We start from the raw sequence: 115,343 nt of genomic DNA, 5'->3' as shown, positions 1-115,343 counted from the left end.
AGCCGGTATGGTTCATCACCACGTCGAACAGAATGCGAATCCCGCGCTTGTGGGCCTCGTCTACGAGACGGCGCAAATCGTCTTCCGTCCCCATATTGGCATCCAGCTTAGTCCAGTCCTGGGTGTAGTAGCCGTGATAGGCATAATGCGGGAAATCACCTTTCGTACCGCCGCCGACCCAGCCGTGGATTTGCTCCAGCGGCGAACTGATCCAGAGCGCGTTAACGCCGAGCTGCTGGATGTAATCAAGTTTGCTGGTCAGGCCCTGCAGGTCGCCGCCGTGGAAGGTGCCGATTTCCTGCATGCCGTCTTTGTGGCGGCCATAGCTATTGTCGTTGGCCGGGTTGCCGTTAACAAAGCGATCGGTCAGAACGAAATAGACGGTGGCGTTGTGCCAGTTGAACGGCGCGGCGGATTCGGTTTCCGCGCGCTCAAGCAGCAGAAGACCATTGCTGTTAAACGCCGGCTGGAGGGTAATTTTACCGCCGCTGACGGTCGTGATATTGCCGCTGTAAAAGTCGCGAACTTTACTGCCTTCGGCAAAGGATTTACTGACGTCAATGGTCAGCGGCTTGCCATCCCATTTCGGACACTGCTTGATCTGCGGCGCGGCGGCAGCGGACTGTTTCTCCTCAAGGGAGACCATCAGGGTTGGCGTACCCGAACGGGTGTCCACTTCCAGGGTATAGCGCCCGTCGCGAAAGATGCGCCACTGCGGCACCGGGTCGCGACAGGGTTCCATCGAGAGCATCTGGTTGAGCTTGATCATGCCAGCGGGCTGCCAGCACTGTTGGTCAAAATTAATTCGCAGCGGGCGCGTACCCTTTGCTACCTCGTTTTGACTGATAAATCTGCCGGTGCCCTCTTCGGTGAAGGCGGGGAAGTCTGCGGTAGTCCAGGCGGCGAAGGCCATCCCAGGCAACAGCAGCGACGCAAGCGCAGCGAGTTTCATTGCGGAGTCCTGTAGGCGGTGTTTTGTTCAGTTTGCGCGTCTACCCGCCTGATGAACTCATCCCGGCCGCGCTTTTCCAGGGAGGATGAAAAGGGGTGAGTGATCGCGCTCAAAAAATGCTCAGAAAATGAGACGGCGCTAGCATTTTTGCGCCTTCGCAGGCTGGCAGAAACCGATTTCAGGTGACACCATTTCGGAATTGGACTATTTCTGTGGGTGCGTCATCTGGGTATTTTTGATACTATTCGCGATTCAACTATCGATTTTTTGTGAAAAACAAGGCGTTGGAATGATTGCATCCGACCAGGAGACCTAATGATATCGACTCCCATTCGACGATATGGGGCCGCGATACTCATGTTACTTACCTGCATATTTTCAGGTAGTGTGCTGGCAACAACACACACAGCAACAACGAGTCATAAAGCCCCAATAGTTAAAAAGAAAAGTACCGTTAAAGTAAGCAAGGTAAGCAGTAAACAAGAGTATTCTCGCAATAGTGTAAAGAGCAGTTCACTTCCTGATTTGCGAAAATACCCTTCCGGGACACCAAGGAAAAAAGCGTTTCTCCGGACGGTAATGCCTTATATTACGAAACAGAATCAGGTGATTACTGCCGATCGTAACTGGCTGGTTTCCAAGCAGTACGATGCGCGCTGGTCGCCGAGCGAGCGTACGCGCCTGAAAGAGATCGCCTCGCGCTATAAAGTGAAGTGGTCCGGCAATACTCGCCATATTCCATGGAACTCGTTGCTTGAACGCGTCGATATTATCCCGAACAGTATGGTTGCAACCATGGCGGCGGCGGAAAGCGGCTGGGGAACGTCAAAACTGGCGCGCGTTAACAACAATCTGTTTGGTATGAAGTGTGGCGGTGGAAACTGCCGCGGCGCGGTGAAGGGCTACTCGCAGTTTGATTCGGTGGAAGAGTCCGTTCAGGCCTACGTGAGAAACCTGAATACGCATCCGGCTTATTCATCGTTCCGTAAATCGCGTGCGCAGCTGCGCAAGGCCGATCAGGAAGTGACCGCCAGCACCATGATTCATAAGCTGAAGGGCTATTCGACTAAAGGGTCGAGCTATAACAACTATCTCTTCGCCATGTATCAGGATAACCAGCGGTTGATTGCCGCGCATATGTAATGGCTTATCCATGACATTATTAATGCCCGGCGCGCAAGCCCGGGCATTTTTCTTTGCTCTCTACATCATGACTTCACTGTGCCGATCGCGATACTCCTTCGGCGTCACGTCGTACTCTTTCTTAAACACCGAATAGAAGTACTGCAACGACGGATAGCCGCACATCTGCGAGATTTCATTAATCGACAGGGTGGTTGAAACCAGCAGGCTGCGCGCTTTTTCCAGCTTCTCGCTGTGGATCACCGTATGAATGGTCTCGCCCACTTCCTCTTTGAAGCGTTTTTCCAGATTCGAGCGGGAAATGCCTACGGCGTCCAGTACCTGCTCTACCTTAATCCCTTTACAGGCGTGGTTACGAATATAGTGCATCGCCTGGATAACCGAAGGGTCGGTTAGCGAACGGTAGTCGGTGGAGCGGCGCTCTACTACGCGCATCGGCGGGATAAGCTGTCGTTGAAGCGGCAGCTCTTCATTCTCCAGCAGACGATGCAGCAGCTTTGCCGCCTGATAGCCCATCTGGCGGGTGCCCTGAGCAACGGAAGACAGCGCCACGCGCGACAGATAGCGGGTAAGCTCTTCGTTATCAATGCCAATAACGCACAGCTTTTCCGGAACGGGGATATGCAACAGCTCGCAGGCCTGTAACACATGACGGGCGCGGGCGTCGGTGACGGCGATAATGCCGGTTTGCGGCGGCAGGGTTTGTAGCCAGTCGGCGAGGCGATTTTGCGCATGCTGCCAGTTTTCCGGCGCTGTCTCGAGCCCCTGATAGACCACGCCGCGATATTTCTCTCTGGCGACCAGCTGACAAAAAGCATGCTCGCGCTCTGCGGCCCAGCCTTTACAGCTGGATGTGGGCAGGCCGTAAAAGGCAAAGCGGTTAATGCCCTTTTCCTTCAGATGGAGGAAGGCGCTCTCGACCAGCGCGGCGTTGTCGGTAGCGATGTAGTGAACCGGCGGATAGCACTCCGGGCGGTGGAAGGAGCCGCCAACGCCGACAATTGGAACATTAACGTCGAGCAGCAGGTTTTCAATCTCCGGATCGTCGTAATCGGCAATAACGCCGTCGCCTAACCATTCCTTGATGTTTTCAATTCGCGCCCGAAAATCTTCCTCAATGAAGATATCCCATTCCAATTGCGATGCTTGTAAATATTCGCCGACGCCCTCAACGACCTGGCGGTCATAGGCCTTGTTGGCGTTGAATAACAACGTAATACGGTGACGCTTTTCAAACATAGTGTTGTTCCTGGTCTCTCTTGCAGGCCATACAATACCGGCCAATGCCCGGATTATTTCAAGCTACTTGTGCCTAAGTTTGGCTGTAGCGCAAAGAATTCGGGCATTTTTTTTCAAAGCTCTCAGCTCCGGCGTTTGGTGGCTGAATCCATCCACACCGCGAGTAATAAAATGACCCCTTTAACGATGTACTGCCAGAAGGTGGCGACATCCATCATGCTCATGCCGTTGTCCAGCGCGGACATGATAAATGCGCCCATGACCGCGCCGGCAACGCTGCCGACGCCGCCGGCGAGGCTGGTTCCGCCGATCACGCAGGCGGCGATGGCGTCCAGTTCGGCGATGTTGCCGGCGGAAGGAGAACCGGCGCCCAGGCGCGAACTGAGAATCAACCCGGCAATCGCCACCATCAGGCCATTAATGGCGAACACCGCCAGCTTGGTGCGTTCCACGCTAATGCCGGATAGACGCGCGGCTTCCAGGTTGCCGCCGATGGCGTAGATGCGGCGGCCAAACGCGGTGCGGGTGGCCATAAACATACCCGCCAGCAGCAACGCGGCGAGAATCAGTACCGGCGTCGGGACGCCGCGATAGTCGTTTAATAGCCAGATAGCGCCCAGCACAATAACGGCGGTAATCGTCTGGCGACCTACGGTCGAAGCGGAAGCGGGCGTGGCAAGTCCCAGGGCCTGACGTCGCATACGGCCGCGCCATTGCCAGATAATAAAGGCCGCCATTCCCGCCACGCCGATACCAAAGCCAATACCATCAGGCAGATAGCTCTGGCCGATTTGCGACATCGCCGGGCTGGTGGGAGAGACGGTGGTCCCGTTGGTGATACCTATCAGAATACCGCGGAATGCCAGCATACCGGCGAGCGTCACGATAAACGACGGGACTTTACGGTAGGCGACCCACCAACCGTTCCATGCGCCCAGCAGCAGGCCAAGCGCCAGCGTGACCACAATCGTCAGCGGCAGCGGCCAGCCGAGCCAGACGTCAAATATTGCCGCTGCGCCGCCGAGCAGGCCCATCATCGAGCCGACGGAAAGATCGATCTCGGCGGAAATAATCACAAACACCATGCCGACCGCGAGAATGCCGGTGATGGCGGTCTGGCGCAGCAGGTTAGAGATATTACGCGCGCTCAGATAAGCGCCTTCGGTAGTCCAGGTGAAAAACAGCATAATGGCCACGATAGCGGCGATCATCACGAATACCTGGAGATTCATCCCTTTTAGCCCGGAAAAAGCCCCGGAGACGGGCGGGGTGAGTTTCATTTCAGACGTGTTCTTCGACATGGCGTTCGCTCCTCAGTGCGGCTTCCATCACCTGTTCCTGTGTCAGGCCCTGATTAATCAAATCGGCCTTCAGTTTGCCCTCATGCATCACCAGCACCCGATCGCTTAGCCCCAGTACTTCGGGCAGTTCGGATGAAATGACAATGACGGCGATCCCCTGCTGCACCAGCTGATTAATCAACTTGTAGATTTCGTACTTGGCGCCGATATCAATGCCGCGGGTAGGCTCATCGAGTATCAGAATGCGCGGGTTCAGCAGCAGGCAGCGGGCGAGGATAGCCTTTTGCTGATTGCCGCCGCTCAGGCGACCGATCGCCAGCTCTGGCGATGAGGTTTTGATCTTCAAACGCTGGATGGATTGCTGAATGCAGTGCTGCTCTCCGGCATCGTCAAGGCTGCTCAGCGGGCCGGTAAACTGGTTTAACGCGGCGAGGGTGATATTTTTACCCACCGCCATCACCGGCACGATGCCGTCTTTCTTTCTGTCTTCCGGCACCATGGCGATGCCCTGCGCGATGGCCTGCTGGCAGTTGTGAATCGTCACCTGCTGGCCATCGATGAAAATTTTCCCCTGCCAGCGGCCCGGCCAGACGCCAAACAGGCACTGTACCGCTTCGGTACGACCCGCGCCGACCAGTCCGGCTATCCCCAGAATTTCGCCGCGCCGCAGTGAAAAGGAGACGTCATTGACCCGCTTAATGTGGCGATTGACCGGATGCCAGGCGGTTAAATTTTCTACGCGCAGGATTTCATCGCCGCAGCTATGGGCTTCGTTCGGATAGAGGGCGGTAAGCTCGCGGCCGACCATCATGGTGATGATGTCATCTTCGTTCATGCCGTCAGCGTTACGGGTACCGATATGCTGCCCATCGCGGATCACGCAGATAGTATTGGATATCGCTTTGACTTCATTGAGTTTGTGGGAAATGTAAATACAGGCAATACCGTGATTTTGCAGATCGCGAATAATATTCAGCAGAATGGCCGTTTCTTGTTCCGTTAATGAGGCGGTGGGTTCGTCGAGAATTAACAACCGTACCTGTTTATTTAGCGCTTTCGCTATTTCGACCAGCTGCTGCTGGCCAAGGCCTAAATCGCCGACGCGGGTGTCGGGTGATATGGCTAAATTGACCTGGGCCAGCAGCTTCTCGCAGCGTAAGGTCATGGTTTCGTAATCCAGCAGACCGTGGCGGGAGATCTCCGCGCCGAGAAAAATATTCTCCAGAACGGTCAGGTGTTTTACCAGCGCCAGCTCCTGATGAATGATGGCAATTCCTTTGCGTTCGGTATCGCGAATATGGCCCGGCTGCAAAGTTTCTCCGGAAAAAATAATCTCTCCCTCATAGCTACCGTGCGGGTATATTCCGCAAAGCACCTTCATGAGCGTAGATTTCCCGGAGCCGTTTTCTCCGCATAATGAGACCACTTCCCCGGCGTTCAGCCGCAGGCTGACATTATCAATCGCCTTCACCGCGCCGAAGGTTTTAGTCATGTTTTTCATTTCGAGTAACCAGGACATAGAGGCTCCGCATAAGCGATATCCGGCTGGATGGAGTAACGCCCCCGGCAGAGGGCGTCAGAGATTACAGCTCGCTTTTTTTATGGAAACCGTCTTTGATCACCGTCTGGTCAATGTTGTCTTTATTGACTTCAATGGGCGTCAGCAGACGAGAAGGGACATCTTTCAGGCCGTTGTTGAGCGTGGCGTCAGCCTTCGGCTGTTTGTCATTGCCCAGTTCGACGGCAATCTCCGCCGCGGTGGTGGCAAGGGTGGCGATCGGTTTGTAGACGGTCATCGTTTGGGTGCCAGCGATAATGCGCTTCACGCCGGCGAGGTCGGCATCCTGACCGGAGATCGCCACTTTGCCTGCGAGCCCCTGGGCGCTCAGGGCCTGAATGGCGCCGCCGGCGGTGGCATCGTTAGAGGCGACAACCGCATCAATTTTGTTATTGTTGGCGGTCAGGGCGTTTTCCATAATTTTCAATGCGTTTTCAGGTAGCCATCCGTCAACCCACTGATCGCCGACGACTTTAATTTTGCCTTCATCAATATAGGGCTTAAGGACTTTCATTTGGCCGGCGCGGAAAAGCTTGGCGTTATTATCAACGGGCGAGCCGCCCATTAAGAAATAGTTACCCTGAGGCACTTTATCGACCAGGCTTTGCGCCTGCATTTCGCCCACTTTCTCATTATTAAAAGAAATATAAAAATCAATGTCGGCATTATTGATGAGACGATCGTAGGCGAGAACTTTAATTCCCTCCTGTTTAGCCTCTTTTATCACATTACTCAGCACTTGACCGTTATAGGGAATAATAACCAGAACGTCGACGCCGCGATTAATCATGTTTTCGATTTGCGACATTTGCGTTTCTTCGTTGCCATTGGCTGACTGGACGAATACTTTTGCACCTAATGATTCAGCTTTATTGACAAAAATATCGCGATCTTTTTGCCAGCGCTCAAGACGCAGGTCGTCAATCGCCATGCCAATTTTAACTTCTTTCGCAATGCCCGACAGGCTGGTGAGGAGGAGTGAAGCACAGAGCGTTAGGCAAAGGTTCTTTATCTTCATAATAATAACACCTTTTTTGTAAAGTGCAGGATAAGACGAACGATAAAAATAAACGGCCTGATACGTAGCAGATTTTTAACGCGGAAAGGGGCGCTGGCAATTATCTATGCTTATTTTGCCGTTATGAAATTTTGTTTATTTGTTAATTTATGACCGGGATCGTACTTTAATAATTAGTTCTCATCGTATTTCATTGATCTCTCGTGGCGTAAGCAGCGAAGTGAGGGCGTTGTTCTATTGTTTTTGCGACCTGGCGCACGTTTGTGGATTCTCTCAATCACGGTGTGAAATAACGTAATTGAGGAAAGTAAAAAGAGAATTCTATATTGGCTTATGACTTATTACTCGCCGCATCCTTGAATATGGAGTTCATTATGCAGACCTATTTTGATCAACTCGATCGCGTTCGTTATGAAGGCCCGACATCCGCTAACCCACTGGCTTTCCGTCATTACAACCCGGATGAACTGGTGCTGGGCAAACGGATGGAGGACCACCTGCGCTTTGCGGCCTGCTACTGGCACACCTTCTGCTGGAATGGTGCTGACATGTTTGGCGTGGGCTCCTTTAACCGCCCGTGGCAGCAGCCGGGCGAAGCGCTGGAAATGGCGAAACGCAAAGCGGATGTCGCGTTTGAGTTTTTCCACAAACTGAACGTACCGTACTACTGTTTCCACGACGTTGACGTTTCCCCTGAAGGGGCATCGCTGAAAGAGTATGCCAACAACTTTGCGCAAATGGTTGAAGTGCTGGCGGAAAAACAGCAGCAGAGCGGCGTCAAGCTGCTGTGGGGAACGGCAAACTGCTTTACGAACCCGCGCTATGGCGCCGGGGCGGCAACCAATCCGGATCCGGAAGTGTTCAGCTGGGCGGCGACTCAGGTGGTCACCGCAATGGATGCGACCCACAAGCTGGGCGGCGAAAACTATGTCCTGTGGGGCGGCCGTGAAGGTTATGAAACCCTGCTGAATACCGATCTGCGTCAGGAGCGCGAGCAGATTGGCCGCTTTATGCAGCTGGTCGTTGAGCACAAGCACAAGATTGGCTTCCAGGGTACGCTGCTGATTGAACCCAAACCGCAGGAGCCAACCAAACATCAGTATGATTACGACGCTTCTACCGTCTATGGTTTCCTGAAACAGTTCGGCCTGGAAAAAGAGATCAAACTGAACATCGAAGCGAACCACGCGACGCTGGCCGGTCATACGTTCCATCACGAAATTGCGACTGCCATTGCTCTGGGACTGTTTGGTTCCGTTGACGCTAACCGCGGCGACCCGCAGCTGGGCTGGGATACCGACCAGTTCCCGAACAGCGTTGAAGAAAACGCGCTGGTGATGTACGAAATCCTGAAAGCGGGTGGTTTCACCACCGGCGGCCTGAACTTTGATGCTAAAGTGCGTCGTCAGAGCACCGATAAATACGACCTGTTCTACGGCCATATCGGCGCAATGGACACCATGGCGCTGGCGCTGAAAGTTGCCGCGCGCATGATTGAAGACGGCGAGCTGGATAAACGCGTTGCCAAACGTTATGCCGGCTGGAACGGCGAGCTGGGTCAGCAGATCCTGAAAGGCCAGATGAACCTGGCGGATATTGCTCGCTATGCCACTCAGCATGACCTGGCGCCGCAGCACCAGAGCGGCCATCAGGAACTGCTGGAAAATGTGGTAAACCGCTACCTTTTTGATCGCTAATGAAGGCGATAATGCCCGGCGGGACCGGGCATTGGCTATAACCGATGCTTTATTCGCGCCACGCTTAGCCGTGGCGCGTCAGTAAGGAGAGGCTGTATGTATATCGGGATTGATCTGGGCACCTCGGGCGTCAAAGCTATTCTGCTCAATGAGCAGGGCGAGGTCGTGGCTTCGCATACTGAAAAGCTCAACGTGTCGCGTCCGCACCCTCTATGGTCTGAACAGGACCCCGAGCACTGGTGGCAGGCGACGGACCGCGCGATGAAAGCGCTGGGCGCGCAGCACTCGCTGCGCGAAGTCAAAGCGTTAGGTATTGCGGGCCAGATGCACGGCGCGACGCTGCTGGATAAGCAACAGCGTGTCCTGCGCCCGGCGATTTTATGGAATGATGGCCGCTGCGGTGAAGAGTGCGCGCTGCTGGAAGAGAAAGTCAGCCGCTCGCGGCAGATAACCGGCAACCTGATGATGCCGGGATTCACCGCGCCGAAGCTGCTGTGGGTACAACGCCACGAGCCTGAGATCTTCGAGCGGGTTGATAAAGTCCTGCTGCCTAAAGATTATCTACGTTTACGCATGACCGGCGAGTTTGCCAGCGATATGTCCGATGCCGCTGGAACGATGTGGATGGACGTAGCGCGAAGGGACTGGAGCGATGAGATGCTCGCCGCCTGCGGTCTGAACCGCGACAACATGCCGACGCTGTTCGAAGGATGTGAAGTCACGGGGGCGCTGCGCCCGACGGTTGCGCAGTCGTGGAATATGCCGGAAGCGCTGGTGGTAGCCGGCGGCGGCGATAACGCAGCCGGTGCGGTTGGCGTGGGTATGGCGGATGCGGGGCAGGCGATGCTGTCGCTGGGGACCTCGGGCGTCTACTTTGCGGTCAGCGACGGCTTTCTTAGTAAGCCGGAAAGCGCCGTACACAGTTTCTGCCACGCGCTGCCCGGGCGCTGGCACCTGATGTCGGTGATGCTGAGCGCGGCTTCCTGTCTGGATTGGGCGGCGACATTAACCGGCCTTGGCACGGTTCCGGCGTTGATTGCGGCGGCGGAGTCGGCGAACGAGAGTGCCGATCCTATCTGGTTTCTGCCTTACCTCTCCGGTGAACGTACGCCGCACAACAATCCGCAGGCGAAAGGCGTCTTTTTTGGCCTGACTCATCAACATGGTCCGGCGGAGCTGGCGCGGGCGGTGCTGGAGGGTGTCGGTTATGCGCTGGCGGATGGCATGGATGTGGTGCACTCCTGCGGCGTGAAGCCGGAAAGCGTGACGCTGATTGGCGGCGGCGCGCGCAGCGCGTACTGGCGGCAAATGCTGGCGGATATCAGCGGTCAGCAGCTTGATTTCCGCACCGGCGGCGACGTGGGACCGGCGCTTGGCGCGGCGCGACTGGCGCAGCTGGCGCTGCATAAAAACGTCGCATTCTCCGATCTGCTGCCGCAGCTCCCGCTGGAGCAGGCCCACTGCCCTGATGACGAACGTTTTGCCCGCTACGCCCCCCGTCGGGAGACATTCCGACAGATTTATCAGCAGCTTTTACCGCTGATGTCGTAATATTTTGCCCTCGGTTAACGAGGGCAAATTACATCCATGAATGCATTGTTCGCATTTATCTGTCCTGCGTATTTATATATTCCGAATTTGTCGTTTCTGCTTCCTGAAGCATCAGCAGTAAAGCTTTACCGGTACATAATGGACGCCATCTTTCGCAGGGAGGCTCCATGAAAAATAAGAATATTGCGCCGAAACTGTTGATGGTCATCGGGGCGCTGGTGTATCTGATGGGGATCTGGCACACCTGTCCGTTATTTAGCGGTAAAGGCTATTTCCTCGGCGTACTGGTGATGGGGATGTTCGCCATGCTGGCCCATCAGCGCACGATGCAGGAGGAGCGCAGAAATGACGACGGGTTTGTATCGCTATGCCGACTGGTGCTCCTGCTTTCGCTTGGCCTGTTAATGGTCGGCGCGAGGTTTGTACCTGCCGGTTGGGATGAGAAAAGCATCTACGTGGCGGCCTGGTTTGTGTGCATGTACGGCGCGTCAGCCTTGCCGCATAAAGCACTGGCGGCGGGCGTGGCGCCGCAAGACCCTACGGAATAGCCTTAGCTGACGAAACGGCGGCTATCAAACCGCTGAACCAGAGCCGAGAGCAGTAAGCTGCCCAGCAGCGCGGCGCTGAATATCCAGATAATATCCAGTAACGGCCAGCGGCTTAGTTCAAGCCCGCTGGCGCGCAGCGCGTGAATGATCAGTGCATGAAAACCGTAAATCCCTAAAGAATGGCGCGCAATCGGCGCAATAAGCGGCAGCTGACGCCGATTGAGCGTGTTTTTTACCAGCGTCAGCAGAGCGATGGCGCAGACAAAAACCGCAGGACCGCAGTATAAATACCAGGTATCGCCGAAATCGCCGCGCCAGCGCAGCTCGTGCAGCGTGCCGCGTGAGATTACCCACACGCCGGCGATGAACAGCGCGGCGCAGAGGGCGGTCAGCCATTTTTTCTCGGTATCCAGCATGCCGATAGCCCGTCCCAGCACGCCATACATCACGTAGTAAAACGTGTCGCCATTGATATAAAGATTGAACGGCAACCATTCAACGCCTCCGGCTTTTACCTGGACCATATTGGGGTTCGCCAGAATGCCCAGTACCAGCATCAGCGCCAGCAGCATCCTGCCGCTTACCTGTTTAACCTGCACCAGCGGCGAAAGCAGATATATCACGACGATGGCGAAGAAAAACCACAGATGGTAGAACACCGGTTTTTGCAGTAAATTCTTCAGCGACAGCTCAACGTTGATATGGGTGAACAGGGTGATATAGAGCAGCGATAGCGTGCTGTAGAAGAGAATGCATAGCGCGATACGCAGAAAATGGCGGGGCTGGGCGCTGCGCTCACCGAAAAACAGATAGCCTGAAATCATGAAAAATAGCGGTACGCTGACGCGGGACGCAGAGTTGAGGATATTGGCCAAATCCCACTCCAGCAGGCTAATCGCGTGCGGGTGCGTAATATACCAGGTAGTGCTATGAATCATGACGACCATCAGGCAGGCAATGCCGCGCAAATGAGTAATCCAGTGTATTTTTTCCTGCATCAGAACCTCAGTTTCACCTTCTCCATCTGGCTCTGACTATCCATATTCGACCCTGTCGCAGTGGAATAATCTGAGTTTTTCGCCATAGACTTGTCGAGGTGTGGCCCAATTCGCACAATGAGCCGGTTATTTTACGTAAGCTGCACGATAACAATTTACTAACAAGGCGGTCGAGAACAAATGGTGATGAAATATGCGTTTTCTGGACTACTGCTGTGCCTGCTGGCGGGCTGTAGCGCAACGCCGCCTCAGCCTACGCAGAAGGCGCAGAAAGCGCGGATAACGCCGCAGACCACCCTCAATATGGAGCAGCTTTGCAAGGATAATGCCGCCGTCCGTTATAATACAGGCGTGCGCCAGGTGGACGTCAGCCATTTCGAACAGTTCCAGGGCAGCTTTGAGCTTTCGGGCAAGACTGCGCGGAATGAACGCTTTATCTGTTCTTTTGACCCGGACGGGCAGTTTTTACATCTTTCGATGCGCTAACGACGGCCGCGCTGGCGCTAATTTCCGCAATTTTCCCTAAACAACCCCGTTTCGTACTGTATATCTCGCAGCCAGCGGGTATACTGGCTCCTTCCTTTAAATCCACACGTATCCAGCACGAAATCATATGCAAAAGTTTGATACCAGGACCTTCCAGGGCCTGATCCTGACCTTACAGGATTACTGGGCTCGCCAGGGCTGCACCATTGTTCAACCACTGGACATGGAAGTCGGCGCAGGCACCTCTCACCCGATGACCTGCTTACGCGCATTGGGTCCAGAGCCGATGGCGACCGCCTACGTGCAGCCGTCTCGTCGCCCGACCGATGGCCGTTACGGTGAAAACCCGAACCGCTTACAGCACTACTATCAGTTCCAGGTAGTGATAAAACCCTCCCCGGAGAACATCCAGGAGCTCTACCTTGGCTCGCTGAAAGAGCTGGGTATGGACCCGACCATCCACGACATTCGCTTCGTCGAAGACAACTGGGAAAACCCGACGCTGGGCGCCTGGGGTCTGGGTTGGGAAGTGTGGCTGAACGGTATGGAAGTCACGCAGTTCACCTACTTCCAGCAGGTGGGCGGTCTGGAGTGTAAGCCGGTTACCGGCGAGATCACCTACGGTCTGGAACGTCTGGCGATGTATATCCAGGGTGTCGACAGCGTTTACGATCTGGTCTGGAGCGATGGCCCGCTGGGGAAAACGACCTACGGCGACGTGTTCCATCAGAACGAAGTGGAGCAATCCACCTATAACTTCGAATACGCTGACGTGGACTTCCTGTTCTCCTGCTTCGAGCAGTACGAGAAAGAAGCCCAGCAGCTGCTGGCGCTGGAAAACCCGCTGCCGCTGCCTGCCTACGAGCGCATTCTCAAAGCCGCCCATAGCTTTAACCTGCTGGACGCGCGTAAAGCCATCTCCGTCACCGAGCGTCAGCGCTATATCCTGCGCATTCGCACCCTGACCAAAGCAGTGGCTGAAGCTTACTATGCTTCCCGTGAAGCCCTTGGCTTCCCGATGTGCAACAAGAATAAATAAGAGGCGGCCATGTCTGAGAAAACTTTCCTGGTGGAAATCGGCACTGAAGAACTGCCACCAAAAGCCCTGCGCAGCCTGGCTGAATCCTTTGCTGCGAACGTGACCGCAGAGCTGGATAACGCTGGCCTTGCGCACGGTAAAGTTGAATGGTTTGCCGCGCCGCGCCGTCTGGCGCTGAAAGTGGCGAATCTGGCGGCTGCGCAAGCAGACCGCGAAGTCGAAAAACGCGGTCCGGCGATTGCCCAGGCGTTTGACGCCAGCGGCCACCCGAGTAAAGCGGCCGAAGGCTGGGCGCGCGGCTGCGGTATCACCGTCGATCAGGCGGAACGTCTGACGACCGATAAGGGCGAATGGCTGCTGTATCGTGCTCACGTGAAAGGCGAGAGCACCGAAGCGCTGCTGCCAAACATGATCGCAACCTCGTTGGCGAAGCTGCCGATCCCGAAACTGATGCGCTGGGGCGCGTCTGACGTCCACTTCGTGCGTCCGGTTCATACCGTGACCCTGCTGCTGGGCGACAAAGTCATCCCGGCAACTATTCTGGGCGTCCAGTCCGATCGCGTTATTCGCGGCCACCGCTTTATGGGCGAGGCTGAGTTCACTATCGACAATGCCGATCAGTATCCGCAGATCCTGCTGGAGCGCGGTAAAGTCATCGCCGATTACGAACAGCGTAAAGCCAAAATTAAAGCCGATGCAGAAGAAGCAGCGCGTAAAATTGGCGGCAACGCCGATCTGAGCGAAAGTCTGCTGGAAGAGGTGACTTCACTGGTGGAATGGCCGGTAGTCCTCACCGCGAAGTTCGAAGAGAAATTCCTTGCGGTGCCTGCCGAAGCGCTGGTTTACACCATGAAGGGCGACCAGAAGTACTTCCCGGTTTACGACAACGCGGGCAAGCTGCTGCCGAACTTCATCTTCGTCGCCAACATTGAGTCGAAAGATCCGCAGCAGATTATCTCCGGTAACGAGAAAGTGGTTCGCCCGCGCCTGGCGGATGCTGAGTTCTTCTTCAATACCGACCGTAAAAAACGTCTGGAAGATAACCTTCCGCGTCTGCAAACCGTCCTGTTCCAGCAGCAACTGGGTACGCTGCGCGATAAGACCGATCGTATTCAGGCGCTGGCCGGCTGGATCGCCGAGCAGATTGGCGCTGACGTGAATCATGCCACCCGCGCGGGCCTGCTCTCCAAGTGCGACCTGATGACCAACATGGTCTTCGAGTTCACCGATACGCAGGGCGTGATGGGCATGCACTACGCGCGCCATGATGGCGAAGCGGAAGACGTTGCGGTTGCCCTGAACGAGCAGTATCAGCCGCGCTTTGCCGGCGATGACCTGCCGTCTAACCCGGTAGCCTGCGCGGTTGCGATTGCCGATAAGATGGACACCCTGGCGGGTATCTTTGGCATCGGTCAGCATCCGAAAGGCGATAAGGACCCGTTTGCGCTGCGCCGCGCCGCGCTGGGCGTGCTGCGTATTATCGTTGAGAAGAACCTCAATCTGGACCTGCAGACCCTCACCGAAGAAGCGGTGCGTCTGTACGGCGATAAGCTGACCAACGGCAACGTCGTTGATGATGTTATCGACTTCATGCTGGGGCGCTTCCGCGCCTGGTATCAGGATGAAGGCTATACCGTCGACACGATTCAGGCGGTACTGGCGCGTCGTCCGACCCGTCCGGCAGACTTCGATGCGCGTATGAAGGCGGTTTCCCACTTCCGTACCCTTGAAGAGTCCTCTGCGCTGGCGGCGGCCAACAAGCGTGTTTCTAACATTCTGGCGAAATCAGACGTTACGCTGAACGATATCGTCCATGCTTCGGTATTGAAAGAAGCGGCCGAGATCAAGCTGGCGGGCAATTTAGTCGTGCTGCGCGATAAGCTGCAGCCGTACTTCGCCGAAGGGCGTTACCAGGATGCGCTGATTGAGCTGGCGTCCCTGCGCGAGCCGGTGGATGAGTTCTTTGAGAACGTGATGGTGAACGCAGAAGATCAGGACGTGCGCGTAAACCGACTGACGCTGCTGTCCAAGCTGCGCGATCTGTTCCTGCAGGTAGCGGATATTTCCCTGCTGCAGTAAGTGAATGGGTAATAATAAAAAACCTGCCTGTGGGCAGGTTTTTTTATGCATGGAATATAAATAAACGAACCGTTAATAATTCTCTGAATAATATTTATTTAATTTGCATTGATTGCCAGGAATTATTTTAGGAATATGCCAACGTAATCTGGTCAGATATTTACGGTAGAATGCTGACGGGTGCTTGAGACTGTTTGTCTCAGGCGTTCAGCGGGAGACAGACAGAGAAAAGCCCCACCTGATGATAAATCAAAGTGAGGCTCCCCTATGCATCAACACCATAAGAGTAGCCTCTTACCTGTTGAAAATCAACACGGGAGGCGAGGAATGCCGCAAAAGTATCTGTTGTTTAGCTTAATAGTGATTTGCTTCACTATTTTATTATTTACCTGGATGGTGCGTGATTCGCTGTGTGAATTACAGATCAGACAGGGGAATATTGAGCTGGTGGCGTTCTTAGCCTGTGGGATTAAAACGTAAGAGACGGTGGCGGAGAGCGATCTCCGCCATTCTTACGGCGTGAAGCATTCTCAAGGCACCCTGTTTTTTTCATCAAATAAATAATTTGCCTCCTGTTTTCAGGAGGCTTTTTTTTACCGTTTTGCCATCCGGTGAAAAAACAGGCTTGAAATTCATATCAGGGTGTGGCTATCCTATGGCCCGACGAATCCCTCGTCTTACTGGAGAGCACGCGCCAAATGAACAAACACGACTGATGAATCTCATGCCTTGCTTAGCGCTATTGGCGAGCAGGGGAAGTATTGATTTCATTCAGGAGTGCTTATGGCTCATTGTGCCCAGATCCCCTCTTTTATTTTGCATCAGGTCACCTGTCACTTTGCGACAGGAGATACCCTTTTTGGTCCGCTGAATTTATCGCTGGACTCCTCTCTTTGCGGCCTTGTCGGGCGCAACGGCGTCGGTAAAACCCGGCTTTTACGCTTGCTGGCGGGCCATGACACGCCGTCGAGCGGCCACATCGAGCGCATGGTTTCCGTGAGCTACGTTGCTCAGCTGCGGGATAGGGCTTCAGAGATGACGCTGGCGGAATTGCTGGGCCTGGAGTCCATTTTCGCTGCTCTCGCTCGCCTTGATCGAGGGGAGGGACGAAGTGACGATCTTGAACGTCTTGATGGTTTTTGGGATCTCCCGGATCGTCTGGATACGGCGTTTCTTGCGGCTGGCTTAGGTACATTTTCTCCTGCACGGCCCGCCCCTTCGCTGAGCGGCGGTGAAAGAGTGAAGGCGCAGCTTTGCGGGGCATTCCTGTCCGGCGCCGATTTTCTTCTGCTTGATGAACCCACCAACCATCTCGACCGTCCGGGACGCGAGTGGCTGTATCAGCAGCTTAAGCAATGGCGCGGCGGGGCGCTAATTGCCAGCCATGACCGGGAGTTATTAGCGGTCATGCCGCGTATCCTTGAGCTGACGCCTGCGACTTTGCGTCGCTACGGCGGCAACTATGCGGATTATCAGCAGCAGCGTGAGCTGGAACAGCAGGCGGCTCGCTCCGCGCTGGATCATGCCGTCGCTGAACGGCGCCGTACCCGCGCGCGGATGCACAAAGAGCACGATGCCTGCCAGCGGCGTTCCGCGCAAACGTTACGCACCGTCGATACGCTAAATATCGCGTCATTCGAGCGGGTTGCCTGGAAAGGCGCAGCAAAAGAACGTCCCGGCAGCCTGCAGCGCCAGCATCGACAGCAAAATGGCGCCCTTAACAACGCGGTAGTACAGGCGCGGGAGAGAGTGGAAGAGGAGAGCCCGGTGATGTTTACGTTACCTGGCAACCGGATAGCCCCGGGAAAACAGGTGCTGGAACTGGATGCGGTGCGGTTGGCGCATACGATGTTGGCACCGCTGAGCTGGCGGATGGATGGGCCAATGCGGGTGGCGCTGCGTGGTCCCAACGGCTGCGGTAAAACCACGTTGCTGAAAACGCTGCTGGGTCTGGAGCTGCCGATCGCTGGACGCTGCCGCTTATCGGTTAACGCGGCGTATCTGGACCAGCATCTGACCCAACTGGACTTGTCATTATCGGTTATGAAGCACCTGAACCTCGGCGATACGCCCTTAGAAGAAGGCGCGTTGCGTAGCCAGCTGGCGCAGCTACAGCTGGGGGCGGATAAAGTCGATCTGCCGCTATCGGCCCTGAGCGGAGGCGAGAGACTGAAGGCGGCGCTGGCCTGCGTACTCTGGCGGCGTGATGCCACGCAGCTTCTGCTGCTGGACGAGCCCACGAATCATCTCGATTTGGCCTCCACTCAGGCGATTGAAAAAGCGCTGGCCCGGTTTCCCGGTGCGATGCTGGTGGTCTCGCATGATGAAGCTTTCTTGCAGGCGCTGAAGCTGACCCACAGTCTGACATGGCGGGAAAATGGCTGGTGCTTTGAGAGGCTATAAAAGAAAAACCGCCATTTACGATGGCGGTGGCCTACGCTGCAAATAAAAAAAATCCCCGCCGTATGGCAGGGACTTAGAATTTTGAGCTTTCTAAGCTTACAGGCTGGTTACGTTGCCAGCTGCCGGGCCTTTAGCGCCGCTTTCGATGGTGAAGGAAACTTTCTGACCTTCGTCCAGAGATTTGTAGCCATCGTTCTGGATAGCAGAGAAGTGTACGAACACGTCTTTAGAGCCATCGTCAGGAGTGATGAAGCCAAACCCTTTGTCAGCGTTGAACCATTTTACGATACCAGTCATTTTACCGGACATAGTGAATTACCTTTAAAAAAATAAATGAGCCTTGCGGCGTTACGGTCTGGACTACAGATTTAAAGCGATAAAGGGAAAGTTCACTACCGGGGTATCAACGGATAACCTTTGAAGGACTGCTCTATTCGAATGCTCTGTGGTCTTTACTTCAAACCTGCGAGCATTAACGCATTTTCACGTCGTGATAGCAAACTTTTTTTTCGTTGGCTTGAAAACGGTCCTTTAGCAGGACCGCTAGCCGAAATCTATAAACGCTAAAATTATGAATCAATAAGCTGTCTTGAAAGCTGCGGATTGGCCTGTATCAGGCGCATCAGCTTAAGCTCCGTGGGCGAAGGCCGTACGCGTCTTGACTCCCACTCTTGTACCATTGCTACGCTGACGCCCATGGCGTTGGCAAAATCATCTATTTTCAGCCCGGTACCTTTGCGTAGCTGGTCAAATTCAATGCATGCGGCGGGCTTACGCGTCAGGGAGGCCGCCTGAGCCTGATCTTTAAAAATAATTTGTTCAAGGTTGCTCAGCAGTTCAAATGCAGGATCTTTATATTCCATTGAGGACTCCTCTCTTTCATACGGCGGAGGGTGAATTATGTAGAGCCTCTTAAGAATAGTCGGAAAAAAAGCCCTGGAATGATTACCCTGATAATTATTTATCACCAGAGGTTCTTCTGGTCCGTTACAGACGCTATAAGGTGCTGAAAAGTAATAGAGAGAGCAGTTAAGCAAATTATTGTAAACAGGTCAGAAGAAAAGCAGAAATGGCCAGCGCGCGCCCGCTGGCCGGTGTATTACGCCTTTTGCAGCTTCTCCACTTCGCCTGGCGCAGCCGCAGGTTGCCGCTGGCCCAGCTTATATTTCACCAGCAGGGCGATGGCCGACAGAAATGCCGGGATAGCCAGCAGGGAGAAAATTGTTTCGAAAGAGAGCTGGGCCTGCATCAGGAATGCGCCGCTAAACGCCCCGAGAATGCCGCCAAAGCGGCCAATACCCAGCATCCAGGCCACGCCGGTTGCGCGTCCCTGAGTGGGATAGAAGCCAGCAGCTAGCGCCGGCATCGACGATTGCGCGCCGTTCATAATGCTGCCGGCGATAAATACCATTATCCCCATCAGCAGCAGGTTATGGGTTGAGAAACCGACCAGACAAACAAAGACCCCCGTCAGCAGCCAGCCTACCGCCACGACTTTGTTTGGATTGAGCTTATCCATCAGCGCGCCGAGAATGAGTACGCCAATGCCGCCACCCAGCGGGAACAGCGCGGTGATAATGGAGGCCTGGCTCATCGTCGCCCCGGTTTCGCGGATGAGCAGCGGCAGCCAGCTGGTCAGTAAATAGAAGATCAGCAGGCCCATAAAGTAGGTCAGGCAAAGCATCACGGTGCCGACGGCGTAGCGCGGAGAAAAAATCACGCCGATGGACGATTTCTCTTTTACCTGGCCCGCTTCGCGTAGCTCAAATTCCGCCTGCTCAGGAACAGGTGCGATGCGGCGCAGGATCGCGGCGATACGCTGCGCAGGCTGGCGTTTGACCACCATATAGCGCGCGGATTCCGGTAGGAAAAAGATCAAAACGACCGCCAGCAGCAGCGGCATTACGCCACCGAGCACCAGCACGCTTTGCCAGCCGTAATGGGGGATCATCCAGGCGGAGAGAAAACCGCCCAGCGAGGAGCCCATTGGAAAGCCAACGAACATCAGATTGACCATTAGCGCTCTGCGGCGCTCAGGGGCATATTCGCTCATCAGCGTCGCGGCGTTCGGCATGGCGGCACCCAGCCCAAGGCCGGTGAGAAAACGCAACAGCGTTAGCTGATTAAGGCTGGTAGCAAAGGCGGTCAGCAGGCTGAAGCCGCCGAAAACCACAATGGACAAAATCAGAACTTTTTTGCGCCCAACGCGATCGGCGAGCGGTCCGGCGGTCAGCGCGCCGACGGCGAGCCCGACTAAGGCGGCGCTCATCACCGGGCCTAACGCCGATTTTTCGACGCCCCATTCCTGTACCAGGTCAGAGGCGATAAAGCCGATTATCGCGGTATCGAATCCGTCCATCGCGACGGTGATAAAACATAAGGCCAGAATCATCCACTGGTATTTCGTGAAGGGATGTTCATTGATAAAAGCCTGAATATCGATGGTTGTTTTCTTCATGCGGCATTCCTGGCAGGCAGAGCGGGGGACAGAGATATACCCGTCATACTTCAAGTTGCCTGTGCGTTGGCTTCGCTCGTTCACCCCAGTCACTTACACCAGTAAGCGCCTGGGACTCTCTCACTTGCCGCGTTACGCGGCTTAAGGCCTCGCCCCTTACGGTGCCAGCGCAAGCGCTGTTCAAAACGGTTAACCGCTTTGTCCCGCAACTCGAATTACTTGGGGTATCGATTATTGTTATCTCCCTCGCGGTCGTTGATGTTGTTTGTGCGATTATCGAACAAAGAGCCGTTAATCGCTCATTTAATAAAATCATCGAACGGCGGTTCAGGCAATGCAGGCGAAAAGGGAAGCGTGCGATTATCGTCCACTTTGCGACGTGGGCAGAAAAGAGAATAGGTTTATAATAGTAAAATCAAATAGTTAAGCGTTTCGCTCGAATGCCGGATGATAGCGGTAATTGTGATGAACTTAACAGCCGACGCGACTGGCCGCTAAAACGCTAAAAAGCCGGCTTTCAGGGAGGAAGATTGTGAGGAAAAGGTATCCTGCAAGGCCGACCTGGACTATCCTTGTCAGCGTCTGGCACGTGTGTGTCTGTTTGCGCTTTTTTTGGCTGAAAGGAGTAAAAAAATGGCGACAGGAAAGTCCTGCTCTCGCTGGTTTGCGGCTATTGCGGCCCTGTTAATGGTGGTTAGCCTGAGTGGGTGTTTTGATAAAGAAGGCGATCAGCGCAAAGCGTTCATCGATTTCCTGCAAAATACGGCAATGCGTAGCGGCGAACGTCTGCCGACGCTGACCGCCGATCAGAAAAAACAGTTTGGGCCTTTCGTTTCCGATTATGCGGTGATTTATGGCTATTCACAGCAGGTAAGCCAGGCGATGGATGCGGGTTTGCGTCCGGTGGTGGATAGCGTAAACGCGATCCGCGTACCGCAGGATTATGTCACCCAGCGCGAGCCGCTGCGTCAGGCAAACGGCGCCCTCGGCGTACTGAGCCAGCAGCTGGAGAATGCAAAAATGCAGGCGGATGCCGCTCACGGCGCGCTGAAGCAGGGGGACGATCTCAAGCCGGTCTTCGACCAGGTGTATAATAAAGTCGTGACCGCGCCGGCGAATGCGCTACAGCCGCTTATTCCGGCCGCTCAGGTCTTTACCCAGCAGCTGGTGCAGGTAGGCGATTTTATTGCTCAGCAAGAATCCCAGGTTAGCTTTGCGGCGAACGGTATTCAGTTCCCGACTTCGCAGCAGGCCAGCCAGTACAATACGCTGATTGGCCCGCTGGCCGCTCAGCACCAGGCCTTCAACCAGGCGTGGACGGCAGCTGTTAACGCGACTCGTTAATGGCTCTGATAGCCCGGGCAAGGCTTCACCTTCGCCCGGGTTTTCTTTTCCCCTTCTCACTTCACCTGCGGATTCACGCAGTTCTTTTCCACTTTACCGTTCAGAGCATCAATCAGGTTATCCACCGCGCAGGCCGCCATGTTATAGCGGGTTTCATGCGTTGCGGAGCCAATATGCGGCACGGCAACAACGTTCGGCATAGTCAGCAGCGGGGAGTCTTTCGCCAGCGGCTCTTGTTCGAAAACGTCCAGTCCGGCGGCGTGAATAACCCCTTCCTGCAGCGCGGCAATCAGCGCCTTTTCGTCCACTACCGGGCCGCGCCCGGCGTTAATAAAGATGGCGCTGGACTTCATTTTGGCGAACTGTTCTTTGCCGAACAGATGATAAGTCTCGTCGGTCAGCGGTAGGATCAGGCAGACAAAATCCGCTTCCTGCAGCAGGGTATCGAGATCGCAATAGCGGGCGTTAAAGCGCTCTTCCGCCTGCGGGTGCTGGCGGCGGGCATTGTAGAGAATCGGCATACCGAAGCCCGCGTGGGCGCGCTGGGCGAGCGCCATCCCGATACGCCCCATACCCACGATGCCGAGGGTTTTATGATGCACATCGTTGCCAAACCAGTCCGGACCGATGCTTTTGGTCCACTCCCCGGCCTTCACGCGGTTAGCCACCTCAACCACCCGACGCGCGGTGCTCAGTAACAGGGCCATTACGGTATCGGCGACGGTTTCGGTCAGCACGGTCGGGGTGTGCATCAGCAGCACCTTACGCGCATTCAGCGCCTCGACGTCGAAGTTATCGTAACCGACGGAAATGGTCGAGGTCGCACGAAGCTTGGGCATTTTCTCCAGTAACGCGGTATCGACTTTTTCGCTGGAACCCAGCAGGCCAACCGCTTCAGCGAACGCGTCGGCGTGCTGCGAAACGGTCTCCGGACGCAGGTTTTTCACCTGAGTGACGGTAAAGTGTTGTTCCAGACGCTGTTGCAGGTCGTCGGGAAGCGTTTTGTAGAGAATAACTGACGGCTTCATGCGGTTCTCCGTTGCGTTAAGGTTTCAGGCGTGACGTGCGCCAAGCGGAAGTTTTTGATTATTAGCAGGCTTAACAATCAAAGTAAGCCATACCGAGACGAAAAGCGCCACTCCCATGAAAATGTACGAGGCTGCGGGGCTGCCGGTGGTGCCGTTCAGGTAACCGACAAACCATGAACCGAAGAACGAACCCAGCGCGCCCATGCTGTTAATCAGGGCCATGGCGCCGCCGGCGACGTTGCGCGGCAGCATCTCAGGAATGATGGCGAAGAACGGCCCGTAGGGGGCGTACATCGCCGCGCCGGCAATCACCAGCAGGGTGTACGAGATCCAGAAATGGTTGGCGCCAACGGCCCAGGAACCAATAAAGGCGAAGGCGGCAATCAGCAGCAGCGGCCAGACAAACAGCTTGCGGTTCTGCATTTTATCAGAGGCCCAGGAGACTACGATCATCGCGATGGTCGCCGCCAGATAGGGAACCGAGGAGAGCCAGCCGACTTCGACCATGCCCATATTCTCGCCGCCACTGCGGATAATGGACGGCAGCCACAGAACGAAACCGTAAACCCCGATGCTCCAGGCGAAATACTGCATGCACAGCAGGATAACATTGCGCGAGCGGAAGGCTTCGCCGTAGTTGCGCACCGGTTTGATTCCCTGCTGTTCACGCTCCAGCTGCTCCTGTAACGCGGCTTTTTCACTTTCCGCCAGCCAGTTGACCTGCGATGGTTTATCTTTTACCAGCACCCACCAGCAGAAGGCCCAAATTACCGCCGGAACCCCTTCAATAATAAACATTTCCCGCCAGCCGAAAGCCTGGATGAGATAGCCGGATACGACCGACATCCACAGCACCGTCACCGGGTTACCGAGGATCAGGAAGGTATTGGCGCGAGAGCGTTCAGATTTAGTAAACCAGTTGCTGATGTAAATCAGCATCGCCGGCATGACCGCAGCCTCGACAACCCCAAGAATAAAACGAATCGCCGCCAGCGCGGGGATATTGTGCACCATCCCGGTCAGCGAGGCGCAGGCACCCCACAGGATCAGACAGATAAAAATCAGTTTACGTACGCTGCGGCGTTCGGCGTAAATCGCGCCGGGGATCTGAAAGAAGAAGTAGCCGAGGAAGAACAGCGCTCCCAGCAGGGAGGAGATACCTTTGGTGATCCCCAGGTCTTCGGTAATACCGGCCGCCGAAGCGAAGCTGAAGTTAGCGCGGTCGAGGTATGCCAGGCTATACGTGATAAACACGATAGGCATGATGTACCACCAGCGTTTTGTTGCATTCGTTGAACTATTCATAGGTTTGCCTCTGTAATTGAGGTGACGCTCATCATAGAAAAGATTCGTTACGCCGCGCTGCATGTAGGGTACAGAACGGCCTGACGTTGTGCTGAATCTGTTTACTCGCCCAGCGCCTCGCGCGTGGGTAAGCCTTCGCTATCGCCCTGAACCTGAATGGCCAGGGAACCAATTTTATTTCCACGTTTTACCGCCTGCTGCAGCGGTTTTCCTTCTAACAGGGCGCTGATGACCCCGACGGCAAAACCATCGCCCGCGCCGACGGTATCGACGACGTTATCCACTTTTATTGCCGCGACGGCCCCCTGTTCGCCGTCGGCGGTTTTATACCAGGCGCCATCGGTTCCGGTTTTAATGATGACCGCGCGAACACCGTGGCGGAGATAAAAATCCGCAATAGCTTCCGGCGTTTGCTGGCCGGTCAGAATCATGCCTTCTTTTAAACCCGGCAGAACCCAGTCGGCCTGGAAGGCGAGCTGGTTAAGCTTCTCCACCATTTCGGCTTCGCTTTTCCACAGCACCGGCCGCAGATTGGGGTCGAACGAAATGGTTTTTCCCTGCGCCTTCATGGTGCGTGCCGCGCGGTCCAGCAGGGCGTATGAACTTTCCGACAGCGCGGCGGCCACGCCGCTTAAGTGCAGGTGGCGGGCGCTGGCGAAGTACGATTCGTTAAAGTCGTCCGGCGAAAGATGGCTGGCGGCGGATCCTTTACGGAAGTATTCCACGATGGGATCGGTTCCATTTTCAACTTTAGATTTCAGCTGAAAGCCGGTAGCGTAGCGGCTATCGGTGCTCACGCCGCAGGCGTCGATCCCCTCCTTCGCCAGCGTATTGAGGACGAAGCGGCCAAAGCTGTCCGCGCCAACGCGGCTTACCCAGCCGACGCTTAAGCCGAGGCGGGCCAGCCCGGTCGCGACGTTCAGCTCCGCGCCCGCCACGCGCTTCATAAAGTGTTCTACATCGGCCAGCTCGCCGGTTTCGGTGGCGACAAACATCGCCATAGCTTCGCCTATCGTGATGACATCTAATGGTTTTTGCATAACTTAATCCTCACGTAACAGCTTGACGTAGCGGCGGGTCACGGCCGTCAGGTCATGGCCAGTCAGCGGAAATTCGATCCCCCGCGGGGCATCGGCGGGCAGGTTGTTGAGCAGCGCCAGCCAGCGTGCGGAGGCCTCATCCGGCGGCACGGCGCGAAACTGCGAATGGTGCGGCTCAGCCGCCTTAACATGAATATAGCTAACGGCCGGGGCCAGGTGGCGCGCAGCCTCTTCCGGCGAGTCGCCGACCCATAGCCAGTTGCCCATATCAAAGGTGAGGGTGATCGGCAGCTGATTAACCCGGCAGGCGGCTTTGAAGCGCTGCATCGGCGCCAGCTGGCCGCAGTCGGTTTGGTCGTTTTCCACCACCAGCGCCATCCCGCTCTCCTGCAGAATTTCGCGCAGGGCTTCGAGGTCATCGTGGTGGCTAAAGTGGCCCAGCGAGAGCTTCAGCCACAGCGCGTTGAGCGTTTGCGCTTCCTGTAAAAAGTCGCTAAGACGCGGGTTGAGCGAGCCGTCTGCGGCAAACAGGGCTTCCGGCGCGGAATAGCAGACCAGCAGGCCGCGACGCTCAATGTCGGCCGCTAATTCCGCCAGGCGGGACAGTTCATCGGGGGTGAACAGTTCGCGGCGGATCTCTACGCCATCGGCGCCGGAACCGGCGATAAACGGCAGGACGGCGGACTGCCCGCCCAGCGCTTTAACGTGGTCATTCCCGTACGCGGCGGTAACGACAATAATCTTTCTGACCATCCCAATACTCCCGACGATTATCTGATGCGTTGCTTATTACGCTAGATGGTATCGGTTCCAAAGCAAAGGCCAGGATGTCTGATTTATGATCGCCATCACGAAGGATCGCTAGCGGGAGGTTGAGCCTCTGACGATCAGCTCTCCGGAAAATACCCTTTCGCAGACCGGGTCGGTGCTGCCTTCAATCCGGCGCACCACCTGCTCGACGGCGGCGAAGCCAATCTGCCAGGTCGGCTGTTTGAGCGTAGTAATCCCCACGCCCGCCAGCTCGGCCCACTCCAGTTCATCGAAGCCCAGCAGGCCGATATCGCTGCCCCAAATCAGGCCAACGCGTTTCAGGGAGCGTGCCACCTGCAGCGTCAGCGCGCCGTTGGCGGAAATTACCGCCTTACGCATGCCGCGATGGTGGGAGTGGAAATGACGCAGGACGTTATCCAGCATCGCGCCATCGTTCAACGGCACTTCGGCGTTTTCCGCGACGATGCCGGTATGGCGCTGGAGCGTCTGGCGAAACGCGCTCAGGCGCTCGCGACGGGTATTGACTGAGCCAAGGGGCTCGCTGAGGAACAACAGCGCTTCGAAGCCTTTCTCCACCAGATGTTCGGTGGCCGTGGTGGCGGCCTGGGTATTATCGAGGCCGACGACATCGCAGGCGAATTCCGGAATCTTGCGGTCGATAAGCACCATCGGCAGCGCCGACTGCTGCAGGCGGTTAAGGCCATCCTCACGCATCCCGACGGCGTTGACCACAATCCCCTCGACCTGGTAGCTGCGCAGCAGGTCGAGATAGTGCAGTTCCTGATCCAGCTCGTTGTTGGTATTACATACCAGTAGGGTGAATCCCTTTTCACGACAGGCCGCTTCAATACCGCTGAGCACGTTGACGGAGTAGGGATTGGTAATATCGGCGATGATCAGGCCGATCAGTCGGGTGCGGCCATGCTTCAGGCCGCGGGCCATCAGGCTGGGACGATAGTCGAGCTCGGCAATGGCTTTTTCAATGCGTCCCAGCAAATCGTCGGAAAGCAGGTGCTTCTCGCCGTTCAGATAGCGTGAAATGCTGGTTTTGCCGGTCTTTGCGGCTTTCGCCACATCGCTAATGGTTGCTCGCGCCGCTTTCGCCATGGTGGCTTCCTTTGCTGAAATCTGCACACACCTTAGCGCGAAAATCCGCTATATCAAGCATTTTGCCCGGCGATTCACCGGGCAAAGGGGGAGGTTACTGCAGCGGGCTGAGGGTAATTTCCACGCGGCGGTTCTGCGCTTTCCCTTCCGCCGTGCTGTTGCTGGCGATGGGGTTCGCCGGACCCATGCCGGTCGTGCGGATGCGACTGGCCGCTACGCCCTGGGTGATAAGCGCGCTGGCGACGCTCTCCGCGCGCTGCTGAGAAAGACGCATATTCAGATCCTGGCTACCGGTACTGTCGGTATAGCCAACCACGTTAACCGCGGTTTTCTCATACTCTTTGAGCACCATTGCCACCCCGGTCAGGGTATTGGCGCCTGCCGGTTTGAGATTGGCGCTGCTGCTGTCGAAGGTCACATTGTTTGGCATATTCAGTACGATATTGTCACCGTTGCGCGTCACGCTTACGCCGGTTCCCTGCATTTTGTCGCGCAGCTTCGCTTCCTGCACGTCCATGTAGTAACCGATGCCGCCGCCCAGCGCTGCACCGGCCGCTGCGCCAATCAGCGCGCCTTTGCCGCGGTCATGTTTGGAAGAGGAGAGCACGCCGACGCCTGCGCCGACCAATGAACCAATGCCCGCGCCGATCCCGGATTTACCCGCTTCGCGTTCGCCAGTGTAGGGGTTGGTGGTACAGCCAGAAATGACCAGTGCGCCGCTAACGATAGCCGCAATCATGAGTACGCGTTTTTTCATCTTAATTCCTTAATCCTTTTTATTCTTTGCCACAGCGACCGTGACGGTTGATTATGACGCCCGAAGCCGGAGAAAATTCCGCAGAGAGCATCTCAATTTGTAAATAACATTGAACGGCTGAATAACTTGTCGTCACTACACCTGCTATCGCTGACCAGGAGCCCGTTTTGCCAACCTCATCTGCCACCAAAACTATTCTGACCGCCGCCCACTGGGGACCCATACTGGTCGAAACCGATGGTGAAAACGTCATCTCGTCGCGCGGAGCGCTTGATACGCCTTTCGCCAACTCCCTGCAAACTGCCGTGCGCGATCAGGTGCACAGCAAAACTCGGGTACGTTACCCGATGGTGCGTAAGGGCTTCCTCGCCTCGCCAGAAAGCCCACAAGGCGTGCGCGGGCAGGACGAGTTTGTGCGGGTGAGCTGGGAGCAGGCGCTGGATCTGATTCACGCTCAGCATCGACGCATTCGCGACAGTTATGGCCCGAGCGCCATCTTCGCGGGTTCCTACGGCTGGCGTTCTAACGGCGTGCTGCACAAAGCGGCGACGCTGCTCCAACGCTATATGAGCCTGGCGGGCGGTTATACCGGGCATCTGGGCGATTATTCCACCGGCGCGGCGCAGGCGATCATGCCGTACGTGGTTGGCGGTAATGAGGTTTATCAGCAGCAGACCAGCTGGCCAATGGTGCTGGAACATAGCGATGTGGTGGTGCTGTGGAGCGCTAACCCATTAAATACGCTAAAAATTGCCTGGAATGCTTCCGATGAGCAGGGCATCCCGTGGTTCGATCGTCTGCGTCAGAGCGGGAAGCGGGTGATCTGCATCGATCCAATGCGATCGGAAACGGCGGAATTCTTTGGCGACGCGGCGGAGTGGATCGCCCCGCATATGGGCACCGACGTGGCGCTGATGCTCGGTATCGCCCATACGCTGGTGGAAAACGGCTGGCAGGATGACGCGTTTTTGGCCCGCTGCACCAGCGGCTATGACGTTTTCGCCCGCTATCTGACCGGGGAGAGCGACGGAACGGCCAAAACGGCGGAATGGGCGGCGGCGATCTGCGGCATTAGCGCGGAGAAAATTCGCGAACTGGCACAACTTTTCCACGAACACACCACCATGTTAATGTCCGGCTGGGGAATGCAGCGCCAGCAGTTTGGCGAACAAAAGCACTGGATGCTGGTGACCCTTGCCGCCATGCTCGGCCAGATCGGCACCGAGGGCGGAGGCTTTGGCCTCTCCTATCACTTTGCCAACGGCGGCAACCCTACGCGCCGCGCGGCGGTGCTGGCCTCAATGCAGGGCAGCGTGGCGGGCGGTACCGATGCAGTGGAAAAAATCCCGGTCGCGCGCATCGTTGAAGCGCTGGAAAACCCCGGGGCGTCTTATCAACATAACGGTATGGAACGCCGCTTCCCGGATATCCGCTTTATCTGGTGGGCGGGCGGCGCCAACTTTACCCATCATCAGGATACCAATCGCCTGATCCGCGCCTGGCAAAAGCCGGAGCTGGTGGTGATTTCCGAATGCTTCTGGACCGCGGCGGCGCGCCATGCCGATATCGTCCTGCCTGCGACAACCTCATTTGAACGCAACGATATGACGATGACCGGCGATTACAGTAACCAGCATCTGGTGCCGATGAAGCGGGTGGTCGCGCCGCGCGATGAAGCGCGCGATGATTTCGAGGTCTTCGCCGATCTCAGCGAGCGCTGGGAAGCGGGCGGGCGGGAGCGCTTCACTGAGGGTAAAAACGATCTGCAGTGGCTGGAGACGTTTTACCAGATTGCCGCCCAGCGCGGCGCGGCGCAGCAGGTTTCCCTGCCGCCGTTCGCCCAGTTCTGGCAGGACAATCAGTTGATTGAAATGCCGGAAAATCCTGAAAACGCGCGTTTCGCCCGCTTTGCCGCCTTCAGGGCCGATCCGCTGGCGAATCCGCTGAAAACCGCCAGCGGAAAAATTGAAATTCACTCGCCGACCATCGCCGGGTTTGCTTATGCGGATTGCCCGCCGCATCCTATGTGGCTGGAGCCGGACGAGTGGCACGGCAATGCGCAGGCAGGCCAGCTTCAGGTGCTTTCCGCGCATCCGGCGCATCGCCTTCATAGCCAGCTCAACCAGACGTCGCTGCGTGAACGGTACGCTGTGGCGGGCCGTGAACCGTTAACCCTTCATCCGCAGGATGCGCAGGCGCGCAATATTGCCGATGGCGATCTGGTGCGGGTATGGAATTCACGCGGTCAGGTGCTGGCCGGCGCAGTGGTAACCGAGGGTATCCGTCCGGGGGTTATCTGCCTGCATGAAGGGGCGTGGCCGGATCTCGACGCTCAGGCGGGTATCTGCAAAAACGGTGCGGTAAACGTGCTTACCAAAGATATTCCCACCTCGCGGCTGGGCAACGGCTGCGCCGGAAATACGGCGCTGGCCTGGCTGGAAAAATATACCGGACCCGAGCTTACGCTGACGGCATTTGATCCGCCGACCAATGCATAATCCAGGTTGGATGCTGGGTTTCATCCTGCCATGCGCAGTCTTCAATGCGGAAGCCTTGCGCATGGTAGAAATTTACCGCCTGAACGTTTTTCTGATATACCTCGAGGCTGAGCCAGCCGTAGTGTTTTTTGACTTCGCTGATTAGCGCGCTGCCGATACCCTGTCTGACGGCGTCCGGCGCAACGAACAGCGCGCCGATGAAGCGGGATTCCATTACGCTGATAAAGCCCTTCAGCATGCCATCCTGTTCCCAGACCCAGGTTTGGGCGGCGGGCAGATAAACGTCGCGCACTATCGCCAGGCTATCATGCCAGTAGCTTTCGGCGATAAACGGGTGCGCGTGGATCGTACTTTCCAGCCACAGCTCAAGCAGCGGGCCGGTTTCGCTAGCGTCCCAGTGACGAATCATCCTGGCCTCCTGTGCGACAGAAACAGCCGGTGACGTGGTCATTGACCAGACCGCAGGCCTGCATAAAGGAGTAGCAGATAGTGGAGCCGACAAACTTAAAGCCGCGTTTTTTCAGCGCTTTCGATAGCGCGTCAGAAGCGGGGGTGGTTGTCGGGATCTCCGCCAGCGTGGCGGCGGTCGTCACCTGCGGTTGATTGTCGACGAACGACCAGACGAAATCTGCGAAAGGTTCGCCATTTTCTTCCATTGCCAGGAAGGCGCGAGCGTTGCCGATGATGGCCTGGATTTTACCGCGGTGGCGAATAATACCGGCGTCGAGAAGCAGACGTTCAATATCTTCTTCACCCATAGCGGCGACGCGAACCGGGTCAAACTGGTGAAAAGCGTTGCGGTAGTTTTCACGCTTTTTCAGCACGGTGATCCACGATAGTCCGGCCTGCTGGCCCTCAAGGCAAATCATCTCAAACAGCTTACGAGGATTCTTTTCCGCAACGCCCCACTCGCTATCGTGATACTCAATGTATAAAGGATCCTGACTGACCCATCCGCAACGTTGCATCTGCCTCTCCCTTTTGTCATAAAAATCAGTCGTTCAACTTGACGGCTGAAAGATAAAGATAATAGTTAATACAGGGTTATTATTCCCACAGCAGGAATAGGGCACCCCATAAAAAAACACAGCAACTTTGCCGTTTCGGCTCTTTTTGGAGTCGCATTAATGATAATAAAGAAATGCAATGGCCTCCGGGGATTCCTGGTCCCGGCGTGCGTATCCGTCTGGGCGTCGTGTGTTGCCGGTGCGAATGCCTGGCAACAGGAATATATCGCTATCGATACAAAAAGTAATACAGCGGAACGCTATACATGGGACAGCGATCACCAACCGCGCTATGAAGATATTCTCGCGGAGCGGATAAATGCGGCCGACGATCCTTCAGGACTGGCATTTAATAAGGCAGTCTCCCCGGCAGATAGCGCCCGCGGGATGAGCGTCGGCTGGAATTTCTCTCTGCTCGAGGGCATGACGTCCGGTCCGGTAGCCAGTTTACATACCGATTTGACTTCGCCGCTGCTTAGCCGAAATGCCGCCGGAGCCGGCTATGTGAATACGCTGGGCTGGCGGGTCGATTACCAGAAATTATGGGGCGTACATCCGTGGGCGCAGGTGAGCTATAACCAGGGATTAACGACGGATTCTGGCGGGCCGAATCGCGCGCAGGATGGCGCCTGGCGGGACGTGACCTTTGGCGCGGATATGTCGCTTAACCCCCATATAGCCGCCTGGGCGGCGCTATCGCAGGCGGATAATGTGACCTCCGGGGAAAACTATCTCTATTTAATGGGCGTGAGCGCCAATTTTTAATTTATTTGTATCATGTTTTATTTAATTTATTAACGTATCAGTTACAGCAGTGACGCATCTTGCAGCGATAGTGGACACTAACTTTGCAGTAAATATTTAAGGCGTGAATGTTTTGCAATGTCATTCATTCCGTCTTTTATGCATTTCATTCCGCAGTAGCGGCAGCTCATGCCTTTTTTCCCCAGGCTTAAAGGGGACTTCGTTATGGTGGCGGCAGTTAATTATTCAGGACAACTGCTATGAACGCTGCAAACCGTCAATACACCCGCTGGCTCACGCTGCTCGGCACTATCATTACGCAATTTGCGCTGGGATCGGTTTATACATGGAGTTTGTTCAATAGTTCCCTTTCCGCCAGGCTGAACGAACCGGTAAGCCAGGTGGCATTCTCATTTGGCCTGCTAAGCCTTGGTCTGGCGCTCTCCTCATCCGTGGCGGGTAAATTACAGGAACGTTTTGGCGTCAAACGCGTCACCATGGCGTCAGGCGTTCTGCTGGGCCTCGGTTTCTTCCTTACTGCTCATTCAAACAGCCTGATGATGCTGTGGCTGAGCGCGGGCCTGCTGGTGGGGCTGGCAGACGGCGCCGGCTATCTGCTCACGCTGTCAAACTGCGTCAAATGGTTCCCGGAACGTAAGGGGCTGATCTCCGCCTTTTCCATCGGTTCTTATGGGCTTGGCAGCCTGGGCTTTAAATTTATTGATTCCCATCTGCTGGCGACGGTCGGCCTTGAGAAAACCTTTATTATCTGGGGCGCAATCGTGCTGGTGATGATTGTGTTCGGCGCGACGCTGATGAAAGACGCACCGAACCATACCGCTACCGCCAACAACGGCGTCGTCGAAAACGACTTCACCCTTGCCGAATCGATGCGTAAACCACAGTACTGGATGCTGGCGGTAATGTTCCTGACCGCCTGCATGAGCGGCCTGTACGTGATTGGCGTGGCGAAAGATATTGCCCAGGGGATGGTGCACCTTGATGTGGCGACGGCAGCTAACGCGGTTACGGTAATCTCTATCGCTAACCTTAGCGGTCGCCTGGTGCTGGGGATCCTGTCTGATAAAATGTCCCGTATTCGAGTGATTACCATCGGGCAGGTTGTTTCGCTTATCGGTATGGCGGCGCTGCTGTTCGCTCCGCTGAACGCTACCACTTTCTTCGCCGCCATTGCCTGCGTGGCCTTTAACTTCGGCGGTACGATTACCGTCTTCCCGTCGCTGGTTAGCGAATTCTTTGGTCTCAATAACCTGGCGAAAAACTACGGCGTGATTTATCTCGGCTTTGGTATCGGCAGCATTTGCGGTTCCCTGATTGCGTCCCTGTTCGGCGGTTTCTACGTGACCTTCTGCGTCATCTTTGCGCTGCTGATTCTCTCCCTGGCGCTATCGACCACCATCCGCCAGCCGAAAAGTGAGATTTATCACGAAGCGCATGCCTGAAGCCGGGCGTTATCGTGGTCTCGATGATTAATCACCTAAGCTAATAGTGCCAATCCAACCAAATGTTTTGTAAATGTTTGGTTGGATCACATTCCCTCCTGATACTTTTCCCTTCCGCTGTGGTCTACTTAGCGCGCATTGTAGAGGTTTCTTATAACCAAGCTAAACGCACTTTATTAACCTGCTTACTTATATTGCTTAAGTCGGGCGGTTTTATCTCTTCGTTTTCCAGGTTTTTTGCATGAAATACATTAAAACGATGACGCAGCTGAAGCTCAGTATCTGGCTGGCGCTGTACATCGGCTGGTTTATGAACGCTGCCGTACTCTTCCGCCGCTTCGAAGGGTACGCTCAGGAATTTACCATCTGGAAAGGACTCTCAGGGGCAGTGGAACTGGTCGGGACTTTCCTGGTCACCTTCTTTCTGCTGCGTATTTTGTCGCTGTTCGGACGCCGGGTCTGGCGTATCCTCGCGACTATCGTCGTTCTATTCTCCGCTGCCGCCAGCTATTACATGACCTTCCTGAACGTGGTGATCGGCTACGGGATTATCGCCTCGGTGATGACCACCGACATCGACTTATCCAGAGAGGTGATCGGCTGGCACCTGATCCTCTGGCTGGTGCTGATGAGCGCGCTGCCGCTGCTGCTTATCTGGAGCAACCGCTGCCGCTTCACGCTGCTGCGGCAAATTCGTACCCCTGGCCAGCGGATGAAGAATATTACGATTGTATTGCTGGCGGGATTGATGGTCTGGGGGCCAATCCGTTTGCTGGAGGTCCGTCAGAAGAACTTCGAGCGGAGCTCAGAGGTCGATCTGCCAAGCTACGGCGGCGTAGTGGCTAACTCCTACCTGCCGTCAAACTGGCTTTCGGCGCTGGGGCTGTACGCGTGGGCGCAGGTTGATGAGTCATCGGATACTAAATCCCTGATTAATCCGGCGAAAAAATTTACCTACGTGGCGCCCGAAGGGCTCGACGATACCTACGTGGTGTTTATCATCGGCGAAACCACCCGCTGGGATCATATGGGGATTCTGGGCTATAGCCGTAATACCACGCCTAAGCTGGCGCAGGAGAAAAACCTGGTCGCTTTTCGCGGATACTCCTGCGATACCGCGACTAAGCTGTCCCTGCGCTGTATGTTCGTCCGTCAGGGCGGGGCGGATGATAATCCGCAGCGGACGCTGAAAGAGCAGAACGTTTTTGCCGTTCTGCATCAGCTTGGCTTTACCGGCGACCTGTATGCCATGCAGAGCGAGATGTGGTTCTACAGCAACACGATGGCGAACAATATCGCCTATCGCGAGCAGATTGGCGCGGAGCCGAGTAACCGCGGCAAGAGCGTTGACGATATGCTGCTGGTGGACGAAATGAAGCGCGGTCTGGCGAAGAATCCCAATGGTAAGCATCTGATTATTCTGCATACCAAAGGGTCGCACTTTAACTATACCCAGCGCTATCCGCGCAGTTTTGCGCAGTGGCAGCCGGAGTGCGTTGGCGTCGATAATAAGTGTTCGAAGGCTGAGCTGATTAACTCGTATGATAACAGCGTGACCTATGTCGATCACTTTATTGTCAGCGTGCTGGATCAGCTGCGGGATAAGAAAGCGATTGTTTTCTATGCCGCCGACCACGGCGAGTCCATTAATGAGCGCGAGCACCTGCACGGTACGCCTCGCAAGATGGCGCCGCCGGAGCAGTTCCGCGTGCCGATGATGGTATGGATGTCGGATAAGTATCTGGCGTCTCCCGATCATGCCGCCTCTTTTGCTCGTCTGAAGCAGCAGGCAGCCATGAAGGTGCCGCGCCGCCACGTAGAGCTGTATGACACCATTATGGGCTGTCTTGGCTATACTTCGCTGGATGGCGGGATTAACCAATATAACAACTGGTGCCACGTTCCTGACGCTGCGGCGAAAAAGCCGTAGCGGAGTGGCGAGTTTCTCGCCGCTTGAGCGACTTTTTCATAATAAGGCATTGACGGGTGTGTATCGCAGCAGTAAGATGCGCCCGCATTCGGTGATTGGCGCAGCCTGGTAGCGCACTTCGTTCGGGACGAAGGGGTCGGAGGTTCGAATCCTCTATCACCGACCAAATTCAAAAGCCTGCTCAACGAGCAGGCTTTTTTGCATCTGTAGCTTTTACTGATATGCAGCATCGCCTCCGGGAATTTCAGCCGCACCGCACACCGCTCCCGGGGGCGGCGCAATGCGCCTTGCCCGGGCTACAGGTTCAGCATTGTCTGCGGGCAGGTAGCCCGGACAGATGCGCAGCATCGCCTCCGGGGATTTCAGCCGCACCGCACACCGCTCCCGGGGGCGGCGCAAAGCGCCTTGCCCGGGCTACAGGTTCAGCATTGTTTGCGGGCAGGTAGCCCGGACAGATGCGCAGCATCGCCTCCGGGAAAAGGCGCTGCCTGCTAAGAGTGTGAAAAAACGCATCCATCCTCATTTCCTGCCGCCAATTCCCTGTTTTGTGACATCTTCCATTGTATTTTTTTATATATACTCCGATCTTTTTTCGCGAAGCTTATGGATAACTTCAGCATTTTCCGCTGTGCGTTTTAACGTTCACGCTATTTATCGCTCACATATTGGTCACATCGCAAGAAATTTTTACCATTTCCTGGAATTGCTTATGACTGCCTGTTGAAAAATATAAAGGGCTTTATTCTGTCTATTGGCCGCTAGCATAAATTTCTCTGCTGGAAATAGCGCATTGCACTTTTTTTAATCTTTGCCTGCCGATTCTCACCCCGGATGTAAAACCAGGTTGGCTGTATTGACGTTTCCCCATTCTGTTGACAGATTGTAGGGCATGAGGGGCATTTCATGGAGAATCCGTACTGCAACTCAGTCGTTTTTGCGAAAGGAATCCCCATCTCTCTCAACGCTTTCGGGCACCACCGACCGGACCGGGTATATTCTAAATAGTTCGAGCTGCGGGAAGGCGGCAAGCTTGAGAATCCCCAGGAGCATAGATGGCTATGTGACTGGAGCGATCGAGCGCAGCCAACGCATCCGTAGTTCGAAATATGACGAATAAAAATAAATAAAGGTCTGGCGGATATATGCAAACAACATCACATTTGGAGCAGAATAATGAGTATTTCCTTGAAGAAATCAGGGATGCTGAAGCTTGGTCTGAGCCTGGTTGCCATGACCGTCGCAGCAAGCGTACAAGCGAAGACCCTGGTTTATTGTTCAGAAGGTTCGCCGGAAGGCTTTAACCCACAGCTTTTCACCTCTGGTACCACCTATGACGCCAGCTCAGTGCCAATTTATAACCGCCTGGTAGAATTCAAAACCGGCACCACGGAAGTTATTCCGGGCCTGGCGGAGAAATGGGAAGTTAGTGAAGACGGAAAAACCTATACTTTCCATCTGCGTAAAGACGTGAAGTGGCAGGATAACAAAGATTTTAAACCGACCCGCACGCTGAACGCCGATGACGTCGTTTTCTCATTCGACAGACAAAAAAATACCAATAACCCGTACCACAAAGTGTCTGGCGGCAGCTATGAATACTTTGAAGGCATGGGATTACCAGACCTGATTAGCGAAGTGAAGAAAGTGGACGATAATACCGTCCAGTTCGTGCTCACCCGTCCGGAATCGCCGTTCCTTGCCGACCTCGCTATGGACTTCGCCTCTATTCTGTCAAAAGAGTATGCCGATAACATGCTGAAAGCCGGTACGCCGGAGAAAGTGGACCTCAACCCAATCGGTACCGGTCCGTTCCAGCTGCTGCAGTATCAAAAAGACTCCCGTATTCTCTATAAAGCCTTCCCGGGTTACTGGGGCACTAAGCCGAAAATCGATCGCCTGGTCTTCTCCATCACCCCTGATGCTTCCGTGCGCTACGCTAAGCTGCAGAAAAATGAATGCCAGATCATGCCGTACCCGAACCCGGCAGACATCGCGCGCATGAAGGAAGACAAAAATATCACCCTGCTGGAACAGCCGGGTCTGAACGTCGGCTACCTCTCTTTCAACACCGAGAAGAAGCCGCTGGATGATGTCAAAGTTCGTCAGGCGCTGACCTACGCGGTAAACAAAGAAGCGATTATCAAAGCCGTTTATCAGGGCGCCGGCCAGGCCGCGAAGAACCTGATCCCGCCGACCATGTGGGGCTATAACGACGACATTAAAGACTACACCTACGATCCAGAAAAAGCGAAAGCGCTGCTGAAAGAGGCAGGACTGGAAAAAGGCTTTACCATCGACCTGTGGGCGATGCCGGTACAGCGTCCGTATAACCCGAACGCGCGCCGTATGGCTGAGATGATTCAGGCCGACTGGACTAAAGTTGGCGTCCAGGCCAAGATCGTGACCTTCGAGTGGGGTGAATACCTCAAGCGCGCGAAAGCGGGCGAGCACCAGACCGTAATGATGGGCTGGACCGGCGACAACGGGGATCCGGATAACTTCTTCGCGACCCTGTTTAGCTGCGCCGCGGCAAAAGACGGTTCTAACTACTCCCGCTGGTGCTACAAGCCGTTTGAAGACTTGATTCAACCGGCTCGCGCTACCGACGACCACAACAAGCGTATTGAGCTGTACAAACAGGCTCAGGTTGTGATGCATGACCAGGCGCCGGCGCTGATCGTCGCTCACTCCACCGTCTATGAGCCGGTGCGTAAAGAGGTCAAAGGCTACGTGGTCGATCCATTAGGTAAACACCACTTCGATAACGTCTCTATCGAATAATAACAGCGTGTTTCCCCTCTCCCCGCCTTGGGGAGAGGGAATTGACATTTGTGAGCAATACAGACGTCCTGTCACCAGGCGGGTCGTCACTAGAGAGAATCCGGGTTATGTTGCAGTTCATTCTCCGACGTTTGGGACTTGTCATCCCGACATTTATCGGTATTACCCTTCTCACTTTTGCCTTCGTTCATATGATTCCCGGCGACCCGGTGATGATTATGGCGGGCGAACGTGGTATTTCCCCTGAACGTCACGCGCAGCTGCTGGCCGAGATGGGCCTTGATAAACCGATGTGGCAGCAGTACGTCAACTATATTTGGGGCGTGATGCACGGTGATTTGGGCATCTCGCTGAAAAGCCGTATTCCCGTCTGGGAAGAGTTCGTACCGCGCTTTAAAGCCACGATGGAGCTGGGCGTCTGCGCGATGATTTTTGCCGTCATTGTCGGTATCCCGGTGGGCGTGCTGGCGGCGGTTAAGCGCGGCTCTATCTTCGACCACACCTCCGTTGGCCTCGCGCTGACCGGCTACTCTATGCCCATCTTCTGGTGGGGCATGATGCTAATCATGCTGGTGTCGGTGCAGCTCAATCTGACGCCGGTTTCCGGGCGTATCAGCGATACCGTCTTCCTTGACGATACCCTGCCGTTGACCGGATTTATGCTGATCGATACCGCGATTTGGGGCGAGCCGGGCGACTTTATTGATGCGGTAATGCATATGATCCTGCCCGCAGTGGTGCTGGGGACGATTCCCCTGGCGGTGATCGTGCGTATGACCCGTTCGTCGATGCTGGAAGTGCTGGGTGAGGATTATATCCGTACCGCGCGCGCGAAAGGCCTGACGCGGATGCGGGTAATCATCGTGCATGCTTTACGTAACGCGATGCTGCCGGTGGTCACGGTTATCGGCCTGCAGGTCGGTACGCTGCTGGCGGGGGCTATCCTGACCGAAACCATCTTCTCCTGGCCGGGCCTTGGCCGCTGGCTGATTGATGCGCTGCAGCGCCGCGACTATCCGGTGGTGCAGGGCGGGGTGCTGCTGGTGGCGACGATGATTATTCTCGTCAACCTGCTGGTCGACCTATTGTACGGCGTGGTGAACCCGCGTATCCGGCATAAGAAGTAAGGGGCCATCATGTCACAAGTTACTGAAAATAAAGTTGTCGCCGCGCCGGTGCCAATGACCCCGTTGCAGGAGTTCTGGCACTATTTTAAACGTAATAAAGGCGCCGTCGTGGGGCTGGCCTATGTCGCGGTGATGATCATCATCGCCGTCTTCGCCAACTTCCTCGCGCCTTACAATCCGGCGGATCAGTTCCGCGATGCGCTGCTGGCTCCGCCGTTCTGGCAGGAGGGCGGCAGCATGTCCCACCTGCTTGGCACCGATGACGTTGGCCGCGATATCCTGTCGCGCCTGATGTACGGCGCGCGCCTGTCGCTGCTGGTAGGCTGTCTGGTCGTTGTGCTATCGCTGATCCTCGGTGTGGTACTCGGTCTTGTCGCGGGCTATTTTGGCGGCGTGATTGACTCGGTCATTATGCGCGTTGTCGACATTATGCTGGCCCTGCCAAGTCTGCTGCTGGCGCTGGTGCTGGTGGCCATCTTCGGCCCGTCGATCGTCAATGCCTCAATAGCGCTGACCTTTGTCGCCCTGCCGCACTACGTGCGTCTGACCCGCGCGGCGGTGCTGGTAGAGGTGAACCGCGATTACGTCACCGCTTCCCGCGTGGCGGGGGCCGGCGCGATGCGTCAGATGTTCATCAACATTCTTCCTAACTGCCTTGCGCCGCTGATTGTTCAGGCGTCTCTGGGCTTCTCTAACGCCATTCTCGATATGGCCGCTCTTGGCTTCCTTGGCATGGGTGCGCAGCCGCCGACACCGGAGTGGGGCACGATGCTCTCCGACGTGTTGCAGTTCGCGCAGAGCGCCTGGTGGGTCGTCACCTTTCCCGGTGTCGCTATCCTGCTGACGGTGCTGGCATTTAACCTGATGGGTGACGGTCTGCGTGACGCGCTCGATCCCAAACTGAAGCAGTAAGAGGTTCGAGATGGCGTTATTAAATGTAGATAAACTCTCGGTGCACTTCGGCGACGAAGGGACGCCGTTCCGCGCCGTAGATCGCGTGAGCTACAGCGTAAATCAGGGCGAAGTGGTTGGTATCGTCGGCGAGTCCGGTTCGGGTAAATCGGTTAGCTCTTTGGCGATTATGGGGCTGATTGACTATCCCGGCCGGGTGATGGCTGAAAAGCTGGAGTTTAACGGTCGCGACCTGAAGCGCATTTCCGAAAAAGAGCGCCGCCAGCTGGTGGGCGCGGAAGTGGCGATGATCTTCCAGGACCCGATGACCAGCCTGAATCCGTGCTATACCGTCGGCTACCAGATTATGGAAGCCATTAAGGTGCACCAGGGCGGCAACAAGAAAACCCGCGTGCAGCGGGCGATTGACCTGCTGACGCTGGTCGGTATCCCCGACCCGGCTTCGCGTCTTGATGTCTATCCGCATCAGCTTTCCGGCGGTATGAGCCAGCGCGTGATGATTGCGATGGCCATCGCCTGTCGGCCAAAGCTGCTGATTGCCGATGAACCCACGACGGCGCTGGATGTGACTATCCAGGCGCAGATCATTGAGTTGCTGCTTGAGCTGCAGCAAAAAGAGAATATGGCGCTGATCCTGATCACCCACGATCTGGCGCTGGTGGCCGAAGCGGCGCACAAAATCATCGTCATGTACGCGGGGCAGGTGGTGGAAACCGGCGACGCGAAGGATATCTTCCGCGCGCCTCGTCACCCCTATACGCAGGCGCTGCTGCGCGCGCTGCCGGAGTTCGCTCAGGATAAAGCGCGCCTTGCCTCGCTGCCGGGCGTGGTGCCGGGTAAATACGACCGTCCGAACGGCTGTTTGCTCAATCCGCGCTGCCCCTATGCGACAGACAAATGCCGCAGTGAAGAACCTGAGCTGAACCTGCTTAACGGCGGTCGCCAGTCGAAATGTCATTACCCACTTGATGATGCCGGGAGGCCTGGGCTATGAGTACGCATGAGGCCATCACGCAACAGCCTCTGTTGCTGGCCACCGATCTGAAAAAATACTACCCGGTGAAGAAGGGGCTGTTTGCGCCGGAACGCCTGGTCAAAGCGCTGGACGGCGTTTCGTTTACCCTTGAACGCGGTAAAACGCTGGCGGTGGTAGGGGAGTCTGGCTGCGGCAAGTCGACGCTCGGTCGTCTGCTGACGATGATTGAAATTCCCACCGGCGGGGAGCTTTACTACCAGGGACAGGACCTGTTGAAGCACGATCCGCAGGCGCAGAAGCTGCGCCGGCAGAAAATCCAGATTGTGTTCCAGAATCCCTACGGTTCGCTTAACCCGCGTAAAAAGGTGGGGCAGATTCTCGAGGAGCCGCTGCAGATCAACACCAGCTTGAGCAAAGAGCAGCGCCGGGAGAAGGCGCTGGCGATGATGGCGAAAGTGGGTCTGAAAACCGAACATTACGACCGTTATCCGCATATGTTCTCCGGCGGCCAGCGTCAGCGTATCGCGATTGCCCGCGGTCTGATGCTGGACCCGGACGTGGTGATTGCCGATGAACCGGTCTCCGCGCTGGACGTTTCGGTGCGCGCGCAGGTGCTGAACCTGATGATGGATTTACAGCAGGATCTGGGGCTTTCTTACGTCTTCATCTCTCACGATTTGTCGGTCGTGGAGCATATCGCTGATGAAGTCATGGTGATGTATCTGGGCCGCTGCGTGGAGAAAGGGACGAAGGATCAAATCTTCAATAACCCGCAGCATCCGTACACTCAGGCGCTGCTGTCAGCCACGCCGCGTCTGAATCCGGATGACCGCCGCGAGCGTATCAAGCTCACCGGCGAGCTGCCGAGCCCGCTGAATCCGCCGCCTGGATGCGCGTTTAACGCCCGCTGTCGCCGCCGTTTTGGCCCATGTACCCAGCTTCAACCGCAGTTGAAAGACTACAGCGGCCAGCTGGTGGCCTGCTTTGCGGTCGACCAGGATCAAAACGGCGAGAAGCCGCTGAGCTGATCCAGGTAACCGATAATCAAAGCCGAAGCCTGTGCTTCGGCTTTTTTTAGCCCGGACTCAGCGCTGTTGGAACAAACCTACAACGAACAATGCTGGCACCCTACGCCAGTACAATAGTTATTGCGGGAAATCGAGATAACTACATGAAAATATTTTGTTTTGTCTTCGTTCTTTCTTTGGTTGGAGCGGGTAAGCAGCAAAGGTGATTCATGAAGTTGTTCCTTGTTGTTCGGTCAACGCTTTATATTCCTGGTTTTTAGCTAACATCCTGAGCTATTTATTTTGCGCCGCGGTGTTATTTATTATTTTAATTAAGCGTGGCAGGTGATTACTAAAGACATTAAAAAATATTAAAATGTTTTCTCTTTCGTATTCAGTCGGCGCGTATTACACGGTTTTTAAAAGTTAAACGGCATAAAAAACTACGGTCTGCTGATAGCCCGGCAGGTTGCGGGGGGATTGATGACGCTGCCGCCCAAAAAATGGGGCTATCATTTTGAAAAAGAGCTGTTAGTGTAGCCGCACTACCGCTATGGAATTAAACCAGTCAGGCTTATTCAAAATAATCAAATTAATACTAAAGTTAGCGTATCGTGACGGGCGTAACTCCCCAAAAAACAACCCATTAAACTATGCTCTGGCGGCATAGCATGACAATTAAAACAGATTAAATATGATGTATTTAAAATCATGAGGTTATCTATGAACCATTATGATGATTTGCAGCGCTTTAAGGAAAAGACGCGGACACACAGTCTCCCATTCAAGGACCTCTCATCAGAAACCGGCGCCGGTGAAAAAGGCGATTGGGTTATTCTCAATCAGCTTATTCCTGCCGAGCAAGCATCCTCTTTGGCTATGGGAGGATCGGTATCTTTACCCCTGCCGCAGCTGGTGCCGGCCAATATGTTTCATCAGGTGGAGCGGACAGCCATTCAGACCGCGCCGGCGGCATCGTCGGTTGCGCCGTCGGTAATGATTCCCGACCCTGTCGCCCCATCCGCGCCGCAGCCTGTGCCCGCGGTGAGTCATATTGCTCCGGTTGCCGTAGAACCGATAGTGCAGGCAGGCGAGGCCGCGACCGGGCAAGCGTTCCGGACAGCCGTATCGCAACCTGTTGCGCCGCTATCTGACCACGTGCCAGCTCCGGCTGTCAGACCTCGCCCGGCGATAGCGCCGACGGTGGACGGTTTTGCCCATCTCTTTGCGGCAAAAACGGTGGCGCCAGCGGCGAAAGATAAAGATCAGCCCCTGAAATCACTCTTAGAAAGGATTGCGACATGCCGTTGATCTGCGTGTGTTCGCCGAAAGGCGGCGTAGGAAAGACGACCCTGGCGGCAAACCTGGCCTGGGCGTTGGCCCGCGCAGGCAGCAAAGTCCTCGCTCTGGATTTTGATGTGCAGAACGCGCTGCGCCTGCATTTTGGCGTGCCTCTCGGCGATGAGCGTGGGTATGCCGCAAAAGCGCTGGAGCTCCATGACTGGAGCCAGTGCGTGTTAAGCGCCGGCAGCAATATTTTCGTTTTGCCCTACGGCGAGGTGAGCGAGGCGCAGCGACAGGCGTTCGATGAGCGTCTGACCCATGACGCGCATTTCCTGACGCGCGGGCTGGCGGCACTGCTTAACTACCCTGGGCTGATTACCGTTGCCGACCTGCCGCCGGGTCCTTCACCCGCGCTAAAGGCGCTGACTTCGCTGGCCGACATGCATCTGGTACCGCTGCTGGCGGATACCGCATCGATGTCCGCATTGTCGCACGTGGAAAAGCAGCGCCTGACCGGAGGCGCTCTCAACGCTAAACACGGTCACTATTTTGTGATTAACCAGAGCGATAACCGTCGCCAGGTCAGTCGCGATGTCACGGCGTTGATGGAAGAAAAGCTGGGCGATCGTCTGCTGGGCATTATTCATCGTGATGAAAGCGTGGTGGAGGCAAATGCCTCCCAGAAGTCGATCCTCGACTTTAACTCATCCTCCGCAGCCGCCTTTGATATTGAAATTATTGCCAAAAAAATCTCTGCGCAGTTGGGTATCAATATCGGCGACGGCACGGTGCACAGCCAGCCTCGCAGGTCAGGTCTTTAATTTAACTGCAGGGCTGCTGAATGAAAAAAACGCTTTTCTGGGCGCTGGTACTGGTGCTTGCGCCCATTGCCGTGCTGGTGGTGATTACGCCGATGGACAGCCAAAAGCAGTCTATTTTTGGCCTGCTGAGCATCGGTATTCTCTTTGTTATGGGTTTCAGTAAAAACCGCAGCGTTTCCGTCATTATGGTGGTGACATCGCTGTTGATGTCGACCCGTTATATGTATTTTCGTCTGACGCAGACCCTGCATTTCAACTCCACCATCGAAGCGATTCTGGGAATGGGGTTGTTTCTGGCGGAAGTCTATATCTGGGTGATGTTGCTGCTGAACTACCTGCAAACGGTCTGGCCGCTGAAGCGTGAAATCGTCCCGTTGCCCGATGATATGAGCCAGTGGCCGACGGTAGATATCTATATTCCCAGCTATAACGAACCGCTTGAAGTGGTGCGTGATACCGTGCTCGCTGCGCAATGTATTGATTATCCAAAAGATAAATTAAAAATCTATTTGCTGGATGACGGCAAGCGTAACGAATTCGCGGTATTCGCCGCCGACGTTGGGGTAGGGTATATCACCCGCAACGATAACAAACACGCCAAGGCAGGCAACCTCAACCACGCGATGACGCTAACCAACGGCGAGCTGATCTGCGTTTTTGACTGCGACCACGTGGCAACCCGCGTCTTCTTGCAGGCAACGGTGGGGGGATTCCTCAAAGACCCGATGCTGGCGCTGGTGCAGACGCCGCACTATTTTTACTCGCCGGATCCCTTCGAGCGCAATCTCTCCGTCGGCCGCAATATTCCCAACGAAGGGATGCTGTTTTATGGTCCGATTCAGCAGGGAAACGACAACTGGAATGCGACCTTCTTCTGCGGTTCCTGCGCGGTTATTCGCCGCGCTGCGCTGGAGCAGATCGGTGGCTTTGCGGTTGAGACCGTCACCGAAGACGCCCATACCGCGCTGAAGTTCCAGCGTCTGGGCTGGAAATCGGCGTTCCTGGATATTCCTCTGGCGGCAGGTTTGGCTACCGAACGCCTGGTGGTGCACGTCATTCAGCGTACCCGCTGGGCCCGCGGGATGACGCAAATTTTCCGTCTGGATAACCCGCTACTTGGCCGTGGGCTAACGTTCCAGCAGCGCCTGTGCTACCTCAGCGCCATGCTCTATTATCAGTTCGCTCTGCCGCGCGTGGTCTTTGTCACCGCACCGCTGGCCTATCTGCTGTTCAACCTGAATATCATCTACTCCTCGGCGAGCCTGATTGTTTCCTACGCGCTGCCGCATCTGTTCCTCGCGATCTATGTCGGATCGCGCATGAACGGCCGCTATCGCTACAGTTTCTGGGGCGAAATCTACGATATCGTGCTGGCCTTCCACCTGGTGCTGCCAACGCTGGTCACCATGATTTTCCCCAAACGCGGAAAATTCAACGTGACCGATAAAGGCGGCCTGCTGGACGTGGGCTACTTCGACTTTACCGTCGTCAGGCCACACCTGGTCGTCGCCTGCCTGCTGGGCCTGGGGGTGGTGGTTGGTATCGTCCGCGCCATCGGTCACGACTATTTTGGCTCAGACCCGAACGTTATCGCGCTGAACGTCGGTTGGGGGATTTACAGCCTGATTTTCCTGCTGGCCGCCATTGCCGTGGCGCGCGAAACCCGTCAGGTACGAAAAACGATTCGTATTGATGTCGATATCCCGGTGCTTATCCACTACACCAGCGGCATTGTCTCCCGCAGCCACACCGCAGATCTGTCCATGGGCGGTTGCCGCGTAAGCGCGCCGGATAAGCGTCACCTGGAGGATGAAATCGAAGAGATTGAGCTGATTCTTCAGTCCGGAGCGATTTCGATCCCGGTACGCCAGGTCACCGCTGACGATCGGTTTATCCGCCTGCAATTTGATGAAAACATTCAGCTTTCCCGTCGCCGTGAACTGGTGCGGGTGGTGCTGGCCCGCGCCGATGCGTGGATTAACCCGCCGCGCCCGCAGGACAATCCGTTCCGCTCTTTCGCCACGATTTTACGCTGCGTATTTGAACTCTTCTGGCTGACGTGGAAGACGCGCCGCAGCCAGCGTCGTCAGCCCTCTGCGGCAAACCCCGCGCAGGAGGATGGCAGTCTATGAAATCCTTAACGACGCTCGCGCTGCTGGTTGGAGTGCTCTCTGCGCCAGCGCTGCACAGCGAGGAGATGCCCGCAGATTCATTGCCGGAGCTTAACTTTCCGCTTCCAGATGCGGCTGCGAACAGCGCATCGGCGCCCGCTAGCGAAGCGAATTCACCGGCGACGACGGAAGCCGCGTCGGCAAACGCCGCTCAGCCGGATTCGCTACCCGCGCTGCCGCCGATAACGCCTGTTGTCCCTGATACGGTACCGCTTACGCCGATCGTTGGCGGCAATCTTAACCTGATGCAGATGGGCATGCCGGACGGCATTATCCTCAGCGGTGGACAAAATCAGGGCGGCGCCAGCTTTACGCTCCCCTCCGATCAGGTGGTCACCCACGCCCAGCTGATGCTGGAGGTCAAGGTTTCGCCGGAGATGGCGTCCCGCAACGCCACGCTGCAATTAATGCTCAACGGCCAGCCGCTCGGCACCTTGCCGCTGGGGGCTGATGGCGAGGATATTTCGCACTACCAGCTGGATATCCCGGCGGCGCTGATGGTGTCCAGCAACAACCTGAGCTTTAAGATTAACGACGGCGATGCGCTGCAGTGCCGGCTCGATATTCACGACACCTCGCGGGTAACCATTCTGCCCGGCTCCCACTTTAGCTGGGAGAGCCAGCAGCTCAATATCAGCAACGATTTGGGCCACTTCCCGCGCCCGTTTTTCGACCGTATGCAGATGACGCCAGCGGATATCGCTATCGCGTATCCGGAGAAACCAACGGCGGATATTTTCAGCGCAGCGGCGCTGGTGTCGTCATGGCTGGGTATTCAGGCCGACTATCGCGGTATCGCTTTTGACGCGCTGCGCGATCGCCTGCCCGAGAAACACGGGATTATCATCGGTCATCCCGGGGATCGGGTGGGCGGCCTGACGCTGCCGCAAACCGACAAACCGCTGCTGCGGATCGTGGAAAATCCCGGTAATCCGGCTTATAAGCTGCTGCTGATCGTCGGCCAGAATGACGCCGCACTGCGCATGGCCGCGTGGCGCCTGACCCGCGGCGATTTCGCCCCGCAGACGGCCAGCATGACCGTGGATCCGCAGGCGATTCCCGTCGGCAAGCCCTACGATGCGCCGCGCTGGATCGCCACCGATCGTCCGGTAAAAATCAGCGAGCTGATCCGTCAGGATCAAAGTATGACCGTTAGCGGCGTGTGGCATGAACCGCTGCGCGTGGCCTTTCGCGCCGCGCCGGATCTTTATCTGTGGGATGGAGAAACTATCCCCCTGCAAATTGGCTATCGTTTCCCGTCGGAGAACTGGATTAACGAGGATAAGTCGCTGCTGAGCGTGACGCTGAACAACACCTTCCTTAATAATCTACCGATGAACAAACAGGGGCCGCTGGAGAAGCTCTGGCGGCATCTGGGCGGCGACGCGCGTCAGGAACGGTTTACTATCCCGCTGGCGCCGTATCTGATTTACGGTGATAACCAGCTGTCGCTCTATTTCAACCTGGTGCCGAAGGATAACGCGCCCTGTTCGCTCCTGCTGAACAGCACTATCAAGAGTCGAATCACCGACGATTCGTGGATCGATTTGAGCGGTACGCGGCACTTCTCGCTGCTGCCGAATCTTTCCTATTTTGTCGGCGCTTCGTTCCCGTTCTCCCGGTTAGCGGATTATTCGCAAACTACGCTGCTGCTGCCGGAACAGCCTTCGGAAACCCAGGTGGCGATGATGCTGAATCTGGCAGCCCGTTCGGGTAATTCAACCGGCAAAGCGTTAGCCAACAACCGCGTAATATTGGGCGTTCCTGACGGCGGCGCCAATGCGCCGCTGCTGCGCGATCGCGACGTGCTGGCGGTTAGTTCCCTCGATCAACAAGCGTTTAACCAGCGCCTGCTGGCCCATTCCCCCTACGCCCCGGTCGATAACCTGCTGAGCGTACGTGAACCGACGCTGTGGGAAAAGATTCAGCGCAGGCTGAGCGGCGACTGGGCTTCCGACGGCGTCGATGCCGATCGCTATTTCTCCTCCAGCAGCGCCTGGCGCGGTTTTATCAGCTATCGCTCACCGTGGAACCCGCAGCGGGTGGTGGTGGTGGCGATGGCCAGCAGCGACGATCAGCTGGCGAAACTGGAAGACGATCTTAATTCCCCCCGTATCAATGCCGGTATTCGCGGCGATACGGCAGTGATCACCAGCGATAACGGCGTGCGTAGCTTCCAGGTCAGCACGCCGTTCCCCAGCGGCCAGATGCCGTGGTACATGATGGCGGTATGGTACGCCAATCAGCACTCCGGGCTGCTGGCGGTGCTGGGGTTGATTACGACATCGATTCTGGGTCTGGCGCTGACCGCCATGTTTAAACGTCATGCTCGTAAGCGCCTGGATTCGGGAGAGAGCCAATGAAAAGAGCCAGCAGAATGAATACCCATGCAGCCCGTCAATTTTCTACGCTGTGCCTGTCCGGCGCGCTGACGCTTGGCGCATTCGGCGGAGCGCACGCGGCGGGTAACGATGCCGCGCTACAAGCGTTGTTCGCACAGGCCAACTACTGGCACGAAAAATCGCATGACGAACTGGCGATGGAATCGCTGCAAAAAGTGCTATCGGTGGATGCCAACAACGCTCAGGCGCTGTACCTGATGGCGCTATGGGCGCAGCAGGGGGGCAATCTGCAGGCCGCAGCCCAGTGGCGGGCGCGGCTGGAGAAAGCGGCGCCCGACAGCCCCGGACTACAGGATCTGGATAGCGCAAAAAAAATGGCGCAGGTGCCGCAGGGACAGCTCACTCTGGCCAGACAGCAGGCGCGCAGCGGCAATGTTCCCGCCGCGCTGGCGACCTGGCGGAGTATGTTTAACGGCAACGTTCCGCCTTCCGGGCTGGCGGCCGAATACTATATGACCATGGCCAGCGACAAGGCGCTCTACCCACAGGCGTTGAGCGAACTACGTCAATACGTCGCGCAGCATCCGCAGGAGAACGCGCCGCGCGTTGCCCTGGGCAAAGTGCTCACCTGGCGCGAAGAGACCCGCCGGGAAGGCATCGCCATGCTGGAGCCGATGGCGAGCGGCAGCAAAGAAGCCGATAGCGGGCTGCGTCAGGCGCTGCTGTGGCTGGGGCCGCAGCCGGGGGATGAGCCGTTTTACGACACCTGGATGCAGCGTCATCCGCAGGATACTGAAGTCCAGAACTACTTTCGCGAACGGCGCAGCGGCCAGGCGCGCGGCCAGGGCTATTCTGACCTCAACAGCGGCAATACCGCCGCGGCGAAGCAGCAGTTTGAACAGGTTCTGCAAAGCAACCCGCAGGACGCTGACGCGCTGGCCGGAATGGGCTATATCGCCCAGCGCAGCGGCGATTTTCAGGCGGCCTCTCAGTATTTGAGCCGGGCGGCGGATCTCGGCGGCGATGGCTCGGAAACCCGTCGTCAGCAGGCGGCGGATGCGCTGTTTTACGGGCAGCTCGCCCAGGCGCAGCAGGCTTACAAGCAAGGGAATATTAGCCAGGCGCTGGCGCTCTCTGCGCCGCTGGCGCAGCAGAGCGGGACGCAGGGCACGGCGGCGAAGCTGTTCCGCGCCGACGTTCTGCGCCATAACAAAGATTTGCCGCAGGCCGAACAAACGCTACGGGCGCTGCTCAACGACCAGCCGCAAAACGGCCCGGCGCGGGAGAATCTCTATTACGTTCTGCGCGAACAGAATAAAACGGCGGAAGCGCAGGCGATGCTGCGCACGCTGCCGGAAAGCCTGCAGCAAAAACTGCAGCCGCGGGTGGTCATCGGACAGCCCGGCGATTCGCTGCGTCGCCAGGCGCAGGAGCAGGCCAGCGCCGGTAACGTGACGGCGGCTATCGCCATGCTGCGCCAGGGGCTTTCTCGCTATCCGGACGATGCGTGGATGCGCCTCGATCTGGCCCGTATGCTGCAAAAAGCCGGTAACGACGGTGAGGCAAATGCGGTTATGGGCGCCGCCTGGCGTCCCGGCGCCGGCGCCAGCTCGCTGTACGCTGCGGCACTTTTTGCCAGCGAGAACGGCGGCTGGCAGCAGGCGCAAACCCTGCTGGCAAGAATTCCCCCCGCCAGTCAGACCAGCCAGATGCGCGACCTGAAACAACGGGTGAACTACAACCTGCAGCTGGCGACGGCGGAGAGCTATCTGGCGCAGGGCAATACCGTTGCCGCTGCTAATACGCTCAGGACGATGACCGCAACGCCGCCTGAAGCCCCGGCGGATGTGGGTAAACTGGCGCGGCTGCTGGCCCAGAGTGGCGATGTCACCACCGCGGTATCGCTGGTGCGCAACAATATTAACGGCGGTATCTCAGGTAATGCCGGGGATTATGCCGATCAGGTGACGGTACTTAACCAGGCGGGCCTGACAACCGAAGCGCAGAGTTTGCTCACTAACCCGCAGCTGCAGGCAAGCAGTACGCCGACGCAGCTGGCCAGTATTCGCAACGGTTATGTGATTAACGAAGCGGACCATCTGCGCGAGCAGGGCAACTACGCGGCAGCGTATGACAAGCTGATGGGCGCGATGCAGAACGACCCGCAAAATACCGATCTGATGTTCGCTATGGCGCGGCTCTATCAGAGCGGCAAAATGAACAAAGAGGCCGGTGTCGTCTACGACTATCTGATGACCCGCGATACGCCGACGCAGGATGCGCGCAGCGGGGCTATTGATGTCGCACTCTCGGCGGGGAATAGTGAGCGGGCGGCGCAGCTGGCGGGTGGACTGCGCCCGGATAACTCGCCGGACCGCTTGCTGCTGCTGGCGCGCGTTGCCGAGTCGCAGGGGCATCATCAGCAGGCGATGACTTACCTGCGCAGCGCCCGCGGCAGGCTGCTGGGACAACAGAGCAGCAATGGCGCGCAAACGCCGACCGTGGGCGGCGCGCTGGCGGCGGATAATCCGTTTGTCGGCGTCTCGCGTACCCCCGGGGCGACGCGTGCAGCCTCCGCCTACGGGCAATATATGCCGTGGCAGGTCTCTCAGGTATCGACCGGGGATGGCGGCGCGCTGCCGGGGATCCAGCGCACCGATCTGCCGGTAGAAACCGCCCAGACCCGGATGCTGCGCCAGGTGGATACCATGATGGAGACGTTGCAGGAAAAAACCGGCACCTGGCTGCAGGGGGGCATGGAGGTTCGCGGTCGCGACGGCGAATCCGGCACCAGTAAGCTCAGCGAGATAAAAACCCCGCTCACCTGGTCCTCATCGCCGTTTGGTGATTCGCGTTTCGATTTTACCGTTACGCCGATTACGCTGAACGCGGGGACGGCGACCGGCGACGCCTGGCGGCGTTACGGCGCGAACCCGCTATCCAATGCAGTCTCCAATATGATTTCCACCGCGACCAGCGAGCAGGCGGCGATTGCGGCGATGACCGCGACCGAGCGCACGACGTACTTTGCCAACAATCCGGGGGCAGAAGCCTTGAGCGGTCTGGGCACGCTCAAGGCCTCTGACTTTAACGCCACCACCAGCAGCGGCATGGAGAATCTGGCGAAACTCGGAACTTACGATTCCGGGCAGGTCGCCAGCTATCTGGCCTCTTCCAGCCTGAAGCCGAATGTCGATCAGGCGAGCGGCTCAACCGATTCACAAAAAGCCAACGGCGTGGAGCTGGCTCTGGCGCTGAGCGGCGACGAATACCGCGTCGATATCGGCAGCACGCCGCTGGGCCAGGATCTAAATACCGTGGTGGGCGGCGTAAAGTGGTCGCCGAAGCTGACCAACTATCTGTCGTTGATTTTTACCGGCGAGCGTCGGTCGCTGACCGACAGTCTGCTCTCCTGGGTAGGGCTGAAGGATTCCTACTCCGGCAAGACCTGGGGGCAGGTGACCAAAAACGGCGGTACCCTGCAGCTAAGCTATGACGACGGCGATGCCGGTTTCTACGTCGGCGGCGGGGGCTATAGCTACCTGGGGCAAAACGTCGCCAGCAATACCAGCATAAACGCCAACGCCGGAGTTTATTTGCGGCCTTACCACGATGAGTATCGTCAGCTGCAGACCGGTTTGAGCATGAGTTACATGGATTACTCGAAAAACCTGAGCTACTTCACCTACGGGCAAGGGGGCTACTTCAGCCCGCAGAACTACGTCAGCGTATCGCTGCCGGTGAGCCTGACGGAAAAATATGACAACTGGACGATGAAACTTGGCGGCTCGGTGGGCTATCAATCCTATAGCCAGGATAAGAGCGCTTATTTCCCGACTAACGCCGGGTGGCAGCAGGCCCTCGAGACCGCAGTGAGCAACGGTTTTGCCAAAGAAGCCTACTATTCAGCCACTTCGAAGAACGGTATCGGCTATACCCTACGCGCTGGCGCAGATTACAAAGTCAACAAACAAATGACGCTCGGTGGCCAGGTTGGCTATGACACCTTCGGCGATTATAACGAGAGCACCGCTGGTCTCTATATCCGCTACATGCTGGGAGATAACTGATCGTGACGGACAATAATAACGCGCAGGTTATGACGTGGTTTCAGCAGCAGCAAACGCCTGCCGGATGGTTCGATCTGCTGCTCATTATGGTTGATGGTATGGTCAACAACGCGGGTGAGCTGGAGAGCCAGCCCTTTCTGCGGCAGATGGGCGAGGTGCTGGCCGATGAACATCCGCTGCCGGAGTCTGAGACTCTCGGCCAGCTGGAGACCAACATGAATGCGCTGCTAAGCCGCTTTCAGTGGGGCTTCGTCAGCGTCGAGGTGAACGATGAAGGCCTGCGATTACGCCATCAGGCTCTGCCGGTCAGCCGCGATGAAGCGCGGCGCATCCGCTGGTGTAATGCATTTTGTGCCATACTCGAGGGGCTCTATTCCCGCTGGTTACAGGGACAGGGCGGCGCGGCGCACGTGGTTTTACAGCGTGAGCGGCTGTTTTCAGTCTCTGACGTTCAGTTTCTTTACTTCCATCCCTAATGGGTGAATTTATGTCCTTGCGTGCTTTAGCGACAGTCGTGGTCACGACGGTGATGATGCTTCCCCACGCGTGGGCCGATACGGCGTGGGAAAGTTATAAATCGCGTTTTATGATGCCGGACGGGCGTATTGTTGATACCGGTAACGGCAACGTCTCTCATACTGAAGGGCAGGGTTTTGCCATGCTGTTAGCGGTGGCCAACGACGATCGTCCCGCCTTTGACAAGCTCTGGCAGTGGACAGATAAAACCCTGCGCAACAAAGATAACGGGCTGTTTTACTGGCGCTATAACCCGGTGGCGCCCGATCCGGTGGCGGATAAAAATGACGCCACCGATGGCGATACCCTGATTGCCTGGGCGCTGCTGCGCGCGCAGCAGCAGTGGCATGAAAAAACCTACGGTACCGCTTCGGATGCGATAACCGCTTCGCTGCTGAAGCATACGGTGGTGACCTTCGCCGACCGTCAGGTGATGCTCCCGGGCGCAAAGGGATTTTATCTCAACGACCATCTGAATCTGAATCCATCCTACTTTATCTTTCCCGCCTGGCAGGCCTTCGCGGCGCGTACTCATTTGACCGCCTGGCGAAAGCTGAAGAGTGATGCTCAGGCGCTGCTGGGGAAAATGGCGTGGGGGAAATCGCAGCTACCCAGCGACTGGGTCGCCTTAAGAGCGGACGGCAAGATGGAGCCGGCAAAAGAGTGGCCGACGCGGATGAGCTTCGATGCTATCCGCATTCCTATGTATGTCTACTGGGACGACCCGCAAAGCAGCCTGCTGACGCCGTGGAAAAACTGGTTTCAGCGCTATCCGCGTCTGCAGACGCCGGCCTGGATAAACGTCAATACCAATGAGGCCGCGCCGTGGTTTATGACCGGCGGGCTACTGGCGGTACGCGATTTAACCCTTGGTGAAGAGCAGGCCGAGCCGCAGATTAATTCCCAGGACGACTATTACTCTGCCAGCCTGAAGCTGCTGGTATGGCTGGCAAAGAAAGAACGGTCGTAAACTGTGGAATGCGCCTCGAATAACGCAGTCGAGCCGGGTGCTGAGATCTGAAGGGCGCCGTAGAATTGTGGGCAAGCCGGCTTGCCCGGTGAGGCGCAATGTTGCGGGGGTTTGAACCCCGGCGGCATCGATTGATAGGTTGCTGGAAAGAGAAAACCCCCGCACGTTGTTTGGTATCAACCTGGCAACGTCTCGGGGGCTAATCTCGAACCTCAACAATTCGAGGATAGCCGCGAACGGTTGCTATTGCAATAAGGCGGCTGTATGACGCTTGCTCAGTGGGGTCTGCTGCTGTGGGACGATCTGGCGGCTCCGGTCATTGCTGGCATTCTGGTCAGCATCATCGTGAGCTGGATGGATAATCGCAAGTAGACGACCGGTGGGCATCTGCCTGCCTTAGTGGCAGCATGCGCCCGAACGGGGCCGCAGGGGTAACATCCTGCGGCCTTTTTCGTTTTGTTGCAGCAACAAAACACTTTCCTGGAATGCGTCTCGCATGGTGCGTAATGGCGGAGTGCGGGTAGCCGATCGGGCCAGTAGAATTGTCGGCAAGCCGGGCTCGCCCGGTGAGGCGCAATGTTGCGGGGGCTTGAACCCCGGCGGCATCGATTGATGGGTTGCTGGAAAGAGAAAACCCCCGCACGTTGTTTGGTATCAACCTGGCAACGTCTCGGGGGCTAACCTCGCATCTAGACAATTCGAGGATAGCCGCGAACGGTTGCCATTGCAATAAGGCGGCTGTATGACGCTTGCTCAGTGGGGTCTGCTGCTGTGGGACGATCTGGCGGCTCCGGTCATTGCTGGCATTCTGGTCAGCATCATCGTGAGCTGGATGGATAATCGCAAGTAGACGACCGGTGGGCATCTGCCTGCCTTAGTGGCAGCATGCGCCCGAACGGGGCCGCAGGGGTAACATCCTGCGGCCTTTTTCGTTTTGTTGCAGCAACAAAACACTTTCCTGGAATGCGTCTCGCATGGTGCGTAATGGCGGAGTGCGGGTAGCCGATCGGGCCAGTAGAATCGTCGGCAAGCCGGGCTCGCCCGGTGAGGCGCAATGTTGCGGGGGCTTGAACCCCGGCGGCATCGATTGATGGGTTGCTGGAAAGAGAAAACCCCCGCACGTTGTTTGGTATAACCTGGCAACGTTTCGGGGGCTAATCTCGAACCTAGACAATTCGAGGATAGCCGCGAACGGTTGCCATTGCAATAAGGCGGCTGTATGACGCTTGCTCAGTGGGGTCTGCTGCTGTGGGACGATCTGGCGGCTCCGGTCATTGCTGGCATTCTGGTCAGCATCATCGTGAGCTGGATGGATAATCGCAAGTAGACGACCGGTGGGCATCTGTCTGCCTAAGTGGCAGCATGCGCCCGAACGGGGCCGCAGGGGGAACATCCTGCGGCCTTTTTCGTTTTATTGCGGATAAGGTACCCAACTGCCGCCGTTCAACTGAACATACGGTTTACCCTGATACTGAATGACGATGGCGTTGGAGTTTTCCGACACCGCCGCGCTCTGCGGCAGGTTGGCAATGTACTGCTGCCAGTTGATGTCATTCTCATCAAACATCTTGCCGTCGAGGGCGCGAACCACCAGCTCAGAAACCGCCAGGTAGCTGCTTGGCTGGCTGATGATAATCGGCGCATCGGGATGTCTTGCCTTAATGCCGAAGAATTTCACCGCCGCCGGCACGTTGGTAATAGATGGGCTGGGAATATCGCGCAGACCGGAGACCTGCATTTTATCGCCTTTTAATGCCGCGCCGTGTTCAGGCACGACGATGACCATCACCTTGCGTCCCGATTTCTCCAGCTCAGTAAAGAAACTGTCCAGTTCGTCGAAGAACTTCTGCGCACGGGCTTTATAGTCCGCGGTTTTGCTCTGGCCCGGATAGTGGTTGCCGTCGTGCAGCGGCAGCGTGTTGTAGAAGGTCGCCGTGCGCGGCGTATTCAGCTTATCCAGCGACTGCAGCCAGCGGTTCAGCGTCGCCTGGTCATCATAGACCGGTGAGCCGTCAAAGCCCTGCAGAATGACCGGCAGGCCGCTTTGATCCATCAGTGGGCTCTGGATACCGCCCAACGAACGAAGCTCTTTCAGGAAGTCGCCGAAGACACCGTTGTGACCGAGCATCAGCTGCTGGGTGAAGCCCAGCTTCGCCAGGTTTTCAAACAGATAGCATTCGCTGCCTGAGGGTTGATAAAGGTTGGCGTGAGAGAGCTGGCCGCAGCTGGCGCGCAGCAGACGCGCCGCTGCCGGCCCGCTGTAAGAGGTCGCCGAGTTAAAGTTTTTGAACAGCAGGTCAAAATGCTTCCACAGCGGATGCTCCATCAATCCCGCTGCTTCGATATCCGACCATGAGAGCGAGCAGATGTTGATGATCAAGACATCAAACGGCTGGGCATCGGCCGGGAGTGCATCAGGAAACGTGGTTTTGCGTTTCTGCTCAGAGGCGTAAAAGGTATTCAGCCAGTTGGTCAGATTGGCCGATGTCGGCGGCTCCGTTTGTGCAGGGATATCGTTATTCGCCGGCGCGGCGTTGGTCGCGACGATTGCCCCGCCACCGGTATTCGGCGCGTTATTCGCCGCCGCGGTCGTCGGCTGACCTGCCGGCCAAAGGGTAAACGAGGGCAGCAGCGGACTGGCGACCAGCCAGATCATAATTGCTGAGACAAATACCGTTACCCGTAGCCACTGGCTGATAAACAGCCACAGAACCAGCAGCACGAAGAACGCGCCAATCATATTCCAGTTAATAAAGCGGGTTACCAAATCCCAGATATAGTCGGCGCTGAAGCCGGCAATCTGCGAACCCTGGCTGACGATGCTTTCCGGGCCGGGCAGCCAGGTGTCGTGCCAGAACAGCATAAAGCCCAGCGGGATCGCTATCCAGTGGCGAATACGGTGCAGCTTATATTGCGGAATCGGCACCAGCAGAAAGGCCAGAAACACCAGGTTTAGCATGGGATGAAAATTGAGGTATCCCGCCCATAGCAAGGCAAACTTCACCAGAAAGTAGAAGTTCCAGCCAGATAGGCCGCGCCAGTAGCGCCAGAGCGGAAGCGACGCTGAGGGGGTTTTAGGTTTGGTCATTTCGTTGATTTGCCTTGCCTGGATGCCGCTTCCCGGCGCAGCACGCCAGCCGGTTTGACATAACGGGGTTTAAAGAACATCAGTCTTAACGTGGTGCGAATTCGCCGCTGGTAGTGGCGCGTAAGGTAACCCAGCGGAAAGAACAGCAGGGCGCACAGGACGACCAGCTGAATAATATCGGCAATCGACATCATAAGGTTGGCTCCCCGTCGATGGACAGACGATGCGGCTCGGGGGTTCGCCGCCAGCTACGTCCGTCGTGGGTCGCGTTGATAGGCGTTTTTTTGGCAAGCGAAACAGGCAGCGGCGTATTCCAGTTCTCCGGCATAATCCCGCGCATCTGCAGGATTTCAGCCGCTATCTGCTTATCTTCAAACCAAATCATACGATTAGAGAAAATATCGCCGGTAGGTAAAGGGAAGATATGGTTTAACGCGGTGTCGAGGTCGTTCACCCGGCAAAATGACAGAAACAGCACCAGGCGATTATTACCGATGGTCATGATGTCGCCCATGCGATTAGGCTTACACAGCGTCAGCGCCTGCTCTACGCGCAGACCGGGCGCCGGGCGCAGCGCCACCATCACCCCTTTGCCGTCGGCGGGCAGCATGGTGTTGGCCATAATATTGTGCACCGCTTCGCAGAAGGCATCCCACTTCTGGTAGCCGCGCAGCTTCAGCGGCTGGCTCCAGTTCAGCAGAGTATTAAAATCCTCCGGAATATGGCGAGTAAACTGCTGTTTTTGAACGCTTTCTATAAGCGTGAGGCAGCGCGATAACGGTGCGCCGCTGGGAATAACCATATTGGCGCCGCTGCTCAGCAGCAGGCGTTCATCGGTGGCGCGCAGGCTTGGCGTTTGCTCGCGCACGACAATTTTCAGCGCGCTACCGCGCTGGCGGCGCAGGGTGTGGATATAGCGTCCCAGCTGTTCAATCTGTTCGTTCTGGGTAATGGAGAAAATCAGCGTCGCCGCCTGCGCCATTCTGCCGGCGTTGAAAACGGCGTCATTGGTTTCGAACAGCGTCCAGTATTCGGAAAGCGCGGGCGCCCCCTCCAGTACGCGCAGGTTGCTGAGGATGGTTTTCTCGTCGCTGCGCGGTTGTACCACCGTTTCCTCGTCCTGCGCCAACCGCCAGCCGTTTTCATCGTGTAAAACAATGAGCTGCTGCCGGGCGCTGATGCCCTTTTCGCTGCCCCACCAGGCAATATCGAACAGGTGGTTATCTCCCTGGTAACGTATACTTGCCAGTCCGGAAAGCGAGCGGTACTCGCGTAATAAAGGGGAAAGTTGCTTATCGATATCGTGCCCGGAATTAAGCACTAATAATGAACAACGATGATAATTAGTCCATCGATATGATTTCTCAACCCAATTGCATAATTGTTCGCTTTTAATATTCTGCCAGGCATTTTCAGCACATAGCAGAATAAACAAATAATTGCCAGGTTCGAGGGAACAGACTAAATCGCGGTGCATTTCTTCCAGCCCTTCAAAGCGGTTCGGCATGGTAAATAATGCGATTTTTTCAGGCCCGCGATCTTTTTCTAATTTTATGATTTCATTTGGGTTATCACCCATGGCTATCGCCGCAACGCGAGCCTGTTTATCCTGGGCCGCAAGCGTTTGGTTGAGCAAGCTTACCGCGTCCGCATGGCGGTCGACATTGAGCCACCACACCCCGCCAACGGGCATATGGCACACTTCGTCCCATAATGATGAAATACCCAAAGAATATACGATATCCACGGTGTCCCTCGTGAGACCTGTTTTACACTTGATTAGTTTACTAGCGAAAGCGACAGAGTAAACCTAACATTGAAATTAAAGGACATCAGTTTTAGCATGTAAACCTATTTTAAGGATGAACGAACGCCTCTCGGTATAATTTATTAATTTTTCCAACGGACAGAGAAATGCCAGCAAAAGAGCCTGCTGTACCCACCGATGCGACTTTGGGCTATACGTTTCAAAATGATTTCCTGGCGTTAAGCCGGGCATTTTCCCTGCCTGATATTGATTATCATGATATTTCCCGACGCGAGCAGTTAACCGCGGCGCTGAAACGCTGGCCGCTACTGGCTGAATTAGCAGAGAAAAAGTAAGGAAGCCATCGATGGCTATTCTGGGATTACAAGGCGTGCGCGGCGGCACCGGCACCACGTCGATCACCGCTGCGCTGGCCTGGGCGCTGCAATTACTCGGGGAAACCGTGCTGGTGGTGGACGCCAGCCCGGATAACATGCTGCGCTTCTTTTTCAACGTCGATTACCGCCACAAAGCGGGCTGGGCGCGCGCCCTCATCGACGGGAACGACTGGCGAGACGCCGGGCTGCGCTACACCTCGCATATCGATCTGCTGCCCTTTGGCCAGCTAACGCCGGGCGAGCGCGAGAATATTGACCAGCTTCAGACGCCGCTGGCCCCGATGGCCGGGATGGTGCAGAAGCTCCATCAGCAGGGCGATCACCGCTGGCTGCTGATTGATCTGCCGGACGGGTTCTCACCGCTGACCCGCTCCCTGATTGACGTCTGCGATCGCACGCTGGTCGTGGTGCATCCGGACGGCAACAGCCATATTCGCCTGCATCAGCAGGCGCTGCCGGTCAATAGCGATATTTTGATTAACGATCTGCGCGTCGGCAGCCAGCTGCAGGAGGATCTCTATCAGCTGTGGCTGGAGAGCCAGCGCCGCATTCTGCCGGTGACTATTCATCGTGATGAAGCGATGGCGGAGTGTCTGGCGGCGAAGCAACCGCTCGGCGAATACCGCCAGGACTCGCTGGCGGCGGAAGAGATACTGACGCTGGCCAACTGGTGCCTGCTGCACTACGCCGGGAGGGGCGCGGAATGATTCGCCTGAGTACGCTACTGCTGGCGCCCCCGGTTGGAGAGCGGTTGAGCGAACGCTATCGCGATTATCGCCAGCACGGCGCGTCGCGGCTGGCGGCCGCGCTGGGCTGCTTGTGGGCATCTCTGGCATGGGCGTTGATGCCGCTGGAAACCCCGCGCTGGCAGGCAATTCGCGAACATCATGGCGAGTTTTTCCCGCATATTAATCCGCATCGACCGCGCCCGCTGGACCCGATTCGCTATCTGCTGCAAGCCCTGTGGCTGCTGGTGACGCGGGTGCCGGAGCCGGATAAAAAGATCAACTGGCGTTCGCTGGCGGCGCTGGAAGGCGTGCAGGGGCGCTATGCGCAGTGGCTGGAAAAGCTACCGGAAAAGGTCAACGCCCGCACTGGTCATCTGGATAAGCATAAGGAGCTGGGGCATCTGCATCCAAAAGTGCGGCGGCTTCTCCTTGGCACGATAACCTTTTTCTCGCTGATCCTGGCGCTACTCTGTATTACCCAGCCGTTTAATCCGCTCTCGCAGTTTATTTTTCTGCTGCTGCTGTGGGGCGTGGCGCTGCTGGTACGGCGCATCCCCGGGCGCTTCTCGGCGCTGATGCTGATCGTGCTTTCGCTGACGGTCTCGTGCCGCTATATCTGGTGGCGCTACACCTCGACGCTAAACTGGGACGACCCCGTAAGCCTGGTGTGCGGGATAATCCTGCTGTTCGCTGAAACCTACGCCTGGGTGGTGCTGGTGCTGGGCTATTTCCAGGTCGTCTGGCCGCTGAACCGTCAGCCGGTTCCGCTGCCGGAAGATATGGCGCAATGGCCGACGGTCGATATCTTCGTGCCGACTTATAACGAAGATCTCAACGTGGTGAAAAACACCATTTACGCCTCGCAGGGGATCGACTGGCCGAAGGACAAGCTTAATATCTGGATCCTCGATGACGGCGGGCGCGAAGAGTTCCGCCAGTTCGCCAAAGACGTTGGCGTGCATTACATCGCGCGCACCACGCACGAACACGCGAAAGCCGGGAATATCAACAATGCGCTGAAGTACGCCAAAGGCGAGTTTGTGTCGATTTTCGACTGCGACCACGTGCCGACCCGCTCGTTCCTGCAGATGACCATGGGCTGGTTCCTGAAGGAGAAAGAGCTGGCGATGATGCAGACGCCGCACCACTTCTTCTCTCCGGACCCGTTTGAACGTAACCTGGGGCGTTTTCGCAAAACGCCGAACGAAGGCACGCTGTTTTATGGCCTGGTGCAGGACGGCAACGACATGTGGGATGCCACCTTCTTCTGCGGCTCCTGTGCGGTGATCCGCCGCGGCCCGCTGGATGAAATCGGCGGCATTGCCGTGGAAACGGTCACCGAAGACGCCCACACCTCTTTGCGCCTGCATCGTCGCGGGCACACTTCGGCCTATATGCGTATTCCGCAGGCGGCCGGCCTGGCGACGGAGAGCCTGTCGGCGCATATCGGCCAGCGCATCCGCTGGGCGCGCGGGATGGTGCAGATATTCCGCCTTGATAACCCGTTGTTTGGTAAAGGGCTGAAGCTGGCGCAGCGCATCTGCTACGTCAACGCGATGCTGCACTTCCTGTCCGGTATTCCGCGGCTGATCTTCCTGACCGCGCCGCTGGCGTTTCTGCTCCTCCACGCCTATATCATCTATGCGCCGGCGCTGATGATCGCCCTGTTCGTGCTACCGCATATGATTCACGCCAGCCTGACTAACTCGAAGATTCAGGGTAAATACCGCCACTCTTTCTGGAGTGAGATCTATGAAACGGTACTGGCGTGGTATATCGCGCCGCCGACCGTTGTCGCGTTGATTAACCCGCATAAGGGCAAATTCAACGTGACGGCAAAAGGCGGCCTGGTGGAGGACGAGTACGTCGACTGGGTGATCTCGCGTCCCTATATCTACCTCGTGCTGCTGAATCTGGTCGGCGTTGGCGTGGGTATCTGGCGCTTTATGTACGGCCCGGAAAACGAAATTTTGACCGTCTGGGTCAGCATTATCTGGGTGTTCTATAACCTGATTATTCTCGGCGGCGCGGTGGCGGTATCGGTTGAAAGCAAGCAGGTGCGGCGCTCGCATCGCGTGGAGATGTCGATGCCGGCGGCGATTGCCCGCGAGGACGGGCACCTGTTCTCCTGTACCGTCCATGATTACTCCGACGGCGGCCTCGGCGTCAGAATTCACGGCGAGGCGCAGGTGCTGGAAAGCCAGCACGTTAAGCTGCTGCTGAAACGCGGGCAGCAGGAGTATGCCTTCCCGGTGCGGGTCGCGCGGGTCAACGGCAGTGAGGTTGGGCTACAGCTGCTGCCGCTAAGCAATCAACAACATATTGATTTTGTGCAGTGTACGTTTGCCCGCGCAGATACGTGGGCGCTTTGGCAGGATAGCTTCCCGGAAGATAAGCCGATGGAAAGCCTGCTGGACATCCTGAAGCTGGGGTTCCGTGGATATCGTCACCTGGCGGAGTTCTCCCCGCCGTCGGTGAAGGTTATTTTCCGCTCGCTCACCATGCTGGTGGCCTGGTTTGTTTCGTTTATTCCGCGCCGTCCGGAACGCGCTGCGGCGACACTCTCGGCAGAACCGGCGATGGCCCAACAATGATGATAATGCGATGAACAGAAAACTCTCTTTGATTTGTGCAGTAGCGGTGGGCATTGGCGGCTGGTCCTCCTTCGCGTCGTATGCGGAACCGACGGCGGCAACGGCAGCGGCGCAGACGACAACCGTGCCCGGTATTGCCGGCACGGTTGCGGACGGCCAGCCAACGGCGACCCTTGCCGATCCGGCGGCGCCGGTGGTGGTGCTCGATAACGCCCCGAGCCGCGACGTGAAGCTGACCTTCGCCAAAATCGCTCCGCCTCCCGGCAGCATGGTACTGCGCGGCGCGCGCCCCGAGGGTTCGGTCGAGTTCGGCATGCGCAGCGATGAGGTGGTGGCGAAAGCGTTGCTTAATCTCGACTACACCCCCTCTCCGTCACTGCTGCCGGTGCAGTCGCAGCTGAAGGTTTATCTTAATGATGAGCTGATGGGCGTTTTGCCGGTCACCAAAGAGCAGTTGGGCAAAAAAGTCAGCGCGCAGATCCCAATCGATCCTCTCTATATCACCGACTTTAACCGCGTGCGCCTTGAGTTCGTCGGCCACTATCGCGACGTCTGTGAAAACCCGGCCAGCAGTACCCTGTGGCTGGACGTCGGTCGCGAAAGCTATCTGGATTTAACCTATCAGTCGCTGAACGTGCGCAACGATCTTTCGCATTTTCCTGTGCCGTTCTACGATTCGCGTGATAACCGCCAGCTGACGCTACCGATGGTCTTTGCCTCCTCGCCGGGTGTCCTGCAGCAGCAGGCGGCGGCGATCGTTGCCTCCTGGTTCGGCAGCAAGGCGGGCTGGCGCGGTCAGCAGTTCCCGGTGCAGTTCAACGCGCTGCCGGACCGCAACGCCGTTGTTTTTGCGACCAACGATAAGCGCCCGGACTTCCTGCGCGAGCATCCACCGGTTAACGCGCCGACTATTGAAATGATCGACCATCCGGATAATCCGTACGTTAAGCTGCTGGTGGTCTTTGGGCGAGATGACAAAGACCTGCTGCAGGCGGCGAAGGGGATAGCGCAGGGCAATATTCTGTTCCGCGGCAGCAGCGTGACGGTTGACGATGTCAAACAACTGCAGGCGCGTAAACCGTACGATGCGCCAAACTGGGTGCGCATCGATCGCGCGGTGACCTTTGCCGAGCTGAAAACCTACGAACAGCAGCTGCAATCCAGCGGCCTGGTGCCGGATTCCATTAACGTCGCGCTGAACCTGCCGCCGGATCTCTACCTGCTGCGCGCCAACGGCATCGATATGAACCTGAACTATCGCTACACCATGCCGCCGATCAAGGACAGCTCGCGCATGGATATCAGCCTGAACGATCAGTTCTTACAGTCTTTCAGTCTCAACAGTTCGCAGGATGTGAATAAGCTGATTCTGCGCCTGCCGGTGCTGCAGGGGCTGCTGGATGGCAAAACGGAAGTGACAATCCCGGCGCTGCGCCTTGGGGCGATGAACCAGCTGCGCTTCGATTTTCAGTATATGAATCCGATGCCCGGCGGCTCTATCGATAACTGTATTACCTTCCAGCCGGTGCAGAATCATGTGGTGATTGGGGACGACTCGACCATCGACTTCTCGAAGTACTATCACTTTATGGCCATGCCGGATCTGCGCGTGTTTGCTAACACGGGCTTCCCCTACAGCCGGATGGCCGATCTCTCCGATACCTTAGTCGTGGTGCCGAAAGCGCCGACCGAGGGTCAGGTGGCCACGCTGCTGGAAACGGCCGGCGGCATCGGCGCGCAAACCGGCCTGGCGGCGATTAACCTGCGCATGACCGATGACGGCAGCCAGATTAAGGACAAAGACGCCGACCTGCTGCTGATTGGCTCTATTCCGCAGGCGCTGAAGGACGAAACGAAAATTAACCTGCTGGTTGAAGCGACCAAAAGCTGGGTGAAAATGCCGATGCGCCATTACGACCTGGCGAGCATTTACCCCGATACCGAAGCCAGAACGCCGAATACCCGCACTGATATCACGTCATCCGGGCCGATGGCGGCGATAATCGGCTTCCAGTCGCCTTACAACGATCAACGCAGCGTCGTGGCGCTGCTGGCCGATAGCCCTCGCGGTAACGAATTGCTCACCCAGGCGCTTAACGATAGCGGTAAACGCGCGGCGATGTTTGGCTCCGTCTCGGTGATTCGCGAGTCGGGCGTCAACAGCCTGCGGGTAGGTGATGTTTACTATATCGGGCATCTGCCGTGGTTCGAACGCATCTGGTTTGCGCTCTCCAGCCACCCGGTACTGCTGGCGGTGCTGGCGGCATTAAGCATCGTACTACTGGCGTGGGTGCTGTGGCGCATGCTGCGTATTATCAGCCGCCGTCGCCTCCACCTTGATGATGAGTAGTTGCTGATGAACGCGGTACGTGCAGTGGTGTTGTCGATATGCATGCTGGCGGCGGCGCAGGCGAGCGCCGCCTGCCGGTGGCCGGCCTGGGAGCAGTTTAAACAAGAGTACGTCAGCGCCGAAGGGCGGGTTATCGACCCCAGCGATTCACGAAAAATCACCACCTCGGAAGGACAAAGCTACGGGCTGTTCTTTGCCCTGGCGGCCAACGACCGCGAAGGCTTCCGCAAGCTGTTCGAGTGGACGCAAAACAACCTTGCCGAGGGCGATCTGCGCGCGCATCTGCCGGGATGGCTGTGGGGGAAAAAGAGCGATGACGAATGGACGGTGCTCGATAACAACTCAGCCTCGGATTCCGACCTGTGGATAGCCTGGGCGCTGCTGGAGGCCGGACGACTGTGGGAAACGCCCCAGTATACGGAAGTCGGCAAAGCGCTGCTGGCGCGTATTGCTGATGAAGAAGTGGCTACCGTACCGGGGCTGGGGCCGATGATTTTGCCGGGGAAAGTCGGCTTCGTCGATGACGGCGGCTGGCGTTTTAATCCCAGCTATCTGCCGCCGCAGCTGGCGACCTACTTTGCGGTGTTTGGCGCTCCCTGGCCAAAGATACGCGACGGCAATCTGCGCCTGCTGCTGGAGACCGCGCCGAAAGGCTTTTCGCCTGACTGGGTCCGTTACGAAAAAGGCAAAGGCTGGCAGTTGAAGGCGGAGAAACCCATTATCGGCAGCTATGACGCCATTCGCGTCTATCTGTGGGCCGGTATGCTCGATGACGGCGATAAGCAAAAAGCCCGCCTGCTGACGCGCTTTAAACCGATGGCGGCCCGGACGGTAGAGCAGGGTGTGCCGCCGGAAAAAACCAACGTTGCGACCGGTAAAACCACCGGCAACGGTCCGGTGGGCTTCTCCGCGGCGCTACTGCCTTTCTTGCAGCATGAAGATGCCCGGGCCATTCAGCGGCAGCGCGTCGCCGACCACTATCCCGGCGCGGATGCTTACTACAGCACGGTCCTGACCCTTTTCGGCCAGGGATGGGATCAACACCGTTTTCGCTTCACTGCCGGTGGCGAATTACGGCCTGACTGGAACCAGGAATGCACAAGTTCTCATTAAGCTTATTCACGCTCTCCCTAAGCGTCGCGCTGATGCCGCTGGCTCACGCCGTGAACACGCCTGTTCAGGAGCATCTGCTGGAGCAGGTGCGCCTCGGCGAGGCCAGCAAACGAGAGGATTTGGTGCGTCAGTCGCTCTACCGCCTGGAATTGATCGATCCGAACAATCCGGACGTTGTCGCCGCGCGAGTGCGCTATCTTCTCCGCCAGGGCGATACGGCCGGGGCGCAGAAGCAGCTGGCGCGTCTGGCGAAGCTGGCGCCGGAATCGGCGGAGCTGAAAGCTTCGCGCGACGAGATGAAAAGCAGCACCGGCGATGGCCGCCAGGAGCTGCAGCAGGCGCGCCTGCTGGGCGTGGCCGGGAAAGTTGACGAGGCCATCGCCGCTTACGAGAAGTTGTTTAACGGCGTCCCGGATGATGATGAGGCGGCGATTGAGTACTGGACGCTGGTGGCGCGCCTGCCCGCCCGACATAACGAAGGCATCAATCAGCTGAAAAAACTCAACGCCCGCTTACCGGACAACGTCCAGCTGCAAACGGCGCTGGCGAAACAGATGTTTGGCGATAATAAGCCGGAAGAGGGATTTGCGTATCTTGAACAGATGTCGCGCTCGGCGGCGGGTCGTGGCATCGCAGCAGACATCTGGTTTAACGAAGTGAAAAGCATGCCGGTGAGCCGGGCCAGCGTACAGGCGCTACAGCGGTTTATCGTGCAATTCCCCACCGGTTCCACCTCGGCAAATGCCCGCGTTCTGCTCGATCAGCAGCAGACCCAGCTCAAAGATCCGACGTTCCGCGATCGCGCGGAGGGGCTGGCGGCGGTGAAGGCCGGGAAAGGTTCGGTGGCCGTGGCCGATTTACAACAGGCTGTCCGGGCGGATGCCAAAGACAGCGACGCGGTTGGCGCATTGGGGCAGGCGTACTCCCAGCGCGGCGATCGGGCGCGGGCGGTTGCTCAGTTGAGTAAAGCTATCAAAATGGCCCCGGATAGCCCGAGCCGCGATAAGTGGGACAGCCTGCTCAAGACTAACCGCTACTGGCTGCTGATCAAGCAGGGCGATAGCGCTCTGAAAAGCGGCCAGCTGGCGCAAGCGCAAAATGCTTACGCTCAGGCGCAGCGGATAGACACTACCGATAGCTATGCGGTGCTGGGGCTGGGTGACGTGGCGGCGGCGCGTAAAGAAAACGCCGCGGCGGAGCGTTACTACCAGCGCGCGCTGCGAATGGATCGCGGCAATAGCCTGGCGGTACGCGGTCTGGCGAATCTGTATCGCGGCGAATCGCCGGAAAAAGCTAGCGCGTATATCGCCAGCCTGTCGCCGGCCCAGCGGCGCAGCATTGATGATATTGAACGTAGCCTGACGAACGAACGCCTGGAGAAACAGGCCGAAGCGCTGGAGAGCCAGGGGAACTGGGCGCAGGCGGCGGAAGTGCAGCGCCGTCGGCTGGCGCTGGATCCGGATAGCGTGTGGATAACCTACCGCCTGGCGCGGGATCTGGTCAGCGCGGGCAGCCGCAGCGAGGCTGACGCGCTGATGCGCGCGATGGTCAACCGCCAGCCTGGCGATGCTGATCGGGTTTACGCCTACGGCCTCTATTTATCCGGTAATAATCAGGATGAGATGGCGCTGGCGCAGATAAACGCCCTGCCTCAAGGACAGTGGACGGACAATATTCGCGAGCTGGAGGCGCGTCTGCAAAGCGACAGGATCTTGCGGCAGGCAAACCAGCTGCGCGATAGCGGCCAGGAGGCCCAGGCTATCGCGCTGATTAAACAGCAACCGACGTCGGTGCGCTACGCGCTCACGCTGGCGGACTGGGCGCAGCAGCGCGGCGACAGCCAGACGGCGATAGCGGAATATCAGCGGGTGCTTGGCCAGCAGCCGAATAACGGCGATGCGCGTCTGGGACTCGCGGAAGTGTATCTTGCCGACGGCGATAAGAATGCTGCCCGCGCTCAGGTGGCGCAGCTCAAGGGCGAAGACATCGATTCTATCAATATGCAGCGGCGTATTGCCCTCGCACAGGCCGGTCTGGGCGATCGCGTTCAGGCGCAGCAAACCTTCGCCCGCATCGTGCCGCAGGCAAAAGCGCAGCCGCCGTCGATGGAAAGCGCGCTGGTGCTGCGCGACGCCGCGCGTTTCCAGGCGCAGAACGGCGAGCCGCAGCAGGCGCTGGAAGGTTATAAGGACGCCATGGTGGCCTCCGGGGTTACTCGCGAGCGCCCGCAGGATAACGACACCTTTACGCGCTTAACGCGTAACGACAGCAGCGATGACTGGCTCAAGCGCGGGATCCGCAGTGATGCCGCCGATCTTTATCGCCAGCAGGATCTTAACGTCACCCTCGAGCATGATTACTGGAGCTCCAGCGGTACCGGCGGCTATTCCGATCTGAAAGCGCATACCACCATGTTACACGTAGATGCCCCGCTGGCCGACGGGCGAATGTTCTTCCGTACCGATCTGGTTAATATGGATGCCGGGAGTTTTTCTACCAATAGCGACGGCAGCTATGCGCCGAGCTGGGGCACCTGCGGCGAAATCGCCTGTACCGGCGGCAGCAAACATCAGAGCGACAGCGGCGCCAGCGTAGCGGTGGGCTGGCAGAACGAGACCTGGAGCGGCGATATCGGCACCACGCCGATGGGCTTTAACGTCGTTGATGTGGTGGGCGGCCTGAGCTACAGCAGCGACGTTGGCCCGCTGGGCTACACCGTTAATCTTCATCGGCGACCCATCTCCAGCTCGCTGTTGGCCTTCGGTGGGCAGAAAGATAACCCTAACGGCGGCCATACTGGCAAGACCTGGGGCGGGGTGCGCGCCGACGGCGGCGGTGTGAGTCTGAGCTACGATAAAGGTGAGGCCAACGGGGTCTGGTCTTCGTTGGGCGTCGACCAACTGACCGGGAAAAACGTTGCTGACAACTGGCGCGTGCGCTGGATGACCGGCTACTACTATAAAGCGATCAACGAAGATAACCGCCGGGTCACCGTCGGCCTGAACAATATGCTCTGGCACTACGATAAAGACCTGAGCGGCTATACCCTGGGTCAGGGGGGATATTACAGTCCGCAGGAATATGTCTCCTTCTCGGTACCTGTGACCTGGCGTCAGCGGACGGAGAACTGGTCATGGGAGCTGGGGGGCTCGGTGTCGTGGTCCCACTCGCGGACCAAAACCGAGGCGCGCTATCCGCTGCTCAATTTGATCCCCTCTCAGTATCGTCATGATGCCAGCCAGCTTACGGAAGAAGGCAGCAGCAGCTCTGGCGTCGGCTATACCGCGCGGGCGCTGATTGAACGACGGGTAACCAGCAACTGGTTTGTCGGGGCGGCGGTGGATATTCAGCAGGCGAAGGATTATACCCCGAGCCATGCGCTGCTGTACGTCCGCTATTCGGCTTCCGGCTGGCAGGGCGATATGGATATGCCGCCGCAGCCGCTGGTCCCTTACGCCGACTGGTAGCAGATTAGGCTGAATTATGCGACAGGGCGTCACTCCACGGCGCTCTTCGCGTATACTCGTTGCCTCCGGCCATACAGCCCGATTTCCCCTCCGGTGGCGATTGTGAACCTTTAGCTCCGGTAAGCGCGGCGCCACTGGGGAGAGCTAGCGAAGCTGCATTGCGCGCTGTATCCCGGAGGCGGTGCCAGAGGCACCTTGTCCGGGCTACCGACCCGATGGCGGTGGTGAACTTGTCGCCCGGACGGTTTTGTCGTTTTGTAGCCCGGGTAAGGCGTCAGCCGCCGCCCGGGAATTGTCCCCGGGTCGCGCTATGCTTACAGGTCCGTGCCGCTGCCGGGAAAGCCTCCCGATGGCATTGCTTCGCGCCTTGCGGGCGTGAGCGAACAATTTGAGTATATAATGAGCCTGAAAACGACCGGAGATGATGGATCTAAACCGGGTATGCGTTCAGTTTCAGTGGAGAACCCCGTTGCGCGTCAGCCGTTCACTTACAATTAAACAGATGGCAATGGTCGCGAGCGTGTCCATGGCGTTTGTACTCGTCTTCTGTTCCATTTTGCTGTTCCATTTTGTTCAGCAGAGTCGCTATACCACGGCCACGCAGTTAGAGAGCATTGCGCGTTCCGTCCGCGAACCGCTGTCAGCGGCTATTCTGAAAGCCGATATCCCGGAGGCGGAAGCCATTCTGAGCCGCATTCAGCCTGCTGGCATCGTCAGCCGGGCGGATGTTGTCCTGCCTAATCAGTTCCAGGCGCTGCGGATGCGCTTTATCCCCGAGCGTCCGGTGCCGGTAACCATCACCCGCATGTTTGAACTGCCGGTACAGATTTCGCTGCCTATCTACTCCCTTGAGCGGCCCGCTAACCCACAGCCGCTGGCCTATCTGGTGCTGCAGGCCGATTCATATCGCATGTATAAATTCGTGATGAGCGCCCTGGCAACATTAGTGACTGCTTACTTACTTTTGGTGCTGATGCTGACGGTAGCCATCACCTGGTGCATCAACCGTCTGATGGTACGACCGCTGCGTAAAATCGCCCGCGAGCTGAATGATGTCCCGCAGCAGGAGCGTCTTGGCCATCAGCTTTCTATACCGCGCTTACATCATGACGATGAAATCGGCATGCTGGTGCGCAGCTATAACCGTAACCAGCAGACTCTGCTGCGCCTGCACGATGAACTCTCTTTGCAATCGACCCGTTTCCCGGTATCCGAGCTGCCAAATAAAGCCTTTTTGATGGCGATGCTGGAGCAAACCGTCGCCCGTGGGCAGGCGTCTGCGCTGCTGATTGTCGCCTGCGAAACGCTGCAGGATACCGCTGGCGTACTCAAAGAGACGCAGCGCGAAATGCTGCTGTTGACGCTCGTTGAAAAGCTGCGGGCGGTTATCCCGACGCAGATGGTCCTGGCCCAGGTGAGCGGCTACGACTTTGCGATTCTGGCCCACGGAATTACCGAGCCCTGGCAGGCGGTGACGTTAAGTAAGCAAGTACTTACTGTCTTAAGCGAACGTTTACCCCTGCACGGCATCCAGCTGCGCCCCTGCGCCAGCGTCGGCATTGCGATGTTTAACGGCGAAATTAACGGCGAACAGCTCTATCGCCGGGCATTTTCCGCCGCCGTTACCGCGCGGCGTAAAGGTAAAAATCAGATTGAGTTCTTCGATCCGGAACAGATGGAAAAAGCGCAGCGCCGCCTGATGGAAGAGCACGATATTTTAACGGCGCTTGATAATCAGCAGTTTGCCATCTGGCTGCAGCCGCAGGTGGATACTATCAGCGGCGAGGTCTGCGGTGCAGAAGCGCTGCTGCGTCAGCGTCAGGCTGACGGGAGCTGGTCGCTGCCTGGCGATCTGATTGAGCGTATCGAAGCCTGCGGGCTGATCGTCCCGGTCGGCTACTGGGTGATGGAAGAGGCCTGCCGACAGCTTGCCGCCTGGCAAAATCAGGGGATCATGTTGCCGCTATCGGTCAACGTGTCGCAGCTACAGCTGCTGCATCACGATCGCGGCGCGGAGATGCTGGCGCTGCTCGCGCGCTATCGTATCGCGCCGGGCACGCTGATCCTCGAAGTCACCGAAAGCCGTCGAATAGACGACCCGCAGGCCATGATTTCCCTGCTGCGTCCGCTGCGTGAAGCGGGCGTGCGGATCGCGCTGGACGACTTTGGTATGGGCTACGCCGGGCTGCGTCAACTGCAGCATATTAAATCGCTGCCGGTGGATATCCTGAAAATCGATAAAATCTTTATCGATATGCTACCTGAGGACATCAGCATGGTGCCCGCGATTATCCAGCTGGCGCGGGGGCTGAATCTGCACATCGTCGCGGAGGGCGTTGAAACCGATAAGCAGTATCGCTGGCTGCAGGAGGCGGGTGTCGAGACGGTGCAAGGTTATCTTTTTGGCTGCGCCATGCCGCCTGAGGCTTTTAAGGCCCGCTTTTTACCGGCTGTTGTTGAGGATGCAAGTTTGTAACAACATTGTTAGCTTATGCGAGTCAGTTCAAATAAATTAACAATTGCATTGCAATTTCATCACTCGTTATTTCTGAAATGTTTCATGGGTGTTATTTTTAAGCCACAGACGCAATACCCCCTCACAGTCTGTGGTTATATCCAAAGGACACCCTATGAAAATCTCTTTCTTTAAAAGCCTCTATGTCCAGGTTTTATCGGCCATAGCGATCGGTATTCTGCTGGGCCATTTTTACCCGGAGCTGGGTGCGCAGATGAAACCCCTCGGCGATGCCTTCGTTAAGCTGATTAAAATGATTATTGCCCCGGTTATCTTCTGTACCGTTGTGACGGGGATTGCCGGGATGGAGAGCATGAAGGCCGTCGGCCGCACCGGGGCGGTGGCGCTGCTCTATTTTGAAGTCGTGAGCACCATCGCGCTGATCATCGGTCTGATCATTGTTAACGTGGTGCAGCCCGGCGCGGGTATGAACGTTGACCCGGCCACCCTTGATGCGAAGGCCGTGGCGGTTTATGCCGAACAGGCGAAAGATCAGGGTATCGTGGCGTTCCTGCTCGATATTATCCCCGGCAGCGTGATTGGCGCGTTTGCCAGCGGCAACATTCTGCAGGTGCTGATGTTTGCCGTGCTGTTCGGTTTTGCGCTGCATCGTCTGGGCAGCAAAGGCCAGCTGATTTTTAACGTTATCGAAAGCTTCTCGCAGGTTATATTCGGCATCATCAATATGATCATGCGCCTGGCGCCGATTGGCGCATTCGGCGCCATGGCCTTTACTATCGGGAAATACGGCGTCGGTACGCTGGTGCAGCTTGGTCAGCTGATCGTCTGCTTCTACATCACCTGTATCCTGTTTGTCGTGGTGGTACTGGGCTCGATCGCCAAAGCCACCGGCTTCAGCATCTTTAAGTTCATCCGCTATATCCGCGAAGAGCTGCTGATCGTCCTGGGAACCTCTTCGTCCGAGTCGGCGCTGCCGCGGATGCTTGATAAGATGGAGAAGCTGGGCTGCCGTAAATCGGTGGTGGGGCTGGTGATCCCGACGGGCTACTCCTTTAACCTCGATGGCACCTCAATATACCTGACGATGGCGGCTGTGTTTATCGCCCAGGCGACAAACAGCCATATGGATATTTTCCATCAGATTACCCTGCTGGTGGTGCTGCTGCTCTCCTCGAAAGGCGCGGCGGGCGTGACGGGCAGCGGCTTTATCGTCCTGGCGGCGACCATCTCCGCCGTCGGTCATTTGCCGGTCGCTGGCCTGGCGTTAATCCTCGGCATTGACCGCTTTATGTCCGAGGCGCGCGCGCTGACCAACCTGGTGGGTAACGGCGTAGCGACTATTGTGGTCGCAAAATGGGTTAAAGAGCTGGACTCACAGCAGCTCGATGATGTGCTGAATAACCGTACGCCGGTAGACAAATCGCACGAATTATCCTCATAAATCCATCTGTTAGGTCCATAGTCCCTTGCTGGACTATGGGCTCCTGCGCATAATTAGGGGTCGCTGCCGCATGCGCGGCGGTGACCCTTATGATTATTTCACGTCAACATGCGACATTTTCGTCTCCGTGTGGTCTAACCGACGTACTTAACTCACCATTTTTTCGGCGGCCCTCCCGTGGGCCGCTGTTGTAACCAGGATTGTTCATCAGGGGTTCACATGCAGGGCACAAAAATTCGACTCTTAACCGGTGGTTTGCTGATGTTGGCGACGGTCGGTTATGTGCAGGCAGAAGCGCTCCAGCCGGACCCGGCCTGGCAACAGGGCACACTGGCAAACGGGTTTCAGTGGCAGGTTTTAGCCACCCCGCAGCGTCCCAGCGATCGTATCGAAGTTCGCCTGTCCGTGAATATTGGCTCGCTGAGCGAAAGCACTCAGCAGAGCGGCTTTAGCCACTTTATCCCGCGCCTCGCGCTGACGCAAAACGGTGGCCTCCCGACCATGCAGGCCCGTTCGCTATGGCAGCAGAGTATTGACCCGAAACGTCCTCTGCCGCCCGCCATCGTCTCTTATGACTACAGTTTGTTTAACCTGAGCTTACCGAATAACCGTAACGACCTGCTGAAAGAGGCGCTGAGCTGGCTGGCGAGCGCCAGCGGTAAAATGTCGATCACTCCGGAAGCGGTCAACCATGCGCTGCAGGGCGAAGATATGGTGGCCACCTGGCCTGCGGATACTAAAGAGGGCTGGTGGCGTTATCGGCTGAAAGGCTCCACCATGCTGGGGCATGACCCGGCGGCGCCGCTGAAGCAGCCGGTGGATATTGCTCAGCTTAAAGACTATTACCACAAGTGGTACACGCCGGATGCCATGACCCTGATTGTGGTCGGCAACGTCGATAGCCGCAGCGTCGCGGAGCAAATTAACAAAACTTTCGGCGGCCTGAAGGGCAAGCGCGAAACGCCGGTGGCGGTTCCTACCCTGTCGCCGCTGCCGACGACGCCGGTCAGCATCATGACCGATGCAGTGCGCCAGGATAAGCTGTCGCTGATGTGGGATGCGCCGTGGCAGCCGATTCGCGACTCGGTCGCGCTGCAGCGCTACTGGCGAGATGACCTCGCCAGAGAAGCGCTGTTCTGGCACGTTCAGCAGAATCTGAGCAAAAGTAACATCAAGGATATCGGCCTGGGCTTTGACTGCCGCGTGCTTTACCAGCGCGCCCAGTGCGCGATCAATATCGAATCGCCGGGCGAGCGGCTGAACGCCAACTTAACGACCGTGGCGCGCGAGCTGGCGAAAGTGCGCGATAACGGTCTGCCGCAGGATGAGTTTGATGCCCTGATTGCGCAGAAAAACCTTGAACTGCAGAAGCTGTTTGCCACCTATGCCCGCACGGATACCTATCTTCTGATTAGCCAGCGGATGCGTTCGTTGCAAAATCAGGTGGTGGATATCGCTCCCGAGCAGTATCAGAAGCTGCGTCAGGAGTTCCTCAATTCGCTGACGGTTGACATGCTGAATCAGTACCTGCGTCAGCAGCTTTCACAGGATATGGCGCTGGTGTTGCAGCAGCCGCAGGGCGAACCGGAGTACAACATGAAGGACCTGCAGGCGACGTGGGAAAAGCTGATGGCGCCAGCGCCAGCGGCCGCCGCGGCGTCGAACAGCGCCGGTGATGTTGCGCAAGGACGTAGCGAAGCGACGGATATCCCGCCTGCGCAGTAAAGCAAAACCGGATAGCGTGGCTATCCGGTGAGGTTTATGGCTTATCTGTTTTAACTATTGCTCGGGATTGGCCCGGTGATTTTCCCGGAGGCGGCGCTGGCGCGCCTTCTCCGGTCTACCGGCCCGCAGATGGCGGTAAACCCGTAGCCCGGCTAAGCGCAGCGCAAGCCGGGATTCTCGCCGGCGGGCGTAACTCCATCGAAATTACTGCGGCATCGCCTCGCGCGGGATAATCGCACCGCGATACTGAATCACCGTGCTGGCGGTCAGGTGGCCGCGTTTTGCCGCCGATTCGGCATCGCCGCCGGTCAGGCGCACGGCCAGATAGCCGGCGCTGAATGAATCGCCCGCTGCCGTGGTATCAACGACTTTCTCTTTTGCCAGCTTAACGGCCGGGACTTCCAGCTGCGGCTGTCCGGCAATCGCCACCAGGCAGGAGTCGGCGCCGCGCTTCACCACCACTTCTTCAACGCCAGCGGCGTGAGTGCGGGCAATCACCTCTGCCACCGGCTTCTCGCCCCACAGCGCGTCTTCGTCATCAAGGGTCAGGAACGCAATGTCGGTGCAGGCCAGCATCTGCTGATAAACCTGCTGCGTCTCTTCTTTACTGCTCCACAGGCGCGGACGATAGTTGTTATCAAAGATAACTTTACCGCCGTTTGCCCGGCATTCCCGCAGCAGGGTCAGCAGCTTCTCGCGGCTTGTCGGGCTCAGGATTGCCAGGCTGATGCCGCTGAGGTAAAGATAATCATAGGTCGCCAGCTCTTCGCAGATGGCCGCAGACTGCTCGCTCTCCAGCCAGAACTTCGCTGCGGCTTCATTACGCCAGTAGTAAAACGTACGCTCGCCGGTATCGTCAGTTTCGATGTAGTAGAGGCCCGGTAAACGGTCGGCCATGCGCTGAATCAGGTCCGTCTGGACATTCTCACTCTGCCAGGATTCGAGCATCTGCTGGCTGAAGGTGTCCGTGCCCAGGGCGGTAACATAGTGTACGCCCAGCTCGCTGGCGTCGGTCTGGCGGGCAATGTAGACGGAAGTGTTTAAGGTGTCGCCGCCAAAGCCGCGATTTACCGCCGCGCCTTTCTCTGACAGCTCAATCATGCATTCGCCAATGACGGCAATTTTCTTAGACATAGTGATGACCTGAAATTAAATCAATATTAACCCTAGTGTGCGCTGGGCCGCTTTTATGGTCAATGATATTAAAACAACGTTCCATTATTTTTTTGACCTGACGCGGATTATGTGACGAAAAGCGCATTTGGCAGAGCACCTGACGTTTCTCAACTATATTCATGATTGACGAGACGCAAAAGGAGTGCAGAAGGGATGACCAGAACCCGTAAAACCGTGGCTATTATCCTCGGAACGATAGTCGTACTGATCGTTCTGTTTTTTATTGTAGTGGCGACCTTTGACTGGAATCGCCTGAAGCCGACGATTAATCAGAAAGTGTCGGCCGAGCTGAACCGTCCGTTTGCGATTCGCGGCGATCTGGGCGTCGTGTGGGAGCGCCAGCCCGGCGAAAGAGGCTGGCGAAGCTGGATACCCTGGCCGCACGTGCATGCCGAAGATATTATCCTCGGCAACCCGCCTGACATCCCGCAGGTCACCATGGTTCACCTGCCGCGCGTTGAGGCGACCCTCGCCCCGCTGGCGCTGCTCAGCAAAACGGTCTATCTACCGTGGATTAAGCTTGAACAGCCGGACGCGCGATTGATTCGACTGTCGGAGAAGATCAACAACTGGACTTTCGACCTGGCTTCGGCGGGAGCGTCTGAGAAAGATGCGGCGCCTTCCAGCTGGTCTTTCCGACTCGACAATATTCTTTTCGATCGCGGCAAGATTGCTATCGATGACAAGGTATCGCGCGCCGATGTGACGATCGTGGTTGATCCGCTCGGTAAACCGCTGGCGTTTAGTGAAGTGACCGGCGAAAAAGGGAAAGGAGCGTCGCAGAAAGTGGGCGATTACGTCTTCGGCCTGCAGGCGAAAGGGAGCTACAACGGGCAGCCGCTCTCCGGTAACGGCAAAATCGGCGGCATGCTGGCGCTGCGCAGCGAAGGGACGCCGTTCCCGCTGCAGGGGGATTTTCGTTCCGGCAATACCCGGGTCGCTTTTACCGGCACGGTCAGCGATCCGCTCAATCTCGGCGGCGTCGATCTGCGCCTCAAGTTTTCCGGTGATTCGCTGGGCGATCTCTACGATCTGACCGGCGTACTGCTGCCGGATACGCCGACTTTCTCTACCGACGGCCATCTGCGCGCCACCTTTAAGGAGAAAAACGGTTCACGCTTCGCCTATCAGGATTTCAATGGCCGTATTGGCGAGAGCGATATCCACGGGTCGCTGATCTACACCACCGGTAAACCCCGGCCTAAGCTGGAGGGCGATCTGGAGTCCAGGCAGCTACGGCTGGCGGATCTGGGGCCGCTGATTGGCGTCGATTCCGGCGGCAAAGGCAGCCAGACTGAACGGCGTAAAGGTGAAGCTTCTCCGCAGCCAGCCGGAAAAGTGTTGCCGTATGACCGCTTTGAAACCGACAAGTGGCAGGTAATGGATGCCGATGTGCGCTTCAAAGGACGGCGGATTGAACACGGCAGCACGCTACCCATCAGCGACCTTTCTACGCACATCATCCTGCAGCGAGGTGACCTGCGCCTGCAGCCGCTGCGTCTGGGGCTGGCTAACGGTACCCTTGCCGGCAGCATTCATCTTGAAGGGGATAAAAAACCGCTGCAGGGGACGGCCAACCTGCAGGCGCGCCGCCTGAAGCTCAAAGCGCTGATGCCAAACGTGGAGATGATGCAGAAAACGCTCGGCGAAATGAACGGCGATGTTCAGCTTCGCGGCACCGGTAACTCCGTCGCCGCGCTGCTGGGCAACAGTAACGGTAACCTGAAGCTGCTGATGAACGACGGGCTGATTAGCCGTAACCTGATGGAGATCCTCGGTCTGAACGTCGGTAACTTTATTATCGGCCAGATCTTTGGCGATGATGAGGTGCGGGTGAACTGCGCGGCGGCGAATATCGACGTGGTCAACGGCGTCGCCCGGCCGCAGGTGTTCGCGTTTGATACCGAAAACGCGCTGATCAACGTGACCGGGACCGCCAGCTTTGCGTCGGAGCAGCTGGACCTCACTATCGATCCGGAGAGTAAGGGCTTTCGTATTATCACCCTGCGCTCCCCGCTGTATGTTCGCGGCAGCTTTAAGTCGCCGAATGCGGGCGTGAAGGCGGGGCCGCTGATTGCCCGCGGCGCGGTAGCGGCAGCGCTGGCGACGCTGGTGACGCCGGCAGCAGCGCTGCTGGCGCTGATATCACCTGCCGAAGGCGAGGCGAACCAGTGTCGGGCAATCTTGTCGCAGATGAAAAAATAGTCGGGAAGAAGACTCCCCTGGCCGGATGGCCGGGGGAGTGGACGGAGAGTTACAGCGATTGATGACGCGTTTCGTGAGTCAGCAGCAGCGCGATCATCGTCAGCGCCGCCATGGCGGCGAGGTAGAGCCCAACCGCGGGCAGACCGTAGTTGCCCTGCAGCCATGCGGCGATATACGGCGCTACGGATGCCCCGAGGATCGACGAGACGTTGTAGGAGAACGAGGCGCCGGTGTAGCGAACTTCGGTCGGGAATAGCTCCGGCAGCAGCGCGCCCATAGGGCCAAAGGTCAGCCCCATCAGGCTCAGGCCAATCAGCAGGAAGGCAAAGACCAGCAGCGGGTTGCCGGAGCCGAGCAGCGGTTTAAAGGCAAACAGCGCGAAGAGGATGATGAGAGTCGTGATCACGACCATGCTCTTACGACGGCCAAAGGCATCCGCCAGCAGGCCCGCCACCGGCACCATCACGCCAAAACCAATGACCGCCATCATCAGCATCCACAGCACTTCGTTGCGCGGCAAGCCGAGACCAATCGGCGCGGCGGCGGTACTGAAGGTCATGGAGTAGACGGTCATGATGTAAAACAGCGTGTAGGTCGCCAGCATGATAAAGGTGCCGAGAACGGTGACGCGTACGTGTTTGGTCAGCAGGGTGCCCAGCGGGATTTTGACCTGTTTCTTCGCGGCGGCTACCTTTGCGAACACCGGTGACTCGTGCAGCGAAACGCGGACGTACAGGCCGATAATGACCAGCACGGCGGAGAAGATAAACGGCATACGCCAGCCCCATTCCATAAACTGCTGGTCGGTCAGCAGCCAGGAGAGCAGCAGGAAGGTGCCGTTAGCGAAGAAGAAGCCGATAGGCGCGCCCAGCTGCGGGAATGAGCCATACAGCGCGCGCTTGCGCGGCGGGGCGTTTTCCGTCGCCAGCAGCGCCGCGCCGCCCCATTCGCCGCCAAGGCCCAGCCCCTGGCCAAAGCGGGCCAGCGCCAGCAGCACCGGCGCCATAATGCCAATGGTTTCATAGCCGGGCAGCAGGCCGATAACTACGGTTGAGATCCCCATCGTCAGCAGCGATGCCACGAGGGTCGCTTTACGGCCTACGCGGTCGCCGAAATGGCCGAATACCGCAGAACCGATAGGGCGGGCAATAAACGCGATGGCGAAGGTCGCCAGCGATTGTAGCGTCGCGGCGGCGGGATCGCCCTGCGGGAAGAAAATATGCGGAAATACAATGACCGCCGCGGTGGCATAGATATAGAAGTCGAAGAACTCGATGGCGGTGCCAATGAGCGAAGCGACGACGACCTTGTTGCGTGAGTTAACCGGAACGGTTTCCTGAGCATTGTCGAGTGTTGTGGCTGTGGCTTGCATAGATCTTTCTTATTTTTTGCGAACGAAAGGCCATATAGCCACAGCCTTGGGGACATTTCAATCTGTAACAAGGGGATGAGGAGGCTAAAAAACAGGCAAAAAGTGAATAATTTCTGTGCCAGAAAAATAAGTTCTATGAAATGCTTCACACAATTCAAATAATGGTTGATAAAACCAGGTTTAGGTTAAATAAAAGTTACATATTGGATTTATCTGCTGAAATGCCAGGTTGGGCTGAATTTTGCGTCTTTTATTCAGCCCAGTGATGGTTTAGTCGTGGGCTTTGCCCGGCATCCGGCGGTCGTCTTTATACTCGGCGGTCGCAATCCACGCGGCGCAGAAAAGCGTCAGGCGGGCGAAGAAATAGAAGAAGGCCATGATTCCCAGCACCGAGCCGAATGCCGCCCCGGACGGCGACTTGACCAGCGACGGTAGCGTCCAGGTCATGACGATCTTGATTATCTCAAAGCCGACCGCCGCAATCAGGGTACCGCGAATCAGCGCCCTACGGCGCGGGCGGTGGCGCGGGAGTCGCCAGAAAATCCAGAAAAAGAGCAGATAGTTGGCGAAGATGGAAATGGCCAGGCCAATAAGCCGCCACGCCGGTTTCAGCCACTCGATGTAGTCCAGATAGAGCGCCGAGATAATCATCTGCTGAGCCGACCCGGCGATGGAGGTGATCGACAAGGTGATCACCAGCGCCACCAGCAGGCCGATTAGCGAGATAAAGTCGCGAAAGTACTTCACCCAAATTTTTTCCTGATCCTGCGGCGTACGCTCCCAGACGTCGCGGGACTGGGCGCGAATCGCCTCACGCAGGTTGCCCATCCAGTTAATGCCGGAATAGAGCGCCACCAGCAGACCGACGATGCCGACGGTGGTGCGCTGCTGTACGGCGGTATTGATGGTATTTTTCAGCGTTGCCGCGAGCGTCGGGTCGCTGACGTTAAGCAGGATTTTATCGAAGATGTCCTGTAGCAGCGTAGGATGCGAGGCCAGAACAAAACCGGCTGCCGCAAAAGAGACCATCAGAATCGGGATCATCGATAAAAATGAGAAGTAGGTGATCGCCGCGCCAAACTGATTGCCCAGCCTGTCGTTGAAACGCTCTGCGGCGCGGATGAGGTGCGCAATAATGGGGTTACGCTGGACTTTTTCCGCCGTTCCGGTGACGCTTTTTAGCGCCTGGTTGGCTTTTTTCGCCACGGTGGAGTCATTTATCGCAGCCAGGGCGCTTTTATTTTCATCCGGCTGCTGGTCCGGATCCTGGGCTGGTCGTTGGGCGTCGTTTTCCGGCGTCATAAATTATTTCTTCCTTTTTTACAGCGATATTCATCAAAATTATATACGTAAAATCACGGATAAGGCGTGCCGGGGGCATCGGAGGCATGAATACGTTCCTGTTTGCCGCCTGTTCTGCGCTAATCGCTCGCCGGCGTTTTGTTTGCGCAGGGCCGCGGAAAATTCATAATTCACTGATAGTTATCTATATTTATCCAGGGTAAGGCGTTAGCCGCTACCCGACATAAAATACCGCTACTCCCACAAATACGGATTTTTCATCATGCGGACTCATCAACATAGCTTTTCATGAGCCCGCCCAGCCACTCCATAAACAGATGTACCCGACGTGAAAGGTTGCGCCGGTGCGGATAAATGAGCGAAACCGGCAGCGGCTCGGCGCGGTAGTGGGGCAGAATTTCTATCAGCTCCCCGGTGCGCAGCATTTCACGAACGCCCACCCGGGGTACCTGAATAATCCCCAGCCCCGCCAGGCACGAGGCTTGATAAGTTTCGGTGCTGTTAACCGTCAGAACGCCACCGGTTTTGACCCAGCGGATGGCACCATCGCTAACCACTTCGAAGCCCAGCGGGCGCACGCCCAGATTGCTGGCGTAGTGGATCAGCGCATGATCGGCGAGATCGTCCAGCGACTGCGGGTAGCCAAAGCGGGTGAGATATTGAGGACTGGCGCAGTTGATTTGCGTGAGCTTGCCCAGCGGTCGCGCAATCAGCCCGGAATCTTTCAGCGTACCGACGCGTATCACACAATCAAAACCCTCGCGGATTACGTCAACCAACCTGTCGCTGCTGCTGAGCTCCAGTTCGATGCCGGGATACTGCTGCAGAAATGCCGGCAGTTGCGGAATAACCAGTTTTTTCGCCACGGCGACCGGCATATCGACCCGCAGGCGTCCGCTAATGCTGGAGGGATCGAGCTGAAACATCCCGTCCAGCTCATCGAGATTGCTGAGCAGGTCTCTGGCGCGTTCGTAGTAGACCATACCATCCTGAGTCAGCTGCACCCGGCGGGTGGTGCGATGCAGCAGACGAACGCCAAGATGGTTTTCCAGTGCCTGAATCTGGCGCGAAACGCTCCCTTTAGGCAGGCCAAGCGTATCCGCAGCGCGGGAAAAACTCTCCAGCTCCGCTACTCTGATGAACAGCTGCATTGCGTGAATTTTATCCATTCCGCAGACCTTTTGTTGCTCTTAATGAAACAGTAAAGCGTAATTTTCAGTATTTATTGTTTTTATAGCAGCTAATAAGCTCTTTAACGAGGCAAACGCAACCGAAAAGGGGTTTTCTGATGACACAACGTATCGCTTTGGTGACCGGCGGCAGCCGCGGGCTGGGGAAAAACGCCGCCCTGAAGCTGGCGGAGAAGGGAACCGATATTATTCTGACCTGGCATAGCAACCCGCAGGCGGCGCTTGACGTGGTAGCTGAAATTGAGAAAAAAGGCGTAAAAGCCGCAGCATTACCGTTAAATGTCGGCGATATCACCAGTTTTGATGGTTTTGCACACAAGGTGGGGGAAGTGCTTCAACAACGCTGGCAGCGGGAGACATTCGACTATTTATTAAACAATGCCGGTATTGGCCTGAACGTCGCTTTTGCCGAAACCAGCGAAGCGCAGTTTGATGAATTAATGAACATCCAGTTTAAGGGACCGTTCTTCCTTACCCAGCGTCTGTTACCGCTATTGCAGGATGGGGGACGCATCCTCAACGTTTCCAGCGGACTGGCGCGTTTTGCTCTGCCGGGTTATGCGGCCTATGCCGCGATGAAAGGCGCGATGGAGGTACTGACGCGCTATCAGGCGAAGGAGCTTGGGGAACGCGGAATTTCGGTCAATATCATTGCTCCTGGCGCCATTGAAACCGATTTTGGCGGCGGCGTGGTACGCGATAACCCGCAGGTGAATCAGCATATCGCCGGGCAAACGGCGCTGGGAAGAGTGGGGCAGCCGGATGATATAGGCGATGCTATCGCCGCGCTACTCAGCGACGATCTGCGCTGGATGAACGCCCAGCGCGTTGAGGTCTCTGGCGGAATGTTTTTGTAATCCCGAGCCCCTTCATGGATCATGAAGGGGTATACGCATTTCATGCGCTTTCTTACTCCGTAACACACTTTCCCCGCTTTGCCATCGCCTGCGTTTGCGGGTTCGTTTAAAATAGAAAAATAATATTATATTTATTTTTACCTGCCTGGTTCATTAAGGATTTCCTTAATTTAAATGTAATAAATATTGTGAATAAGTAATGGCGTGAATAAGGCCTGTAACTATTCATTGTTATGATGTTTAGATAATCCTCCCTATCGGTAAAATGCCCCAGGCCAAACAGCGAGTTCTTATTTTATCTTGCTGATATTACCCTTCCCCCTCTTTTAATCGGGCATTTCTTTGTTGGAGATAAATCCATGCAGGTAATCATGTTTGACAGGCAGTCGATATTTATTCACGGAATGAAAATTGGCCTCCAGCAACACATTCCTGAACTTGATATTTTTGGCACCTGTCAGGCGGATCAGCTCTGGCAGAAGCTAACGGCGAATCCTGAAGCACTGCTCATTCTGGATGGCGATATGCACAGCGAGTTTTGCTGCTGGCTACTGCAGGAAAAGCAGCTCCGCTTCCCGGCGACTCAGGTGCTGCTGATCGTGTCCGACGATAATAAAAGCTGGCTACAGCGCGCGCTTTCCTGGAATGTGCGCGGGATCATTCAACGCAGGGAAAGCCTGCAAACATTCGCCCAGGCGATCAACAGCATCATGCATGGCCTGCTCTGTTTGCCGGGCGATTGGCTAATGACGGCGGAAGCGCGGGATAATAAATTGGTTCATTTAAGCCAGCGTCAGCGCGAGATTTTACAGCTGCTGGCGGCGGGAGATTCCAATAAAGAGATTAGCCGCGCGTTAAATATTAGCGCGGGCACGGTCAAGGCGCATCTGGAGTCGCTGTATCGCCGACTGGATGTGAAGAATCGTACCCAGGCGGCGATGGTGTTTAATGGCGTCAGCGAAACTTAATCGGTTGTCGCCTTGAATCTTGCGCACTCTTCACGCCGCTGTTCGTGGCCGCTGCGAATATTTTCCCAGGCGGTCAGCGCCTCAGCGAACCGCTGATGGTTAAGGTGAGTTAAAACAATATCAAGCTCCGGAGACGCCGGGCCGCAGCTAAAGGCTAAAGAGACCAGCGCATCATACTGCGATGGGTTAAGCCTCACCCGCAGGTTGCGCTTAAGCTGGCGCTGGCATTGCACCAGGTCGACGGTAAGCAAGGTCTCCGCGATCTCGCGCGTGAAGTGGTTGAACGTTTCATAATCGTTGAGAACGTGGCCATAGCCAATCACGCGCAGGCCGCTCTCGTCCCGATAGGGGGCGAGTGCTAATCCCTGAGTTCGTTTAATAAAGTCCAGGCCCTGCGGGCTTAGCGACGGTGTTATGGGGGACATGTTCTCTTCCTCTTTGGCTGGCCCGCAGTGTAGAGGAAAAGTTAACCGCGCCCTATTCGCCAGATGGCCCAGGCTGGTTATGCTCGCGGCGCAGCAGGCCGAAAAGCCAATCGTTGTGCCAGCGACCGTTGAGCCAGTAGCATTCACGCAGCTCGCCTTCCTGATGAAAACCAACCTTTAGCAGCAGATTTTTTGACGCCAGATTGCCCGCGGTGACGGTCGCCGTCAGCCGCCGGATACCGCCCGTAGTCAAAGCGTACTCGCACAGCGCGCGCAGCGATTCACTGCCGTACCCCTTCCCCTGCGCGTGGGGAGCGAACAGAAAACCCACTTCAGCACTATCGCCAGCGTGATGCTGGTAGCCGGTGAGGCCAAGGGGAGCATGGGTGAAGCGATCGCGCACGACCAGACACAGCCAGTGGGCCGCGCCCGGGGACCATAAGGGAAGCCGCGAATCAAAAGCCTCACGAATGTCGGCGACCGGGCGAGGATCCGCGACGTAAAGCATCACCTGGGGATCCTGCTGGAGGGCGAGGAAAAAAGGCCAGTCGTCAAGCTGCAGCGGGGAACAGCGCAGACGTGGGGTCATCAGTTCTGGCATAGCAGGGTTCCGGCAAAAGTCGATGCCATGAACATAGCAGGACATCGACTGCCGGAACAGTCTGCCGTTACAACGGTTCGCCGTACAGACCAATAAGCCGGCGCACCACGCCATTGGTCCAGCCGAAGCCGTCCTGAAGCGGGTACTCACCCCCTCCGCCTTCGTGGGGAGTGGCGCTGGCGATGTGGTACTTTTCAATCAGCTTAAAGTGCTGTTTATAGAAATGATTCACCGTTTGCAGCCAGCTGTGGGCTATCTCATCGCCGAGCGGATCCTGACCGTACATTTTAAAACCCTGTACCGCCATCCACTGCAGCGGCGCCCAGCCGTTGGGCTTATCCCACTGTTCACCGCTTTGATATTCGGTCGCCATAATACCGCCGGGGGTAAGCAGGCGGGCGCGTACCGCATCGGCAAGCCTGTCGGCCTGATCGTGGGTCGCCATACCGACATAGAGCGCGACGATGCTGGCGGCGGAAAACAGCGCCAGCTGCTCGCGGCGCCAGTCATAATCGCGGAAACAACCGCTTTCGTCATCCCACAGATAGCGGGTCACCGCCGCCCGACGGTCGCTGGCCTTCTGGCGGAAAGCGGCCTCGGTTTCCCGGTCGCCCTTCAGGCCGGAGAGGTTGGCGATGGTATTCTCCAGCTTGAACAGCAAGGCGTTCAGATCAATGGGGATAAACTGGGTAGTGCGGATGCTTGCCAGTCTGGTGATATCGCGCAGCCAGCGGCTGGAGTAATCCCAGCCGGACTCCGCCCCCGCGCGCAGGTCGCGATAAACTTCATTCGGCGGGCGCCCGGAGCGCTTCGCCGTTTCAACATCTTCCCGCCACGACTCATCGCGCGGCGTGTCGCGATCGTCCCAGTAGCGGTTCAGCAAAGAGCCGTCCGGCATACGCACCACGTGACGATACGCCTGATTGGGGATCAGCGATTCCGCGCCGTCCATCCAGAAGCTGTACTCCATTTGCAGGTGGTCAAGGTACCGTTTAGCGCCGCGGACGCCATCTTCTTCAAACAGTTCGACCATCAGGGCAAAGACCGGCGGCTGCGAGCGGCTGAGATAGTAGGTGCGGTTGCCGTTAGGAATATGGCCATAGATTTCGATCATCCACGCGAAATTATCGGCCATGCATTTCAGCAGATCTTCGCGGCCGCTTTCCGCCAGCCCCAGCATAGTGAAGTAGGAATCCCAGTAGTAGGTTTCGCTAAAGCGCCCGCCGGGAACAATATATGACTGCGGCAGCGCCAGCAGCGACGACCACGGAATATGATCCTGCGGCTCGCGGGTGAGGATTGGCCACAGATTATCAATATGCTCCTTGAGGGATCGCGTGGGATCGGAGACGTAGTCCTCGGCGCGGCTTTCCGGCAGCCAGAAATGATCTTCCACAAACTGGCGTAAATCGAATCCGGGGGTGCGCCTGATGCGACGATAGTGAATCAAGATATCCAGCGGATCCTGCTTCGGCGCGCAGTCCGGGAAGGTTTTACTATCGGCGAAAATTCGCGATTTCTGGACGTGGGCGAACAGCTCCAGATAACGATCGGCAGGGGTGAGGGCATCCGAGGCGGGCAGCCCTTCAATGATCTCCGGTTCAGGTTCGGCGTCGAACATTTCATCCAGCTTTAACTCATACGGATCGGCTTCGTAGCACGGATCGGTGTCGATCCTGAGCTCATCGTCATCAACGTTGCGTAATTTCTGGCTGAACATAGGGGTACGGACCTCCGGATTGCGTCAGTAGAGGATGCCGGGCACGCCCGACCTGTCTAATAAGCTTAGACATTCGCAGCGGGAAACGAAAAGAGAAGTGTGCGGTAGATCACGCTTTCCTCTGAACAATCGGTTCGGAGTTTTTGCTTTAACTTTTTGATCTACCGGATTAAAACCGTTTTAACCGCTGCGTATTGCGTTGAAAAATTCGGAGATTTCGTTTTGCAACAAAATCTAAATTCCCGGGCGCTGCCGCTATTCAGCCATTACTCCCACGCGGCTTCCAGCAGCTCCAGTAGCTGCTCGCTGGTCAACGTGACCGGGTTAGCCTTCATGGATGAGGAGCTGCTGGCGGCGAGGGCCGCAGGCTCCAGCGCTTCGCGGGGGACGCCGAGATCGCGCAGATTACCCAGACCGGCGCGCTGGCTCCACTCGCGCAGGCTCTCCCATGCGCTGTCAGGATCGGAATCCAGCCCAGCGGCCAGCCACTGGCGTACATCCGCAAAACGCTGGCGGAGGCGTGCGTCGCTAATTTGTGCTTCGTTGAGCGCCAGGCCGAAGGGGAGCAGACTACCGCAAAGTGCGCCGTGGGCAGCGTTGCTCAGGCCTCCCAGCGGACCTGCCAGGCCGTGAACCACGCCGAGTCCGGCATTGGCTAACGCCAGTCCGCCGCACAGGCTGACCCACGCCATCTCATCGCGGCTATCCGGACACTCATGTTCCATCAGCGTTCTGAGCGCTTTCATGCCGCGCGGGATCGCCTCCCGACAGAGTGCGTCGGTAAAAGGATTCGCGCGGGTGCACAGCCAGGGCTCAATCACCTGGGTGATAGCGTCGAGACCGGAGGCTAAGGTCACCGCGCGCGGCGCGCTGTCGGTGAGGGACGGGTCGATAATCGCCAGGTCCGGCAGCATGCGGTCGTCACGCAGGCTGACCTTGCGCTGCTGCTCGGGGACGTTAATCACCGCGTTCTTTGTGACTTCCGCGCCGGTACCGGCCGTCGTGGGAATGGCGACGAACGGCAGCGGATTGGCCTCTAATATGCGGCCGCTACCCACCACTTCCAGGTATTCGATCGCGGGCCCCTGCGCGGGAACCAGCGCCGCAATAGCTTTGCCCGCATCAATGACCGCGCCGCCGCCGAGGCTGACGATGGCGCCGACGCCTTTTTCCCGTGCCAGACTCACGCCCCGTTCAATATCCTGCAGGCAGGGTTCATGGGCGATAGAGAGTGTGGTGACGTGCAGCCGAAGCGCGTGGAGTTCGCTTAGCAAGCATTCCGCGCGCTGCGGGGTGGCGCCGTGAATCAGCAGAATCTTTGTCGAGCGCCCGGCGAGCCAGGGGGCCGCGCTTAGAGCAAGGCCGCGCCCAAAGCGGATATTGCCCGGTGTTAAAACGTTAAAAGAGGTCAACATGTCGGGTAACCTGTCCTGGAGAAAAATCGTGCAATCCACTATACACATTATCCGGCTGTACATGAGCCGCCGATGCAGTATTGTGAAACAACCATCTCTTTTGATTGAGGAATTGCTGACAATGATAAAAATACTGGGCAAACGCTCATCAATTAACGTGCGTAAGGTACTGTGGACCTGTGAAGAAGCGGGAATAGCATATCAGCAGGAGGATTACGGTAGCGGGTTCCAGTCCATCGAGACTCCGGCGTTTCGCGCCCTTAATCCGAATAGCCTGGTCCCGGTGCTGCTGGATGGCGATTTTGTGCTGTGGGAGTCAAACAGCATCTGCCGCTATCTGGCGCGCAAAGCCGGGCGGGAAGACCTGCTCCCCACGGCGCCGCAGGCTGCCGCCGAGGTTGAGCGCTGGATGGACTGGCAGGCAACGGAATTCAATACTGCCTGGCGCTACGCCTTTATGGGACTGGTGCGCAAGGACCCGCGTTTTCAGGAACCGACGGCTATCAAAGAGAGCATTGTCGCCTGGACCCGCTGCGTGCAGATCCTCAATGCGCAGCTTCAGCAAACCGGGGCATGGGTTGCCGGCAGCCAGTTTACGCTCGCGGATATCGTCCTGGGACTGTCGGTGCATCGCTGGAAAATGACGCCGTTCGCGCATCCGGAAATGGCCGAAGTGGAGCGCTGGTATATGGCGCTGAATCAGCGCCCGGCGTTTAAGCGCCACGGCAATAACGGCGTGGCGTAAAGATAAAAAAAGAAGCTCCGGAGAGCTTCTTTTTCATGTACGGTGCGCGTGTTACCGCATCGTCACAAACTCTTCCGCTGCGGTTGGGTGGATCGCCACGGTATTGTCGAAGTCTTTCTTGGTTGCGCCCATCTTCAGCGCCACCGCGAAGCCCTGCAGCATTTCATCCATACCGAAGCCGATACCGTGAATGCCGACAATTTTCTCTTCCGGGCCGACGCAGACCAGCTTCATGCGGCACGGCTGGCGGTGTGAAGTGACGGCGGTATACATGGCGGTGAAAGAGGATTTATACACTTTTACCGCCTCATCGCCGTACTGCTCGCGCGCCTGCGGCTCGGTTAAACCGACGGTACCGATTGGCGGATGGCTGAATACCACGGTCGGGATGTTGCTGTAGTCCAGATGTTCGTCCGGCTTGTTGTTAAACAGACGCTCGGAGAGACGGCGGCCGGCGGCAACGGCGACCGGAGTCAGCTCGACGGCACCGGTATTATCGCCGACGGCGTAAATACCCGGAACGTTGGTATTCTGGAATTTATCGACGACGATATAGCCTTTATCGGTGGTTTCCACTCCGGTAGCAGCAAGATTGAAGTTATCGGTTGCCGGTTCGCGACCGATCGCCCAAATCAGGCAGTCCACGGTCTGGCTGCGGCCATCTTCCAGCTCCAGGGTCAGGCTGCCGTCGGCGTTCTTCACTACCGCTTTCGGAATGGCATGGGTATGCAGCTGTGGGCCTTCGGCGTTCATCACCTCAACCAGCGTTTCAACGATCAGCGGATCGAAGCTACGCAGCGGCGCGTGTTTACGCACGAACAGATGGGTCTCCGCGCCCAGTCCGTTAATCACGCCCGCCAGCTCAACGGCGATATAGCCCGCGCCGACTACCGCAACGCGCTTCGGCAGCGCCGGCAGTTCGAAGAAACCATCGGAATCAATACCGTACTCGACGCCGGGAATGCTCGGATGGCTCGGACGGCCGCCGGTGGCGATCAGAATATGGTCGGCGGTTATCGTCTCGCCGTTAACTTCGACGGTTTTCGCATCGACAAAACGGGCGAAGCCTTTAATGACATCGACCTTGTTTTTGCCCAGCACGTTATCGTAAGAGGTGTGGATACGATCGATATAGGCGCTACGGCTGGCGACCAGCTTATCCCAGTCGAAGTGATTAATTGTGGTATCAAAACCGTAATCCGGGCCATACAGATGGATGGCTTCACGGATCTGCGCCGCATGCCACATCACTTTCTTCGGTACGCAGCCGACGTTCACGCAGGTGCCGCCCAGGTCTTTGGCTTCAATCAGCGCACACTTTTGGCCGTACATAGCGGCACGGTTAATGGAGGCGATACCGCCGCTGCCGCCGCCAATGGCGATATAGTCATAATGCTTGCTCATGAGTCTTATCCTTAATGTCTGATTGGCGCGATTGTATACCTGAAATCACCAGGTTCCACCGATTGCTGTGATTGTTACTCAGGCACGATCCAGCTGACGGTGGCATGGCCGATACCGGTCGGCACCAGCTTTTTATGTAGCCAGGGCAGAACGTTGTTCATCTGCTGCTCCAGCTTCCACGGCGGGTTGATGACGATCATCCCGGAGGCGGTCATCCCGCGCTGGTCGCTATCCGGACGCACCGCCAGCTCGATTTGCAGAATTTTGCGAATGCCGGTGGCCTCTAACTCTTTGATCATGCGCTTAATCTGCGCACGCAATACGACCGGATACCACAGCGCGTAGGTGCCGGTAGCAAAGCGTTTGTAGCCTTCATGAATTCCGGTGACCACCGCCTGGTAGTCACTTTTGATTTCATAAGGCGGGTCGATTAGCACCAGGCCACGACGAGATACCGGCGGCAGCTTAGACTTCAGCTGCTGATAGCCATCGCTTTTTTCAACCCGGGCGCGGTCGTCTTTCTGGAACTCCGCGCGCAGCAGCGGAAAATCGCTGGGATGCAGTTCTGTCATCTGCAGGCTATCCTGCTCGCGCAGCAGTTGGCGGGCAATCAGCGGAGAGCCGGGGTAGTAGCGCAGCTGGCCGCTACGGTTGAAGTGCTGGACCACGGAGATATACGGCTCCAGCTCGGCGGGCAGGTCATCCTGCTGCCAGATGCGGGCGATACCTTCAAGATACTCACCGGTGCGCTCGGCATGTTCGCTGCTCAGCTGATAGCGGCCAGCGCCGGCGTGGGTGTCCAGATAGAGAAACGGTTTTTCTTTCTCTTTGAGCGATTCAATGATCAGGCTCTGAACGGTGTGTTTTAGAACGTCGGCGTGGTTGCCTGCGTGAAAGCTGTGGCGATAACTGAGCATGGATGCGGTGATTCCGGGAATTAAACAAGATAACCGATAGTTTACCGCAGATCCGCCTGGATTACCGCTGCGGTACCGTGCTGTTTTAATTCCTGCTGGTATTATCTGAGAAGCGACTCCCCGGAGGCGGTGCTGGCGCACCTGTCCGGGCTACCGGCCCGCAGCCAGCTGATGATTGCGGAATTAGCTCTCTTTTGTGGGTTTTACCGCCGGCAGGGCGCGATGCATCGGCACCGGCAGCCAGGCGCGAATTAATAATCCGCCGCGTTCGCTGGAGCCAAGTTCCAGCTTGCCGTTATGGTTATCGATGATGCGCTGAACGATAGCCAGCCCGAGGCCGGTTCCGCTAATCGTTCGGGCGCTGTCACCGCGAACGAAAGGCTGGAACAGATGTTCGCGCTGCTCCGGCTTGATTCCCGGTCCATCGTCTTCGACCTGGAACCAGGCCCGGTTACCTTCGCTGCCGCTGCTGACCTTGATCCAGCCGTTGCCGTAGCGGGCGGCATTGACCACCATATTCGCCAGCGCGCGCTTGATGGAGAGCGGATGCACGCGCAGCGGGATCTCTCCCGGCTGCAGATCGGTAGCGATTTCCCGCTCATAGCCGCTCTCCGCCGCAATCACTTCGCCCAGCACCGCATTCAGGTCCACCAGCTCCACCGGCATCTCCTGACCGGTGCGCAGATAGTCGATAAACTGCTCGATAATGGCGTTGCACTCTTCGATATCTTTATTAATCGACTCGGCGAGGTAGCCGTCCTCTTCGCCCATCATTTCCGTCGCCAGACGGATACGCGTGAGCGGAGTCCGTAAATCGTGGCTCACCCCGGCCATCAGCAGCGTACGGTCGTCCGCCAGTTGCTTAACGCCTGCGGCCATATGGTTAAAGGCACGTGTCACCGAACGCACCTCTGATGCGCCGTATTCGCGCAGCGGCGGAGGGATAATCCCTCGCCCGACCTGCAGCGCGGCGTGCTCCAGATCGACCAGCGGTCGGTTCTGTATACGAATAAAGAGCCAGGCGCCGCCAATCGCCAGCAGCATGATCGCCAGGGTGTAGCGGAACAGCGGCGAGAAGTCGCCCTGGTGGATTTCGGTCAGCGGTACGCGCACCCAGATATTGGGGGAGAGCCAGGTTTTCAGCCACACCACGGGGGAGCTTTTGTTGACCTCAACCCGCACTTCGGTCGGCCCGCCGAGCTGGTGCGCCATCTGCTGGCTTAAGAATTCATAATGCTGCGCCCAGCGCAGGCCTGCGTCTTCCGCCGCTTCGTTGGAATAGAGCGAAATGCCCAGCTCGCGGTAAATTTCGCGGCGAAACGCCGGCGGAACCACCAACTGGGTGCCGTCTTCCAGCTGCAGTTTATCGGTCATCAGCATACGCACTTCGTAGGCCAGAACCTTATTAAACTGCTGGAGACTGGGCAGGATCGCGAAATTCAGCACCACTAAATAGGTCGTCACCAGGCTGGCGAACAGCAGGGTGACGATCAGTAGCAGGGTACGGGCAAACGAGCTTCGCGGCGAAAAGCGCACGCGTTTCATGCCTTAGAGCCGTCCGGGACGAAAACGTAGCCCAGGCCCCATACGGTCTGGATATAGCGAGGATGCGCCGGATCTTCTTCCACCATGCGGCGCAGGCGTGAGATTTGTACGTCGATGGAACGCTCCATGGCTGAATACTCACGGCCGCGGGCGAGGTTCATCAGCTTATCGCGGGACAGCGGTTCGCGCGGATGGCTCACCAGCGCTTTTAGCACCGCGAATTCACCGCTGGTCAGCGGCATGGGTTCATCTTCACGGAACATTTCGCGGGTGCCGAGGTTCAGCTTGAATTTACCAAAGGCGATAACCGCCTCTTCCTGCGAGGGCGCGCCCGGTAGTTCGTTGGCCTGACGGCGAAGCACGGCGCGGATACGGGCCAGCAGCTCGCGCGGGTTGAACGGTTTTGGGATATAGTCGTCGGCGCCGATTTCCAGGCCCACGATTCGGTCAACTTCTTCCCCTTTCGCCGTGACCATGATGATCGGCATCGGGTTGCTCTGACTGCGCAGGCGGCGGCAAATGGACAAGCCATCTTCGCCCGGCAGCATAAGATCCAGCACCATCAGGTGGAAGGATTCACGGGTCAGCAGGCGATCCATCTGTTCAGCGTTCGCCACGCTACGAACCTGGAAGCCCTGCTCGGTCAGATAACGTTCGAGTAGCGCACGCAGGCGCATGTCGTCATCGACAACCAGAATCTTATAATTCTCTTGCATTGTTTATACTCCCAAAGGTTCACTGCAATTGTCAGTACGTATTCTCAAAAAAGCCCGGGTCGCCCACCAGCGAAATCTGGTATATATTCCAGGCTAAATTGTTACAAAGCATATTTAACAGCAGCTTAAGTATACATTTAAGCATAAGACGCATTATTTATCCTGTTGCTATTATGACGCGCGACGAATTGTGCGCAGCATTGCACAAAGATTTGTAATCAGGAGCCGTAACCTTCGATGAAAACGCCGCTGATCACCCGTGAAGGGTATGAAAAACTGAAGAAAGAGATGGATACCCTGTGGCGCGAAGAACGTCCGGAAGTCACTAAAAAAGTGACCTGGGCGGCGAGCCTTGGCGACCGCAGCGAAAACGCCGACTATCAGTACAATAAAAAGCGCCTGCGTGAAATCGACCGCCGGGTGCGCTATCTGACCAAATGCCTCGAACAGCTGAAAATCGTCGATTATTCGCCGCAGCAGGAAGGAAAGGTCTTTTTCGGCGCCTGGGTAGAGATTGAAAACGATGCGGGCGAGACGAAGCGCTTTCGGATTGTCGGCTACGATGAAATCTTTGGCCGCAATGACTACATCTCCATTGATTCGCCAATGGCGCGCGCGCTGCTGAAAAAAGAGGTCGGCGATTTAGCTATCGTTAACACGCCCGCGGGCGAGGCTGCCTGGTACGTGAACGAAATTGAATACGTCAAAGCTAAATAGGTGCGGAACATTCCGAGAGGCTTGGGTCGCGGCTGGCATTTTAGCGTGCCAGTCCGTATAACTATCCCCCTGATTTTTGATCCTAAAGATGAATTAAACCGATGATGAATGATTCGCTCTGCCGCATTATTGCGGGTGAACTTCAGGCCAGGGCTGAACAGGTAGAAGCTGCCGTTCGCCTGCTTGATGAAGGGAATACCGTGCCGTTTATCGCACGCTATCGTAAAGAAGTCACCGGCGGTCTGGATGACACGCAGCTGCGTAATCTGGAAACCCGCCTGGGTTACCTGCGAGAACTCGAAGATCGCCGCCAGGCGATCCTGAAGTCCATCGGCGAGCAGGGCAAGCTGACCGAGGCGCTGGAAAAAGCCATCAACGGGACGCTGAGTAAGACCGAGCTCGAAGACCTCTATCTGCCGTACAAGCCGAAGCGCCGCACTCGCGGGCAGATCGCCATTGAGGCCGGGCTGGAGCCGCTGGCCGAGCTGCTGTGGAACGAGCCCTCTCATGACCCGGAAACCGAAGCTGCCAAATATATCGACGCTGATAAAGGCATCGCGGACAGCAAAGCTGCCCTCGATGGCGCGCGCTATATTCTGATGGAGCGCTTTGCTGAAGATGCGGGCCTGCTGGCGAAAGTGCGCGACTATCTGTGGAAAAACGCCCATCTGGTGGCCACCGTCGTTAGCGGCAAAGAAGAGGAAGGTGCGAAATTCCGCGACTACTTCGATCACCATGAACCGATCTCCACCGTGCCGTCGCACCGCGCGCTGGCGATGTTCCGCGGCCGTAACGAAGGCGTGCTGCAGCTCTCTTTGAACGCTGACCCGCAGTTCGATGAGCCGCCGAAAGAGAGCCACGGCGAGCAGATTATTATCAACCATCTCGGCCTGCGCCTGAATAACGCTCCGGCCGACGGCTGGCGTAAGGGCGTGGTGAGCTGGACGTGGCGTATCAAGGTGTTGATGCACCTGGAAACCGAGCTGATGGGCACCGTGCGCGAACGCGCGGAAGACGAAGCCATTAACGTCTTTGCCCGCAACCTGCACGACCTGCTGATGGCCGCGCCGGCCGGACTACGCGCCACCATGGGGCTCGATCCTGGCCTGCGCACCGGCGTAAAAGTCGCCGTCGTTGACGGCACCGGCAAACTGGTGGCTACCGATACCATCTACCCGCATACCGGACAGGCCGCTAAAGCGGCGGTAGCGGTTGCCGCACTGTGCGAAAAGTACAACGTTGAGCTGGTAGCGATAGGCAACGGTACCGCCTCGCGTGAAACCGAGCGCTTCTTCCTCGACGTCCAGAAGCAGTTCCCGAAAGTGACCGCGCAGAAGGTCATCGTCAGCGAAGCGGGCGCATCCGTGTATTCCGCCTCCGAGCTGGCGGCGCAGGAGTTCCCGGACCTCGACGTTTCCCTGCGCGGCGCGGTCTCTATCGCCCGCCGGCTCCAGGACCCGTTGGCCGAACTGGTGAAGATCGACCCGAAATCCATCGGCGTCGGCCAGTATCAGCATGACGTCAGCCAGACCCAGCTGGCGCGTAAGCTGGACGCGGTGGTGGAAGACTGCGTGAACGCCGTTGGCGTCGATCTGAATACCGCCTCCGTTCCGCTGCTCACCCGCGTTGCCGGCCTGACCCGCATGATGGCGCAGAATATCGTCTCCTGGCGCGATGAGAACGGTCAGTTCCAGAACCGCCAGCAGCTTCTGAAGGTTAGCCGTCTGGGGCCGAAGGCCTTTGAACAGTGCGCGGGCTTCCTGCGTATCAACCATGGCGATAACCCGCTGGATGCCTCAACCGTGCACCCGGAAGCGTACCCGGTGGTGGAGCGCATTCTGGCGGCGACTCAGCAGGCGCTGAAAGATTTGATGGGCAACAGCAGCGAGCTACGTCATCTGAAAGCCGTTGATTTTACTGATGAGAAATTCGGCGTGCCGACGGTCACCGACATCATCAAAGAGCTGGAAAAACCGGGCCGCGACCCGCGCCCGGAGTTTAAAACCGCCCAGTTTGCCGATGGCGTAGAAACGATGAACGACCTGCTGCCGGGGATGATCCTCGAAGGCGCGGTGACCAACGTCACCAACTTCGGCGCGTTTGTTGATATCGGCGTTCACCAGGACGGCCTGGTGCATATCTCTTCCCTTTCGAACAAGTTCGTTGAAGACCCGCATACGGTGGTGAAAGCGGGGGATATCGTGAAGGTCAAAGTGATGGAAGTTGATCTGCCGCGCAAGCGTATCGCGCTGACGATGCGTCTGGATGAACAGCCCGGCGACAGCAACGCGCGCCGCGGCGGTGGGAACGATCGCCCTCATGGCAACCGCCCGGCGGCGAAGGCTGCTAAACCTCGCGGTCGTGAGACGCAGCCTGCGGGCAACAGCGCGATGATGGACGCGCTGGCGGCGGCGATGGGTAAAAAACGCTAAACTCTCCGGCCCCTTTTGTCGAGGGGCCGCATTTCTTCCGGCATTCGCCATATTGTGCAAACAAGCATCAGTATTTTCTTATAACGTCGTAATAAGCGCGAAATGCGGACGGTGAGATTATTATTTTCATTTCGTTAACTATCGAAACCTTAATTAAACATTTGGTCATTAAGAATTATTATTATTTCGACGCCTGTTACAAAATAGAGTTTGCTCAATATCAACAAAAGCTCAATCTCCTGTTTAAAAAAACAATCGACCGCATTATATGTATTGATGATAAAAACTATTCTCATTATCATTATTTGCATTGAATATTTTTTATTCTTCGTTGGCTACGGTCCCTTGCGCCGCATCTTCGGCGCGTACGGAAAACTCTTTTTCAGTTGGCGATACACAAGTAGGTCCTATGCAATTCACACCTGATAGTGCGTGGAAAATCATTGGTTTCTCCCGCGATATTAGTCCGGCGTATCGGCAGAAACTGCTGTCCCTCGGAATGCTGCCGGGTTCATCTTTTAATGTGGTTCGCGTGGCGCCGCTCGGCGACCCTATCCATATTGAAACCCGACGCGTGAGCCTGGTATTACGTAAAAAGGATCTTGCGTTAATTGAGCTGGAAGCGGTTGCACAATAATGCCTGACCGGCACTAAGAGCATGAATATGAAAAAATTAACCCTTGGTTTAATTGGTAATCCTAATTCCGGTAAGACTACCCTGTTTAACCAGCTCACCGGTGCGCGTCAGCGCGTTGGTAACTGGGCGGGGGTGACCGTTGAGCGTAAAGAGGGGGGCTTCAACACCACCGATCATCAGGTCACGCTGGTGGATCTTCCGGGCACCTATTCGCTAACCACTATCTCCTCGCAAACCTCGCTGGATGAACAGATTGCCTGCCACTATATTCTCAGCGGCGACGCCGACATGCTGATTAACGTGGTCGATGCGTCCAATCTGGAACGTAACCTCTATCTGACGCTGCAGCTGCTGGAGCTGGGCATCCCCTGCGTCGTCGCGCTGAACATGCTCGATATCGCGGAAAAACAGAACATCCGTATCGATGTCGACGCGCTGGCCGCCCGCCTCGGGTGCCCGGTTATTCCGCTGGTTTCCACCCGCGGACGCGGTATTGAAGCCCTGAAAATGGCGATCGATCGCCATCAGCAAAATCAGCCTGTAGAACTGGTGCACTATCCGCAGCCGCTGCTGCGCGAAGCGGACAAGCTGGCGCAGGTGATGTCCGGGGAGATCCCGCAGCGCCAGCGTCGGTGGCTGGGCTTACAGATGCTTGAAGGCGATATTTACAGCCGCGCCTACGCCGGTGATGCCGCCCATAAGCTGGACGTGGCCTTGGCGCACCTGAGCGAAGAGCTGGATGATCCCGCGCTGCATATCGCCGATGCCCGTTACCAAAGCATTGCTGCTATTTGCGATGCGGTCAGTAACACGCTTACCGCCGAGCCCAGCCGCTTTACCGCAGCGATGGATAAAGTCATCCTCAACCGTTTCCTCGGACTGCCGGTCTTCCTGTTCGTTATGTATCTGATGTTCTTACTGGCGATCAATATCGGCGGCGCGTTGCAGCCCATTTTCGATGCCGGTTCCGTGGCGATCTTTATCCACGGCATTCAGTGGATTGGCTATACCCTGCATTTCCCGGACTGGCTGACCGTTTTCCTCGCCCAGGGGATTGGTGGGGGGATCAATACCGTGCTGCCGCTGGTGCCGCAAATCGGCATGATGTATCTGTTCCTCTCCTTCCTTGAAGATTCTGGCTATATGGCGCGGGCGGCGTTTGTGATGGACCGCCTGATGCAGGCGCTGGGGTTGCCGGGGAAATCCTTCGTGCCGTTAATCGTGGGTTTTGGCTGTAACGTCCCTTCGGTGATGGGCGCGCGTACGCTTGATGCGCCGCGCGAGCGTCTGATGACCATTATGATGGCGCCGTTTATGTCCTGCGGCGCGCGGCTGGCGATTTTTGCCGTCTTTGCCGCCGCCTTTTTCGGCCAGAATGGCGCGCTGGCGGTCTTCTCGCTGTACGTGCTGGGTATCGTGATGGCGATTGCCACCGGTCTTATGCTGAAGCATACCATTATGCGCGGCGAAGCTTCGCCGTTCGTCATGGAGCTGCCGGTGTACCACGTTCCGCACGTGAAGAGCCTGATTATTCAGACCTGGCAGCGCCTGAAAGGTTTCGTGCTGCGCGCGGGTAAAGTGATCGTTATCGTTAGTATCTTCCTCAGCGCGCTGAACAGCTTCTCGCTGAGCGGTAAGATCGTCGATAACATCAACGACTCGGCGCTGGCGTCGGTCAGCCGGGTGATTACCCCGGTGTTTAAACCGATTGGCGTACATGAGGATAACTGGCAGGCGACCGTCGGACTGTTCACCGGCGCGATGGCCAAGGAAGTCGTGGTAGGGACGCTGAACACCCTCTACACCGCCGAAGATATCCAGAACGAAGAGTTCAATCCGCAGACGTTTAGCCTCGGCGATGAGCTGCTGGCTGCCGTGGACGAGACCTGGCAGAGCCTGAAAGATACGTTCAGCCTGAGCGTGCTGGCCAACCCCATCGAAGCCAGTAAAGGCGACGGCGAAATGGAAACCGGTGCGATGGGCGTGATGGGAAGCAAATTCGGCAGCGCTGCGGCGGCGTATAGCTACCTGATTTTCGTCCTGCTCTATATTCCCTGCATCTCGGTTATGGGGGCGATTGCCCGCGAGTCGAGCCGCGGCTGGATGATGTTCTCCGTCCTGTGGGGGCTGAATATCGCTTATTCGCTCTCTACGCTGTACTACCAGACCGTCAGCTTTAGCCAACATCCGCGCTACAGCCTGGTATGCATTCTGGCGGTGGTGCTGTTCAATATCGTGGTCTTTGGCCTGCTGCGCAGAGCGCGTAGCCGGGTGGACGTTTCGCTGCTGGCGACGCGCAAAACGCCGTCTTCCTGCTGCCAGAGTCCTGCTGGCGATTGCCACTAAGGAGCGATGATGGCGTCGTTAATTGAAGTTCGCGATATGCTCGCCCTGCAGGGGAGGATGGAAGCAAAGCAGATCAGCGCCCGCCTGCGTGCGCCGCAGCCGTTAATCGACGCCATGCTGGGCCGCCTGGAAGCAATGGGTAAAGCGGTGAAAACCACCGAAGATGCCGATGGCTGCCTCTCCGGCAGCTGTAAAAGCTGCCCGGAAGGCAAGGCCTGCCTGCGGGAGTGGTGGTCGCTGCGCTGAGATGTTTTCCGGTGTTTTTTCCGGAGGCGATGCTGCGCATCTGTCCGGGCTACGAGTTTGTGCGGTTTTGGGTTTGGTAGCCCGGACAGGCGCAACGCGCCGCCTCCGGGGAAGCCTCTGCGCCCTCGGGTGCAAGCGGGTCGTGAGACCCGCTTTCTGGCTTACTTGTAGACGTCCGCGTTAGCGTGAACCGTTTTTTCGTTCTTCTCGCCGGCAATTACCACGAAATAAGTGCCGCCCAGCTCATCCGCTTTTTTCGACAGATCGCGCTTTGCATCCATCGGAGAGGTTGTTCTTGAGGTCGTAATGGAACCGATTTTAGTCAGGTTCATCTTAGCCACTTCGTCTTTTTGGATCTCCTTGGCGGCGAACGCGCCAAAGGACAGGGAGCCAATCACCAGAGATGCAACAATTCCTGTAACAAGTTTCATAGCCTCTACTCTCCATTAGGTTGTTTTTTTAGGTCGCGGGTCCGGCGTGAAATAGTCAACCTCCGCAACAACCTAAGTATTGCTGCACCCTGCGTTTTTACCACGTCCCGCTAAAAATATTTACTGACCTCACGCTTCAGTTCGACCAGTTGAGCGCAAAACGACTGCGGATGCGAAATGAACGGCGCATGGGCGGCTTTATCAAAGACGAACGACGTGCTGCCGGGCCACATGGCGTCGAGAATCGGGACGATTTTACGCGGCACCAGGCCATCCAGCCGACCGTACAGGCGCAAAAACGGCATAGTGAGGGTAGATAACGGCTGGCGTAAGTCGGCGGTTTTGAGGATCTCCAGCCCGCCGTTTAAGACTTCCGATGATGGCATCGGTAGCGACAGCACCGCGCTTTTCAGCATTCTCGCATCCTGGCGTGCGCTCTCGGTACCCATGGTTTGCAGCGCCAGAAAGCGTTCGACGGTGCGTTGAAAATCTTCGCTCAGCTGCTGCTGGAATCCGCTCAGCACTTCGGGCTTGATGCCAGGCCAGCTGTCGTGAGCGCTAAAACAGGGGGAAGAAGCCACGGTAACCAGCGCCTGCACGCGATCGGGATGGGATAATGCTACCTGACTTGCTACCAGCCCGCCGAGGCTCCAGCCTAGCCAGATAGCGCGCTCCGGCGCTTTCTCCAGCACCCGCTGCGCCATCTCTTCCAGCGACAGAGCGCCAAAGCCGCCGCTGCGGCCGTAGCCAGGAAGATCGACGAGGTGCAGCGTAAAATGCGAGCGCAGCTGCGGCGTGATGCAATCCCACACCTGGGCATTCAGCCCCCATCCGTGCAGCAGCACAAGATGACAATTTCCTTCGCCCATGGTCTGCCACTCGATCGCGTTCATCAGTTACTGTTCTCTTTCCACCAATATGAGGGGAAATATGCTAACAGCACACAGCTTATGCTGGCTATGCCAAATGCCGCTGGCCATCTCCCGCTGGGGGATCTGTTCGCGATGCGCGTCGGCGCTGCTGGCCTGCGAACCGCTATGCCCTCAGTGCGGACTGCCGGCCCAGTCAAACACGCAGCCCTGCGGACGCTGCCTGCAAAAACCGCCGCCGTGGCAGCGGCTGGTAACGGTTAATGACTATCGACCGCCGCTGAGCGGCCTGATTCACCAGCTGAAATTCAATAAGCGGCCCGAGCTGGCGCCCGCTCTGGCACGTCTGCTGCTGCTGCGCATACGTCACAGCCCGGACCTTCCTCATCCGGACCGGATAATTAGCGTGCCGCTCTGGCAGCGCCGCCAGTGGAGGAGAGGGTTTAATCAGAGCGACCTGCTGTGCCGACCGCTATCCCGCTGGCTGGGCTGCGCCTGGCGTAGCGATGCGCTGACCCGCAGACGCCGCACCGCCACTCAGCATCAGCTCAGCGCCAGATTGCGCAAACAGAACCTGAAAAACGCCTTCCAGCTTGAATTGTCGCTACAGGGGCACCATATCGCCATTGTGGATGATGTCGTCACAACCGGAAGCACCGTCGCTGAGATATCCCGCCTGCTTTTGCGAAACGGCGCCGCGACGGTTCAGGTATGGTGTATATGCCGTACCTTGTAGACCCCTGCTGATGGGCGTATAATAACCCAGTAAAATAGTCAACTATTAGGCCAACGCTATGATCCGTATTTCCGATGCTGCACAAGCGCACTTTGCCAAACTGCTGGCAAATCAGGAAGAAGGGACACAAATTCGCGTATTTGTGATCAATCCCGGCACCCCTAACGCCGAGTGCGGCGTGTCCTACTGCCCACCGGATGCGGTGGAAGATTCCGATACTGCGCTGAAATTTGAGCAGCTCACCGCCTACGTCGATGAGCTTAGCGCGCCGTACCTGGAAGACGCTGAAATCGATTTTGTTACTGACCAGCTGGGCTCCCAGCTGACGCTGAAAGCGCCCAACGCCAAAATGCGCAAAGTTTCTGACGATGCCCCGCTGATGGAGCGCGTCGAGTATCTGCTGCAGTCGCAGATTAACCCGCAGCTGGCCGGCCACGGCGGGCGCGTCACGCTGATGGAAATCACCGATGATGGCCTGGCGATTCTGCAGTTTGGCGGCGGCTGTAACGGCTGTTCGATGGTCGACGTAACGCTGAAAGAAGGGATCGAGAAACAGATGTTGAACGAGTTCCCGGAACTGAAAGGCGTACGCGATCTCACCGAGCATCAGCGCGGCGAGCACTCTTACTACTGATTCCCCGCCCGGCAGCTTTCCGCTGCCGGGCAACTCTCTTCATGTTACCGCGCAACATTCCCCGCTAAGCGACCCGCCAGAAACCCGGGAAAGAGTATGACTTAAGTCTCATATTTGAAATTTTCACCGCCCAGGTGATTCTCAAACTCGTCATGTTACCCGTATCATTCGCATCAGGCGCCACAGATAAAAAAATAGCCAGCTATCCTTTCTCTGGGTAAGGATAAAGCCAGCTTCTACGGCGTCAGACATTTTTTGTTCCGGTCGGGACGGATGAAGTCAATGTTGAAACTATGACGTTACCCATAACAAATTAAGGCCAGGTAAATCATGCCATTAGTCATCGTTGCTATCGGGGTTGCCCTGTTATTGTTGCTGATGATCCGTTTCAAGCTTAACGGGTTTATCGCTCTGGTTCTGGTGGCACTTGCCGTCGGGCTCATGCAGGGTATGCCGCTGGATAAAGTTATCGTATCCATCAAAAACGGCGTTGGGGGAACCCTCGGCAGCCTCGCGCTGATCATGGGCTTCGGCGCGATGCTCGGAAAAATGCTGGCGGACTGCGGCGGTGCGCAGCGTATCGCCACCACGCTGATTGCCAAATTTGGTAAAAAACATATTCAATGGGCGGTCGTACTGACCGGCTTTACCGTCGGCTTTGCGCTGTTCTATGAAGTCGGCTTTGTACTGATGCTGCCGCTGGTCTTTACCATCGCAGCATCCGCCGGTATTCCGCTGCTCTATATTGGCGTACCGATGGCGGCTGCGCTCTCGGTCACGCACGGATTCCTGCCTCCGCATCCGGGCCCGACCGCGATTGCTACTATTTTCCATGCCGACATGGGTAAGACCCTGCTGTTCGGTACGATTCTGGCGATTCCGACGGTTATTCTTGCGGGGCCGGTTTACGCGCGTTTCCTGAAAGGCATCGATAAGCCGATTCCGGAAGGCCTGCACAACCCGAAGACGTTCACTGAAGAAGAGATGCCGGGTTTTGGCGTCAGCGTCTGGACTTCTCTGGTGCCGGTGATTCTGATGGCCATGCGCGCCGTCGCCGAAATGGTGCTGCCGAAAGGCCACGCTTTCCTGCCGATTGCGGAATTCTTTGGCGACCCGGTGATGGCAACGCTGATCGCCGTGCTGATCGCCATGTTCACTTTCGGCCTCAACCGCGGTCGTTCCATGGAGCAGATTAACGATACGCTGACCTCCTCGATCAAAATTATCGCCATGATGCTGCTGATCATCGGCGGCGGCGGCGCCTTCAAGCAGGTGCTGGTCGATAGCGGCATGGATAAGTACATTGCGTCTATCATGCACGAATCCAATATGTCTCCGCTGTTTATGGCCTGGTCTATTGCTGCGGTACTGCGTATCGCGCTGGGTTCCGCCACCGTTGCGGCCATTACCGCGGGCGGTATCGCCGCGCCGCTGATCGCCACCACCGGCGTGAGCCCGGAACTGATGGTTATCGCCGTTGGCTCCGGTAGCGTTATCTTCTCTCACGTTAACGATCCGGGATTCTGGTTGTTTAAGGAATATTTCAACCTGACCATTGGCGAGACTATCAAGTCATGGTCGATGCTGGAAACCATCATCTCAGTGTGCGGTTTGATTGGCTGCCTGCTGTTGGGGATGGTGGTATAAGCTGGTCGTCAGCCTGAAACGAGCCGGGTCGCCGCGATGCGAACCCGGCTTTTTTTATGCGCAATGGCTACCACGGCCAGACTTATCGCAGTAATACCCGCCTGCGCGCGGCGCCTGACATTGAAATTCAGCAAACTATCCCCCATTCTAGATCTCATGCTATAGCGCCGGACGCGCGCTTCATTCACCCAATTCAACAGGACTGCGCATATGACCAATCCATTACTGACGCCTTTTTCGCTCCCGCCCTTTTCTGCAATCAAACCCGAGCACGTGGTCCCCGCGGTCACCAAAGCGCTGGATGATTGCCGGGCGGCGGTCGAACGCGCGGTGGCGCAAGGGGCGCCGTATACCTGGGAAAACCTTTGCCAGCCGCTGGCGGAAGTGGACGACGTGCTGGGGCGTATTTTTTCCCCGGTCAGCCACCTGAACTCGGTTAAAAACAGCCCTGAGCTGCGTGAAGCCTACGAACAAACTCTGCCGCTGCTCTCCGAATACAGCACCTGGGTTGGGCAACATGAAGGTCTGTACAAAGCGTACCGCGACCTGCGCGACGGCGACCATTACGCCACCCTGAATACCGCGCAGAAAAAAGCGGTGGATAACGCGCTACGTGATTTTGAACTCTCCGGTATTGGCCTGGCCAAAGAGCAGCAGAAACGCTACGGCGAAATCGCCGCACGCCTGTCTGAACTGGGCAATCAGTACAGTAACAATGTCCTCGATGCCACCATGGGCTGGACGAAGCTGATCGCCGATGAATCCGAGCTCTCCGGGATGCCGGAAAGCGCACTTGCTGCGGCGAAAGCTCAGGCTGAAGCCAAAGAGCAGGAAGGGTATCTGTTGACCCTGGATATCCCGAGCTATCTGCCGGTAATGACCTACTGCGATAACCAGGCGCTGCGTGAAGAGCTGTATCGCGCCTATTCCACCCGCGCTTCTGACCAGGGGCCGAATGCCGGTAAGTGGGATAACAGCCCGGTAATGGCGGAAATCCTCGCCCTGCGCCACGAGCTGGCTCAGCTGTTGGGCTTCGACAGCTATGCCGATAAGTCGCTGGCGACCAAAATGGCGGAGAATCCGCAGCAGGTGCTCGACTTTCTGAGCGACCTGGCTAAACGCGCCCGTCCGCAGGGTGAGAAAGAACTGGCTCAGCTGCGCGCCTTCGCCAAAGCCGAATTCGGCGTGGATGAACTGCAGCCGTGGGATATCGCTTACTACAGCGAAAAACAGAAGCAACATCTTTACAGCATCAGCGATGAACAGCTGCGCCCGTACTTTCCGGAAAACAAAGCGGTTAACGGCCTGTTTGAAGTCGTTAAGCGTATTTACGGCATTACTGCGAAAGAGCGTACTGACGTCGACGTCTGGCATCCGGAAGTGCGCTTCTTTGAACTGTACGACGAAAATAACGAGCTGCGCGGCAGCTTCTACCTCGACCTTTACGCCCGCGAACATAAACGCGGCGGGGCGTGGATGGATGATTGCGTTGGCCAGATGCGCAAGCTTGACGGCACGCTACAAAAGCCTGTTGCCTATCTGACCTGTAACTTTAACCGTCCCGTCAGCGGCAAACCGGCGCTGTTTACCCACGATGAAGTGATCACGCTGTTCCACGAGTTTGGCCACGGTCTGCACCATATGCTGACCCGCATCGATACCGCCGGCGTTTCCGGTATCAGCGGGGTACCGTGGGATGCAGTCGAACTGCCGAGCCAGTTTATGGAAAACTGGTGCTGGGAGCCGGAAGCGCTGGCGTTTATCTCCGGCCACTACGAAACCGGCGAGCCGTTGCCGCAGGAGCTGCTGGAGAAAATGCTGGCCGCGAAGAACTATCAGGCGGCGATGTTTATTCTGCGTCAGCTGGAGTTCGGCCTGTTCGACTTCCGCCTGCATGCGGAATTTAGCCCGCAGCAGGGGGCGAAAATCCTCGAAACGCTGGCGGAAATCAAGCAGCAGGTCGCGTTGATTCCCGGGCCGTCCTGGGGCCGCTTCCCGCATGCCTTTAGCCACATTTTTGCCGGTGGATACGCGGCGGGCTACTACAGCTACCTGTGGGCCGATGTGCTGGCGGCGGATGCTTTCTCGCGCTTCGAAGAGGAGGGGATCTTCAATCGCGAAACCGGCCAGTCGTTCCTCGACAACATTCTTAGCCGCGGCGGTTCGGAAGAGCCAATGGTCCTGTTCAAACGCTTCCGCGGTCGCGAGCCGCAGTTGGACGCGATGCTTGAGCATTACGGTATTAAGAGTTAATCCTGTTGTGAAAATTTGTTTAATTGATGAAACGGGCGCCGGAGACGGCGCCTTATCTGTTCTTGTCGACCGCTGGGGGCTGGAGCAGGACGATGACAACCCGATGGCGCTGGTGATGACGCCGGAGCATCTTGAGCTGCGTAAGCGCGATGAACCGAAGCTCGGCGGCATTTTCGTGGATTTTGTCGGCGGGGCGATGGCTCACCGGCGCAGGTTCGGCGGCGGCCGCGGCGAGGCGGTGGCGAAAGCGGTGGGAATCAAAGGCGACTATCTGCCGGATGTCGTCGATGCGACCGCCGGTCTGGGGCGGGATGCCTTTGTGCTGGCGTCAGTCGGCTGTCGCGTACGGATGCTGGAGCGTAATCCGGTGGTTGCCGCGCTGCTCGACGATGGCCTGGCGCGTGGCTACGCCGACGCTGAAATCGGCTCGTGGTTGCAGGAGCGCCTGCAGCTGATTCACGCCTCCAGCCTGACGGCGCTGACCGATATTACCCCGCGTCCGCAGGTGGTCTATCTCGACCCGATGTTTCCGCATAAGCAAAAAAGCGCGCTGGTGAAGAAAGAGATGCGGGTATTTCAGTCGCTGGTGGGGCCGGATTTAGACGCCGACGGTCTGCTGGCGCCGGCGCGTCAGCTGGCGACCAGGCGGGTGGTGGTTAAGCGCCCGGACTACGCGCCGCCGCTGGCGAATGTTGCGACCCCTAACGCGGTGGTGACCAAAGGCCATCGCTTTGATATCTATGCCGGAACGGCGGTTGAGCCGCAGGGGTAAACAAGCTGCATCAGGGCTATTTCCCCGGGGGCGGCGCGATGCGCCTTGCCCGGGCTATGGGTTCTTGCGATCTGGGGGTTCTGTAGCCCGGATAAGGCGTTAGCCGCAATCCGGGAAACCTCGTCGACCGCACTGTTTTTACGCGCTCTTTGTATTAATCATCCTGTTCAACCACGGCACCATGATCGCCATGACCACCGTGACGCCCAGGGTCACCAGGCCAATTTTACTGAATACGTTGGTGTATATCGGCAGCGTTTGTAGCGGGTCGGTAATGTTGTCCGGTACGGCGGTGAAGGTTGCGACGTAGCCGCCCAGCAGAAACGCGGCGGCCTGCGTCAGGAACCACATCCCCAGAATAAAGCCCATCAGATGCTGCGGTACCAGTGCGGCAACCATCGCCAGCCCCAGGGCGCTAATCAGCAGTTCTCCCAGGCTCTGAAACAGATAGACCAGCACGATAAACCACGGCGAGGTCAATCCCTGGGCATCGGCAAACCACATTCCCGCCGCTGCGGCAGTTAAAAAGCCCAGCGCGCACAGGAACATGCCGAGGGTGAACTTCATCGGCATGCTCAGGTCTTTGCCTTTATTGCCCAAACGTGTGTAGATCGCGGCGAGGATCGGGCTGGCCACCACCACCCAGAACGGATTTAGCGCCTGAAAGCTCACTGGGTTAATCGCGAAACCGAGTATTTCATGGTGGACGTTGTTGATGGCAAAGAAGTTGAGTGAGGTCGGCATCTGCGCGTACAGAATATAAAACAGCACCGCTTCCAGCATCAGGATAAAGGCGACGAACATTTTATTGCGCCCGGTTTTATCCAGCCTGAAGGCTTCGCGGAAGAAGAAAATCGTCACCACCACTGAGAGGATAATTAGCACCAGATTGGCGATTTTTACATTATGCATCAGCCAGGCGCAGACAAAAATCATCACCACCGTTCCTGCCAGCACGTACAGTAAATTGCGCAGACTCAACGGCTTGTGGTCCGGCTCAGAGCCGATATCTTTCACCATCCCCCGACAGGCGAAGTAAACCAGCAGGGCGACAATCAGGCCGGCGCCGCACAGGTTGTAGGTCACCGCGTAGCCGAATTTATCGGCAATCACCGGCGCCAGCGACAGCGACAGCAGCGAACCGATGTTAATCGACATATAGAACAGCGTGAAGGCGCCGTCGAGGCGGGCATCTTTTGGCGGATAGCACTTGGAGAGCAGGCTCGCCGGGTTGGCTTTAAATAGCCCGTTTCCCACCGCAATGGTTCCCAGCGCGATAAAAATGAGATTGGGTTTGAGCAGCGACAGGCCGGTCATAAAGTAGCCCGCGGCGAGGACAATCGCGCCCAGCACCAGCGTACGTTTGGTGCCGAGCAGATGATCGCCGACATAGCCGCCGATGGAGATCAGGCCATATACCAGCGCCGCAAACGCGCCAAAGGTTATAAACGCCTGTTCCTGCGAGAAGCCGAGCTGTTTAACAAAGAAAACGGCCAGAATGCCCTGAACGCCGTAATAGCCAAATCGTTCCCATAGTTCCACAAAGAAGATCATGAAGAATGGGCGAGGTTGCTGCAGCAAGCCTGTGGGTGCGGTGGAGTTCATATTGCTTCGCCTTTTAGTCCTGTCCGAAAAAGTATGCACGCGTATGCCAAAACGCGCTTAAAAACCTTAATTTTGCGCAATGATATGATGTTTATACGCTTTGGCGAATGATTATATGGATAAATGGCGATTTTGTTGGTTGATCAATCTGGCAATTTGCGGATTTTATGGATTTATATTCTTTCTTTTCGGCGGGGAGTAAGAAATAAAAACGCCCGCATGGGCGGGCGTTGGTCATCAGCGAAATGAAATAACGTCCTGTTATTCCTCTTCTTCGTCGCGCAGCGGGACAATCAGCATATCGACGTGAACGGTGTTGATGAGTTGACGCGCGGAGGACATCAGCTTGCTCCAGAAGTCCTGATGGTGACCGCAAACCACGAGGTCCATATCATATTTTTTAATCGCATCGACCAGCACCTGGCCGAGATCGCCGCTACCGCTCAGGGTCTCAGTGATCGGATAGCCCGCATTCGTAGAGAGTTCGCTTAACGCGTGGTGAGTCTCTTCGGAGATGCGTTTCTGCATATCGCCCAGGTTAACATCAATAAGGCCGGTGTAGAGATCGGAGTAATTCACATCTACGTGGATCAGGGAAACTTTTGCATTGTAGGGACGGGCCATAGAAACGGCTTTTTCTACCAGTACTTTGCTTTCCGGGGACAGGTCTACTGCAATAAGAATATGTTTGTAAGCCATAGTGTTACTCCTTCCATAAGTTGTCGATGACCGTTGGACCTGACAGCCAGCGCTGCCGCTTCGCCCGCGTCCTGCGTGCCACATTCGCGGGGGGTAGTCCTTAAGGACCTAATTGTAGAAGATATTTCTACCTTATAGCGCCCCTCGCGATCCGTCAATCTACCTTGTTCAGCAAATAGTTAAACAAATATATCCGACTTATGCATTGATAATGATTAACGTTGTGGTAAAAAAATTAACTGATCTCCTACACTATTTAATGAGCCGGTCGGATAAATAAACGTGATCGGAATCGCACTCTTTCACAGTACAGTCGGTTTGATATTGGGGAGCGGTAGTCCCGGAGGGAGCCTCCGAGGACGGGTCGCCGGGGAGGAGGTATGATCAGCACTGTTGCGCTGTTTTGGGCCCTGTGTATCGTATGTGTAGTGAATATGGCACGCTACTTCTCGTCGCTGCGTGCATTGCTTGTTGTGCTACGTGGTTGTGACCCTTTGCTCTATCAATATGTCGACGGCGGCGGTTTTTTTACGTCGCATGGACAGCCCAGCAAACAGATGCGCCTGGTGTGGTATATCTACGCTCAGCGCTACCGCGATCATCACGACGATGAGTTCATCCGCCGCTGCGAGCGGGTTCGTCGGCAGTTTATCCTTACCAGCGCCCTCTGCGGCCTGGTGATGGTGAGCATGATTGCCCTGGCTATCTGGCACTAGTGACACTGCGGGTAAAAAAAACGGGCCAGTTTCCTGACCCGTTTATCTGTCTTATTACCGAGACGGCTTAGATAATCTGCAGCGAGAGCCAGTATAGCGCGCCGGAGAGCAGAATCGCCGCGGGCAGGGTGAGTACCCATGCCATCAGAATACTGGTGACGGTCTTCTTCTGCAGACCTCCGCCATCGACGAGCATTGTCCCCGCAACCGAGGAGGAGAGCACGTGGGTGGTGGAAACCGGCATACCGGTATAGCTCGCCAGACCAATCGATACGGCTGCGGTCATCTGAGCTGACATACCCTGTGCGTAGGTCATCCCTTTCTTACCGATTTTCTCGCCGATGGTGGTCGCCACGCGACGCCAGCCGATCATGGTGCCGATACCCAGCGCCAGCGCAACCGCCATAATAATCCAGATTGGCGCGTATTCGATGGTGCTCAGCATATCGGTTTTCAGCTTTTTAAGCAGACGCTTATCGTCGGCACTGACTTCCGGCAGCTTCGCCACTTTATCGGTGGTATCGGAGATGCAGAGCATAATGCGGCGCAGATGGCTGCGTTGCTCAACGGAGAGCGTGTCGTAGCTTTCGGTTCCGGTCAGCATCGTCTTCACGCGGTCAAGCGCGTTGATGGTGTTTGCCGGGTGGCAGTGGAATTCGCCATTTGCGGCTGCCCCCGCGTCCGGAGACGGGATGAGCTGCTCAGCGCCGGTCGCTTTCTTCAACAGCTCAGGACGCTGCTGGAAGAAGGTTTCCACGTTGTTGACCGCATCGCGGGTACGGGTGATTTCGTAGCCGGAAGCGTTCATATTGACCACGAAGCCAGCCGGAGCTACGCCGATCAGAACCAGCATGACCAGGCCAATGCCTTTCTGACCATCGTTCGCGCCGTGGGAGAACGCAACGCCAATGGCGGAGAGAATCAGCGCAATACGCGTCCAGAACGGCGGCTTTTTCTTGCCGTCTTTCTTTTCACGCTCGGCTGGGGTCAGGTGGATACGGGCGCGTTTTTTGGTTCCGCTCCAGTAACGACGCAGGATGAAAATCAGGCCGCCCGCCACGACCAGGCCAACGATTGGCGAGATGATAAGCGAGCCAAAAATACCCATGACTTTCGGGATGTTCAGCGCGTCCACCACCGACGTACCGGTCATCAGCGCATTGGTTAAACCAATACCGATGATTGCGCCGATCAGGGTGTGCGAGCTGGAGGCCGGAAGGCCGAAGTACCAGGTGCCGAGGTTCCAGATAATTGCCGCCAGCAGCATGGAAAAGACCATGGCGAGGCCATGTGCTGAACCCATGTTAAGCAACAGGTCGGTCGGCAACATATGCACGATGGCATAGGCTACGCTGAGACCGCCCAACAGAACGCCGAAGAAGTTAAAAAGAGCCGCCATCGCCACAGCAAGCTGCGACCGCATTGCGCGTGTGTAGATCACAGTTGCAACAGCGTTTGCGGTATCATGAAAACCATTGATCGCTTCGTAAAAAAGCACGAAAGCCAGAGCAAGCAATAACAGTAGCCCGGTATGTAAATCCAGACCGGCAAATAAATGTAGCATAGGACGTTACGCCATTTTGAGGACATGAACGCGGCGCATTATCAGTGACTTTAGCGGCGCGGGCAAAGTGAAATATAGACTTTTTTTGATTTTCTTCCTGTTTAAGTTTTACCTTGTTGGGAGTATTCCTATATCTTTCAATGAGGTACGTAAATCTGTTTTTTTCATGCTGGTGCGACCAGAGTGAAAAATTTACAATTCCCGACAATCGGGATATGAGGAATGTTGTGTGGAAAGGTTTGATGCCATCGTAATCGGCGCCGGAGCGGCGGGAATGTTTTGTGCGGCGCAGGCAGGGCAGGCAGGCTGCCGGGTGCTGCTGCTCGATAATGGCAAAAAGCCCGGGCGCAAGATCCTGATGTCAGGCGGCGGACGCTGCAACTTTACTAACATGTATATCGAACCCGCGGCATATCTCAGCCAAAACCCGCATTTTTGCAAATCCGCGCTGGCGCGCTACACCCAGTGGGACTTTATCGATCTGGTTAGCAAACACGGTATTGCCTGGCATGAGAAAACCCTGGGCCAGCTTTTCTGCGATGATTCCGCCGAGCAAATCGTCAACATGCTGCTGGCGGAGTGTGAAAAGGGCGGCGTACAAATTCGCCTGCGTAGCGAAATTATCAGCGTTGAGCGGGATGATGAGGGCTACATGCTGCAGCTTAACGGCGAGACGGTGGCGGCGAACAGACTGGTGGTGGCCTCCGGCGGGTTATCCATGCCCGGTCTGGGCGCTTCGCCGTTCGGCTACAAGCTTGCCGAGCAGTTTGGCCTGAAGGTACTGCCGACCCGCGCGGGCCTGGTGCCGTTTACCTTGCATAAGCCGCTGCTTGAGCAGCTGCAGGTGCTTTCCGGTGTCTCGGTGCCGTCAACCATCACGGCGGAAAACGGGACCGTCTTCCGGGAAAATCTGCTCTTTACCCACCGCGGGCTGTCCGGGCCGGCGGTACTGCAAATTTCCAGCTACTGGCAGCCGGGAGAATTCGTCAGCATCAATCTGCTGCCGGATTGCCATCTTGATGACTTCCTCAACGAACAGCGCGCGGCGCATCCTAATCAGAGCCTGAAAAACACGCTTGCGATGCAACTGCCGAAACGGTTGGTTGAGTGCCTGCAGCAGCTGGGCCAACTCCCGGATGTCACCCTGAAACAGCTTAACGTCCGCGAGCAGCAGGCGCTGGTTGAGACGCTGACCGCATGGCGCGTCCAGCCGAATGGCACCGAAGGCTATCGTACGGCGGAAGTGACCCTCGGCGGCGTAGATACTAACGAACTCTCTTCGCGCACCATGGAGGCCCGTAAGGTGCCCGGGCTCTACTTTATCGGCGAAGTGATGGACGTTACCGGCTGGCTGGGAGGTTATAACTTCCAGTGGGCATGGGCGTCAGCCTGGGCATGCGCGCAGGCTTTAGCGGAACAGAAATAACCGCCTGCTCTGTATCAGCGGAGCAGGCTTCGACTTATCCGCTGATATTATGCTGCTTTAATTTGCGCCACAGGGTGGTGGGGCTAATGCCCAGCATGACCGATGCTCTGGTTCTGTCTCCGTCGGTTTTTTCTATTACGCTGGTAATCAGTTGTTTCTCTTGTTTCTTTAATAGATCGGTTTCATCGGATGAGACGCTCACTGCCGGGGAGTGAGCGAGTTGCTGATGGTCATCGGGTGTAATTTGACTAACCTGGAGTAAAATCTCCTTGTTCACCCTGTCTATATCGAGCAGCACAATGAGTCGGTAGATCACCGCCTGGAGTTCGCGAATATTGCCAGGCCAGCGATAGCTATGTAAAAAATCCACCGCGTCGGGGGTAAAGGTGATTTGCTTACCCTGCTGATGAAGCAAGTGCTGAATTAACAGCATAATATCGCCCGGTCGTTGGCGTAAGGCCGGTAGAGTCAACTCAAGGATATTGATTCTGTAGTACAGATCCTGCCGGAATTCACCGTTGGCGACGAGCTGGCGCAGATCCTTATTGCTGGCGGTGATCAGGCGAAAATCGACGGTAATAAGCGTATCGCCGCCGAGACGAGAAAACTGCTTTTCCTGCAATACGCGCAGCAGCTTAACCTGTACCGATAGCGGCGCTTCGCTGATTTCATCGATAAACACCGTACCGTTCATCGCCATTTCAAACACCCCAGGTTTGCCGCCCTTTCGCGCGCTGGTAAACGCGCCGTCGGCATAGCCAAAGAGTTCACTTTCCAGAATGCTCTCGGGGATGGCCGCGCAGTTAATCGCGATAAAAGGACTATGGCCTCTGGCGCTATAGTGGTGAATACTTTGGGCGAAAAGTTCTTTGCCCGTGCCGGTATCACCTAAAATATGAATCGGCAGTTCGTGGCGGGCGCACAGTTTGGCCTTTTTTATAACATCGAGGATGGCCGGCGACTGGCCAATAATATCGTCGAAAGACCAGGTTGTGGAAAAACCGCGCAGCTTACTTTTTTTGTTGACGCTGTTTTGCCAAAGCGTGCTCTCCTGGCTTAGCCCCGTAATAACGGCATAAGATATTTTTCGGTTAGAAAAGTGGCGCACGGAAATATGAATCGTTACGCCGTTGATGTCTATAGCCTGCTCTTTGATATCTAGTTCATTAATAATACTGGCGTAGATCTCTTTAAACGCTTCCTTTTTGAATATTTTATCTCCGGCTTGACATTGGAATAATGCCACGCCGGTAGCGTTGATATTGATAATTTCACCAAGCTGATCGATGCACATAATACCTTCACGCGCCTGATTCAATGCTGAGTGGCTCATGATCAGTTTGCTGTTTTCACGATTAATGTATTTCAATAAACTGTGAGCTTCATTGATGGCCTGCTCAATGGAAATGTTATCAGTATCCCCCATAATAGCATTGAGGTGATATTTTTGAGCCATTTCAGCAACGGTCAGTCCGCCGATTACGGTA

General features: G+C 56.7%; 92 protein-coding genes, 1 tRNA gene and 1 pseudogene (2 of these 94 cut by a window edge). 56 read left to right on the top strand and 38 right to left on the bottom strand.

Features of this window, described 5'->3' with window-relative positions:
- Positions 1-952: the 5' portion of an alpha-amylase gene (locus ABLV11_RS05195; protein ID WP_126488051.1), read on the bottom strand. It extends 1,079 nt beyond the left edge of the window; the window shows 952 of its 2,031 coding nt (coding positions 1-952); the start codon lies at positions 950-952; its stop codon lies off the left edge, out of view.
- A gap of 315 nt (positions 953-1,267) precedes the next feature.
- On the opposite strand from ABLV11_RS05195, the gene ABLV11_RS05190 reads away from it, so the two are divergent.
- Positions 1,268-2,095, top strand: a complete 828-nt coding sequence (locus tag ABLV11_RS05190) for a protein bax (protein ID WP_071530269.1) — start codon at positions 1,268-1,270, stop codon at positions 2,093-2,095.
- 60 nt (positions 2,096-2,155) lie between these two features.
- Here ABLV11_RS05190 and xylR read toward each other — a convergent pair whose 3' ends face one another.
- From xylR to xylF, 4 genes are all read right to left on the bottom strand, one after another.
- A complete protein-coding gene (gene xylR / locus ABLV11_RS05185) occupies positions 2,156-3,334 on the bottom strand; it encodes a D-xylose utilization transcriptional activator XylR (protein WP_004106805.1) in 1,179 nt (392 codons plus the stop codon).
- A gap of 122 nt (positions 3,335-3,456) precedes the next feature.
- Entirely contained in the window at positions 3,457-4,635 is a 1,179-nt protein-coding gene (xylH, locus tag ABLV11_RS05180) for a xylose ABC transporter permease XylH (RefSeq protein WP_004116352.1), read from the bottom strand.
- A complete protein-coding gene (locus ABLV11_RS05175) occupies positions 4,616-6,154 on the bottom strand; it encodes a xylose ABC transporter ATP-binding protein (protein WP_004106801.1) in 1,539 nt (512 codons plus the stop codon). Before ABLV11_RS05175 ends, xylH begins: the two co-directional genes overlap by 20 nt.
- A 64-nt stretch (positions 6,155-6,218) precedes the next feature.
- The gene (gene xylF / locus ABLV11_RS05170) at positions 6,219-7,211 is read right to left on the bottom strand and encodes a D-xylose ABC transporter substrate-binding protein (protein WP_004106799.1); all 993 of its coding nucleotides are present in this window, start codon (positions 7,209-7,211) and stop codon (positions 6,219-6,221) included.
- A gap of 374 nt (positions 7,212-7,585) precedes the next feature.
- On the opposite strand from xylF, the gene xylA reads away from it, so the two are divergent.
- The 3 genes from xylA to yiaB all read left to right on the top strand — a co-directional run bounded on the left by xylA (position 7,586) and on the right by yiaB (position 11,007).
- Complete coding sequence (gene xylA, locus ABLV11_RS05165; protein WP_017145250.1) at positions 7,586-8,908, top strand: xylose isomerase; 1,323 nt, start codon at positions 7,586-7,588, stop codon at positions 8,906-8,908.
- A gap of 96 nt (positions 8,909-9,004) precedes the next feature.
- On the top strand, positions 9,005-10,459 hold the full coding sequence (gene xylB / locus ABLV11_RS05160) for a xylulokinase (RefSeq protein WP_024274806.1): 1,455 nt from the start codon (positions 9,005-9,007) through the stop codon (positions 10,457-10,459).
- A gap of 167 nt (positions 10,460-10,626) precedes the next feature.
- Entirely contained in the window at positions 10,627-11,007 is a 381-nt protein-coding gene (yiaB, locus tag ABLV11_RS05155) for an inner membrane protein YiaB (RefSeq protein WP_004106793.1), read from the top strand.
- A 2-nt stretch (positions 11,008-11,009) separates the two neighbouring features.
- Here yiaB and ABLV11_RS05150 read toward each other — a convergent pair whose 3' ends face one another.
- On the bottom strand, positions 11,010-12,005 hold the full coding sequence (locus ABLV11_RS05150) for an acyltransferase (protein WP_004116344.1): 996 nt from the start codon (positions 12,003-12,005) through the stop codon (positions 11,010-11,012).
- A 180-nt stretch (positions 12,006-12,185) separates the two neighbouring features.
- Here ABLV11_RS05150 and ABLV11_RS05145 point away from each other — a divergent pair, with 180 nt between their 5' ends.
- From ABLV11_RS05145 to ABLV11_RS05125, 5 genes are all read left to right on the top strand, one after another.
- Positions 12,186-12,491, top strand: a complete 306-nt coding sequence (locus ABLV11_RS05145; RefSeq protein ID WP_004116342.1) for a YsaB family lipoprotein — start codon at positions 12,186-12,188, stop codon at positions 12,489-12,491.
- A gap of 127 nt (positions 12,492-12,618) precedes the next feature.
- Positions 12,619-13,530, top strand: coding sequence for a glycine--tRNA ligase subunit alpha (glyQ, locus tag ABLV11_RS05140; protein ID WP_004106786.1), 912 nt, complete (start codon positions 12,619-12,621; stop codon positions 13,528-13,530).
- 9 nt (positions 13,531-13,539) lie between these two features.
- A complete protein-coding gene (glyS, locus tag ABLV11_RS05135; protein ID WP_004106780.1) occupies positions 13,540-15,609 on the top strand; it encodes a glycine--tRNA ligase subunit beta in 2,070 nt (689 codons plus the stop codon).
- A 327-nt stretch (positions 15,610-15,936) separates the two neighbouring features.
- Positions 15,937-16,089, top strand: a complete 153-nt coding sequence (hokA, locus tag ABLV11_RS05130) for a type I toxin-antitoxin system toxin HokA (RefSeq protein ID WP_047720531.1) — start codon at positions 15,937-15,939, stop codon at positions 16,087-16,089.
- Between the two features lie 303 nt (positions 16,090-16,392).
- Positions 16,393-18,012 carry an ATP-binding cassette domain-containing protein gene (locus ABLV11_RS05125; protein ID WP_126488053.1) on the top strand — a complete coding sequence of 540 codons (1,620 nt, stop codon included), beginning with the start codon at positions 16,393-16,395 and terminating at the stop codon, positions 18,010-18,012.
- Positions 18,013-18,108: 96 nt separating this feature from the next.
- Here the strand turns inward: ABLV11_RS05125 and cspA are convergent, their stop codons facing one another.
- The 3 genes from cspA to ABLV11_RS05110 all read right to left on the bottom strand — a co-directional run bounded on the left by cspA (position 18,109) and on the right by ABLV11_RS05110 (position 20,470).
- Positions 18,109-18,321 (bottom strand): RNA chaperone/antiterminator CspA, encoded by a 213-nt coding sequence (gene cspA / locus ABLV11_RS05120; protein ID WP_000014594.1) that lies wholly within the window; start codon positions 18,319-18,321, stop codon positions 18,109-18,111.
- 260 nt (positions 18,322-18,581) lie between these two features.
- Positions 18,582-18,875, bottom strand: a complete 294-nt coding sequence (locus ABLV11_RS05115) for an HTH-type transcriptional regulator (protein WP_004106774.1) — start codon at positions 18,873-18,875, stop codon at positions 18,582-18,584.
- Between the two features lie 236 nt (positions 18,876-19,111).
- The gene (locus ABLV11_RS05110) at positions 19,112-20,470 is read right to left on the bottom strand and encodes an MFS transporter (protein ID WP_004106772.1); all 1,359 of its coding nucleotides are present in this window, start codon (positions 20,468-20,470) and stop codon (positions 19,112-19,114) included.
- Between the two features lie 633 nt (positions 20,471-21,103).
- On the opposite strand from ABLV11_RS05110, the gene ABLV11_RS05105 reads away from it, so the two are divergent.
- Entirely contained in the window at positions 21,104-21,814 is a 711-nt protein-coding gene (locus ABLV11_RS05105) for a DUF3053 domain-containing protein (RefSeq protein WP_004106769.1), read from the top strand.
- A gap of 56 nt (positions 21,815-21,870) precedes the next feature.
- Here ABLV11_RS05105 and ghrB read toward each other — a convergent pair whose 3' ends face one another.
- The 6 genes from ghrB to ABLV11_RS05075 form a co-directional block, all read right to left on the bottom strand.
- On the bottom strand, positions 21,871-22,842 hold the full coding sequence (ghrB, locus tag ABLV11_RS05100; protein ID WP_348855207.1) for a glyoxylate/hydroxypyruvate reductase GhrB: 972 nt from the start codon (positions 22,840-22,842) through the stop codon (positions 21,871-21,873).
- Positions 22,843-22,866: 24 nt separating this feature from the next.
- The gene (locus tag ABLV11_RS05095) at positions 22,867-24,147 is read right to left on the bottom strand and encodes an MFS transporter (protein ID WP_004106766.1); all 1,281 of its coding nucleotides are present in this window, start codon (positions 24,145-24,147) and stop codon (positions 22,867-22,869) included.
- A gap of 101 nt (positions 24,148-24,248) precedes the next feature.
- On the bottom strand, positions 24,249-25,187 hold the full coding sequence (locus tag ABLV11_RS05090) for a sugar kinase (protein ID WP_017145256.1): 939 nt from the start codon (positions 25,185-25,187) through the stop codon (positions 24,249-24,251).
- Between the two features lie 3 nt (positions 25,188-25,190).
- Positions 25,191-25,940 (bottom strand): sugar phosphate isomerase/epimerase, encoded by a 750-nt coding sequence (locus ABLV11_RS05085; RefSeq protein WP_126488055.1) that lies wholly within the window; start codon positions 25,938-25,940, stop codon positions 25,191-25,193.
- Positions 25,941-26,048: 108 nt separating this feature from the next.
- On the bottom strand, positions 26,049-27,065 hold the full coding sequence (locus tag ABLV11_RS05080; protein WP_004106759.1) for a LacI family DNA-binding transcriptional regulator: 1,017 nt from the start codon (positions 27,063-27,065) through the stop codon (positions 26,049-26,051).
- Positions 27,066-27,159: 94 nt separating this feature from the next.
- Entirely contained in the window at positions 27,160-27,822 is a 663-nt protein-coding gene (locus tag ABLV11_RS05075; RefSeq protein WP_004106757.1) for an OmpA family lipoprotein, read from the bottom strand.
- A 167-nt stretch (positions 27,823-27,989) separates the two neighbouring features.
- Here ABLV11_RS05075 and ABLV11_RS05070 point away from each other — a divergent pair, with 167 nt between their 5' ends.
- Positions 27,990-30,320, top strand: coding sequence for a molybdopterin guanine dinucleotide-containing S/N-oxide reductase (locus ABLV11_RS05070; protein WP_064343980.1), 2,331 nt, complete (start codon positions 27,990-27,992; stop codon positions 30,318-30,320).
- On the opposite strand, the gene ABLV11_RS05065 is transcribed toward ABLV11_RS05070, so the two are convergent.
- Both ABLV11_RS05065 and tag read right to left on the bottom strand, forming a co-directional pair.
- Entirely contained in the window at positions 30,283-30,729 is a 447-nt protein-coding gene (locus tag ABLV11_RS05065; RefSeq protein WP_004106753.1) for an N-acetyltransferase, read from the bottom strand. The two genes, ABLV11_RS05070 and ABLV11_RS05065, sit on opposite strands and share 38 nt — an antisense overlap.
- A complete protein-coding gene (tag, locus tag ABLV11_RS05060; RefSeq protein WP_004116312.1) occupies positions 30,707-31,288 on the bottom strand; it encodes a DNA-3-methyladenine glycosylase I in 582 nt (193 codons plus the stop codon). Before tag ends, ABLV11_RS05065 begins: the two co-directional genes overlap by 23 nt.
- A gap of 159 nt (positions 31,289-31,447) precedes the next feature.
- On the opposite strand from tag, the gene ABLV11_RS05055 reads away from it, so the two are divergent.
- The 20 genes and pseudogenes from ABLV11_RS05055 to ABLV11_RS04960 all read left to right on the top strand — a co-directional run bounded on the left by ABLV11_RS05055 (position 31,448) and on the right by ABLV11_RS04960 (position 55,768).
- Positions 31,448-32,092 (top strand): hypothetical protein, encoded by a 645-nt coding sequence (locus ABLV11_RS05055; protein ID WP_004106749.1) that lies wholly within the window; start codon positions 31,448-31,450, stop codon positions 32,090-32,092.
- Between the two features lie 239 nt (positions 32,093-32,331).
- A complete protein-coding gene (locus tag ABLV11_RS05050; protein WP_126488058.1) occupies positions 32,332-33,534 on the top strand; it encodes an MFS transporter in 1,203 nt (400 codons plus the stop codon).
- Positions 33,535-33,775: 241 nt separating this feature from the next.
- The gene (gene eptB, locus ABLV11_RS05045; RefSeq protein ID WP_126488060.1) at positions 33,776-35,464 is read left to right on the top strand and encodes a kdo(2)-lipid A phosphoethanolamine 7''-transferase; all 1,689 of its coding nucleotides are present in this window, start codon (positions 33,776-33,778) and stop codon (positions 35,462-35,464) included.
- Between the two features lie 89 nt (positions 35,465-35,553).
- A tRNA-Pro gene (locus ABLV11_RS05040) sits at positions 35,554-35,630 on the top strand.
- Between the two features lie 171 nt (positions 35,631-35,801).
- On the top strand, positions 35,802-36,188 hold the full coding sequence (locus ABLV11_RS05035) for a hypothetical protein (RefSeq protein ID WP_172598495.1): 387 nt from the start codon (positions 35,802-35,804) through the stop codon (positions 36,186-36,188).
- 449 nt (positions 36,189-36,637) lie between these two features.
- Positions 36,638-38,245: a dipeptide ABC transporter periplasmic-binding protein DppA gene (dppA, locus tag ABLV11_RS05030; protein ID WP_126488064.1), complete on the top strand. Its 1,608-nt coding sequence runs from the start codon at positions 36,638-36,640 to the stop codon at positions 38,243-38,245.
- A gap of 107 nt (positions 38,246-38,352) precedes the next feature.
- Positions 38,353-39,372, top strand: a complete 1,020-nt coding sequence (gene dppB / locus ABLV11_RS05025; RefSeq protein ID WP_004106742.1) for a dipeptide ABC transporter permease DppB — start codon at positions 38,353-38,355, stop codon at positions 39,370-39,372.
- A 9-nt stretch (positions 39,373-39,381) separates the two neighbouring features.
- Positions 39,382-40,284 (top strand): dipeptide ABC transporter permease DppC, encoded by a 903-nt coding sequence (gene dppC, locus ABLV11_RS05020; protein ID WP_004106740.1) that lies wholly within the window; start codon positions 39,382-39,384, stop codon positions 40,282-40,284.
- Positions 40,285-40,294: 10 nt separating this feature from the next.
- Positions 40,295-41,278 (top strand): dipeptide ABC transporter ATP-binding protein, encoded by a 984-nt coding sequence (gene dppD / locus ABLV11_RS05015; RefSeq protein WP_016807730.1) that lies wholly within the window; start codon positions 40,295-40,297, stop codon positions 41,276-41,278.
- On the top strand, positions 41,275-42,288 hold the full coding sequence (gene dppF, locus ABLV11_RS05010; RefSeq protein ID WP_049591478.1) for a dipeptide ABC transporter ATP-binding subunit DppF: 1,014 nt from the start codon (positions 41,275-41,277) through the stop codon (positions 42,286-42,288). The genes dppD and dppF overlap by 4 nt, the downstream gene beginning before the upstream one ends.
- Before the next feature lie 702 nt (positions 42,289-42,990).
- Positions 42,991-43,578 (top strand): cellulose biosynthesis protein BcsO, encoded by a 588-nt coding sequence (locus tag ABLV11_RS05005; RefSeq protein ID WP_016807732.1) that lies wholly within the window; start codon positions 42,991-42,993, stop codon positions 43,576-43,578.
- A 1-nt stretch (position 43,579) separates the two neighbouring features.
- Positions 43,580-44,372 (top strand): annotated as a pseudogene (bcsQ, locus tag ABLV11_RS05000) (cellulose biosynthesis protein BcsQ).
- A 20-nt stretch (positions 44,373-44,392) separates the two neighbouring features.
- Positions 44,393-46,504: a UDP-forming cellulose synthase catalytic subunit gene (gene bcsA / locus ABLV11_RS04995; protein WP_004106724.1), complete on the top strand. Its 2,112-nt coding sequence runs from the start codon at positions 44,393-44,395 to the stop codon at positions 46,502-46,504.
- Positions 46,501-48,906 carry a cellulose biosynthesis cyclic di-GMP-binding regulatory protein BcsB gene (bcsB, locus tag ABLV11_RS04990; protein WP_126488066.1) on the top strand — a complete coding sequence of 802 codons (2,406 nt, stop codon included), beginning with the start codon at positions 46,501-46,503 and terminating at the stop codon, positions 48,904-48,906. The genes bcsA (ABLV11_RS04995) and bcsB (ABLV11_RS04990) overlap by 4 nt, the downstream gene beginning before the upstream one ends.
- On the top strand, positions 48,903-52,955 hold the full coding sequence (locus ABLV11_RS04985) for a cellulose biosynthesis protein BcsC (RefSeq protein ID WP_126488068.1): 4,053 nt from the start codon (positions 48,903-48,905) through the stop codon (positions 52,953-52,955). The genes bcsB (ABLV11_RS04990) and ABLV11_RS04985 overlap by 4 nt, the downstream gene beginning before the upstream one ends.
- A complete protein-coding gene (bcsD, locus tag ABLV11_RS04980) occupies positions 52,955-53,431 on the top strand; it encodes a cellulose biosynthesis protein BcsD (protein WP_162680327.1) in 477 nt (158 codons plus the stop codon). Before ABLV11_RS04985 ends, bcsD begins: the two co-directional genes overlap by 1 nt.
- A gap of 11 nt (positions 53,432-53,442) precedes the next feature.
- Complete coding sequence (locus ABLV11_RS04975) at positions 53,443-54,441, top strand: glycosyl hydrolase family 8 (protein WP_016807736.1); 999 nt, start codon at positions 53,443-53,445, stop codon at positions 54,439-54,441.
- Positions 54,442-54,705: 264 nt separating this feature from the next.
- Positions 54,706-54,813, top strand: coding sequence for a type I toxin-antitoxin system toxin Ldr family protein (locus tag ABLV11_RS04970; RefSeq protein ID WP_004116246.1), 108 nt, complete (start codon positions 54,706-54,708; stop codon positions 54,811-54,813).
- A 370-nt stretch (positions 54,814-55,183) separates the two neighbouring features.
- A complete protein-coding gene (locus ABLV11_RS04965; protein WP_004116246.1) occupies positions 55,184-55,291 on the top strand; it encodes a type I toxin-antitoxin system toxin Ldr family protein in 108 nt (35 codons plus the stop codon).
- 369 nt (positions 55,292-55,660) lie between these two features.
- On the top strand, positions 55,661-55,768 hold the full coding sequence (locus tag ABLV11_RS04960; protein ID WP_004116246.1) for a type I toxin-antitoxin system toxin Ldr family protein: 108 nt from the start codon (positions 55,661-55,663) through the stop codon (positions 55,766-55,768).
- A gap of 84 nt (positions 55,769-55,852) precedes the next feature.
- On the opposite strand, the gene bcsG is transcribed toward ABLV11_RS04960, so the two are convergent.
- Genes bcsG through bcsE form a run of 3 tightly spaced genes read right to left on the bottom strand, consistent with a single transcriptional unit; the run spans position 55,853 to position 59,276 of the window.
- A complete protein-coding gene (gene bcsG / locus ABLV11_RS04955; protein WP_004106716.1) occupies positions 55,853-57,529 on the bottom strand; it encodes a cellulose biosynthesis protein BcsG in 1,677 nt (558 codons plus the stop codon).
- Positions 57,526-57,723 carry a cellulose biosynthesis protein BcsF gene (bcsF, locus tag ABLV11_RS04950; protein ID WP_004106715.1) on the bottom strand — a complete coding sequence of 66 codons (198 nt, stop codon included), beginning with the start codon at positions 57,721-57,723 and terminating at the stop codon, positions 57,526-57,528. Before bcsF ends, bcsG begins: the two co-directional genes overlap by 4 nt.
- On the bottom strand, positions 57,720-59,276 hold the full coding sequence (gene bcsE, locus ABLV11_RS04945; RefSeq protein WP_064371033.1) for a cellulose biosynthesis protein BcsE: 1,557 nt from the start codon (positions 59,274-59,276) through the stop codon (positions 57,720-57,722). The genes bcsF and bcsE overlap by 4 nt, the downstream gene beginning before the upstream one ends.
- 167 nt (positions 59,277-59,443) lie before the next feature.
- Between bcsE and bcsR the strand changes: the two genes are divergently transcribed.
- The 9 genes from bcsR (at position 59,444) to ABLV11_RS04900 (ending at position 75,568) form a co-directional block, all read left to right on the top strand.
- Positions 59,444-59,632, top strand: a complete 189-nt coding sequence (bcsR, locus tag ABLV11_RS04940) for a cellulose biosynthesis protein BcsR (protein WP_004106713.1) — start codon at positions 59,444-59,446, stop codon at positions 59,630-59,632.
- Between the two features lie 11 nt (positions 59,633-59,643).
- Positions 59,644-60,381, top strand: a complete 738-nt coding sequence (bcsQ, locus tag ABLV11_RS04935; protein ID WP_126488070.1) for a cellulose biosynthesis protein BcsQ — start codon at positions 59,644-59,646, stop codon at positions 60,379-60,381.
- Entirely contained in the window at positions 60,378-62,996 is a 2,619-nt protein-coding gene (gene bcsA / locus ABLV11_RS04930) for a UDP-forming cellulose synthase catalytic subunit (protein ID WP_126488072.1), read from the top strand. Before bcsQ (ABLV11_RS04935) ends, bcsA (ABLV11_RS04930) begins: the two co-directional genes overlap by 4 nt.
- 10 nt (positions 62,997-63,006) lie before the next feature.
- Positions 63,007-65,346 (top strand): cellulose biosynthesis cyclic di-GMP-binding regulatory protein BcsB, encoded by a 2,340-nt coding sequence (gene bcsB, locus ABLV11_RS04925; RefSeq protein WP_348855204.1) that lies wholly within the window; start codon positions 63,007-63,009, stop codon positions 65,344-65,346.
- A 6-nt stretch (positions 65,347-65,352) separates the two neighbouring features.
- Entirely contained in the window at positions 65,353-66,459 is a 1,107-nt protein-coding gene (gene bcsZ / locus ABLV11_RS04920; protein WP_126488076.1) for a cellulose synthase complex periplasmic endoglucanase BcsZ, read from the top strand.
- On the top strand, positions 66,441-69,926 hold the full coding sequence (gene bcsC, locus ABLV11_RS04915) for a cellulose synthase complex outer membrane protein BcsC (RefSeq protein WP_348855203.1): 3,486 nt from the start codon (positions 66,441-66,443) through the stop codon (positions 69,924-69,926). The genes bcsZ and bcsC overlap by 19 nt, the downstream gene beginning before the upstream one ends.
- A 469-nt stretch (positions 69,927-70,395) precedes the next feature.
- Positions 70,396-72,402 carry a biofilm formation regulator HmsP gene (gene hmsP / locus ABLV11_RS04910; protein WP_224250522.1) on the top strand — a complete coding sequence of 669 codons (2,007 nt, stop codon included), beginning with the start codon at positions 70,396-70,398 and terminating at the stop codon, positions 72,400-72,402.
- A 154-nt stretch (positions 72,403-72,556) separates the two neighbouring features.
- Positions 72,557-73,843, top strand: coding sequence for a dicarboxylate/amino acid:cation symporter (locus ABLV11_RS04905; RefSeq protein WP_004106699.1), 1,287 nt, complete (start codon positions 72,557-72,559; stop codon positions 73,841-73,843).
- A 219-nt stretch (positions 73,844-74,062) separates the two neighbouring features.
- Complete coding sequence (locus tag ABLV11_RS04900; RefSeq protein ID WP_024274798.1) at positions 74,063-75,568, top strand: pitrilysin family protein; 1,506 nt, start codon at positions 74,063-74,065, stop codon at positions 75,566-75,568.
- A gap of 204 nt (positions 75,569-75,772) precedes the next feature.
- Here the strand turns inward: ABLV11_RS04900 and ABLV11_RS04895 are convergent, their stop codons facing one another.
- Positions 75,773-76,702 (bottom strand): sugar kinase, encoded by a 930-nt coding sequence (locus tag ABLV11_RS04895; RefSeq protein ID WP_004106695.1) that lies wholly within the window; start codon positions 76,700-76,702, stop codon positions 75,773-75,775.
- A 195-nt stretch (positions 76,703-76,897) separates the two neighbouring features.
- Between ABLV11_RS04895 and ABLV11_RS04890 the strand changes: the two genes are divergently transcribed.
- Positions 76,898-78,949: an AsmA family protein gene (locus ABLV11_RS04890; protein WP_049094958.1), complete on the top strand. Its 2,052-nt coding sequence runs from the start codon at positions 76,898-76,900 to the stop codon at positions 78,947-78,949.
- A gap of 49 nt (positions 78,950-78,998) precedes the next feature.
- On the opposite strand, the gene ABLV11_RS04885 is transcribed toward ABLV11_RS04890, so the two are convergent.
- From ABLV11_RS04885 to ABLV11_RS04875, 3 genes are all read right to left on the bottom strand, one after another.
- Positions 78,999-80,321, bottom strand: coding sequence for an MFS transporter (locus ABLV11_RS04885; protein ID WP_004106691.1), 1,323 nt, complete (start codon positions 80,319-80,321; stop codon positions 78,999-79,001).
- Positions 80,322-80,591: 270 nt separating this feature from the next.
- Positions 80,592-81,623, bottom strand: a complete 1,032-nt coding sequence (gene yhjD, locus ABLV11_RS04880; RefSeq protein WP_016807553.1) for an inner membrane protein YhjD — start codon at positions 81,621-81,623, stop codon at positions 80,592-80,594.
- A 260-nt stretch (positions 81,624-81,883) separates the two neighbouring features.
- Complete coding sequence (locus ABLV11_RS04875) at positions 81,884-82,792, bottom strand: LysR family transcriptional regulator (protein WP_064343959.1); 909 nt, start codon at positions 82,790-82,792, stop codon at positions 81,884-81,886.
- Between the two features lie 119 nt (positions 82,793-82,911).
- Between ABLV11_RS04875 and ABLV11_RS04870 the strand changes: the two genes are divergently transcribed.
- Both ABLV11_RS04870 and ABLV11_RS04865 read left to right on the top strand, forming a co-directional pair.
- On the top strand, positions 82,912-83,670 hold the full coding sequence (locus tag ABLV11_RS04870) for an SDR family oxidoreductase (RefSeq protein WP_004106687.1): 759 nt from the start codon (positions 82,912-82,914) through the stop codon (positions 83,668-83,670).
- Positions 83,671-84,029: 359 nt separating this feature from the next.
- Entirely contained in the window at positions 84,030-84,638 is a 609-nt protein-coding gene (locus ABLV11_RS04865; RefSeq protein WP_004106686.1) for a response regulator transcription factor, read from the top strand.
- On the opposite strand, the gene ABLV11_RS04860 is transcribed toward ABLV11_RS04865, so the two are convergent.
- The 4 genes from ABLV11_RS04860 to ABLV11_RS04845 all read right to left on the bottom strand — a co-directional run bounded on the left by ABLV11_RS04860 (position 84,635) and on the right by ABLV11_RS04845 (position 88,799).
- Complete coding sequence (locus ABLV11_RS04860; RefSeq protein WP_004106685.1) at positions 84,635-85,063, bottom strand: lysozyme; 429 nt, start codon at positions 85,061-85,063, stop codon at positions 84,635-84,637. The two genes, ABLV11_RS04865 and ABLV11_RS04860, sit on opposite strands and share 4 nt — an antisense overlap.
- 52 nt (positions 85,064-85,115) lie before the next feature.
- Complete coding sequence (locus ABLV11_RS04855; protein ID WP_004106684.1) at positions 85,116-85,664, bottom strand: GNAT family protein; 549 nt, start codon at positions 85,662-85,664, stop codon at positions 85,116-85,118.
- Positions 85,665-85,731: 67 nt separating this feature from the next.
- Complete coding sequence (locus ABLV11_RS04850; RefSeq protein WP_004106683.1) at positions 85,732-87,384, bottom strand: alpha,alpha-trehalase; 1,653 nt, start codon at positions 87,382-87,384, stop codon at positions 85,732-85,734.
- A 266-nt stretch (positions 87,385-87,650) separates the two neighbouring features.
- Positions 87,651-88,799 (bottom strand): iron-containing alcohol dehydrogenase, encoded by a 1,149-nt coding sequence (locus ABLV11_RS04845; protein ID WP_004106682.1) that lies wholly within the window; start codon positions 88,797-88,799, stop codon positions 87,651-87,653.
- 121 nt (positions 88,800-88,920) lie between these two features.
- On the opposite strand from ABLV11_RS04845, the gene ABLV11_RS04840 reads away from it, so the two are divergent.
- Complete coding sequence (locus ABLV11_RS04840; RefSeq protein WP_004106681.1) at positions 88,921-89,544, top strand: glutathione S-transferase; 624 nt, start codon at positions 88,921-88,923, stop codon at positions 89,542-89,544.
- Positions 89,545-89,595: 51 nt separating this feature from the next.
- Here ABLV11_RS04840 and gorA read toward each other — a convergent pair whose 3' ends face one another.
- The 4 genes from gorA to ompR all read right to left on the bottom strand — a co-directional run bounded on the left by gorA (position 89,596) and on the right by ompR (position 94,126).
- Positions 89,596-90,948: a glutathione-disulfide reductase gene (gene gorA / locus ABLV11_RS04835; protein ID WP_004106680.1), complete on the bottom strand. Its 1,353-nt coding sequence runs from the start codon at positions 90,946-90,948 to the stop codon at positions 89,596-89,598.
- 74 nt (positions 90,949-91,022) lie between these two features.
- Positions 91,023-91,865: a 23S rRNA (adenine(2030)-N(6))-methyltransferase RlmJ gene (locus ABLV11_RS04830; RefSeq protein WP_004106679.1), complete on the bottom strand. Its 843-nt coding sequence runs from the start codon at positions 91,863-91,865 to the stop codon at positions 91,023-91,025.
- A gap of 183 nt (positions 91,866-92,048) precedes the next feature.
- Entirely contained in the window at positions 92,049-93,410 is a 1,362-nt protein-coding gene (envZ, locus tag ABLV11_RS04825) for a two-component system sensor histidine kinase EnvZ (protein ID WP_004106678.1), read from the bottom strand.
- Entirely contained in the window at positions 93,407-94,126 is a 720-nt protein-coding gene (gene ompR / locus ABLV11_RS04820) for a two-component system response regulator OmpR (RefSeq protein WP_001157751.1), read from the bottom strand. The genes envZ and ompR overlap by 4 nt, the downstream gene beginning before the upstream one ends.
- A 237-nt stretch (positions 94,127-94,363) precedes the next feature.
- On the opposite strand from ompR, the gene greB reads away from it, so the two are divergent.
- The 5 genes from greB (at position 94,364) to feoC (ending at position 100,504) form a co-directional block, all read left to right on the top strand.
- Positions 94,364-94,843: a transcription elongation factor GreB gene (gene greB, locus ABLV11_RS04815; RefSeq protein ID WP_004106676.1), complete on the top strand. Its 480-nt coding sequence runs from the start codon at positions 94,364-94,366 to the stop codon at positions 94,841-94,843.
- 101 nt (positions 94,844-94,944) lie between these two features.
- Positions 94,945-97,275, top strand: a complete 2,331-nt coding sequence (locus ABLV11_RS04810) for a Tex family protein (RefSeq protein ID WP_004106674.1) — start codon at positions 94,945-94,947, stop codon at positions 97,273-97,275.
- Positions 97,276-97,684: 409 nt separating this feature from the next.
- Positions 97,685-97,912 (top strand): ferrous iron transporter A, encoded by a 228-nt coding sequence (feoA, locus tag ABLV11_RS04805; RefSeq protein ID WP_004106673.1) that lies wholly within the window; start codon positions 97,685-97,687, stop codon positions 97,910-97,912.
- Positions 97,913-97,939: 27 nt separating this feature from the next.
- The gene (feoB, locus tag ABLV11_RS04800; protein ID WP_004106670.1) at positions 97,940-100,258 is read left to right on the top strand and encodes a Fe(2+) transporter permease subunit FeoB; all 2,319 of its coding nucleotides are present in this window, start codon (positions 97,940-97,942) and stop codon (positions 100,256-100,258) included.
- A 9-nt stretch (positions 100,259-100,267) separates the two neighbouring features.
- The gene (gene feoC, locus ABLV11_RS04795) at positions 100,268-100,504 is read left to right on the top strand and encodes a [Fe-S]-dependent transcriptional repressor FeoC (RefSeq protein WP_004106668.1); all 237 of its coding nucleotides are present in this window, start codon (positions 100,268-100,270) and stop codon (positions 100,502-100,504) included.
- Positions 100,505-100,665: 161 nt separating this feature from the next.
- Here the strand turns inward: feoC and ABLV11_RS04790 are convergent, their stop codons facing one another.
- Both ABLV11_RS04790 and bioH read right to left on the bottom strand, forming a co-directional pair.
- Complete coding sequence (locus ABLV11_RS04790) at positions 100,666-100,935, bottom strand: YdgH/BhsA/McbA-like domain containing protein (RefSeq protein ID WP_004106665.1); 270 nt, start codon at positions 100,933-100,935, stop codon at positions 100,666-100,668.
- Between the two features lie 110 nt (positions 100,936-101,045).
- Entirely contained in the window at positions 101,046-101,828 is a 783-nt protein-coding gene (gene bioH / locus ABLV11_RS04785) for a pimeloyl-ACP methyl ester esterase BioH (protein ID WP_134883544.1), read from the bottom strand.
- 37 nt (positions 101,829-101,865) lie between these two features.
- On the opposite strand from bioH, the gene gntX reads away from it, so the two are divergent.
- The 5 genes from gntX to rsmJ all read left to right on the top strand — a co-directional run bounded on the left by gntX (position 101,866) and on the right by rsmJ (position 107,846).
- Positions 101,866-102,540 carry a DNA utilization protein GntX gene (gene gntX, locus ABLV11_RS04780; RefSeq protein WP_134883547.1) on the top strand — a complete coding sequence of 225 codons (675 nt, stop codon included), beginning with the start codon at positions 101,866-101,868 and terminating at the stop codon, positions 102,538-102,540.
- Between the two features lie 58 nt (positions 102,541-102,598).
- Positions 102,599-103,174, top strand: coding sequence for a Fe-S biogenesis protein NfuA (nfuA, locus tag ABLV11_RS04775; protein WP_004106660.1), 576 nt, complete (start codon positions 102,599-102,601; stop codon positions 103,172-103,174).
- A 330-nt stretch (positions 103,175-103,504) separates the two neighbouring features.
- Complete coding sequence (gene gntT / locus ABLV11_RS04770; RefSeq protein WP_004106658.1) at positions 103,505-104,821, top strand: gluconate transporter; 1,317 nt, start codon at positions 103,505-103,507, stop codon at positions 104,819-104,821.
- Between the two features lie 210 nt (positions 104,822-105,031).
- Positions 105,032-107,074: an oligopeptidase A gene (prlC, locus tag ABLV11_RS04765; protein ID WP_004106656.1), complete on the top strand. Its 2,043-nt coding sequence runs from the start codon at positions 105,032-105,034 to the stop codon at positions 107,072-107,074.
- Positions 107,075-107,081: 7 nt separating this feature from the next.
- Positions 107,082-107,846 carry a 16S rRNA (guanine(1516)-N(2))-methyltransferase RsmJ gene (gene rsmJ, locus ABLV11_RS04760; protein WP_004116171.1) on the top strand — a complete coding sequence of 255 codons (765 nt, stop codon included), beginning with the start codon at positions 107,082-107,084 and terminating at the stop codon, positions 107,844-107,846.
- A 138-nt stretch (positions 107,847-107,984) separates the two neighbouring features.
- Here the strand turns inward: rsmJ and dtpB are convergent, their stop codons facing one another.
- The gene (dtpB, locus tag ABLV11_RS04755; RefSeq protein WP_004116169.1) at positions 107,985-109,451 is read right to left on the bottom strand and encodes a dipeptide/tripeptide permease DtpB; all 1,467 of its coding nucleotides are present in this window, start codon (positions 109,449-109,451) and stop codon (positions 107,985-107,987) included.
- Positions 109,452-109,712: 261 nt separating this feature from the next.
- Entirely contained in the window at positions 109,713-110,150 is a 438-nt protein-coding gene (gene uspA / locus ABLV11_RS04750) for a universal stress protein UspA (RefSeq protein WP_004106650.1), read from the bottom strand.
- A 380-nt stretch (positions 110,151-110,530) separates the two neighbouring features.
- Between uspA and uspB the strand changes: the two genes are divergently transcribed.
- The gene (gene uspB, locus ABLV11_RS04745; RefSeq protein WP_004106649.1) at positions 110,531-110,866 is read left to right on the top strand and encodes a universal stress protein UspB; all 336 of its coding nucleotides are present in this window, start codon (positions 110,531-110,533) and stop codon (positions 110,864-110,866) included.
- A gap of 67 nt (positions 110,867-110,933) precedes the next feature.
- Here the strand turns inward: uspB and pitA are convergent, their stop codons facing one another.
- Positions 110,934-112,430 carry an inorganic phosphate transporter PitA gene (pitA, locus tag ABLV11_RS04740; RefSeq protein ID WP_004106648.1) on the bottom strand — a complete coding sequence of 499 codons (1,497 nt, stop codon included), beginning with the start codon at positions 112,428-112,430 and terminating at the stop codon, positions 110,934-110,936.
- Between the two features lie 229 nt (positions 112,431-112,659).
- On the opposite strand from pitA, the gene ABLV11_RS04735 reads away from it, so the two are divergent.
- Positions 112,660-113,856 (top strand): NAD(P)/FAD-dependent oxidoreductase, encoded by a 1,197-nt coding sequence (locus ABLV11_RS04735; protein ID WP_023321735.1) that lies wholly within the window; start codon positions 112,660-112,662, stop codon positions 113,854-113,856.
- Between the two features lie 34 nt (positions 113,857-113,890).
- On the opposite strand, the gene ABLV11_RS04730 is transcribed toward ABLV11_RS04735, so the two are convergent.
- A protein-coding gene (locus ABLV11_RS04730; protein ID WP_032729102.1) for a sigma-54-dependent Fis family transcriptional regulator crosses the window boundary here: on the bottom strand, positions 113,891-115,343 show its 3' portion. The gene runs 431 nt beyond the window's last position; the window shows 1,453 of its 1,884 coding nt (coding positions 432-1,884); its start codon lies off the right edge, out of view; the stop codon is at positions 113,891-113,893.

Source organism: Klebsiella sp. GW_Kp181 (assembly GCF_040062315.1).
Taxonomy (GTDB): Bacteria; Pseudomonadota; Gammaproteobacteria; order Enterobacterales; family Enterobacteriaceae; genus Klebsiella; species Klebsiella oxytoca.
The sequence above is the reverse complement of the archived record's forward strand: the minus strand, read 5'-3'. Positions and strand labels throughout refer to the sequence as shown.

What these genes read in the sequence shown, in the direction of transcription:
- ABLV11_RS05190 (WP_071530269.1), top strand. Translation starts at nt 1,268, where the DNA reads ATGATATCGACTCCCATTCGACGATATGGGGCCGCGATACTCATGTTA.
- xylR (WP_004106805.1), bottom strand. Translation starts at nt 3,334, where the DNA reads ATGTTTGAAAAGCGTCACCGTATTACGTTGTTATTCAACGCCAACAAG.
- xylH (WP_004116352.1), bottom strand. Translation starts at nt 4,635, where the DNA reads ATGTCGAAGAACACGTCTGAAATGAAACTCACCCCGCCCGTCTCCGGG.
- ABLV11_RS05175 (WP_004106801.1), bottom strand. Translation starts at nt 6,154, where the DNA reads ATGTCCTGGTTACTCGAAATGAAAAACATGACTAAAACCTTCGGCGCG.
- xylF (WP_004106799.1), bottom strand. Translation starts at nt 7,211, where the DNA reads ATGAAGATAAAGAACCTTTGCCTAACGCTCTGTGCTTCACTCCTCCTC.
- xylA (WP_017145250.1), top strand. Translation starts at nt 7,586, where the DNA reads ATGCAGACCTATTTTGATCAACTCGATCGCGTTCGTTATGAAGGCCCG.
- xylB (WP_024274806.1), top strand. Translation starts at nt 9,005, where the DNA reads ATGTATATCGGGATTGATCTGGGCACCTCGGGCGTCAAAGCTATTCTG.
- yiaB (WP_004106793.1), top strand. Translation starts at nt 10,627, where the DNA reads ATGAAAAATAAGAATATTGCGCCGAAACTGTTGATGGTCATCGGGGCG.
- ABLV11_RS05150 (WP_004116344.1), bottom strand. Translation starts at nt 12,005, where the DNA reads ATGCAGGAAAAAATACACTGGATTACTCATTTGCGCGGCATTGCCTGC.
- ABLV11_RS05145 (WP_004116342.1), top strand. Translation starts at nt 12,186, where the DNA reads ATGGTGATGAAATATGCGTTTTCTGGACTACTGCTGTGCCTGCTGGCG.
- glyQ (WP_004106786.1), top strand. Translation starts at nt 12,619, where the DNA reads ATGCAAAAGTTTGATACCAGGACCTTCCAGGGCCTGATCCTGACCTTA.
- glyS (WP_004106780.1), top strand. Translation starts at nt 13,540, where the DNA reads ATGTCTGAGAAAACTTTCCTGGTGGAAATCGGCACTGAAGAACTGCCA.
- hokA (WP_047720531.1), top strand. Translation starts at nt 15,937, where the DNA reads ATGCCGCAAAAGTATCTGTTGTTTAGCTTAATAGTGATTTGCTTCACT.
- ABLV11_RS05125 (WP_126488053.1), top strand. Translation starts at nt 16,393, where the DNA reads ATGGCTCATTGTGCCCAGATCCCCTCTTTTATTTTGCATCAGGTCACC.
- cspA (WP_000014594.1), bottom strand. Translation starts at nt 18,321, where the DNA reads ATGTCCGGTAAAATGACTGGTATCGTAAAATGGTTCAACGCTGACAAA.
- ABLV11_RS05115 (WP_004106774.1), bottom strand. Translation starts at nt 18,875, where the DNA reads ATGGAATATAAAGATCCTGCATTTGAACTGCTGAGCAACCTTGAACAA.
- ABLV11_RS05110 (WP_004106772.1), bottom strand. Translation starts at nt 20,470, where the DNA reads ATGAAGAAAACAACCATCGATATTCAGGCTTTTATCAATGAACATCCC.
- ABLV11_RS05105 (WP_004106769.1), top strand. Translation starts at nt 21,104, where the DNA reads ATGGCGACAGGAAAGTCCTGCTCTCGCTGGTTTGCGGCTATTGCGGCC.
- ghrB (WP_348855207.1), bottom strand. Translation starts at nt 22,842, where the DNA reads ATGAAGCCGTCAGTTATTCTCTACAAAACGCTTCCCGACGACCTGCAA.
- ABLV11_RS05095 (WP_004106766.1), bottom strand. Translation starts at nt 24,147, where the DNA reads ATGAATAGTTCAACGAATGCAACAAAACGCTGGTGGTACATCATGCCT.
- ABLV11_RS05090 (WP_017145256.1), bottom strand. Translation starts at nt 25,187, where the DNA reads ATGCAAAAACCATTAGATGTCATCACGATAGGCGAAGCTATGGCGATG.
- ABLV11_RS05085 (WP_126488055.1), bottom strand. Translation starts at nt 25,940, where the DNA reads ATGGTCAGAAAGATTATTGTCGTTACCGCCGCGTACGGGAATGACCAC.
- ABLV11_RS05080 (WP_004106759.1), bottom strand. Translation starts at nt 27,065, where the DNA reads ATGGCGAAAGCGGCGCGAGCAACCATTAGCGATGTGGCGAAAGCCGCA.
- ABLV11_RS05075 (WP_004106757.1), bottom strand. Translation starts at nt 27,822, where the DNA reads ATGAAAAAACGCGTACTCATGATTGCGGCTATCGTTAGCGGCGCACTG.
- ABLV11_RS05065 (WP_004106753.1), bottom strand. Translation starts at nt 30,729, where the DNA reads ATGATTCGTCACTGGGACGCTAGCGAAACCGGCCCGCTGCTTGAGCTG.
- tag (WP_004116312.1), bottom strand. Translation starts at nt 31,288, where the DNA reads ATGCAACGTTGCGGATGGGTCAGTCAGGATCCTTTATACATTGAGTAT.
- ABLV11_RS05055 (WP_004106749.1), top strand. Translation starts at nt 31,448, where the DNA reads ATGATAATAAAGAAATGCAATGGCCTCCGGGGATTCCTGGTCCCGGCG.
- ABLV11_RS05050 (WP_126488058.1), top strand. Translation starts at nt 32,332, where the DNA reads ATGAACGCTGCAAACCGTCAATACACCCGCTGGCTCACGCTGCTCGGC.
- eptB (WP_126488060.1), top strand. Translation starts at nt 33,776, where the DNA reads ATGAAATACATTAAAACGATGACGCAGCTGAAGCTCAGTATCTGGCTG.
- ABLV11_RS05035 (WP_172598495.1), top strand. Translation starts at nt 35,802, where the DNA reads ATGCGCAGCATCGCCTCCGGGGATTTCAGCCGCACCGCACACCGCTCC.
- dppA (WP_126488064.1), top strand. Translation starts at nt 36,638, where the DNA reads ATGAGTATTTCCTTGAAGAAATCAGGGATGCTGAAGCTTGGTCTGAGC.
- dppB (WP_004106742.1), top strand. Translation starts at nt 38,353, where the DNA reads ATGTTGCAGTTCATTCTCCGACGTTTGGGACTTGTCATCCCGACATTT.
- dppC (WP_004106740.1), top strand. Translation starts at nt 39,382, where the DNA reads ATGTCACAAGTTACTGAAAATAAAGTTGTCGCCGCGCCGGTGCCAATG.
- dppD (WP_016807730.1), top strand. Translation starts at nt 40,295, where the DNA reads ATGGCGTTATTAAATGTAGATAAACTCTCGGTGCACTTCGGCGACGAA.
- dppF (WP_049591478.1), top strand. Translation starts at nt 41,275, where the DNA reads ATGAGTACGCATGAGGCCATCACGCAACAGCCTCTGTTGCTGGCCACC.
- ABLV11_RS05005 (WP_016807732.1), top strand. Translation starts at nt 42,991, where the DNA reads ATGAACCATTATGATGATTTGCAGCGCTTTAAGGAAAAGACGCGGACA.
- bcsA (WP_004106724.1), top strand. Translation starts at nt 44,393, where the DNA reads ATGAAAAAAACGCTTTTCTGGGCGCTGGTACTGGTGCTTGCGCCCATT.
- bcsB (WP_126488066.1), top strand. Translation starts at nt 46,501, where the DNA reads ATGAAATCCTTAACGACGCTCGCGCTGCTGGTTGGAGTGCTCTCTGCG.
- ABLV11_RS04985 (WP_126488068.1), top strand. Translation starts at nt 48,903, where the DNA reads ATGAAAAGAGCCAGCAGAATGAATACCCATGCAGCCCGTCAATTTTCT.
- ABLV11_RS04975 (WP_016807736.1), top strand. Translation starts at nt 53,443, where the DNA reads ATGTCCTTGCGTGCTTTAGCGACAGTCGTGGTCACGACGGTGATGATG.
- ABLV11_RS04970 (WP_004116246.1), top strand. Translation starts at nt 54,706, where the DNA reads ATGACGCTTGCTCAGTGGGGTCTGCTGCTGTGGGACGATCTGGCGGCT.
- ABLV11_RS04965 (WP_004116246.1), top strand. Translation starts at nt 55,184, where the DNA reads ATGACGCTTGCTCAGTGGGGTCTGCTGCTGTGGGACGATCTGGCGGCT.
- ABLV11_RS04960 (WP_004116246.1), top strand. Translation starts at nt 55,661, where the DNA reads ATGACGCTTGCTCAGTGGGGTCTGCTGCTGTGGGACGATCTGGCGGCT.
- bcsG (WP_004106716.1), bottom strand. Translation starts at nt 57,529, where the DNA reads ATGACCAAACCTAAAACCCCCTCAGCGTCGCTTCCGCTCTGGCGCTAC.
- bcsF (WP_004106715.1), bottom strand. Translation starts at nt 57,723, where the DNA reads ATGATGTCGATTGCCGATATTATTCAGCTGGTCGTCCTGTGCGCCCTG.
- bcsR (WP_004106713.1), top strand. Translation starts at nt 59,444, where the DNA reads ATGCCAGCAAAAGAGCCTGCTGTACCCACCGATGCGACTTTGGGCTAT.
- bcsQ (WP_126488070.1), top strand. Translation starts at nt 59,644, where the DNA reads ATGGCTATTCTGGGATTACAAGGCGTGCGCGGCGGCACCGGCACCACG.
- bcsA (WP_126488072.1), top strand. Translation starts at nt 60,378, where the DNA reads ATGATTCGCCTGAGTACGCTACTGCTGGCGCCCCCGGTTGGAGAGCGG.
- bcsB (WP_348855204.1), top strand. Translation starts at nt 63,007, where the DNA reads ATGAACAGAAAACTCTCTTTGATTTGTGCAGTAGCGGTGGGCATTGGC.
- bcsZ (WP_126488076.1), top strand. Translation starts at nt 65,353, where the DNA reads ATGAACGCGGTACGTGCAGTGGTGTTGTCGATATGCATGCTGGCGGCG.
- bcsC (WP_348855203.1), top strand. Translation starts at nt 66,441, where the DNA reads ATGCACAAGTTCTCATTAAGCTTATTCACGCTCTCCCTAAGCGTCGCG.
- ABLV11_RS04905 (WP_004106699.1), top strand. Translation starts at nt 72,557, where the DNA reads ATGAAAATCTCTTTCTTTAAAAGCCTCTATGTCCAGGTTTTATCGGCC.
- ABLV11_RS04900 (WP_024274798.1), top strand. Translation starts at nt 74,063, where the DNA reads ATGCAGGGCACAAAAATTCGACTCTTAACCGGTGGTTTGCTGATGTTG.
- ABLV11_RS04895 (WP_004106695.1), bottom strand. Translation starts at nt 76,702, where the DNA reads ATGTCTAAGAAAATTGCCGTCATTGGCGAATGCATGATTGAGCTGTCA.
- ABLV11_RS04890 (WP_049094958.1), top strand. Translation starts at nt 76,898, where the DNA reads ATGACCAGAACCCGTAAAACCGTGGCTATTATCCTCGGAACGATAGTC.
- ABLV11_RS04885 (WP_004106691.1), bottom strand. Translation starts at nt 80,321, where the DNA reads ATGCAAGCCACAGCCACAACACTCGACAATGCTCAGGAAACCGTTCCG.
- yhjD (WP_016807553.1), bottom strand. Translation starts at nt 81,623, where the DNA reads ATGACGCCGGAAAACGACGCCCAACGACCAGCCCAGGATCCGGACCAG.
- ABLV11_RS04875 (WP_064343959.1), bottom strand. Translation starts at nt 82,792, where the DNA reads ATGGATAAAATTCACGCAATGCAGCTGTTCATCAGAGTAGCGGAGCTG.
- ABLV11_RS04870 (WP_004106687.1), top strand. Translation starts at nt 82,912, where the DNA reads ATGACACAACGTATCGCTTTGGTGACCGGCGGCAGCCGCGGGCTGGGG.
- ABLV11_RS04865 (WP_004106686.1), top strand. Translation starts at nt 84,030, where the DNA reads ATGCAGGTAATCATGTTTGACAGGCAGTCGATATTTATTCACGGAATG.
- ABLV11_RS04860 (WP_004106685.1), bottom strand. Translation starts at nt 85,063, where the DNA reads ATGTCCCCCATAACACCGTCGCTAAGCCCGCAGGGCCTGGACTTTATT.
- ABLV11_RS04855 (WP_004106684.1), bottom strand. Translation starts at nt 85,664, where the DNA reads ATGCCAGAACTGATGACCCCACGTCTGCGCTGTTCCCCGCTGCAGCTT.
- ABLV11_RS04850 (WP_004106683.1), bottom strand. Translation starts at nt 87,384, where the DNA reads ATGTTCAGCCAGAAATTACGCAACGTTGATGACGATGAGCTCAGGATC.
- ABLV11_RS04845 (WP_004106682.1), bottom strand. Translation starts at nt 88,799, where the DNA reads ATGTTGACCTCTTTTAACGTTTTAACACCGGGCAATATCCGCTTTGGG.
- ABLV11_RS04840 (WP_004106681.1), top strand. Translation starts at nt 88,921, where the DNA reads ATGATAAAAATACTGGGCAAACGCTCATCAATTAACGTGCGTAAGGTA.
- gorA (WP_004106680.1), bottom strand. Translation starts at nt 90,948, where the DNA reads ATGAGCAAGCATTATGACTATATCGCCATTGGCGGCGGCAGCGGCGGT.
- ABLV11_RS04830 (WP_004106679.1), bottom strand. Translation starts at nt 91,865, where the DNA reads ATGCTCAGTTATCGCCACAGCTTTCACGCAGGCAACCACGCCGACGTT.
- envZ (WP_004106678.1), bottom strand. Translation starts at nt 93,410, where the DNA reads ATGAAACGCGTGCGCTTTTCGCCGCGAAGCTCGTTTGCCCGTACCCTG.
- ompR (WP_001157751.1), bottom strand. Translation starts at nt 94,126, where the DNA reads ATGCAAGAGAATTATAAGATTCTGGTTGTCGATGACGACATGCGCCTG.
- greB (WP_004106676.1), top strand. Translation starts at nt 94,364, where the DNA reads ATGAAAACGCCGCTGATCACCCGTGAAGGGTATGAAAAACTGAAGAAA.
- ABLV11_RS04810 (WP_004106674.1), top strand. Translation starts at nt 94,945, where the DNA reads ATGATGAATGATTCGCTCTGCCGCATTATTGCGGGTGAACTTCAGGCC.
- feoA (WP_004106673.1), top strand. Translation starts at nt 97,685, where the DNA reads ATGCAATTCACACCTGATAGTGCGTGGAAAATCATTGGTTTCTCCCGC.
- feoB (WP_004106670.1), top strand. Translation starts at nt 97,940, where the DNA reads ATGAAAAAATTAACCCTTGGTTTAATTGGTAATCCTAATTCCGGTAAG.
- feoC (WP_004106668.1), top strand. Translation starts at nt 100,268, where the DNA reads ATGGCGTCGTTAATTGAAGTTCGCGATATGCTCGCCCTGCAGGGGAGG.
- ABLV11_RS04790 (WP_004106665.1), bottom strand. Translation starts at nt 100,935, where the DNA reads ATGAAACTTGTTACAGGAATTGTTGCATCTCTGGTGATTGGCTCCCTG.
- bioH (WP_134883544.1), bottom strand. Translation starts at nt 101,828, where the DNA reads ATGAACGCGATCGAGTGGCAGACCATGGGCGAAGGAAATTGTCATCTT.
- gntX (WP_134883547.1), top strand. Translation starts at nt 101,866, where the DNA reads ATGCTAACAGCACACAGCTTATGCTGGCTATGCCAAATGCCGCTGGCC.
- nfuA (WP_004106660.1), top strand. Translation starts at nt 102,599, where the DNA reads ATGATCCGTATTTCCGATGCTGCACAAGCGCACTTTGCCAAACTGCTG.
- gntT (WP_004106658.1), top strand. Translation starts at nt 103,505, where the DNA reads ATGCCATTAGTCATCGTTGCTATCGGGGTTGCCCTGTTATTGTTGCTG.
- prlC (WP_004106656.1), top strand. Translation starts at nt 105,032, where the DNA reads ATGACCAATCCATTACTGACGCCTTTTTCGCTCCCGCCCTTTTCTGCA.
- dtpB (WP_004116169.1), bottom strand. Translation starts at nt 109,451, where the DNA reads ATGAACTCCACCGCACCCACAGGCTTGCTGCAGCAACCTCGCCCATTC.
- uspA (WP_004106650.1), bottom strand. Translation starts at nt 110,150, where the DNA reads ATGGCTTACAAACATATTCTTATTGCAGTAGACCTGTCCCCGGAAAGC.
- uspB (WP_004106649.1), top strand. Translation starts at nt 110,531, where the DNA reads ATGATCAGCACTGTTGCGCTGTTTTGGGCCCTGTGTATCGTATGTGTA.
- pitA (WP_004106648.1), bottom strand. Translation starts at nt 112,430, where the DNA reads ATGCTACATTTATTTGCCGGTCTGGATTTACATACCGGGCTACTGTTA.